This window comes from Accumulibacter sp., from assembly GCF_023806565.1.
Classification (GTDB): domain Bacteria; phylum Pseudomonadota; class Gammaproteobacteria; order Burkholderiales; family Rhodocyclaceae; genus Accumulibacter.
In genome coordinates this window covers 1-115,343 of record NZ_JAMTDV010000066.1, presented here as the reverse complement: position 1 = coordinate 115,343, position 115,343 = coordinate 1, and the positions used below count along the sequence as shown (strand labels likewise).

Sequence of the window (115,343 nt, the reverse complement as noted above, 5' to 3'; positions counted from 1 at the left end):
GCCAGCGCGACCGGTGTGCCGCCGGCGCGTGCCGGGCGCGTCGCCAGGTGGAGCGTGTCGTTCTCGATCCACAATTCGCCACCAGCGGCGATAGCGCGCTCGCGCAGGAAGGCCAGGTCGCTCTGGTTGACCTGGGCGAGCACCGCGTGCGTCGGTCCCGGCAGGTCGACCGCGGCCTGCAGGCCGTGATCACTGGCGATCGTCCGCGCCACGTCGGCGTCGCTCTGCTGCTCGAAGCAGCGGGTGCGGCGCTGCATGCGGAGATCCTGCAGGCGGTCATCGGCGAACACCACGATTTCCGGGATGCCGCCATGCGGAAAGCGTCCCGCGATGGCCATGATGCGGCCGGCAAAAATGCGCTGGTCGGTCAGCTTGATCTCGATCCGCTTGCCAAATTCGAGACGGTCGCGGGTGAACAGCGTGTAGTCATTGACCCCGTTGCGCAGGCCCCAGTTGCCGAAAGCCAGTTCGCAGTGTGCGAGTCCGTCGCTGCGCTCCTCGATCCGGAGCTCGTTCAGCGCAGCCGCCAGATCGTCGGCAGACTGGCCGTCGATCTCGATGACGGGGCGTGAACTCTGCAGGGGGACGGAGACTTCGGGCATCGTCGTTGTTTCGGCTGGAGGTCGGAATCTCAGTGGGCGAAGAGGCGCAGCGCGCGTTCGCGGCGCTCGACGGCGAGCCGCTGCGCGTCGGCCGGATGCGGATTCGGTTGCCGGTTCGCCGCGCCGGCCTCGGGCGTCGGGGCGGGTGCGGCCGGCGCCGGGGCGGCGGCGGGAGAGACTTCGAATTCCTGGATGACGACTCCCATGCTCGGCTCCTCAGGCAGTGACGATACGCGGCTTGCTTGCGCTCAGGTCGATCAGTTGGCCCGGCGCCAAGGCGCGCGGGTTCTCGATGCCGTTGGCCAGAGCCACCTGCTGCCAGCCACCGGTCTGGAAAGCGGCACCGCCGGCCGGGGTCGTGCCGCCCGGACCGATTCCGGCGCTGACGCCGGCGCTCAGGCCGCTGCTGCCGATGCCGACGCCGGCACTGAAACCCGCGCTCAGACTCGCACCGAGTCCGGCGCCGCTGCCGGCAGGCGAAGCTCCGCTTGCGCCCCCTGCCTGCGCCGGGCTCTTCTGCTGCAGCGACTGTCCCGAGCTCGCCGGCCAGAGCGGGCGCGTGCCCGGCACCTTGCCGTCCCCCTGCCTGCTGAAGTCGGGGACCAGAATGTCCTGCTGGATCAGATTGAGCGTCATGCTGGCGCGCAGGGCCTTGCCGGTATTGGAGAAGAACTCGACGTTCTCCTCGACCGATTCGACGATGCCGTCGAACAGGAAGCTTCCCCAGGCGAAGCGCACGCCGGGCGGTGTCCGCTGCGCCGCGTCCCTGGCGCCAGCCGCAGCCGGCTTCGGCTTCATGAAATACAGCACCTGTGCGGTGATTCTGCGGACGTCGTCGACCATGAACGGCGCGGCAGTGGCCGCGCTGACGTCGAACCACAACTGCACCGCCAGCTTGGTCGTTCCCGCGCCGACGAACTGGCGTGCCGGTGTGCCCTGCGACTGATTGCCGGTGGGCGGACGCGAATTGGACGAGCCATTCGGCTGCGTCTGGATCTGGTTCGCGTAGGTGAGCTTGAGCGACTCGGGGTTGAACTGCACCTCGACCACCTTGCCACCGGATTTGACGTCGCTCAGATCGTCCTGCAGCTCGATCAGGCGGGCGTGCTGCACGTCCAGTTCAGGCATCGCTCTTGTCCTCCCAGCGGAACGTTTCGTAGGCGAGCTGCATTTCCTCAACGGCGACGCTGCCTTCGCGCGCGTTGAGCGTCGGCGCCTTGAGCTTGATCGGCAGGCAGCGGCTGAGGATGAAGCGGCCCCATTCGCTGCGGTCGTGACGCAGCACGCTGATCGTCACGCCGGCGCGCAGGGCGGGGTTGGCGAGGCTGTCCGAAAACCACTGCCACAGCTCGAAGCCATGCGTGACGCCGCGCTTCAGCGTCAGTTGGCCAAAGCTCACCGGCCCGGCCAGCCGATGCACCCGGTTGGGGTTGCCGCCTTCGCGCAGCGTCTTCACTTCCTGGGAGATTTCGATGCCGTCGCAGTCCGAGAAAGCACCGCCGGCAAGTGGCTTGCTGGCGCCGTCGGGAACGATTTCGACCAGGAAATTGAACGCCGGGAACGGTTGCCATTTGCGGCGCTCCTGTTCGCCATTGTCCGTGCTTGCGGGGCCGACCATCGGCTTACCTCTCCTCGAGAATCATTTGCTCGCCGCTACGCAGAACACGCAGCGTCAGGAAGCGCAAAGGCCGCGAGGGGGCGACGCGGATTTCCAGGCTGCACTCGCCGCGTTCGATTTCTTCGCTGGCACGGACCCCGCTGGCGGTGCGCAGCAGGTACGAGTCGCTGGCCCTGGCGCCGGAGAACGCACCGCGCTGCATCAGTTGCTGCAGCAGCGTGTCGAAACAGCGCTCCAGGCTGCGTCGCAGGGTCAGGTCGTTGGGCTCGAACGTATAGCGTTCGCCCTCGCGCCGCGCCAGTCTGCGCAACAGGATGAACAGGCGACGCACGCCGATTGCTTGCCAATCCGGGTCGACGTTCCACAGCGTCGCCGCGCGCGTGGCGCTGATGCCGCCCGGACGCATTTCGATCGGATTGACGCCGGCGCTCTCGATGCCTTCGGCGTCGATCATCCCGACCAGCGCGACTGCCTCGGCAAGCGGATCGAGCCCGGCGGCGGCCCAGGCGCCGCGCTTGCGGCTGCGCTGCGCGTACACACCAAGTACCGCGCCCTCCGGTGGATGCGCGTGCAGTTCGCCGGCGAGCGCCGCGGGGGAATCGCTGCCATCGCTGGCCGCTTCCCGGCGCAGCAGCCAGGGATGATGCAGGGCGGCGAAACTGGTCGCCTGCGAGGCTTCGATGTCGGCCGCCGCACGCTGGCGCAGGGCTGTCGTGTGGGCAGTCAGGCGGGCCGCGTCCCAGCGCTCGGGCACCGACAGCAGCGCGAAGTGCTCGCGGCTGGCGGCGCACAGATCGAGCAATGCGCAGTGCACCCTATAGGCGACGGCGGCATTGCCCGAGTTCTGGTCGGGGTTCAGTTGCCAGTCGCCGGAACGGGCCAGTACCTCGACCGTTGCCGACCATTCGCTGTAGCGTCCGCTGCGCCAGGTGCGTGCGCGCAGGAAATGGAGACCGGCCGCGAGTCGCAGCGCGTAGCGCACCGGCGCAAAGTGCCGCGGTCCGGGGGTGGTCGGCGGCTGCGCACAGCTTGCCTGCGCCGGCGGCGGAAACCACTGCGCGCTGCTGTCCGCGCTTCCGGCAACGGCCGGAAGTGGTCGCTGGTCGGAAAAGTCGGGCTGCTGCGCAATCTGCACCTCGAACGAAATTGGCTCGGCACCTGGTGGCGAAGCGGTATCGTCGGCGAAGATCAGCCATTCGCGATCGGCGGGAGCAACCGCAGTGGCAGCCGTTGCGCCGTCCGCCGGCACGCGCAGCGCCGCTAGGTCGAAGCGCGGCGGGCGAGGAATTCGCGGCGGCGGTGGCAGGCAGCCGTCGAAGGCGGTGGCCGGCACGCAGGTGCAGGGTTCGTCGGAAGTCGACAGCAGTTCGCCGTCGTGCGGCGCGGGGTCGGGTGCGCGCATCCAGCCCGGATGCACGGCGTCCGGAACGGCGATCCAGGTGGCGTCGCGACTGACCGCGTCGTCGCGCCCGAGGGCGCCATGCAGCCCGCGCAGCCGGCGCGGGGCGGTGGCGAAGAAGCGGATCTCGTTTGCCCAGCGCAACAGCTCGTCGCGGCGCAGGCGCTCGCTCCAGGCGGGATCGACGAACAGATCCGACGCATAGCGCGCAAGCCCATTGCGGCTCAGCGCATCGCGGCCATCGCCGAGAGCTGCGCGCCAGGGCCCGAAGTAGGCGTCGGTGGCGACCGGCAGCAGCATCCAGTCGTCCGATTCGGGAACGAGCGGATGTACGCCGTCCGGGCTGCAGGCGAGTTCGGCGAGAGCCGAGGCGGGCACGCCGGCGAGTGGCCAGGAAGCGCCCGGCAGCTCTTCGCCGGCGTCGTAACGGCCCTCCGCGTCGGCTTCGAACCATGGCAGGTTCGCTGCGCCGGCGGACAGTCCGCAATTCTCACGACGGATTTCGCCTGCCGTCGGGTGACGCAGGGCGAGGTCTACCGTCACGCGTTCGACCAGCCAGCCGTCCGCATCGACGGTTCCCGGTGGCGAGGCGAGCAGCGGCGAAGGCGGCGAGTCTGCGGCAGCCAGTGGGTCGTCGAAACCGGCAGTGGGGGCTGGCGGTGATTCTCCGGGTGCTTCGTCGCCAAGCGCCGGCGTCCACAACCAGGCCAGCGGATCGGCGGCGGCAAGGATTTCGGCAAGCAGGCCAGGTCGGTCGGCACGCAACCAGCCGACGTACTGCTCGGCGTCGGGCCGGCGGACGCGCAGCACGTCGCCACGGGCCACCCGATCATCGGAGTGCAGCGCCTCGCCGCGCACGCGCACGGCGAGTTCATGGCGGTCGGCCCAGGCGCCAGGACTCGCGGCCTGCAACCGGAAGTCCCACGCCGAGAGCTGCCAGCGCCACGGATGGGTCTCCCGGTTGAACGTCGCCAGCCGCAAGCCGGCGACCGGGAACAGCGCCGTCGAAGCCTGCTGGCGGTCGGCGACGCGGATCACGTAGCAGCGGCGACCGCCGCCGGCGAGGAAGCTGGCGACCGCAGCCGGCAGGTGTGCGCGCAGCATCCGCGGCGTCGCCGATACCCCTTGATCGTCGAGTTGCGAACGTGGGCGCGGCACCAGATCGACGATCCCGCCGAAAACGGCAGCGTATTGCACCGGGTCTTCGATCGCCACCGGACGGTCGAGCGGCCCGCGTTCGGCGAAGCCGACGAAGACGGGAACATCCATCACCGGCAGGCCGTCCCCCGGAGGTGGCGGCACATCGACGATGCGAATGCCGGGCAGCAGGCGCATGCCCTTACTCCATCTCGAGCCGCTCGTAGGAGAGCGTCAGCTCCTCCATCGCGACGTCGGTACCCTTGGCGCTCAGCGGACCGCTCTGATGTTTCATGATCCGGGCATTGATCAGCCGCCAGCTCTGGACAGTGGTGCTGCGGTCCTCGCTCTTGAGGTCGATGGTGACCGTGCGCAGGCCACTGTTGGCACCGTTGCGCACGTCGTCGAGCCATTTGTAGAGGTCGAGCGAGCCGATCACGCCGCGTTTCATGGTGACGTCGGTGGCCTTGTTGAGACCGGCGGTCTTGATGACGTTGTTGAAGGCATAGTTGCCGGGGCGGTACTCGGTGATGGTGACCTCCATTCCGATGCCGCTGATTTCCTGGAAGCCGGCTTGCGGCGTGTTGGTGACGCCGTCGCCGAGGTTGACGTGAAAGTTGAACTGGACGTAGGGTCGATCGCGTAGGACAGCCATGATGTTCTCCGGATTGCGCAGTTAGACGGGCGTTTCAGCTTTGGCGGTCGGCCGTCCATTGGCCGATGCGGAAGATCACGAACTCCGCGGGTCGCAACGGTGCGACGCCGATCAGGCAGATCAGGCGACCGTTGTCGAGATCGTTCTGGGTCATCGTCGAGCGGTCGCAGCGAACGAAGAAAGCCTTCTCGGGCTTGTCGCCGAGCAGCGCGCCGTTGGCCCATTCGTTTACCAGGAAATCGCGGATCGTGGCGCGCACGTTGGCCCACAGTGCTTCGCCATTGGGCTCGAAGACTGCCCACTGCGTGCCCTTGTCGATCGAACGTTCGAGGTAGGCAAAATAGCGCCGCAGATTGACATACTTCCACTCGGAATCGGAACTGATGGTGCGGGCTCCCCACAGCCGGAAGCCGCGACCCTCGAAGAAACGGAAGCAGTTGATTCCTTCCGGGTTGAGCACTTCCTGCTGGGCGGTATTGATCAGCGTCTCGAAGCCGATCGCCCCGCGCACGACCTCGTTCGCCGGCGCCTTGTACACTGCACGCTCGGTGTCGTTGCGGGCGTAGATGCCGGCGACGAAGCCTGACGGCGGCAGGTTCAGGGGCTGCCGGGTGATCGGGTCGAAGGCGGTGACCCACGGGTAATAGAGCGCCGCGTATTTGCTGTCGAGCTTGGCCTTGAGCTTGCGCACGTCGGCGATCTTCTGGCCCTCGGGCGGATCGATGATCGCGATCCGGTAGCGCATGTATTCGGCGTGCTGGATCAACAGGCCAGTGATCGCATTGACGTCGTCGACGCGCGCGCTGTAATTCCACGTCGAGCCCGGGGCGGCGACGATCGAAATGTCCTCGATCGATTCGAACTGCTTGAAACCGGTGCTGTAATCCTGCGTCGGGTCGGCGCGACCCTGGTACTCGCTACGACCGGGAAGCAGACCGTCGTTGCCGCCGTCGAGGATCGCCAGTCCGGAGATGCCGCGCTCGATCTTCTTGCGCAGCGCGTCGAGTTCGCCGGTGTGCCCGGCGTCGTCCCATTCGGCCGGCGTCAGTTTGAAGTCGATCCCGGGCAGCGTGTCGAGTGCTTCGAGCAGATCGCGGCCGGTCGCGATGTTGTCCTGTTGCAGCACGAACGGCGTGCCGCTGCTCGGCCCTTCCGGGCTGAAGAGATCGAAGAGGGAATCGGGCACGCCGGCGGTACTGTGTTCCGGGTCGAGCGGCAGTCCGCTCCAGCTGCCCAGGCTGCGGCTGCCATCGTCCGAGAGCGCGTCGAGCGCGAGGGTGAGCGGGCGAATCGAATCGCCCGAACCGGGCGACGAGTCGAGCAGGAAATCGTCGAGGGTAAGTTCGCTCGGGTCGGCCGGCGGCGGGCTCGGGAGCAGGCCACCGGAAACGAAATGCCAACTGCCGGTTGGGGTCTTCTTGGCGACATAGATCGGCAGTTGCTGCACGCTGCGCTCGCCTGGTGGCGATGAATCGGGCTGTACGGCAGCGAACGCCTTGGCCGAACTGATCCACACCACGTCGCCGTGGTGCAGGTTGCTGACGGTTGGAATGAGCTTGCTGACCTTGGTCGGATCGGGTAGCGCACCGAGCACGTTCGGACCGAGTCTGAGCGAAAAGCGCAGGCGCAGATTGCCTGCGGCACCGGGGTAGCGGGCAATGATCCGGAACGACGGTGAGCTGCCGACGGTCAGCCGCGCGTGTCCGTCCGCATACGGCTTGCTGCCCGGAGTCGAGGTCGTCAGGTCGGCCGGCGGATAGGCGCCTGACAACGGGCGGAAGATGCGGCTGATGTATACCCGCTGGCCGCCTTCCTCGAAGAAGCTGCGGACGGCCTGCCACACGAAGTTGGTGCTCAGCAGTGCGGCGTCGGCGTTGTAGGCGAGTTGTCCGCCGTCGCCGTAGGTACGCTCGAATTCGGCCAGACTGGTGATGATGTCCGGCGTGTCGATCACCGGTCCGTAGCGGACCGGGCCGATGAAGCCGGTGGTGGTGGTGCTCACGCCCTCGATGGATTTCGAGCGGAACGAAACCTCTTCAACAAAGACGCCTGGGGCCAGGTATTCGGGCATATCGCTATCTCCTCGCAGATCAAAGCGGCATCAGCCGCAACTCCGAACGGTTGGGGGGCAGACCATCGGTGACAGGCACGCTGGGCCGGTCGGGTTCGAGGCGCAAGGGACCGAAGGCGTCGGTTGCGCCGATGCGCGCCAGCGCGCGGACTTCAGGTTGGGCGGACCAGCCGGGAAGGAAGGGAGCGGTCGGTCCGGGTGAGCCCGCCGCGGCGGCGGCGACCGCTTCGTCGCCAACGCCGGGGTCGTGGAATATCTGCAGGGTGATCGCTGCCCCCATTCCCGGCGCCGCCGGCGGCGAATCGGGCGGGCTCTTGGCCACCCGGCGCTCTGGCCGCGGGAAAGGCAGGTGCAGCGTCAGTCGTCCGGCGGCATCGCTCATGCCGGTGGTGGCGCGCGATTGCGCGTCGGTCGCGAGCACGCGTGCCCACGCCGCGGGTGCGCCGGTCTCGGTCGCCAGCAGGGCATGCACAGTGGCGGCAGCGGCCGGCGCGTTGCGCTGTGGCGCCGAGCAGAGAGTGATGGTGGCGAGACAGGGCGAATCGCTGTCGGGTTCGGTCGGCCAGGCCAGACGTACCGGCAGGAACCGCTCGAGCCGGTCTTCGACGACCACCTCGGCGCGGCTGGATTGCGGCGGTAGCGGTGGCGACGCAAGGTCGCTGCGCCACGGGGCCGCGAGGTCCGGCCAGTGATGGACGCCGCCTGGCGTCGCCGTGGCGACGCCGATAGGGCGCCCGTCGCGTCGGCGGAAAAGGGTGCAGCGCAGGCCATCGACGACCGGTTGCTGCGAATGCGCATCCAGGAAGCGCAGGCCCATCTGTGCCGGGAGGATCAATGTGTCGAGCAGCACTTCGCTCATGGCACGCTTGCCTTGCGCAAGCCGAAATCGCGTTCGGTCACCAGGCGACCCTGGGCCTCCGGTTGTTCGGAGTCGATCAGCACCATGCGCGCGACGTAGGTCATGCCCGCCTGGAAGCCGGTTTTCACGCGATCCCAGAGGGCAAGATAGTCTGCCGTGGCCAGCGGGTCGGCGATCAGTTCGACGCTTTCGGTGGCGTCGAAGACCGTGGGTTCGCCCTTGGTGTAGCGGTTGATCGTTTCGCCGCTCAACGCCGGCAACTCGTTCATGAAGCGCAGGGCCCAGCCGAGCATCAGCGCCTGCTTGTCGGCGCTGCTCGCCACCGGCAGCAACAGGAAGTACAGATCGAGCGGCAAGGAGGGTTTGAACACCTGTCCTGTCCGGTCACGCCGCGGCGGCAGTCTGCGCGGCGTGCCGCCGATGCCGACGCGCCACAGGCAGAAATAGAAGCCCTCAGGCGGCGGACTTTCGGCGACCAGCGTGTTGAAGAAGGCGAACTCGAACTTGGCGTCGGTGCCGAGTTGCAGCTCGGCGAAAGGACAGGCGTCGCGCATCACGGACAGCACGCTCTCGCCGACTGCACGGATCGCCTCGTAACGGGCCATGACCGTCAGCGCGAACGGGTCCGCCAGGCTGCTCGCGACGCCGGCGATCGGCGCGTTGGCGCGCAAGGAAAGCGTTGCCGAGATGAGACCATGTCCATCCCCTTCCTGTCGTTCCGAAATCGTGGGAGCGGCCCCGGTGAACAGGGGCCCAAGCTTGGCGCCAAGTGCGCCTGCGAGCGTGTCGCCTGGGTCTTAGCGTAACAGGAAGCCCAACGCCAGCACATCAATTTAATTGATAATTGGCGTGGAATGCGCTCGCGTTTGCGGCGGCGGGAGGCCGCCCGGGATGTCCCTCCGATGGGCAAGACGTCGGGGTGGGTGGTGCGGGCCGCCGGCCTCACCGCGACCCGGGCGCGAGCGCCCGGATGCCTTCGGCATCGCCGCGCCGGGACCGTCGCGACCGGAGTCTTGCGCTGACGGCGTGTCTTGCGCGCGCCTTCAGGCGGCCGTCAACTCGTCCAGCGTCGGATAGTCGGTGTAACCCTTCGCCCCGCCACCGTACAGGGTGGTGGCGTCGAGCTTGTTGAGCCCGGTGCCTTCATGCAGTCGCCGCACGAGGTCGGGGTTGCTGATGAACGGCCGGCCGAAGGTGACGAGGTCGGCTGCGCCGGAGGCCACGGCGTCGAGCGCCATCTGCCGTTGGTAGCCATTGTTCACCATCCAGGCGCCGTTGAACCTTCTGCGCAGGGCAGCATAATCGAACGGCGCGAAGTCGCGCGCGCCCCCGGTCTGCCCTTCGACGACTTCGAGGAAAGCCAGGTGCAGTGGCGCGAGCTGACCCACCGCATACTCGAACAGCGCCTGCGGGTTGCTGTCCTGCGCCGCGTCGTTGGCCGGTGTCACCGGCGACAGGCGCAGGCCGGTGCGACCACCGCCGATTTCGCCGGCCACCGCGGTCATCACTTCGATCAGCAGCCGGCTGCGGTTTTCGATCGAGCCGCCGTACTGGTCGCTGCGGTCGTTGATGCTGTCGCGCAGGAACTGCTCGAGCAGGTAGCCGTTCGCGCTGTGCACCTCGACCCCGTCGAAACCGGCGTCCATCGCGCGCCTGGCAGCCTGCCGATAACTCTCCACGACTCCCGGGATCTCGTCGGTGCGCAGCGCACGCGGCGTCGAGACGGCGACGAAGCCGTCGCGCGTGAAAGTCTTCGTTTCTGCGCGCCGATCGGTCGATGACACTGGGGCCTGCCCGTTCGGCTGCAGCGAGACGTGCGAGATGCGGCCGACGTGCCACAGTTGCACGACAATCTTTCCGCCGGCGTCGTGCACGGCACTCGTGATCCGTCGCCATCCCTCCACCTGTTCCGCATTGTAGATGCCCGGCGTGTCGAGGTAGCCCTGCCCCTGCGGACTGACCTGTGTCGCTTCGCTGATGATCAGCCCGGCGCTCGCGCGCTGCCGGTAATACTCGACGGCGAGGTGCGAGGGTATCTGACCGGGTGCTGCGCGATTGCGGGTCAGGGGGGCCATGACGATGCGGTTGGCGAGATCGATTTCGCCGACGCGAATGGGGTCGAACAGTGTGCTCATATGGAGCCCTCGAAAAAGACGAAAATCCGACTATGGGGGCTGCCGGTCTCATTATCAAGGGCGAGTGCGTGGCGCCCTGTAGTCCCAGCGAAGGCGAGGGGCGTGACGATTGCCGGCCGGGCGGACGGGAAACCATCGGGCCAGTCTACGCCGCGACGGGTCCTCGTGACCCACTTGCTGCGAACTTTCCTCCGGCGCGCGGCCGGCAGCGCGATCGCGTGCGCCGAGGACTGACGGGGACCGTCGCTGACGAGATCTTTTCATCATCATGCCGAGCGTCATCGCACCGAGAGCTTCAGCGGCTGCGCGCCGCCGTGCGTGGTGCCGATGACGGCATCGTTTCGACGGCCAGCCGGATGGTCAGCGTCGCGGCCGCGGGCGCCAGCCGGGACAGCATCCCGCTCGCCGGCGCCATGTCGATGGCGGCTGGGTGCATTCGCAGGCCGAGGCCGAGGCCGAGCCGGCCGATCTGTCGCGCGAGCGTTCGGAACCGGCGGCCGATCCCGCCGCCGAAGAGCGCGAACGGACGGCCCTCCAAGTTGCCCGTGGACTGCAGCCGCAGTTGGCGCAGCAGGTCGCCCGGCAACTGATGGCGCAGGTTGCCCTCGCCGCTCACGCGCATGACGAGCTCGGCATCTCGGAAGTTTTCCGCGCGCGGCCGCTGCCGGCTGCGCTGGCGTCGGCGGCGAGTTTCGCGGTCGGCGCGCTGTTGCCGCTCGTGGTGACCGCTCCCGCCGATAACCACGGGCACGATTGGTGCCGTGCTTCGGGCTCGATCCGTTGTTGCCAGCGAAGTTGCCGAATGCAAGCGATCAGAACCACGACGCCGCGCCGCGACATCCCGATGCGGCGAAATGCCGGATTGCCGGCCATGCTCCCGATCCACTGGACTTGCGCAAGCCAATGTCATGTGCCGGTGCGCCAAGCCATTGTTTAAGAGCGCCGCGAACCACAGGACGCCAGTCTCGAAAATCTTGGCAAGACAGTGGAACCGGGGTCATGAGGACGCTGGTACCAGGAAAAGTTCCGAACGGGGTCAATTTGTTCCGTGCTATCCGCGAGTTGGCGAGATAAGCGAACCGCCGCGCGTATCATATGGTACGCACCGCGAACGTTTACGGGGCGGCGGCGAAACGGCGCGTCTTGCGCGGCGTGATACGCGTCTTTCGCCACAATAGCCAAAAGTGTAGTGTTGAAGACCCGCCGTCAAGAGGACGTCTTGCGCCAAGGCACAAGACGTCCCTTACGTCGAACATTAGCCCGCAAGTGTTGCATCACGGAGTATGACGTAGGGTGAATTTGGCTGCACGTGATGCCGGTAATGGGAGGATGAATGGGAATGGTCAAGTGCCGCGAGTGCGGCAAGGATGTAAGCGACAAGGCGAAGAATTGCCCGCATTGCGGGGTGGCCAAACCTGCGCCGGAGTCGAAGTTTGGGCTAATTGTAAAGCTCGGGCTCGGCGCAGTGCTGGTGATTGCGATGGTTCGGTGCATAAGCGAGCAAGAGGACCGTAAATCGCAAGCCGCAGCTGAGAAGCAGCGAATTGAAGCGTCCAAGACGCCCGAGCAGCGTGCGCGTGAGGAGGCGGAGACAGCGAAGAAGGAAGCCGAGTTCCAGTCTGTTGTCAGTCGACTCCGGGCTCTAAAGGCCTCGACGAAGAACCCAAATTCATTCGAACTCGTTGACGCCGTACTGATGACTGACGGCACCTTGTGTGCCACTTACCGTGGAACGAATAGCTTCAATGCGATCGTCACTGAAAACAAGGCAATAGCAAAAGACTTGAAAATTGTCGAATGGAACCGCTTCTGCGGAGGCAAGAGTGGTACGGACATGAAGTACGCGCGACAGGCGCTCTAAATGCTGGGCAGCAAAACACCCCATTTGGCGATTTTGCGGGCTAGCCCGTTGCTCAACGGGACCGCCCCCAGCCGGCTTCGCCGCCTGGATTCGGCCGATTAGCCGCTACAAGGGCTTCCCAAGAATTCAAATGCCACGCTGGATTTTTTGGTTCATCACGTTTCCCTGCTCTGATTCTTCTTCCATTGCGTTCGTCGATCAAGAAGATGGCGGAGTGCGAAACCACAACCGGTCATGTTCGGCGCAATGCCGGGACCCTGATGAAAGACGCGCGCCGGGGCCTCAGTCGTGAGTCGGGATGTGCTGCTTCCCCTGGAGCGAATCAGGCTCAACCGGCGCGGTTCCAACCCGCTTCACATCAACGCGCGCAGGGCAATCGGGGACAGACCACGATTGCTGCATCGTAACATGACCTCCCGTTTCTCCAGGGGAGAGCCCCTAGATGCCTGAGGAGTTGAAGCTGCACCCGAAGCTTTATGGCCGCCGCGGACCGAAGACAGGCTACAGCCATCTGGCGAAGGCCGTGGTCTGCGAGACAACGCGGTGCGTTCAGAAAATGCATGGCGCCATCGCCGGCAAGTCCTTTGGCATTCTGCGGCGAATCCCGCTGATTTCCGGTCCGGCAGGGCTTGTCCAGAGCGCCCACGACACCATTGCCGGGAGCGTCTATACGGCAATCCAGCTCGCCAGCCGCGGACTCTTCGCGGCATCGGCGATCGTCGAAGGGAGCGGGGCGCGTTTGCCAGCCAGCAAGCCGCCCGGACGCCTGGCGAGCGGGCTGCGCAGCGTGATCAACGGCGCTTTCGGTGACCTCCTGGCGGAGAGTGACAACCGGCTGGCGATCAGCATGGCCATCCGCCTCCACGGAGCAACGATCCCGCTGGCTCCCGATTCACTGCGTTCCGCCTTTCCGGAGCCGGGTCAACGACTCTGCGTTTTCCTTCATGGACTGAGCTGTGACGAGCATTTCTGGGATCCCGGCGCTGCAGCAGCGCCAACCGACGTTCATTTTGGCCGCCAGTTGCGCGCCGAATTCGATTACACACCGCTCTACCTGCGCTACAACACCGGCCTGCCGATTGCCGAGAATGGAGTGCAACTCGCCAGACTGCTCGACGAACTCCTGGCCGCGTGGCCGCAGGTGGCCAGCGAAGTGCTGATCGTCGGCCACAGTATGGGGGGCCTGATTGCGCTGGCAGGGGTTGAAGCGGCGGCAGCGGCACAGATGCGCTGGCCGCAGCTGACGCGGATGCTGATCTGCCTGGGCTCTCCGCATCTCGGCTCGCCAGTCGAACGACTCGGTCAACTGACGACCTTGGCGTTGAACCTCTCAAGCGTGACAGCGCCTCTCGGCGAGATCGCCGCGCGCCGCAGCCAGGGGATCAAGGATCTCCGAAGCGGACCGGGTGCGGCACGGAATCCCCCAGCGCACGACCATATTGCTTTTCGCTTCCTCGGTGCCAGTCTGGCCGAAGACAGCGAACATCCTTTCGGCAGGTTTTTCGGCGATGGACTCGTTACACCGGGCAGCGCGACGGCGCATGCCATCGACGGTGACGTCGAGATCGCACGACTGGGCGGTCTCGGTCACATGCGATTGCTTACCGACGAGCGAGTCTACCGACAGATCCGGGAATGGGTGGCCGCACTGCATGCCGATACGGATCGGAGATCCAGCGAATAGCGTTCATCTGCCGGGGATGATGGTGATCGGGTACAAACCCCGATTATCGCCATGCTCCGCGGAAATTGTCCTGGAATCCTCCGATGGCCCGTCAATCCCGGCAGATCATTCCCGGTGTTTCACTGCACGTGATCCAGCGGGGCAACAACCGCCAAGTCTGCGTCGTTGCCGACGAAGATTTTCGCTTCTTTCTCGATAGCTTCCTTTGCAGCGACTGCAGTGTAGTATCGCGCTCATGCAACTTACCACTGGTACCGTCGTTGGCGGCAAGATCATCGTCGAAGGGGAGCCATTCCCCGAGGGTACGGTCGTCATGATCCTGGCGCGGGAAACAGAACGGACCTTCGTGGTACCACACCAGCGTTGGAAGCAGAGTTGCTCGAATCGATAGCGCAAGTGGATCGTGGAGAGACCATGTCCGCCAACGGACTTCTTCGGCGCCTGCGCCGCACTTCCTGAGCGAAGTGGTCTCGGTTGAAGTCACCCCGCGCGCAGCCGCGCAGTTGGAACGAGGAGTACAGTGGTGGAGCGACAACCGACCTGCTGTCCCTGATGCAATCGCTGACGACTTCGAGGAAGCAAAGAATCTCCTGTTACTGCAGCCTGGTGTAGGCGCGCGGTCAGAATCTCGTCGATATCCAGGTCTCCGTCGCCTGTACTTGTCCCGCGTCAGGTAGCATGTCTACTATCGCGTTGCTTCAGGCAAGGTTGTAGTCCTCGCGTTCCGGCATGCCAGCCGTGGAGCCGGCCAAAGCCTATGAGCGCCGACGAGGGCGGTAGTGCCACGCACCCCACCGCCCCGTTCGCCTGGCTGACATTCGTTGCCAACGACCGTGATTGCTTCCGGTCAGCTCACCAATTGACCTCCCGCTCGGGTGTCGCCGTGATGTTGTGGATTGCTAGGTCGGCGCCGTTGTATTCCTGTTCCTGATCGAGGCGCAGGCCGACGACGGCTTTCAGGACACCGTAAACCACCAGGCTGCCGATCAGGGCGATGCCGATGGCCATGCCGGTCAGCAGCAGTTGTGGCATGAGGGCGACGCCACCGGTACCGCCCAGTGCCTGGCTGCCGAAAATGCCCGCGGCGATGCCGCCCCAGGCGCCGCAGAGGCCGTGCAGTGGCCAGACGCCGAGAACGTCGTCGATTTTCCAACGGTTCTGGGTCAGCGTGAACATCACGACGAACAGCCCGCCGGCGACGCCACCGACGAGCAGCGCACCAATCGGGTGCATGACGTCCGAGCCGGCACAGACGGCTACCAGGCCGGCCAGCGGGCCGTTATGCACGAAGCCCGGGTCGTTCTTGCCGGCGACCATGGCGACCAGCGTGCCGCCGACCATGGCCATCAGCGAATTGATCGCGACGAGACCCGAGATCTTGTCGATCGTCTGTGCGCTCATGACGTTGAAGCCGAACCAGCCGACGGTGAGAATCCAGGCGCCTAGCGCCAGGAAGGGGATCGACGACGGCGGGTGCGCGGAAATCCGTCCCTCCTTGGTGTAGCGTCCGTAGCGTGCGCCGAGCAGCAGGACTGCGGGCAGCGCGATCCAGCCGCCCATCGCATGCACCACGACCGATCCCGCGAAGTCATGGAATTCTTCGCCGTAAGTGGCCTTCAGCCACGCCTGGATGCCGAACGCCTGGTTCCAGGCGATGCTCTCGAAGAAGGGATAGATGAAGCCGACGATGAGGAAGGTCGCAGCCAGTTGCGGGTAGAAACGCGCGCGTTCGGCGATGCCGCCCGACACGATCGCCGGGATTGCCGCCGCGAAGGTGAGCAGAAAGAAGAAGCGGGTCAGTTCGAAACCGTTCTTCTGGAGCAAGGATTCGGCACCGCTGAAAAAGTGGATTCCGTAGGCGATGCCGTAGCCGACGAAAAAGTAGGCGATCGTCGACACCGAGAAATCGGTCAGGATTTTCACCAATGCGTTGACCTGGCTCTTCTTGCGCACCGTGCCCAGTTCGAGAAAGGCAAAGCCCGAATGCATCGCCAGCACCATGATGCCGCCGAGCAGAATGAAGAGAACGTCGCTACCAGACTTGAGTGCTTCCATGGCTCCTCCGTAAAATCGTCGGGAGCCGTAAAGCAAGTTTCGCGCCAATGGTATGTATGCACAAAAACAATTACTTACGCTCCATTTTGGGGACCTGTCTGCACAAATTCGGTGCGCCCACAGCGATCGGCGCACCACTATAGGGATTGCATGCACCAAATTGCCGTGCCGGTCTCCTACTTTGGTGCGAGGCCCGGTGGCAGGAGGAGCCACATCTGACCCTGCTGCCGCATGCGTCCGGCCTGGTGGCCGGCCTGCGGACCGAAACCCCAGAAGAGGTCGGCACGGACGGCGCCGCGAATCGCGCTGCCGGTGTCCTGAGCAAGAACCAGACGGCGCAGCGGTTTGGCGGAATCCGGCTGGCTGGTGGACAGGAAAACGGGCGCGCCAAGCGGTGTGTAGGCAGGATCGACGGCGACGCTGCGCTCCGGCAGCAGCGGCACGCCCAGCGCACCGTTCGGGCCGTCATTGCCCTTCGCCGGCTGCTCGCGGAAGAAGACATAACTGGGGTTGCTGTTCAGCAGTTCGCTGACCCGGTTCGGGTTGGCTTTCGCCCATTGCTTGATTCCCGCCATCGACGCCTGTTCGAGAGTCAGCTCGCCGCGATCGACGAGCACGCGCCCGATCGACTGATAGGGGTGGCCGTTCTGGTCGGCATACAGCAGGCGCACGACGGTGCCGTCGGCCAGCCGGACCCGGCCCGAGCCCTGGACCTGCAGGAAGAACAGCTCGACGGGATCGTCCACGTAGAGCAGGACGCGGTCGGCGTGCTCCGCCTCGCGACTGGTGATTTCCGCACGCGAGTAATATGGCACCACCTTGTTGCCCTGCAGACGACCGCGCAGGCGCTGGTTCTTGAGCTCCGGCAGCAGCGTGCCCAGGTCGATGGTCAGGAGATCGGGCGGCACCCCGAGCACCGGTTGCAGATACGGCTTGCCGCGCGTGCGCGAGCCGTGCAACAGCGGCTCGTAGTAGCCGGTCATCAGTCCGCTCGTCGTTCCGTCGGGATTGGTCAGCAACCAGGGTTGCAGACGCGATTCGAAGAAGCGGCGGACGACCGCCGTCGAAGGTTCCGCCAGCCCGCGGGCCTCGTCGCAGACGGCCTTCCATTGTGGCCATTGCGGGCGGCTCGCCAGTCCGCGACACGATTGCAGGAATGCGGGCCAGGCAGCCGCCAGATCGTCTTCGCCCCAGCCGGGCAGGTCATTCCAGCGTGCCGCCTGCAGTGGTCTGGCGGCTGCCTGCGGCGTTGCCGGCGACACCCCGGCAGCCGTGGGACAAATCGGACAGGGGCCTGGCGGAGCGGTGCTGCAAGCGGTGAGCAGTGCGGCGGCGAGCGCGAGCGAGGCGCGCGATTGGCTTTTGCGCATGGTTTGGCTAGAGTGTCGGGTTCCCAGAACCGCGAAGTATACTGTCCGATGATCGAATCTCTCCGGCAACTCGAGCACTTCCTGTTTCGGGCCGAGCAGTTGCTCGACCGCCTCGAGCCCTTGCTGCCTCCACCCTCGCCGGTTCCGGACTGGGCGGCGGCCTGCGCGTTTCGCTGGCGTACCCGGCGCGGCGCCGGCTACCTGCAGGCGATCGGCCGCCTGCCCGGAATCCGCCTGAGCGATCTGCAGGGCATCGACGAACAGAAGGCGCGCATCGAGACCAACACCCGTCACTTCGTCGCCGGTCAGCCAGCGAACAACGTGCTGCTCACCGGTGCTCGCGGCTCGGGCAAGTCTTCGCTGATCAAGGCGCTGCTCAACGAATACGCAGCGCAGGGACTGCGCGTGATCGAAGTGGAAAAGGGCGACCTGACCGATCTGCCGGACATCGTCGAACTGATCGAAGGGCGTCCGGAGCGCTTCATCGTCTTCTGCGACGACCTCTCGTTCGATTCCGGCGACGCGCGCTACAAGGCACTGAAGGTCGCGCTCGACGGTTCGATCGCCGCTCCACCCGAGAATGTGCTGATCTACGCCACCTCGAACCGGCGGCATCTGATGCCCGAGTATTTCGCCGAAAACCTGGAAGGCCAGCGCATCGGGGAGGAAATCCATCCGGGCGAGTCGATCGAGGAGAAGATTTCGCTGTCGGAACGCTTCGGCCTGTGGATCTCCTTTTACCCTTTCGATCAGGACGCTTACCTGCATATCGTTGCCCATTGGCTCAAGTCGTTTGGCTGTCCGGCCGACGAGATTCGCCGTGCCGAGCGCGACGCGCTCAACTGGGCGCTCGAGCGCGGTTCGCGCAGCGGACGCGTCGCCTGGCAGTTTGCCCGCGATTGGGCGGGTGGTCATGCGGGCGCGCCGAGGTCCCGGAGGAGGCAGCGCGCCAACATGGGGCGCGGTGTTGCGCCGGCCGACCGGTGACGCCGGTCACCGAAGTCGCAGCGGCGGTGATGCTGCGTGGCGACCCGGCAGCTCCCGAATTCCTTCTGGCGCAGCGTCCGCCGGGAAAGGCTTGCGCCGGCTACTGGGAGTTTCCGGGCGGCAAGGTCGAGCCCGGCGAGACGGCACGCGCGGCACTCGTTCGCGAACTGCAGGAAGAACTCGGCGTCCGCGTCGATCATGCCTGGCCCTGGGTCACTTGCCAGTTCAGCTATCCGCATGCGACGGTTCGTCTGCGCTTCTATCGCGTCCACTCCTGGCATGGCGAGCCTGCGCCGATCGAACACAGTGCCCTGGTCTGGATGACGGCCGGTGCAGCGGCGACGGTGGCCCCGATCCTGCCGGCCAATGCTCCGATCCTGAGAGCCCTCGCGCTGCCGCCGCTGTACGCGCTGAGCAATGCTACGGAGAATGGTGTCACGGCCGAGTTGGCGCGGCTGAAGACGGGGCTCGCGAAGGGGCTGCGCCTGTTCCAGGTGCGCGACAAGACGCTGCCCGCCGAGCAACGCCGAGCCCTTGCGCGCGCCGTCGTGGCGCTGGCTGGAGAGTGGCCGCAGACCATGGTGCTGATCAATGACGACGCGGAGCTCGCGCATGCGGTCGCGGCACAGGGACTGCATCTGTCCTCGCAGCGCCTGTGGGAAATCGAGCGACGGCCGGAGTTCGCGCGGGTCGCCGCCTCGTGTCATGGTGCTGCCGATCTTGCGCGGGCAGCCGAGCTCGGCCTCGACTTCGTCGTTCTCGGCCCGCTCCTGCCGACTGCCAGCCATCCGGGAGCGGCAGGCATGGGTTGGGAGGAATTCGCGCGTCTGGTCGAATGCTCGCCACTGCCGGTCTACGCGCTCGGCGGTCTGCGGCCCGAATTGCTCGATGTGGCGCGCAGCCGGGGCGGGCACGGCATCGCGCTGATGCGTGGCTGGCCCTAGAACGATTCCTTACCCGCGGCACGGCAGCCGAGCAGCCGTGCCGCGGACGCGATCACTCGCGCGCGAGAATCTGCACGCTGCGCGCCGCCACTGGCGTGGTCTTCTCGCGCCGGCAGGCGGCGAACGGGGAATGCGCCCCGCTCTCGCATATCTGCTGCCAGACGCCTGCCGGCAGCAGGAAGGAAACCGGGATTTCGTCGCGGTTGATCAGGCACAGCAAGGTTTGGCCTTGATCACTGGTCGTCGGCGTCTCGGGAGCGAGTTGCATGCCGAACGCGCCAAGTTTTTTTGATTGCCAGTCGGCGATGCGCATCGGTCTTCCCGCCGGATGCCACCAGTCGACGTCGGGCTGCCCGGCGCCGTTCGTTTCGCCGCTCAGCCAGGTTCGCCGGCGCAGTTGCGGAAATCGCCGACGCAGCGCGATCAGACCGGCGACGAACGCGATCAGGTCGGGGTCGGCATTGCGCCAGTCGAGCCAGGTCATCGCGTTATCCTGGCAGTAGGCGTTGTTGTTGCCAGCCTGGCTGCGCCCGAGCTCGTCTCCCCCCTGCAGCATGGGTACGCCCTGGGAAATCATCAGCGTGGTCAACAGCGCACGCTGCAGACGGCGGCGACGTCCGAGCACGGCCGGATCGCTGCTTTCGCCCTCTTCCCCACAATTCCAGGAGCAGTTGTGGCCGTGCCCGTCGCGGTTGTCCTCGCCGTTGAGCTCGTTGTGCTTCGTTTGATAGCTGACCAGGTCGCGCAGGGTAAACCCGTCGTGTGCGGTGACGAAGTTGGTGCCCGCCTGGGGAGCGCGTCCAGCGATGCGAAAGATTTCGCTCGACCCGGCGAGCCGCTGCGCGAGCTGTCCGGCGCCGGCCTCGTGCGTCAGCCAGAAGGCGCGTACGTCGTCGCGAAAGCGGTCGTTCCATTCGCTCCAGCCGGGCAGAAAGCGGCCCAGGCGATAACCCTGCGGGCCGATGTCCCAGGGCTCGGCGATCAGCTTGGTGCGCTGCAACGCGGGATCCTGCCGGAGCGCGGCGAGAAACGCGCTGTCGCGCGTCAAGGCGGCGGCGAGGTCGAAACGGAAACCGTCGACATGCATCACCTCGACCCAATAGCGCAGCGCATCCATCACCAGTTGCAGGACGCGCGGGTGGGCGACGTTGAGCGTGTTGCCGCAACCGCTGAAGTTCTCGTAGGCGGCGAAATTGCCGGCGGGCAGACGATAGTAACTGAGGTTGTCGATGCCGCGAAACGACAGCGTCGGACCCCATTCGTCGGTTTCCGCGGTGTGATTGAAGACCACGTCGAGAATCACTTCGAGGCCGGCGGCGTGCAGCGAACGGACCATCGTCTTGAACTCGGCGATCACCGACTGGCCGCCGATGCGCGCAGCATAACGCGGCTCCGGGGCAAAGAAGGCGAGCGAGTTGTAGCCCCAGTAATTGACTCGACCTTCGTTCGCCAGGCGCTGCTCGTCGAGGAAGAAGTGCACCGGCAGCAGGTTGAGCGAGGTGACGCCAAGCCGCCGGAAGTGTTCGATCATGACCGGAGCAGCGAGGCCGGCGTAGGTGCCGCGCAGCACCTCCGGAACATCCGGATGTTGGCGGCTGATCCCCTTGACATGCGCCTCGTAGAGCACCGTTTCGCTCCAGGGGATCGCCGGTGCGGTATCGTCGCCCCAGTCGAAGCGTTCGTCCACGACGGCCGCCGTCAGGCTGTGCGCGGGATCATCATGCGCCGGCCAGGAAAAGCGGCCGACAATCTCTCGGGCGTAGGGATCGAGCAGCAGGCGATGAGCGTTGAAACGGTGTCCCTTATCCGGCGCATATGGCCCGTGTACGCGATAGGCGTAGCGCATTCCCGGCCCGGCACCGGCAAGGTAGCCGTGCCACACCTGATCGCTGCATTCGCGCAAGGGCAACGCACGCATCCGCATGCCGTCGAACAGACAAAGGTCGACTCCTTCGGCGTGTGCCGAAAAGAGCGCGAAGTTGACTCCGTGACCGTCCCAACTGGCACCGAGCGGCCAGGGCCGCCCGGCTTCGAGACTGACGCTGTCGATCACGTCGCCCACTCGAAGTACAGCGCGGCGAGCGGCGGCAGGGTCAGGTTCACCGACCATTCGCGACCGTGCGCCGGCACCTGCTCCGCATAGACCGGGCCGGGCCCGTTGCCGACGTTGCTGCCGCCGTAGTATTCCGAGTCGGTATTGATTCGTTCGCGATATTCGCCTGGCAGCGGCACGCCGATGCGATAGCCGTGGCGGACGACCGGCGTGAAGTTGCCGACGTAGAGGACGGCACGCGAGCGGTCGCGAGACCAGCGGACGAAGGCGACGACCGAACATTCGGCGTCGTCGGCGGCGATCCACTCAAAGCCGGCCGGATCGAAATCGATCTGATGCAGAGCCGGATTGCTGCGGTAGACGCCGTTCAGGTCCCGGATGAGGTCACGCACGCCGGCATGCAGCGGGAAGTCGAGCAGTCCCCAGTCGAGCGACGCATCGTGATTCCACTCGTTCCACTGACCGATTTCCCCACCCATGAACAGCAGCTTCTTGCCTGGATGCGCCCACATGTAGCCATAAAGTGCGCGCAGGTTGGCGAACTTCTGCCAGTAGTCGCCCGCCATCTTGCTGATCAGCGAGCCCTTGCCGTGCACGACCTCATCGTGCGAAAGCGGCAGGATGAAGTTCTCGGTGTAGGCATACATCATGCCGAAGCTGAGCTGGTTGTGATGATACTTGCGATGTACCGGATCTCTCGTCATGTAGTCGAGGACGTCGTGCATCCAGCCCATGTTCCACTTGTAATGGAAGCCGAGGCCGCCCATCTCGGGTGGCCGGCTGACCATTGGCCAGGCGGTCGATTCCTCGGCGTAAGTGGATGCGCCGGGGTGTTGCTGGCCGAGCACCTCGTTCATCCGGCGCAGGAAAGCGACGGCTTCGAGGTTCTCGCGGCCGCCATGAATGTTCGGCAGCCACTGCCCGTCCTCCCGGCTGTAGTCGCGGTAGAGCATCGAGGCGACGGCATCGACCCGCAGCCCGTCGATACCATAGCGCTCGATCCAGAACAGCGCGTTGCCGATCAGGTAGTTGCTGACTTCGCGGCGGCCAAAGTTGTAGATCAGGGTGCCCCAGTCCTGGTGCATTCCTTCGCGCGGGTCGGCGTGCTCGTAGAGCGCCGTGCCGTCGAAACGTCCGAGACCGTGTTCGTCGGTCGGGAAGTGCGCCGGTACCCAGTCGGCGATGACGCGCAGTCCGGCGGCATGGCACGAAGCGACGAATTCGCGGAATCCGGCCGGGTCGCCGTGACGGGCCGTTGGCGAATAGAGTCCGAGTGGCTGATATCCCCAGGATCCGTCGAAAGGATGTTCCGAAATCGGCAGCAGTTCGATATGCGTGAAACCCAGATCGACGACGTACGGGATCAGCGTCTCGCTCAGCCGCTGCCAGTCGGGAAAGCCGCCGTCATCGGCGCGCCGCCACGATGCCAGATGCACTTCGTAGACCGACAGCGGTGCATCCAGTTGATCGCCGGCGGGTATCGTCGACGGCTCGACCGGAGGTGGCAGGGCACAGACGATCGACGCGGTCGACGGGCGCATTTCGGCCCGGAAACCGTAGGGGTCGGACTTGAGTGGCAGCAGATAACCGTCGCGAGAGCGAATTTCAAACTTGTAGTGCGCTCCGGCGCCCACTCCGGGAAGAAAGATTTCCCACACACCGCATTCGCGGCGCAGGCGCATGGGATGACGACGACCATCCCAGGTGTTGAAATCGCCGACGACGCTGACCCGCTGTGCGTCCGGCGCCCAGACCGCGAAAACCGTGCCGGGAACGCCGTCGATCTCGCACAGATGTGCGCCAAGTCGCTCGAAGGGGCGCAGGTGCGAGCCTTCGGCGAGCAGCCAGACGTCCATTTCGCCGAGTACCGTCGGGAAACGGTAGGGATCGTCGGTGTCCTGCACCGCGCCGTCAGCCCAGACGATGCGCAGGCGGTAGGGGAATTGGTTGCGGCGGCGCGGCATGACTCCCTCGAAGAACCCCTCGACTCCTTCGATTTCGATGTGCTTCAGCTGGGCAATCTGCTTCGCGGTCTTCGCATCGACGACGGCGACCGAGCTTGCTCCTGGTTGCAGGCTGCGTACCCAAAGTCCGCCGTCGGCGTCGGTGTGCATTCCGAGGACCGCGTACGGGTTTCCGTGTTCCGCCCGGCAAAGGGCGATGATCTCTTGTTGGTCGAGCATGGGAGACTTCCTAACTTGATTGGAGTGTGCGGATGTGCCAGGTATCGTTGGCGTAGTCGGCGATCGTCCGGTCTGCCGAGAAGGGCCCCATGCCCGCGACGTTGAGAATGGCCTTGCGCTGCCATTCGTCGGGCGTCCGGTAGAGCGCGTCGACGCGCGCCTGCGTGGCGACATAATCGGCATAGTCGGCGAGCAGCAGATAGTGATCGCCGTAATGGAGGAGACTGTTGAAAACGTCGTGGTAGCGCGAACGCTCGCCCGGCGAGAAAAAGCCGGTGTCGATCCGGTCGAGCGCTTCCTTGAGCGCGGCATCCTTCTGGTACAGAGCCATCGGTTGATGGCCGGCCTGCCTGATCGCATTCACCTGCGCGGTGTTGTTGCCGAAGATGAAGATGTTCTCGGTGCCGACGTTGTCGCGAATCTCGATGTTCGCGCCATCTTCGGTACCGATGGTCAGCGCGCCGTTGAGCGAAAGCTTCATGTTGCCGGTTCCCGACGCTTCGGTGCCAGCAGTGGAAATCTGTTCCGAGAGGTTGGCCGCCGGCATGATCAGTTCGGCGACCGAAACACCGTAATTGGGGATGAAAACGACCTGCAGCAGGTCGCGCGCGCGCGGATCGTTATTCACTACCGCGGCGACGTCGTGGATGAGCCGGATCACCTGTTTGGCCATGTGATACGAAGAGGCTGCCTTGCCGGCGAAGATCACGCTGCGTGGCACGAAATCCTCGCTCTCGCCATTCAGGATCGCATTGTAGCGCGTGATGATGTGCAGCACGTTGAGCAACTGCCGCTTGTACTCGTGGATGCGCTTGACCTGCACGTCGAACAGGCTGTCCGGGTTGAGTTGGAGGCCGAGTTCGCGCAGGACATAGTTGGCGAGCCGTTGCTTGTTGCCCAGCTTGGCGGCAGCGAAGGCATCGCGGAAGCCGGCATCGTCGGCGCTTGCCCGGAGATCCTGCAGGCGGTCCAGGTGCAGACGCCAGTCCTTGCCGCCCAGGCGCTCGTCGAGCAGCGTGGACAAGGCCGGATTGGCCTGCGCCAGCCAGCGCCGCGGCGTGACGCCGTTGGTCTTGTTGTGGAAGCGCTCGGGGTAGAGGCGGGCAAAATCGGCGAAAATGGTCTCGACCATCAGGTCCGAATGCAACTGCGATACGCCGTTGACCCGGTGGCTGCCGACGATGCACAGATTGGCCATGCGTACGCGCTTGTCCTTTTCGTGGCCGCCGCCGTCGTCGATCAGCGAGACGCGCCGCATCAGGTCGATATCTCCGGGGTAAAGGCGGACCACCTCGTCGAGGAATTCCTGGTTGATCCGGTAGATGATCAGCAGGTGGCGTGGCAGTACCCGATGGATCAGCGTCACCTTCCACGTCTCCAGCGCTTCCGGCATCAGCGTGTGGTTGGTGTACGAGAAGATGCGCCGGCACTGATCCCAGGCGTCCGCCCAGCTCATGTCGTGCTCGTCTACCAGCAGGCGCATCAGTTCGGCGACGCCGATTGCGGGGTGTGTGTCGTTGAGGTGTATCGCGACGTGCTCGGCCAGATTGGCGAAGGTGCCGTGTTCCGCCTGATGGCGGAAAAGGATGTCCTGCAGAGATGCGCAGACGAAGAAATACTCCTGCCGCAGGCGCAGCTCGCGCCCAGCCGGAGTGCTGTCGTTCGGATAGAGGACCCAGGAAATGTTCTCGAAGCGGTTCTTGAACTCGGCTGCGCGCTGATAATCGCCGGTATTGAACGCGCCGAGGTCGATTTCTGCCGGCGCCGCGGCCTTCCACAGGCGCAGGGTGCTGACCCGCTCCGTGCCGTGCCCCGGAATGACGTAGTCGAAAGCCTTGGCTTCGACCGAATCGGCGGCGTGCCACTCTGCCCACTCGCCGTGGTGTTCGGCGTAGCCTCCGAAGCGCACCGTATAGTGCCGGTTGGCCCGCGGGAATTCCCACGGTGAACGGTCCTGCAGCCACGCTTCCGGTTTCTCGATCTGCTGGCCGTTGAGGATCGACTGCGCGAACATGCCGTACTCGTAGCGCACGCCGTAGCCCCAGGAGGGGAGTCCGAGCGTCGCCATCGAGTCGAGGAAACAGGCCGCAAGCCGGCCCAGACCACCATTGCCGAGCGCCGCATCGGGTTCGCATTCCATCACCTCGTCGAGCGAAGGGCCCGGCGCGGTGAACATCGTGGCCGCCGGATCGCGCAGGTCGAGTGCCGACAAAGCATTGTTCATCGCCCGGCCGATGAGGAACTCCATAGAAAGGTAATAGATGCGCCGGGCCTTGTTTTGCCGGTCCACGTTCTGCGTGTTGACCCAGCGCTGCGCGAGCTGCTCGCGCGCCACCTGTGCGAGTCCCTGATACAGATCCGCCTTGCTGGCTCGCGACGGCTCGGCGCCAACGGTGCACACCATTCTGCGGTTGATTTCGGAGCGCAGTTGCTCGCCTGCGGGAAGGGATTGAGCGGAATCGGACATCAGGCGGATACTCCAGTAAGGTTCATGGACAATCCCCGCTCTCGGCCAAAGCGTGGGCAGCACCAAGCAGCGCCGGCGTGGGAGAAAGCATTACATAGGTCGGAATTGTGGCCAAGTAGGAAGCAAAGCGCCCCTTGGCCTCGAAACGCGCACGAAAAGCCGATCTCTCGAACAGTTCGCCCAAGCGCGGAATGATACCACCGCCGATATAGACACCGCCGCGGGCGCCCAGCGTCAGCGCAAGATTTCCCGCCACGGTGCCGAGCATCGCGCAGAAGGTTTCGATCACCGCCCGGCACTGAACGTCAGTACCGGCGACAGCGCGTGCGACGATCTCAGCGGTCGTCCACGGCTCGCAGCGACGACCGTCGACTGCGGCAACCAGGCGGTGCAGCAAGGGCAGGCCGCTGCCCGAAAGCAGGCGTTCGGCGGAAACATGGTCGAATTCGCGCCAGGCATGGGCAAGAATTGCCGACTCGCGTTCGTCGGCCGGTGCCAGCGAACAATGACCGCCTTCGCCGGTCAGCGCCAGCCAGCGCCCGCGATCGAACAACACTCCCGAGACGCCGAGACCGGTGCCGGGGCCGATCACCCCCTTCGTCGCCGACGCTACCGGCAGGCCCGTGCCCACCTGGTAGAGCTCGTCGTCAGCGAGGTGTGGCACTGCCAGTGCGAGCGCGGTGAAGTCGTTGAGCAGGAGCAGGCGCTGCAGGCCGAGTTGTTCGCTGATCTCCGCGCGGGCGAAGGTCCAGGCGCCGTTGGTCAGCCGTATCACTTCGTCATGAACTGGCGCCGCCAGTGCGATCGCTGCTGCTTCCGGGGCCGCACCGCCAAGGTCCGCGAGGTAGGCACGGATCGCCTCGACCGGACTCGCAAAGTCGGCCACCGCGAGAATGCGTACCTGAGCGGGTGAGCCCGACTCGTCGAGCAGGGCAAAGCGGGCGCGCGTGCCACCGACGTCGGCAACCAGCATGGTGGGAGGACTCAAGGAAGTTTCTCCGGGCACACGATTGGGTCAGGTCGAAGGTCCCGGTTGACTCGAGGAACTGGAGAATATTCGGTGAGGCGCATGCTTTCAGGAGTTCTGACACGGTCAACGCGGGTGGGCCCGATAGGCGAGAACGTTGCCGGTCGAAGAACGAGTACCCGAGATTCGGCAAGGAACTGGCGTGCCCCGAATCTTCGCATCAAACGCCGGATTTATCAAAGACCCCGCGATGCCGTGGTCTTCTCCCTGGCAAATCGGCGGCCGGTGCGCGCGAGCCTCTTCGGTCGCAGGACGGTGTCACGAGGAGACGCGGGCATCGCGCAGGGCGAGCCACCGAGTGGTACCGATCCGTCGTTGCCGGGAGGGGATCGGGTGCGCGTCCGGGCGGGCTTGCGGCGCTGCGCGGTCAGATCACGAAGCGGTAGCCGATGCCGGCTTCGGTCAGAATGTGCCGGGGCTGCGACGGGTCGTCCTCGATCTTCTTGCGCAGGTGCGCCATGTAGACGCGGACATAATGGGCATCTTCCACGTGTCCCGGCCCCCACACATTTTTCAGCAGCTGGCGATGCGTGAGAACGCTGTCCGCATTGTTCGCGAGATAGGCCAGCAGTCGATGCTCAATCGGCGTCAGATGCAGTGGCTCGCCGTCGCGCTCGACGGTGCGGCGACTGAAATCGACGCGAATTTTCCCGAACTCCAGGATGCTGGTCGCAGATCCGGGCGCGCGTGTCCGGCGGCGGAGCTGGGCGCGCACCCGCGCCAGCAGTTCTGCCGTGCCAAAGGGCTTGATGAGGTAGTCGTCGGCACCAGCGTCGAGTGCTTCCACCTTGTCCATTTCCGAGGTACGCGCGGAAAGGACGATCACCGGAATGTCCGACCAGGTGCGCAGATCGCGAATGAGGCCCACTCCGTCCCCGTCCGGCAAACCGAGGTCGAGCACGACCATGTCCGGTTTGCGGGTCGCCGTCTCGATCAGGCCGCGCTTGACCGAATCGGCCTCGTATACCTGGCAGCCCTCGGACTCCAGCGACATCCTGACGAAGCGCCGAATCTTCGCTTCGTCTTCGACGACGATGACGATCGGGCTCGCCTCCTTCACCAGTGAATCTCTTCCGCAATCGCGCCTTCGTCGTCCACCTCGACCAGCGGAGGTTTTCCACGTGGCAGCGAAAAAACAAAACGTGCGCCACCGTTCGCCCGCTTGCCGGCGCTGATGTTGCCCCCGTGTGCTTCGACGATGGCGCGGCAGATCGCCAGCCCGAGACCGACGCCGGGAGTCGTGCTTTCCTTCCGCCCGCGCTCGAATTTCTGGAAGATCTGTTCCTCGCGTCCTGCCGGCAAGCCTGGGCCATCATCCTCGACCCAGACGTCGATATGGTCACGCGCACCGGGCGCCGCGCCGACCTCGATCAGGCTGCCGGACGGCGTATATTTCGCCGCATTGTCGAGCAGATTCACCAGCACGCGTTCGATCAGCACGGCATCGAATTCGAGCAGCGGCAGATCCTCGGGGAGGCGCACCGACAGCCGATGTTGCGCGAGGACGCTTGCCATCGCCTTGGTCGCACTGCCGACGACCTCTTCGAGTGGCTGCCACTGCCGGTTTAGCCTGACGGCGCCGGCCTGCAGACGCGCCATGTCGAGCAGGTTGTTGACCTGCGAGTTCATGCGCAGCACTTCCTCGCGCATCGAGCCGGCAATTTCGGCCTGCTGTGCCGTTGGCGGCGGTTGCGTCAGAAACAGCGAATCGGCGAGACCAACGAGCGCCGAGAGCGGGGTTCGCAGATCATGCGAAATCGCCGAGAGCAGCGAATTGCGCAAGCGTTCCGATTCCATCTGTACGGTCGTCGTCTGCGCCACACTCACATAATGCACGCGTTCGAGAGCGATGGCGATGAGGCGCGCGAAGGTGTCCAGCAAGCGCCGTTGCTCGGGTGCCATCAGCCGCTGTGGATCCTGCGGCTGCAGCGCCAGCACACCACGCGTGCGCATCGGTGCGGCGAGCGGCACGTACAACAGCGGGCTGCCGGCCAGCGTGTCCGTACCGCAGCCGGCCTCGGTGCCGTGGTCGAAAGCCCACTGACAGATCGCGGGGTCGATCGGCGGCACGCCACCGGGAACGTCGACGGGGTGGCGCAGCTGGTTGTCGTCATCGGCGACGACGATGGCGGCACACGCGGAAAAGACCTTTTCCGCGAAGCGCTGGCAGATTTCCGCGATCTGCTCGGGCATCAGCGCGCCCGAAAGGTCGCGCGACATTTCGTAGAGCGCCCGCACGCGCTGCTCGCGGACCCTGGCGACGCGTGCCTGAAACTTGAGCCCCGCGGTCAGCTTGGCGGTGATCAGGCCGACGGCGAGCATCACCGCAAAGGTCATCAGGTACTGCACGTCACCCACCGCGAAGGAAAAGCGCGGCGGCACGAAGAAGAAGTCGAAAGCGGCGACGTTGAGGAAAGAAGCCGCGATCGCCGGGCCAAGGCCGTAGCGCACGGCGGCCAGGACGACGGCGAGCAGGAACAGCATCGCGATGTTGGCGAGATCGAAGATCGCATGCAGCGGCATCGCGACCAGTGTCGCCAGCGTGCACAGGACGGCGCTCATCACGAACGATCGCCACGGCGCCGACAGGCGGTCGAGCAGCGAGCTGTCGGTCGGCCCTTCTCGACCGTGGTCGGAAGGGCCGTCCTCGCGAGCCACCTGGATGACGTCGAGGTCGGACGCAAGTCGGCCGATGCGGTCGGCGAACGAGCCCAGCCAAGGCAGCCGGAATTTCCGGTGGCCGCGCCCGACGACGACCTTCGCCAGGTTGTGGTCGCGCGCGTAAGCGATGATCGTGTCTACCGCGTCGCTGCCGGAAAGGCTGGCAGTTTCCGCCCCCATGTCCTGCGCCAGCTTCAGATTTTTCAGGATGCGTTGCCGCCGGCCGTCCCCGAGATGCTGCAGCTCGGGCGTTTCGACGTAGATCACGTGCCAGGGTACGTCGAGTCTGGTCGCGATGCGCGCGGCGCTGCGGATGATGCGGTCGCCGTCGGTCTGCGGACCGATGCACGCGAGCAGCGATTCGCGCGTCTGCCAGACTGGCGCGACCGCCCGATCGCGCCGATAGGCGATCATCTGGCTGTCGACGCGATCGGCCGTGCGGCGCAGCGCCAGCTCGCGCAGCGCGATCAGGTTGCCCTTGCGGAAAAAGTTCTGGATCGCGCGTTCGGCCTGTTGCGGCAGGTAGACCTTGCCTTCCCTGAGTCGCTGCAAGAGCTCGTCGGGCGGCAGGTCGACCAGGACGACTTCGTCGGCGGCGTCGAAGACATGGTCGGGGACAGTTTCCCCGACGCGGATGCCGGTGATGCGTCCGACGACGTCGTTGAGCGTCTCGAGGTGCTGCACATTCACCGTCGAGTAGACGTCGATTCCCGCCGAGAGAAGTTCTTCGACGTCCTGCCAGCGCTTGGGGTGGCGCGAACCGGCGACGTTCGAATGCGCCAGTTCGTCGACCAGGATCAACGCCGGCTGGCGCGCCAGCGCACCATCGATGTCGAACTCCCGCAGCAGCATGCCACGATGGACGATATCCCGGAGGGGCAGTCGCTCGAAGCCATCGACCAGCGCCTGCGTCTCTTTCCTGCCGTGCGTCTCGATGACGCCGATGACCACGTCCGTCCCCTGCTGCGCCAACTGACGCGCCGCCCATAGCATGCCGTAAGTCTTGCCGACGCCGGCCGAGGCGCCGAAGAAAATCTTGAGCTTGCCGCGCGCGGCGCGCGCTTCCTCCTCCTTGATGCGAGTGAGCAGTTGGTCCGGATCCGGGCGGCGACCGTTCACTTGCTCGGGCAGGGGAATGCGGCACCGAGTGCGGTCATCACCGCCTCCGCCGCATCCTGCCTGGCGGTGTTCGCCGGATGGTCCTTCAGATACTTCGAGACCAGCCAGTAAGTCCGTTCGGGACTCACCTTGTCGGACGGACACCAGGTACTGCCGTGCACGCTGTCGGCGACACCAGCCACGTATCCACGGAAATAGGCCGCCTTGATCTTCGGGTTGTTGCTGTCGTACGCCAGGCGGAGTTCTTCCAGTGCATCACGGTCGTGGAAAAATCCCGCCGCTTGGGCAGTGCCGCAGGCGAACGCCGCGCACACCCAGCAAAGACTTCGTTTCATTTGGATCTCCTTCTGCCAGCTCAGCGCTCGCCGTCGAGCGCCAGGTTGAGTTTGAGCACATTGACTCGCGGTTCACCAAAAATACCCCACTGCCGATTTTCCGTATACGCATCGATGATCGCGTCCAGTCGCTCCAGCGGCAGATCGCGCTCCCGGGCGACGCGTTCGAGCTGATAGCGGGCGGCGGCCGGGCTGATGTGCGGATCGAGACCGCTGGCCGAGGCAGTGACCAGATCGGCGGGAATCGTTTGGTGGTTGTCGGGGTCGGACGCCCTGAGCGCCGCGATTCGACTACGGACTGCGTCGACCAGCGCCGGATTGAGCGGGCCCAGGTTGGAGCCGCCGGAGGCGGTACCGTTGTACGGCTGCGGCGACGTTGCCGACGGCCTGCCCCAGAAATGTTTCGCTTCGGCAAAGTTCTGGCCGATCAGGCGGGATCCGACCGGCACGCCGCTGCGAACGAGGACGCTGCCGCCGGCGGCATCGGGCCACAGCGTTTGCGCGACGCCGGTGACGGCGAGCGGGTAGGCAATGCCGGTGACGAGGGACAGCAGCAAGAACAGGCTGATGGCGGGACGCAAGAGATGCTTCATGAGGTTCTCCAATTCTCAAGCCAGCCCGGCGCTGGCGAGGACCAGGTCGATCAGCTTGATGCCTACGAACGGTGCAAGCAGGCCGCCGAGACCGTAGACCAGCAGGTTGCGGCGCAGCAGCACGGCGGCGCCGAGGGGCCGGTAACGGACTCCCTTGAGGGCCAGCGGGATCAGCAGCATGATGATCAGTGCGTTGAAGATTACCGCCGAGAGAATCGCCGAGGCCGGGCTGGCAAGCGCCATGACGTTCAGTGCCGCGAGTTGTGGATAGGTGGTGATGAACGCAGCCGGTATGATCGCGAAATATTTGGCGACGTCGTTGGCGATGCTGAAAGTGGTGAGCGAACCACGCGTCATCAGCATCTGCTTGCCGGTTTCGACGATCTCGATCAGCTTGGTCGGGTTGGAATCGAGATCAACCATGTTGCCGGCTTCCTTTGCCGCCTGCGTGCCGGTGTTCATGGCCACCGCCACGTCGGCCTGGGCCAGCGCCGGCGCATCGTTGGTTCCGTCGCCGGTCATTGCCACCAGACGACCTTCCGACTGATGCTGGCGGATCAGTGCCAGCTTGGCTTCCGGCGTCGCCTCGGCGAGGAAGTCGTCGACCCCGGCCTCGGCGGCGATGGCGGCGGCAGTCAGGCGATTGTCTCCGGTGATCATCACGGTCCGGATTCCCATGCGACGGAGTTCGGCAAAGCGTTCCTTGATCCCTCCCTTGACGACATCCTTGAGTTCGACGACGCCGAGCACCCGCCGGCCGTCGGCAACCACCAGCGGCGTGCTGCCGCGTCGGGCCACCTCGGTGACGGTGAGCGACAGCGAAGCCGGGAAGCTGCCGCCATGGGATTCGACGTGCTCGCGAACCGCCGTCGCGGCACCCTTGCGGATCTGGCGATCGCCCAGATCGACGCCGCTCATCCGGGTATGCGCGGAGAAATGCACGAAGCTGGCAGCGAGCGCGTGAATGTCACGTTCGCGCAGATTGAACTTCTCCTTGGCAAGAACGACGATGCTGCGGCCTTCGGGGGTTTCGTCCGCCAGCGACGCGAGCTGCGCGGCGTCGGCAAGCTCGGCTTCGCTCACCCCTTCGACCGGCAGGAAGGCGGACGCCTGCCGGTTGCCCAGCGTGATCGTGCCGGTCTTGTCCAGCAGCAGCACGTCTACGTCGCCGGCAGCCTCGACGGCCCGGCCGGAAGTGGCGATGACGTTCGCCTGCAACATGCGGCTCATGCCGGCGACCCCGATGGCCGACAGCAGACCGGCGATGGTGGTCGGGATCAGGCAGACGAGCAGTGCGACGAGCACGGTGATGGTGATCGGCGAGCCTGCCCCGGCGACTGCGACGCTGAACATCGAGTAAGGCAGCAGTGTCACCGTCACGCCTAGAAAGACGATCGTCAGCGCCACCAGCAGGATGGTCAGGGCAATCTCGTTCGGCGTCTTCTGGCGTTTCGCATTTTCGACCATGGCGATCATGCGGTCGACGAACGTTTCGCCGGGGTTGGTCGTGACCCTGGCGACGATCCAGTCGGAGAGCACGCGCGTTCCGCCAGTGACCGCCGAGAAGTCGCCACCGGATTCGCGGATCACCGGCGCGGATTCGCCGGTGATCGCCGATTCATCGACCGATGCGACACCCTCGATCACCTCGCCATCGGCAGGGATGATCTCGCCGGCCTCCACCAGCACCAGGTCGCCCTTGCGCAACTCGCTGGCGGCAACCTGGGTCCACACTCTCGCCGCATGTGGCGCCCGCAGTTTCTTGGCCAGTGTTTCCTGTTTCAGGCCGCGCAGCGACGCCGCCTGCGCCTTGCTGCGACCCTCGGCCAGCGCCTCGGCAAAGTTGGCGAAGAGCACCGTGAACCACAGCCATAGGGCGACTGCGAGAATGAAGCCGGCCGGCGCTTCTCCCTCGCCGGCCAGTGCCTGGATCCACAACGCGGTGGTCAGCAGGCTGCCGACATAGACGACGAACATCACCGGGTTGCGCCACTGCACGCGCGGGTCGAGTTTCCTGAAGGCGTCGAGAGTGGCCGGTTTGAGCAGCACGGGGTCGAACATCGCAAGCTTCTTGTGGGACATTTTCTTCTCCTTGCGCTCAGTTGGCAGTATGGAGCACCAGCTGCTCGATCACCGGACCCAGCGCGAGCGCCGGGACATAGTTCAGTGCGCCGACCAGCACGACCGTGCCGATCAGCAGGGTGACGAACAACGGTCCGTGCGTCGGCATCGTGCCGGTGGTGACGGCGATGCGCTTCTTGGCCGCCAGGCTGCCGGCGAGGGCCAGTACCGGCACGATCACGCCGAAGCGCCCGAACCACATGGCAATCGCCGTCGTCACGTTGTAGAAGGGCGTGTTCGCCGAAAGGCCGGCGAAAGCGCTGCCATTGTTGTTGGCGGCCGAGGTGAAGGCGTAGAGGATTTCCGAGAAGCCATGCGCACCGGGATTCGCGATGCCGGCGACACCGTCCGTCGCCATCACGGCGATGGCGGTGCCGAGCAGCGCCAGCAGCGGCGTGACGAGAATGGCAATGGCCACCATTTTCATTTCGTACGCCTCGATCTTCTTACCCAGGTATTCCGGCGTGCGCCCGATCATCAGGCCGGCGATGAACACCGCCATGACGGCGAACACCAGCATGCCGTACAGGCCGGAGCCGACGCCGCCGAACACGACTTCGCCGAGCATCATGTTCCACAAGGGCACGAAGCCTCCCATTGGCGTGAAGGAATCGTGCATCGCGTTGACCGCGCCGCACGAGGCGAGCGTCGTGATCGTCGCGAACAGTCCGGAATCCGCGATGCCGAAGCGAGTTTCCTTGCCTTCCATGTTGCCGGCGCCGGGGTCGACGCCGAGCTTGCCGAGCAGCGGATTGCCCTGCGCCTCGTAGTGCATCGCGATCACCGCCATGAGCACGAAGATCAGCGTCATTGCCGCGAGGACCGCCCAGCCCTGGCGAGTGTCGCCGACCATGCGGCCGAAAGTCAGGCACAGGGCGCCGGGAATCAGGAAGATCGCCAACATCTGGACGAAATTGCTCAGCGGCGTGGGGTTTTCGTAGGGATGTGCCGAGTTGGCATTGAAAAAGCCGCCGCCGTTGGTGCCGAGCATCTTGATCGCTTCCTGCGAGGCGACCGGGCCCATCGGCAGCGTCTGGGTCGGCGTGCTTGCAGGTTCGGTGATGGCGTTGCCGGCGTCGTCCTTGAGCGGCTGACCGGCCGCGTCGAGCCGCGGGTTGTCGTATTGCGTCACTTCCAGCGTGGTCACGTCGCGGTAGGCATCGAAATTCTGGATCACGCCCTGGCTGACGAGGAAGAGGGCGAAGACGAACGAGATCGGCAGCAGCACATAGAGCGTGATCCGGGTGAGGTCCACCCAGGCGTTGCCGATGGTCCCGGCCGTATGGCGTGCGAAGCCGCGGATCAGGGCAATGACGACGACGATGCCGGTGGCGGCCGACAGGAAGTTCTGCACCGTCAGGCCAAGCATCTGGGTCAGGTAGCTCATCGTCGACTCGCCACTGTAACCCTGCCAGTTGGTGTTGGTGGCGAAGCTGATGGCGGTGTTGAAGGCAGAGTCGGGAGTGACGTTGGCCACCGCCTGCGGATTTGCCGGGAGCCAGAGCTGGAGCCGCTGCAAAGCGTACACGCCGAGCGCGCCGAGGGCATTGAACAGCAGGATGGCGAAGGCGTACGCCGGCCACGCCATTTCTTCATTTGCCCGGATTCCGCACACGCGGTAGATCAGCGCCTCGATACGGCCGCCAAGCCGCGGCGCCAGGCCGTGCCCTTCCATGACGTCGGCGAGGTAGCCGCCGACGGGGCGTACAAGCAGCAGCAGGATTGCCAGGTAGAGCCCCAGCAGCAGCCAGGCGTGATCGCTCATGAGAAATCCTCCGGGTGGAGCAATGCCAGGATCAGGTAGATCAGCAGGGCGACTGCGACACCGCCGCCGAGCAGATGAAAGACGCTCATTTCGTACCTCCCAGCCGGGCGCAGCCGACGGCGAGTCCGGCGATCGAAAAGAAGAGCAGGACGAGTCCCGCCAGATAGAAGAAATCCATGTTTGCCTCCATGCAAAGTGTTCGCACAACACACATGGTAGGCTGGCGAGTGTCAATATCCTGAAAAAATCCTGGACGTCAGCAGTCAAATTCCGGTAAAGAAAGGCGCCTTCCCTGCTCGCCTTGGCTGGATGAGAAGTGCGCATGCGCCAGGTTCGAGTGCAGGATGGCCGGCGTGGGTATCCGCTGTGCCTGCGTGGGGTTGCCGCGCGCAGTTCGCCGAGGGGCAGCCACTGCGAAGCAGCCGGCCGTTTCCCCGACCCCGTTTCGCGCCGTTCACCGTCGGAAAATCTTACACTCGCGGTCAGGAGAAGAAACCCAAGGGTTTACGGCAGACCGTTGGGCGAGGACAGGTGACCGTTTGTAAGCAATTGATTTCATTGCGACACCATGTATTGCACATGGGAATTGTTCTTATATCAATCAATTACTTATGGAAAATGCCCGGATGCATGCCAGGGGCTTGCTGCGCAACGGGATTTCGCTTCGGGCACGGAATATGCTTCACTAGACGCGAGATCCCAAAGTATCTCAAGAAATACGGATAACCCATTGCCCGTCTGTGCTTTTTTCGGAGGAGATGCCCAAGGTTCCAGCTCAACAAATTCCTGGCTGCGGCCGGTGTCACTCTAGCCCTTTCGTTTTCGAGCGCTGCCGTCGCGGTTCCGAGCATTTTCATCAGCGATCTGACCAAGGGCAACCCGACGGTGGTCATCTCCGCTGGCCTCGATGTTGGCCCGGGCGGCGTGGTGGTTGGCCCGGAAACGGCCTCTTTCAGTGGCATCCTGCACATCCCGGGTGGCCAGGGAGTGCTCAACATATCCGGCAGTCCCAGCCTGTTCCTGCTGCAGGAACCCGGCGGTGGCCTCAGCGACTATCTGATGGTGTCCACGCCGCAGGGTACAGGTGGCCCCGCGGGACCGGATTGGGTGCAGTTCATTCAGATCAATTTTGCCTCGGACGACGACGCTGTACCCTTGGTTGCTCCTGCCGGAAACGTGGTTTGCAACGAGGTCGAGACCGGACAGGTGCAGACCTGCCACCTGTTGAGCCAGACCGGGGCAAACATCCTCGATCTGCAAATCCAGTCGGATGTTCCCGAACCGGCGACGCTGGCGCTGTTGGGTCTCGGCCTTGCCGGTCTCGGCTTTGGCCGTCGCAAACAGGCGTAAGTATCCCGGCACTCGCGCAAACTCCGCTGCGGCGGGGTTTTTCGTTGTTGCCTCCGGCAGCTCGGACCGGCATGGAGGCCGCTGAATGATCGTCCGAACGGGGGGCGCCGTGCATGACTTGATCGCAACCCTCAGCAACTTGCTCGGTGCGGACCACGTGTCGACCGAGGCCGACAGCATGGCGGCCTGTCTCACCGACTGGCGCGGCCGCTATCACGGTGCCGCGCTGTGTGTCGTCCGGCCGGCGAACACGGCCGAGGTGGCGGCAGCGGTTCGCGCCTGTGTCGAGGCGGGTGTGGCGATCGTCCCGCAGGGTGGCAATACCAGCCTGTGCGGCGCGGCGACGCCGGCGCCCGACGGCAACTCGGTGGTGATCAGCCTCTCCCGGCTCAGCCGTGTGCGGGCGGTCGATGCCGCCAACAACACGATCACGGTCGAGGCGGGATGTGTCCTGCAGACGCTGCAGGAGGAGGCGGCGAAGGCGGGCAGGCTGTTTCCCCTGTCGTTGGCGGCCGAAGGAAGCTGCCAGATCGGTGGCAATCTGTCGACCAACGCCGGCGGCGTGCAGGTGCTGCGCTACGGCAACTCGCGCGAACTTACGCTCGGGCTTGAAGTGGTCCTGCCGAACGGCGAGATCTGGGACGGCCTGCGCGGCCTGCGCAAGGACAACACTGGCTACGATCTCAAGCACCTGTTCATCGGCGCCGAGGGAACACTCGGCATCATCACGGCGGCGGTGCTGAAACTCTATCCCCTGCCGCAGGCAGTGGCGACCGCCTGGCTGGCGCTCGCTTCGCCGGCGCAGGCCGTGCATCTGCTGGGCGAACTGCAGGCGTCTTTCGGCTCCTCGCTGACCGCCTGCGAACTGGTGTCGGAGCAGGCGCTGGCGCTGGTCCGCAAGCACGTTCCGGGACCGCATCCGATGCTGTCGGCGAGCCCCTGGCATCTGCTGATCGAACTCTCCACGGGTGGCGACGATGCGGCGCTGCGCGAAGCACTCGCCTCCTTCCTGGCCGAGGCGCTCGACCGCGGCACCACGATCGGCGACGCGGTACTGGCGCAGAGCGGCGAACAGGCGAGGCGACTGTGGGCATTGCGCGAGAACATCGGCGAGGCACAGAAGAGGGAAGGCGTGAGCATCAAGCACGACGTTTCCCTGCCGATTTCGCGCATTCCCGAGTTTGTCCAGCGCGCCGACCGGGCGCTGTCGCTCGCCTTCCCCGGGATTCGCATCGTCACTTTTGGGCACATCGGCGACGGCAACCTGCACTACAACCAGTCGAAGTCCCTCGCCGGCGAAAACGCAGCCTTCCTCGCCGCGCAAGGCGAAGTCAATCGCGTCGTGCATGACCTGGTACATGAACTGGGCGGCAGCATCAGTGCCGAACACGGCATCGGTCAGTTGAAGCGCGGCGAATTGCTGCGCTACAAGAGCCCGGTCGAGCTCGATCTGATGCGGGCGATCAAGCGCACCCTCGATCCAAAGGGCTTGATGAACCCCGGCAAGGTGCTGTGAACGGTCGTGCGCGTGCCTTCAATGCAGCGTCGGGGGCGGCGCTGCCGGCGAATTGCGGAAGAGTTCCTCGATCGCCGGCGCGTCGAAACGGTACTCGCGATTGCAAATATCGTCCTTGACGAGTACTTCCCCGTATTCGTGCAGGGCCGCGTAGACTTCGGTGGGACCGAGCGAGCGCAGCAGCGCTCGCACCTTTTCCCAATCCTCGGGGCAGTGGTAAGCCACCGGTCGGGCGGCGAACAGACGAACGGTTTCTTCGGGGAACAGGCGCTGGAGGAGTTCTTCGCTCGCCAGCGAAAGGAGTTCGGTGTCTTTCGCGGTCGCAGCCAATGCTTCGATGCGCGTCCAGCCGTCCGCGTCGCGCTGTTCGGCGGTGGGGAGCTTCTGCAGAAACAGCCCGGCGGCAGCGGCACGTGAAGCGGCGAGAAAAAAACGTGCCGGAAGTTGATCCGACTGTCGCAAATAGTTCTCGAACACCTCGCCGATGCTCTTGCCTGCGAGCGGCACGATGCTTTGATAGGGTTCCCGCTGCGCAGGTACGTCGAGTGAAAGGAGCAGTTGCCCGTCGCCGAGAAGGTCCGGAACCGAGTCGCCTGGTGCTTGCCCAGCGCAACGGGCCATACCGCGCAACTGCAATTGTTCGTTGCAGTCGATGACGAGCAGCGAGATCGGGCCGTTGCCGCGCAACTGGATGGTCAGTCGGCCGGGCTGCTTGAGCTCGTCGCCGAGGAGCACGGTGGTGGCACTCATTTCTCCGAGGAGGCGGAGCGCCGGCAGCGGGTAATCACGGCGCTCGACCATCTCTCGCCACACCGGCCCGAGCCGGACGAAAGCGCCCCGGATGTCGAGGTCGTCGAACAGGAAGCGGCACACGCAGTCGTCGCTCATTCGCCTGCTCCGGCAAATTCGGTCGCATAACGTGCGGCATCGAAACCGATCAGCAGTGCGTTGCCGGTATCGAGCAGCGGCCGCCTGATCAGGCTGGGGTGACGGGCCATCAGGGTCAGCGCCCTGGTTTCGTCCATTTCGGCACGCTCTTCCTCGCCGAGCCGTTTCCAGGTCGTGCCGCGGGTGTTGAGCAGGAGCCGCCAGCCGATGCGTCGGTTCCAGTCGAACAGCAGATCGTCGCTAACGCCGGCTCGCTGATAATCGGTGAAGTCGTAGGCGACACCGTGCTCGGCCAGCCAGGCGAAAGCCTTCTTCATCCTGTCGCAGTTGCGGATTCCATAGATGCGACAGCGGCGCTGCATGCCGTTCAATGGGAATGCGTCAGGACACGGAAAGCATGCGTTCGAGCGCAAGCCTGGCGAGGTCCTTTTCGTGCTCCGGAACCGTGATCCGGTTGACGACCTCGCCTTCGGCCAGATTCTCCAGCGTCCACGCCAGGTGTTGCGGGTCGATGCGCTGCATCGTCGAGCACATGCACACGGTAGGCGCCATGAACTGGACGATCTTGCCCTGGCCCCGGACTTCCTCGGCGAGGCGGTTGACCAGATTGAGTTCGGTGCCGACCAGCCAGCGCGTGTTCGGGCTTGCGTCCTTGATCGTGCGCACGATGTGTTCGGTCGATCCGACAAAATCCGACTGTCGACAGACCTCGAAGCTGCACTCCGGGTGCGCGATCACCAGCCCGTCCGGATATTGATTGCGGAATCGCAGGATGTGCGCCGGCTGGAACATCTGATGTACCGAGCAATGTCCTTTCCAGAGCAACAGCCTGGCGCGCCGGATTTCTTCGGCGCTCAGGCCGCCCATTTCGAGATCGGGGTCCCAGACCATCATCTCGTCGAGCGGGATACCCATCTGCGCGCCGGTCCAGCGTCCGAGGTGCTGGTCGGGAAAGAAGAGAATTTTCTCGCGGCGTGCGAAGGCCCACGCTGCGATCGTGCCGGCGTTCGACGAGGTGCACACGATGCCGCCGTGCGCTCCGCAGAAAGCCTTGAGATCGGCTGCCGAATTGATGTAGGTCACCGGCGTCACTTGCTCATCGACTTCGAGCACCTCGCCCAGTTCGCGCCAGCAGCGTTCGACCTTGGCGAGATTGGCCATGTCGGCCATCGAGCAGCCAGCCGCCAGATCGGGCAGGATGGCAATCTGCTCGGGCTTCGAGAGGATGTCGGCGACTTCGGCCATGAAATGCACGCCGCAGAAAACGATGTAGCGCGAATCCGTCTGCGCGGCGAGACGGGAAAGTTTCAGCGAGTCGCCGGTGAGGTCGGCGTATTGATAAACGTCGGCGCGCTGGTAATGGTGGCAGAGGAGCACGGCTTCCTTGCCGAGTCGTGCGCGGGCGTCACGAATGCGCTGGTGGCAGGCATCGTCCTGCAACTGGTTGAATCGGTCGAAGCTGATGTTGGCGGTTTGCATGGATTCCTGCTCGAAGCGCTGTCTGGGGTCAAGAAGACCCCGCTGATAACGAAAAGTTTCAGTTATGCCAGGGCAGGCCGGCATGGCGCCAGCCGCCGACCTTGCCGCGCTGGCCGCTGGCGTCCTTGTCGCCCTCGAATCCTTCGAGCACGTTGTAACACTCGCGCCCGGTTTCCCGGCTGACCAGCGCTGCCGCATTGTGCGAACGCGCGCCGCTGCGACAGAGAAACATCAGGAGCGCTTCGGGATCGACCTGCTGCTTGAGTTGCGGCAGGAAATGATTATTCGGGCGGTTTTCCGGATAGCTCTGCCACTCGATCTCGATAGCGCCGGGGATTCGCCCCACCCAGTCCCATTCGGCGCGTGTGCGGACGTCCACCAGCTTGGCACCGGGTGCCAGTTGCCATACCTGGTATGCTTCCTGCGGTGTGAGCGCCCCGGTGTAGGGGAGCCCGAGTTCGCGCCCGCGCTCCCGCGCGAGCTGCAGCAAATCGGTCAATTTTCCCATAGTCTTTGCCTGTCGGCCGCTGAAACGATCGTTGCCAAGCTGCGAGTATAAATCAGTTGCCAGGTTCCCCACGCGAGGATTCCCGGCGCAAGAGCTCGCCCCTCATCTTTGCGAGGAATCGAGCCTCTCCCGTGGAACTGCTGTCGGCGCGCGGCTGAATGATGGCAGCTGCGGGGCCGTTTTGGCGGTGAGCACCATGTTGGTGCGTATGGCGCGAGGTGTGCACCGACGCGGTGCAAAGAAAAAAGCTCAAGAATGCACTCGCCCCTTGTGGCACAATGAAAATCCAGCAGGGCATCGACTGGCACATTTTCTGCTAGTAGCCCCGCGCACCTATTTTCTACTGTCGCCGGTCGCACCGGCCCCTGTTCAGGAGGCTCTGTAATGGCAAGTCCGCAAGACGTAATCAACATGGTCAAGGAAAACGAGGCGAAGTTTGTGGACTTCCGCTTCACTGACACCCGTGGCAAGGAGCAGCACGTCACCGTGCCGGTCAGCGCTTTTGGCGAAGAAAAATTCGAGAACGGTCATGCTTTCGATGGCTCGTCCATTTCCGGCTGGAAGGGAATCCAGGCATCGGACATGCTGTTGATGCCCGATCCGAACACGGCGTACGTCGACCCGTTCTTCGATGAAACCACGGTGGTTCTCACCTGCGACGTTGTCGATCCGGCCGACGGACGCGGCTACGACCGGGATCCGCGCTCGATTTCGAAGCGAGCCGAAGCCTATCTCAAATCCAGCGGCATCGGGGATACCGCATACTTCGGCCCCGAGCCCGAATTCTTCATTTTCGACTCGGTGTCGTGGAGTGTCGACATGTCGGGTTGCACTCTGAAAATCTTCTCGCAGGAAGCCGCCTGGACGAGCGGCGAAAAGGCGGAAGGCGAGGGCGGCAGCGGCCATCGTCCCGGCATCAAGGGCGGTTACTTCCCGGTGCCACCGGTCGACAGCCTGCACGACATCCGCTCGGCGATGGTGCTGACGCTTGAGTCGCTCGGGGTGCCGGTCGAGGTGCACCACCATGAAGTCGCGACTGCCGGTCAGTGCGAGATTGGCACCCTGTTCAGCACGCTCGTCAAGCGCGCCGACTGGACGCAGATTCTCAAGTACGTGGTGCACAATGTCGCGCACCAGTATGGCAAGACGGCAACCTTCATGCCGAAGCCGATCGTCGGCGACAACGGTTCGGGCATGCACGTCCATCAGTCGATCTGGAAGGATGGCAAGAACCTGTTTGCGGGCAACGGTTACGCCGGTCTTTCGGAGCTGGCGCTGTTCTACATCGGCGGCGTCATCAAGCATGCCAAGGCGCTGAACGCGATCACCAACCCCGGGACCAACTCGTACAAGCGACTGGTACCGCACTTCGAGGCTCCGACCAAGTTGGCGTACTCGGCAAAGAATCGTTCGGCCTCGATCCGCGTGCCGCACGTTGCGTCCGACAAGGCGCGGCGGATCGAAACGCGCTTCCCGGATCCCATCGCCAACCCCTACCTGTGCTTCTCGGCGCTGCTCATGGCTGGCCTCGATGGCATTCAGAACCGGATCCATCCGGGCGATCCGGCCGACAAGAACCTTTACGACCTGCCGCCGGAAGAGGATGCAAAGATCCCGACCGTTTGCGCCAGTCTCGAAGAGGCGCTCGGCGCGCTGGACAAGGATCGCGAGTTCCTGACTCGCGGTGGCGTGTTTTCCGATGACTGGATCGACGCGTACATCGAGTTGAAGATGGACGAGGTCAACAGGATTCGCATGACCACTCACCCGGTCGAATTCGACCTGTACTTCAGCTGCTGAGCCAGCGGTTGCACGAAGAGGACGGGCGTGCCCGTCCTTTTTTTGTCTACCGATCGCCTGGTGCACGCGTTAGTATTGCTGCGATGCGTCCCTGCGCCGGCATTCCGTGTTGGCCGGTTCCCTGCGCGGGGCTACGTCCGACCAGGGAATACGACGACGATGAGACTTCTTGGCCTGTGTCTTTCGATCGCACTGTGCAGCGCGGTGCCCGTGCACGCGCAGGATATCTACAAATGCGCCGATCCCGACGGACGTGTGACCTACTCGAATGTTCCATCCAAGAGTTGTCGCAAGCTGGTTCTTGATCCGGTAAACCTCGCTCCATCCTCCAAATCGTCAGCCACGGGTACGCGGACGCCGACCCCAGGTAGTTTTCCGAAAGTCGACGAGCAGACACAGAAGTCGCGCGATGGTGATCGCCGACGAATTCTCGAGAACGAACTGGCGGCTGAACAGAAGAATGCCGAGCAGGCGAAGAAGGACCTCGCCGAGCAGGAGACCATCGTCCTGCCAAGCGAGCGCATGCAGGGAGGTGCGATCAGTGGTGGCAAGGTTCAGGAGCGTCTGCAAACGTACAAGGACAAGGTGGCCCTGCATCAGCGGAATATCGAGGCAATCCAGAAGGAAATCGCCAATCTGCGCTGACCGTCGGCAATCCGCGCGGTCGCGACGACGACCGATATCTTGTTGGTATGGCTGAGAATTCGCAGAATCAGTTCGCGGGGCTCGACCTGCTTTCGTCGGCCGTAGTGGTGCTCGACGCTCGTCTGGCCATTCGCTACCTGAATCCGGCTGCCGAGAATCTCCTGGCGATCAGCAACAAGATCTTTGCCGGTTGCCCGCTGGAAGGTGTCATGGAGTGTCCACCGACGCTGCTGACGGCGCTCAACAACGTTCTCCAGCACGGTTGGGGCTACACTGGTCAGAACATCGGCCTGCGCCTGGTCGGTGGCGAGCTGCTGCAGTTGAACTGTACGGTCAACCCGGTCGATGCGCCTGAAGCAGGTCTGCTGGTCGAGCTGTGGCCGATCGATCAACAGCTCAGGGCAACCCGGGAAGAGCGTCTGGTCGAGCAACAACAGGCCAATCGCGAGCTGATCCGCAACTTGGTGCACGAAATCAAGAATCCGCTCGGTGGAATTCGCGGTGCGGCGCAACTGCTGGAACGCGAGCTCAACAATCCCGGTTTGCGCGAATATACCCAGGTAATCATCAAGGAGACGGACCGGCTGCAGGATCTGATGCGGCGTTTGTTGTCTCCGCACCGACCGATGCAGCCGGGACCGGTGAACATTCACGAGATTCTGGAGCGGGTGCGCAGCCTGCTTACTGCCGAATTTCCGACCACCCTGCGCGTCTGTCGCGACTACGATACCAGCCTGCCGGAACTGGTGGGTGACCGGGAGCAACTGATTCAGGTCTTCCTGAACATTGCCAGGAATGCTGCACAAGCGATCGGCCGGCGTCCCGACGGCGGTGCTCAGGGGCAGATCACGCTGCGTACCCGCGTCACTCGCCAGGCGACCCTGTTCAAACGGCGCTACCGTCTGGCGCTGGAGGTGCAGGTGATCGACGATGGCCCGGGAATTCCCGACGACATCCGCGAACGGATGTTCTATCCGCTGGTTTCCGGCCGACAAGGCGGCAGCGGTCTCGGGCTGACGCTGGCGCAGAGCTTCGTGCAACAGCATCAGGGGACGATCGATTGCGAGAGTCGCCCGGGCCGTACCTGCTTCGTGGTTCGTCTGCCGCTGGCGTGAGTGACTGGCAGGCTTCTTGCTACTAGTCGATGACGCTTGTCGAGCTGCCTGGGGAATCGATGAAACCGGTCTGGATCGTTGACGACGACAAATCTATCCGTTGGGTTCTGGAAAAGACGCTTGCCCGCGAAAAGATCCCATTCCGGAGTTTTGCCTCGGCGACCGAAGCGCTCGCGCAGCTCGACACTGGCAGCGAAGTGCCGCAGGTGCTGGTTTCCGACATCCGCATGCCGGGACAATCCGGGCTCGAATTGCTGCAGTTGTTCAAGGAGCGCTTCCCGGCGCTGCCAGTGATCATCATGACCGCGTACTCCGATCTCGAGAGCGCGGTGTCGGCATTTCAGGGCGGAGCGTTCGAATACCTGCCGAAACCCTTCGACGTCGACCAGGCCTTGGAACTGATTCGGCGCGCGATCGGTGAGAGCATGCACCAGACTGGTGCGCCGAACGACGAAGGGCTGACCCCCGAAATTCTCGGTCAGGCGCCCGCGATGCAGGAAGTCTTTCGGGCCATTGGCCGGCTGAGCCAATCGAGCGCGACCGTTCTGATCACGGGCGAATCGGGGTCGGGGAAAGAACTGGTGGCGCGTGCCGTGCATCGCCACAGTCCACGCGCCGACAAGCCGTTCATCGCGATCAATACGGCGGCAATTCCCCGCGACCTGCTCGAATCGGAATTGTTCGGTCACGAACGCGGCGCCTTTACCGGGGCCGCGACGCAGCGACAGGGCCGCTTCGAACAGGCAGAGGGTGGCACGCTGTTTCTCGACGAAATCGGTGACATGCCCGCTGAACTGCAAACGCGGCTGTTGCGGGTCCTGTCAGACGGTCACTACTATCGGGTCGGCGGCCATTCGCCATTGAAAACGAAAGTTCGCATCATCGCAGCGACGCATCAGGACCTCGAAGCCCGCGTCCGCCAGGGCTTGTTTCGTGAAGACCTGTTTCACCGCCTGAACGTGATCCGCGTTCGTCTGCCCAGTCTGCGCGAGCGGCGTGAAGACATTCCGATCCTCGCTCGCCATTTCTTGCTGAAGAGCGCCCAGGAACTCGGGGTGGAGGGTAAGCGCTTTTCCGACGCCGCGTTGAAACATCTGTGCTCGCTGGATTTTTCCGGCAACGTGCGGCAGCTCGAAAATCTTTGTCACTGGCTGACCGTGATGGCGCCCGGGCAATTGGTCGAACTGGCCGATCTGCCGCCGGAACTGCGCGAAGCACTGCCGGCGACACCCGCCAATGATTGGGAAAGTGCATTGGCCCACGAAGTCGATCGGCGCCTGGCCAGCGAGCCGGGCCAGGTTCACGAGAAACTGACGCACGCTTTCGAACGGGTTCTGATCAACCGTGCCCTTGCCCAGACCGGCGGACGCCGGATCGAGGCAGCGCAGGCCCTAGGCATCGGGCGCAATACGATCACGCGCAAGATTCAGGAACTGGGGCTCGACGGCATGGGTGCGAGCGAAGACCGGGAAGCGTCGTTGTCACGATAATCGGCGATAATGGCGGCGTTGTTCGTGATGACGAAGCCATGGACCAGTCCCGCATCCCTTGCCAGATCGATCCCGCACGCCTCGCTTCCCTGCTCGGCACGGTACGCGACCGCTTCACGGTCGAAGCTCTGCACGAATGCCGTTCGACCAGTACTTCGTTGCTCGAACGCAGCCGGCAGGGTGCCCCGTCGGGTAGCTTGCTGGTTGCCGACCGGCAGACGGCCGGCCGCGGCCGCTGCGGCCGAAGCTGGTCGTCGTCGCCGGAAGCGGGGCTGACTTTCTCGCTGCTCTGGCGCTTCGCTGGTGCGGGCATGGCGCGGCTGTCCGGGCTGTCGCTGGCGGTCGGCGTCGCCGTGGTGCGCGCACTCCGCACTGTCGGCGTCCTTGGCGTCGGCCTGAAGTGGCCCAACGACATTCTGCTCGATGACGGCAAGCTCGGTGGCATTCTGATCGAACTCGAGTCCGATCACGGCAGCCCGTCGGCGGTGATCGGCATTGGCCTCAATCTGCACTTGCCTCCCGCGGGCGAAGGGGAGTTCCTGCATCGCCCCGCGGCGTTGGCGCAGGTTCTGGCGCCGTTACCCGATCGCCATCACTTGCTGGCGCAGCTACTGGTCGACCTGGCGACCGTTCTCGATCGCTTTTCGCTGGGCGGCTTCGGCGCGCTGCGCAGCGAATGGCAGGCACACCACGTCTGGCAGGATCGTCCGGTGCGACTGCTCGACGGGGAACTGGTCGATCGCGTGGGGATCTGTCTGGGGGCCGACGCCGACGGCGCGCTGTTGCTGCGTACGCCGACCGGCATTGAGCGCTGTCTGTCCGGCGACCTGTCGTTGCGCGTCGCATGAACATCGTCATCGACGCGGGCAACAGCCGCATCAAGTGGGGCGTCCACGACGGGAGCAAGTGGCTGGACAACGGCGTCCTGGCGACGGCCGACATTGCCTTCTTGAGCGAGGCTGCCGACGAGTGGCCGGCCGACGCCCGCGTGGTCGTCTGCAACGTCGCCGGCACCGAGGTGGGCGAGAGCATCGCGGCACAGCTCGCCGAGCGGCGTGTCGGGGTGTCGTTCCTGCATGCCAGCGCCGGGGTGTGTGGCGTGCGCAACGCGTACGAGCATCCCCGGCAACTCGGCGCCGATCGCTGGGCGGCGCTGATCGGCGCGCGTGCGCGCTGCGACTGCGCCTGCCTGGTGGTCAGCGCCGGAACCGCGACCACGGTCGATCTGCTCGATGCCACCGGTTTGTTTCGCGGCGGGCTGATCATTCCGGGTTTCGATCTGATGCGCGCCGCACTGGCGAGCAACACGGCGCAACTGCCTCTTGCAGATGGCATCTTTCGCGCCGAGCCGCGCAACACCATGGACGCCATCGTCAGCGGTTGCCTGCAGGCGCAGTTGGGCGCCGTCGAGCGGATGTTTTCGGCGATCGCCGGCGAGCCAGGTGCGCGCTGCCTGCTGACCGGTGGAGCTGTGTCGCCCATCGCAGGACTCTTGCAGGTCCCCTTCGTGGTGGCAGACAATCTGATCCTCGAGGGGCTGGTGCGTTACGCCGACTCGCTGTGACGCGGCCGCGGCTACTCAATGCAATGCATGTTGGCAGGAGATCGTCTTGGCGCTGATCGATTTCATCAGAAAACAATTCGTCGACGTCATTCACTGGACCGAGGACGCCGAAGGCGTGCTCGCCGTCCGTCATCCGATGCAGGATTGCGAGATTCAGTACGGTGCGCAACTGACGGTACGCGAATCGCAAGCAGCGGTTTTCGTCGATGAGGGACTGATCGCCGACGTTTTCGGCCCCGGTCGCTACACGCTGACGACCAGGACGCTGCCGCTGCTGACCAGTCTCAAGAACTGGGACAAGCAGTTCGAGTCACCCTTCAAGTCAGACGTCTATTTCTTTTCGACGCGCCTGCAACTCGATCGCAGGTGGGGAACACCGAATCCGATCACCGTTCGCGACCGGGATTTCGGCATGGTGCGCCTGCGCGCCTTTGGCATCTACGCCTACGGGTTGCGCGATGTGCGCCGCTTCCACCGGGAAATTTCCGGAACCCGCCAGCGGTACACCGTGGACGAGCTCGATGGCCAGTTGCGCAGTCTGGTGATCGCTTCGATGAGTGACCTGTTCGGCGAATCGGGTGTGCCGTTCCTCGACATGGCAGCCAACCAGGACGAGCTGAGCCGGATCCTCAAGGGCAGGCTCGATCCGGTTTTCGAGCGCTACGGTCTGACGCTCGACAGCTTCGCTGTGCAGAGCGTTTCGCTACCCGAGGAACTGCAGAAGATCCTCGACAGCCGCATCGGCATGAACATGGTCGACGACCTCGGACGCTACACTCGCTATCAGGTCGCCAACAGCATTCCGCTGGCGGCGCAGAACGAAGGCGGCGTCGCGGGAATCGGTGCCGGCCTCGGCGCCGGACTGGGCATCGGCCAGACGATGAGCGCCGCGCTGGCGCAGACGCCGCCGGCGGCAATTTCATCCGGGGCTGTCGATGAGATCGTCGCAGCGCTCGAAAAGCTGCACGGCTTGGTGGCCAAAGGCATCCTCTCGCAGGCCGAGTTCGATGCCAAGAAATCCGAACTGCTTGGCAAGCTGGGGTGATCCCGCGGGCCAGAACTTGCCGGTGGGCAACCGGCAACGCCGCCAGTGGACAGCCGCGGTTCTTGCGCAACCCCGCTCGACGAATTTGAAAGCAAGAGTCGGAGTGCGCGGACGTGACGAGTTGGCTACAGTGTCCCCGTTTGATGTTGGGCGACGCGGAGGATCAATCATGGCATACCAGCAACGGGCGGCAGCAACCCTCGCCGATCCGCGTTGGGCCGCAGTCGTGGCCCGCGATTCGGCGGCCGATGGACAGTTCGTCTATTCGGTGGCGAGTACCGGTGTGTATTGTCGGCCAGGATGTAGCGCCCGCCTTGCCAGTCCGGAGAATGTGCGCTTTCATACCACCCCGGCCGATGCCGAACAGGCGGGTTTTCGCCCCTGCAGGCGATGCCAGCCGGATCGGCAATCGTTGGCCGCGCAACAGGCGGCGACGATTGCTGCGCTTTGTCGCTTCATCGAAGCAGCCGAGCGAACCCCGACCCTTGCCGAACTGGCGGCCCGCTCCGGTGTCAGCAGCTACCATCTGCACCGGCTCTTCAAGGCACAGACAGGTCTCACTCCCCGGGCATACGCCGCGGCGCAGCGCGCTCGAAGAGTGCGTTACGAATTGCAGCACGGCGTGAGTGTCACCGACGCGATCTACCGGGCCGGCTACAATTCGAGCGGGCGCTTTTACGAGGAGTCCCGTCAGCTGCTGGGGATGACACCATCTGCCTATCGTACCGGAGGCAGCAACCATCGAATCCGTTTTGCCATCGGCGATTGTTCGCTGGGATCGATTCTGGTCGCGCAGAGTGAGCACGGGATCTGTGCGATCCTGCTCGGTGACGACCCGGAATCGCTTGCCCATGTTCTTCAGGATCGCTTTCCGGCTGCGGAGCTGAGCGGCGACGATGCCGCCTTCGCACAACGGGTGGCGAGCGTCGTAGGCCTCCTCGAAAGACCCGGACTGGGTCTCGATCTGCCTCTGGACATCCGTGGCACGGCATTCCAGCAAAGGGTATGGCAAGCGCTGCAGGAGATCCCGGCGGGACGGACGGCGAGCTACACGGAGATCGCGCAGCGCATGGGGTCGCCGAAAGCGGTACGTGCCGTTGCCGGCGCCTGTGCTGCCAACCTGTTGGCCGTGGCCATTCCCTGTCATCGCGTCGTTCGCCAGGATGGCAGCCTGGCCGGTTACCGCTGGGGAGTCGACCGCAAGCGGCTTCTGCTTGAACGCGAAGCCATCCTGCCGGAAACGGCGGCCAGCGCAGCGTCGCCGCAGCTTGACGCCGAACAGGCCGGCGCCTAACATCACAAGGTTTTGTGCCAGGGTGCCGCGTCGTGAGAATGGAGCAGTTCTACAACCTGATCGGGTCCGACATGGACGCAGTTGACGCGGTGATTCGTGATCGACTGCACTCCGACGTCGTACTGGTCCGGCAGGTCGCGGAGTACATCATACAGAGTGGTGGCAAGAGGTTGCGTCCGGCTCTGGTCCTGCTTGCCGCGGGAGCTCTCAGCTATCGGGGCAGGCATCATCACGAGCTGGCAGCGGTGATCGAATTCATCCACACTGCCACCCTGCTGCACGACGACGTGGTCGACGCTTCCGATCTGCGACGCGGCCGCGAAACTGCCAACGCAATGTTCGGCAACGCGGCCAGCGTTCTGGTCGGTGACTTTCTCTACTCGCGGGCCTTTCAGATGATGGTTGCGGTCAACGACATGCGCATCATGCGGGTGTTGTCGGATGCAACCAACGTGATCGCCGAGGGGGAAGTGCTGCAATTGATGAACTGCCATGACGTCAGGGTCGACGAGGAGGGCTACCTGCAGGTCATCCGCTACAAGACGGCAAAGCTGTTCGAGGCGGCGGCGCAACTGGGCGCAATCGTCGGCGGCGCATCGCCGGTCGTCGAACGGGCGATGTCCACTTACGGCATGCGCCTGGGGACCGCGTTTCAGCTGATTGACGACGTACTCGACTATTCGGGCGCCGAGCTCGAGACTGGCAAGCATCTCGGTGACGATCTCGCGGAAGGCAAACCCACGCTGCCGTTGATATTCGTGCTGCAGAACGGCACTCCGGAACAGGCCGCCTGCGTACGCCGGGCGATCGAAAACGGTGGCCGCGATGACTTGCCGAAGGTCCTGGCGGCGATTCGTGCGACCGGGGCTCTCGACTATGCCAAGCGGAAAGCTGCCGGAGAGGCGGAGCGTGCGGCGATCGCGCTGGAAGCCTTGCCCACTTCTCAATACAAGGATTCCTTGTTAGAATTGTGCTCCTTTGCGGTCGCCAGAAGTCATTAGCGCTGGCGCTGCTTCGGTCGGGGCGTAGCTCAGCCTGGTAGAGTACTGCGTTCGGGACGCAGGAGTCGGAGGTTCGAATCCTCTCGCCCCGACCAACCGTTACAGCTTCGCGTTACGCACCGATCCTCCGCGACCGGCGGCGCCTGCAGGTGCTGCATCGGCTCTGGCGTCCCCCCCATTTGCCGTCGCTCCGAGATCGCGCTTGGTCGTATTCTCTGCTCGCCTGGGCTTCTGCTATGCTTGCGCGCTCCGCACGACTACACGGGCAATGACGAAATTTCTGCTGCTCATCGGGCTGGCATGGTTCTTTGGGTGGGTCTGGCGCAAAGTGGTGGCGGCGCGCGGCCCCTTGCCGCCTCCTGCCGGCCGACGCGATGCCGAGCGGATGGTCCAGTGTTCCTACTGTGGTGTCAATCAGCCGGTCAGCGAGAGTATCCTGGTAGACGGTCGCTATTATTGCTGCGCTGCGCATTTGCACGACTCCCGCTCCAACGGTGCTTGAGTGGTCAATTCGAGCATCGCGGAGGTTCGTGACGAGCGCTTCTCCGAGACGCACTGGAAGTCGCTGCGCTACTTCAATCTTTACCGCCTGGCGGTTGCCACGCTGCTGTTCTTTTCGGCGCTGCTCCATCCGTCCGCTTTTCCCGTATTTGGTCCGCAACAGGGATTGCAGCAATTGCTGGTCGCCGGTGCATACCTTCTCGGCACGGCAGTGGCCGCTGCCGTGGCGTATCGTCATCGTCAACATGCCAGCATGCAGCTGACGGCCAGCGTCATGGTCGACGTGGTGGTGATGACGATGCTCATTCATGTCGGCGGTGGCCTGGGCAGTGGTCTCGGGTCCATGCTCCTGGTGACCTTGGCCGGTGCCGGGCTGGTCGGCGAGGGGCGCCTGGTACTGTTCTACGCGGCGATGGCGACGCTTGCGGTCTTGCTGGAGCAGAGTTACCGGGCAGTGCAGAACGACTTCGATGCCGCCGGATTCTTCCATGCGGGAGTCTTCAGCGCCGGCTTCTTCGCGGTCGCAATCCTGGCGCGCTTGCTGGCGCGGCGAGTGATTGCCAACGAGGCGCTGGCCAAGCAAAGGGGCGTTGACCTGAAGAATCAGACGGTGATCAGCCAGCGCGTGCTGGAGGAGATGCAGGATGGAGTGCTCGTTCTTGGCCGCGATGGCCGAGCCAGACAAAGCAATCCACGCGCCCGGCAACTGTTGGGATTGAATGGCATCAGGGAAGTGAGTGAATGTTCGCCCGAACTCGTGCAGGGATTCCGCGACTGGTGTCGGGACTCCCGCGAGGAAGCGGCACTGGTCAAGGTACCCGTAACCGGCCTGCAGTTGCGAGCGCGCTTTGTTCGTACCGCCAGTACGGAAAACGACGTCCTGGTGTTCATCGAGGACATGGGGCGCCTGCAGGAACAGGCGCAGCAAATCAAACTGGCGGCACTGGGCCGGCTCACCGCCAACATAGCGCACGAAATTCGCAATCCGCTGTCGGCGATCAGTCATGCCAGTGAATTGCTTCGCGAGGAGCGGCGCGGGCAGTTGCATGAACGTCTGTTGCGCATTGTACTGGACAATGCGCAGCGACTCGAACGCATCGTCAAGGACGTACTGGAACTCGGCCGCCGCGATCGCAGTTGTCGGGAATTGCTCGACCTGCGCGAGATTCTGCCTGCGCTGATCGAGGAGTATCTGGGCAAGCAGCAGCTTCCGGCAGACACGATCCATCTCGAATGTTCGGGAGTGGCCACCCTCTGTTTCGATCGCTCGCATTTGCATCAAGTGCTGTGGAACCTGCTGGCCAACGCGCTTCGCCATTCCCGGCGGGTGGCTGGCAGCGTTCGTGTTCTCGTTCGTGATGCCCGATCAGAAGGGCGGGTCGAAGTGCACGTGATCGACGATGGCGAGGGCGTCGACGAGGCTTGCCGGGAGCAGATCTTCGAACCTTTTTTCACCACGCATCACCAGGGTACCGGCCTGGGTCTGTACATTGCGCGCGAGCTGTGCGACGCAAACGGAGCTCGACTGGACCTGCAGCGGTCGGGGCCCGGTGCCGATTTCTGTCTCTTGGGGGGGGCCGTCGGGTGCTGACTGGCAAGGCGGAGAAGCGTCCGCGCGGAGAACTGGCGCGTGTGCTGGTGGTCGACGACGAGGCGGATATTCGGGAACTTCTCGATCTGACACTGGCGCGCATGGGAGTCTCGGCGGACCTCGCGGCAAACCTGTTCGAGGCACGGCGGCTGCTGGATCAGCGACGCTATCAACTATGCCTGACCGACATGCGTTTGCCGGACGGCGAGGGCCTGGAGGTCGTCCGCCTGATCGTCGAGCGCTATGGAGAAACGCCGGTGGCGGTGATCACGGCTTTCGGCAGTACGCAGAATGCGGTTGCTGCGCTGAAGGCCGGCGCCTTCGATTACTTGGCCAAGCCCGTGGCGCTGGAGCAATTGCGCAGCCTGATCAAGTCGGCACTGAATCTGCCGCGTCGCCGGGCGGGGGGGGGCGAAGACGAATCGGTGGGCTCCGTTACGCAGTTGATCGGGCACTCGCCAGCGATCGAACAGGTCCGTGTCACCATCGACAAGCTTGCGCGCAGCCAAGCGCCGGTCTATATCTCGGGTGAATCGGGTACCGGCAAGGAACTGGCCGCGCGCCTGATCCACGACCAGAGCACGCGCCGCGCTGCCCCCTTCGTTCCCGTGAACTGCGGAGCGATTCCGGAAAGCCTGATGGAGAGCGAGTTCTTCGGCTATCGGAAAGGGGCTTTCACGGGGGCCGAGAACGATCGTGCAGGGTTCTTTCAGGCCGCCCAGGGGGGGACCCTGTTTCTCGACGAGATCGCCGACCTGCCGTTGCCGATGCAGGTGAAGCTGTTGCGCGCGATTCAGGAAAAGAAGGTTCGCCGGGTTGGCAGCACGGTCGAAGAAGCAATCGACGTCCGCATCATCTCGGCAACTCACCGCTCGCTCAGGGATCGTGTCGACGCTGGGAACTTTCGCCAGGATCTCTATTACCGGGTAAACGTGATCGAACTCAGGATGCCGCCGCTGCGCGAACGCGACGAGGATGTCGAGGCTCTGGTGCAGGCGATTCTGGTACGACTCTGTGGCACGCAGCCGCCGCGTCTCGATCCGCAGGCAATGGCAGCGCTCAAGGCCTACAGCTTTCCCGGCAACGTGCGGGAGCTCGAGAATATCCTGGAACGCGCGACCGCGCTGTGCAGCAACGATGCGGTGCTGGCGGAAGACCTGCAACTGGCACCGCCGATGGTGGCCAACGATAGCGTCGGCAGGGACGGCGAGACTCTCGATGACTACCTGAACCGTATCGAGAAGCAAACGATCCTGGACGCACTCAACAAGACCTCCTTCAACAGGACGGCAGCGGCCAGGCTGCTCGGAGTAAGCTTCCGTTCGCTACGTTACCGGATCGAGCGGCTTGGCATCGAGGAATGAAGGCCCCGCACGACGCTGCCATTGCCGCAGTCGGTTCGGATGGCTGGCTGACCGGGGTGAGACGGATTGCATCGCCGAATTGTGATGACCGTCCGCTGGGCGAAATCGTCTCGCTGATCGTCGTCCACGCGATCAGCCTGCCACCGGGGCAGTTCGGCGGTGACGGCATCATTGAACTGTTCACCAATCGACTCGAAGCGACCGCGCATCCGTATTTCGCCCAGATCGCCGGACTGCGCGTATCGGCGCATTTTCTCATTCGGCGAAGCGGGGAATTGATTCAGTTCGTCTCATGCCGCGAACGCGCCTGGCACGCCGGCGTCTCGACCTGGCAGGGGCGGTCGCGCTGCAACGATTTTTCGCTCGGCATTGAGCTCGAGGGCTGCGACGAGTTGCCCTTTGCCCTGGCGCAATACGATTGTCTCGAACGGCTGCTTGGATTGCTCTGTGCGCACTACCCGATTGCCGCGGTGACCGGGCATAGCGACATTGCACCCGGGCGGAAGACAGACCCCGGTCCGCGCTTCGAATGGCGGCGGCTCGCGCGATTCGGTCAGCTGCCGGGCGTCGTGTCCCGCCATGCGTGATCGGTGGGCAAATCACCTTCGCCAACCGTCATTGCTCGTCGTTCAATCCCGGAATGGAAAGCGGGAGACGTTTCAATCCTCGGCTCGTGGCGTATGTTGCGAACGCCGAGATCTCCAGGGAAGTATTCAGTCGAGAAAATGGCGGATTCGACCGACCGCGTCGTTCAGGCGGTCAAGGCTCGTGGTGTAGGCAAAGCGCAGGTGCTTTTGCGGCGAATTCGTGCCGAAGTCCAGGCCCGGAGTGACGGCGACGCCAACCGACTGGAGCAATTCGTGGGCAAAGCGCTCGCTGTCTGCGGTCAGTTCGCTGCAATCCGCGTAAATGTAGAAAGCGCCTTCGGGCTTGGCGGAGAGGCGGAAGCCGAGTCTCTCGAGCGCCGGCGCGAGGAAGTCGCGGCGGCGCCGGAATTCGCTGCGACGTGTTTCGAGGATGTCGATGGTCGCCGGTATGAACGCGGCAAGTGCTGCGCATTGCGCCGGCGTCGAAGGGCAGATGAAAAGGTTCTGTGCGAGCTTTTCGATGTCCCGGGCGAAGCGCTCGGGAAAGACCAGCCAGCCGAGCCGCCAGCCAGTCATGTTGAAATACTTGGAGAAGCTCTGCACGACGAAAATGTCGTCGCCGAACTGCAGGGCGCTTTGCGCATCCCGTTCGTAGGTGAGGCCGTGATAGATCTCATCGACGATCAGTTGCCCCTGACGTTTGCGGATAAATTCCACCATTGCTGCCAGTTGCGAGTCGTCCAGCATGGTGCCGGTGGGATTTGCCGGCGAGGCGAGCAGAACACCGGCGGTGCGCTCATTCCAGCGCGCGGCGAGATCATCCACGGTCGGCTGGAAATTGCCGCGCGGCCCGACGGCAAGGCCGACCGGAACTCCTTCGAAGCTGCGCACGAAGTGCCGGTTGCACGGGTAGCCCGGGTCACCGAGCAGCCATTCACTGTCACGTTCGGCCAGGCAGGCAAGGGCCAGCAGCAACGCTCCGGAGGCACCTGCGGTGACCGCGATGCGTGCGGCGGGAACGGTGATTCCGTAACGCGTTCGATAGAAATCGGAGATGGCCTGACGCAGGTCGGGCAGGCCGAGCGCGTGCGTATAGAACACGTGGCCGCTTTCCAGAGCTGCCTGTGCTGCGGCCACGATGGGTGCGGGCGTTGGAAAGTCGGGTTCGCCGATTTCCATGTGAATCACGTCGTGCCCCTCGGCCTCGAGCGCCTTGGCACGCGACATCAGCTCCATGACATGAAAAGGGGAAATGTTGGCGAGGCGGCTGGCGGGAAAGTTTGGCATGCGTGGGTGAGGAAGCTTCGAACAGGACATACAGTGTAACCACAAGGCGCACTGGCGAACGAAAAAAGGCCGCCCGCCGGCGGCCTTCTTGCGGCTGCGCTACGACTCAGGCTGCCTGGAATTCCTGCTCGAACTTGTCGCGAATGTCGGCGAGCTTACCGGGCAATTTGTCTCCCATCTTGCCGAACCAGTCCTTGACCCCGGCGAGTTCGTTCAGCCACGCCTGCTTGTCGAGGCTTGTGACATTGGCGAACTCTTCCTTGGAAAAGTCGCTGCCAGCCCAGTCGAGATCCTCGTAGTTGGGCATCCAGCCGAGGGTCGTCTCGCGCGCCGAAACCGTGCCTTCGCAGCGTCCGATGATCCATTCGAGAACGCGGGCGTTGTCGCCGAAGCCTGGCCACGCAAATTCACCCTTCTCGTTCATGCGGAACCAGTTGACCATGAAGATCGGTACCGTCTTGTCGGGCACGTTGCCCATCTTCAACCAGTGGTTGTAGTAGTCGGCCATGTTGTAGCCGCAGAACGGGAGCATCGCAAACGGGTCACGACGAACGACGCCCTGCTGGCCGAAAGCGGCAGCGGTCGTCTCGGAACCGAGTGTCGCCGCGGCGTATACGCCGTGGTCCCAGTCACGCGTCTGGCAGACCAGCGGCACCGTCGACGCACGACGGCCCCCGAAAAGGAAAGCCGAGATCGGCACGCCTTCCGGGTTCTGCCACTGTTCGTCGATGCACGGGCATTGCGCGGCGGGTGCGGTGAAGCGGGAGTTCGGGTGCGCTGCCTTGGTGCCCTTCTCCTTCGCGATTTCCGGTGTCCAGTCATTGCCCTGCCAGTCGATGGCATGTGCCGGCGGCGGACCCATGCCTTCCCACCACACGTCGCCATCGTCGGTCAGTGCGACGTTGGTGAAGATCGTATTCTCGGACAACGAAGCCATCGCGTTGAAGTTCGTCTTGTCGTTGGTGCCGGGAGCGACGCCGAAGAAGCCGGCTTCCGGATTGATGGCGTAGAGGCGCGTGACGCCGTCCTGGTCCTTGCGCGGCTTGATCCACGCGATGTCGTCGCCGATCGTCGTGATTTTCCAGCCGCTCAAGCTCTTTGGCGGGACGAGCATGGCGAAGTTGGTCTTGCCGCAAGCCGACGGGAAAGCGGCGGCGACGTAGTGTTTCTTGCCCGCCGGCGATTCGACGCCAAGGATCAGCATGTGTTCGGCCATCCAGCCGTCGTCACGCGCCATGTTGGAAGCGATGCGCAGAGCGAGGCACTTCTTGCCGAGCAAGGCATTGCCACCGTAGCCGGAACCGTAGGACCAGATTTCGCGGGTCTCCGGATAGTGGACGATGTACTTGGTGGTTGGATTGCACGGCCAGCGCGGATCCTTTTGCCCGGGCTCTTTCGGTGCGCCGATCGTGTGCACGCAAGGGACGAACGAGCCGTCGGTACCGAGAACGGGAAATACGTCCTTGCCCATGCGGGTCATGATGCGCATGTTGACCACGACGTACGCGCTGTCGCTGATCTCGATGCCGATCTGGGCAATCGGCGAGCCGATCGGTCCCATCGAGAAGGGGATGACGTACATCGTGCGTCCCCGCATGCAACCTTTGAACAGTCCACCGAGAATTTCACGCATCTTGTTCGGGTCTTCCCAGTTGTTGGTCGGACCGGCGTCTTCCTTCTTCTCCGAGCAGATGTAAGTGCGGTCTTCGACGCGCGCGACGTCGGAAGGATCGGAGAATGCGAGGAAAGAGTTCTTGCGCTTCTTGAGCTTAATGAAGGTGCCGGCCTCGACCAGTTCGGCGCACAGGCGGTCGTACTCTTCCTGAGAGCCATCGGCCCAGACCACCTGGGCGGGCTCCGTGAGTGCCGCAATTTCGGCAACCCATTTTTTCAGGCCTTCATGTTTGACGTAATCGGGGGCATTTAGGGAAACAGTCTGGTTCATGGCAATCACTCTCGAAGGAAGGTAGAGAAGCGGAACTTACCGTGGAGCGGCGCGCGCGGGGGCGAAAGAAGTCCAGAATCCGGAATGGCCCTGCCAATCCGGTGCGACGCGTCGGTCGCGGCTGGTGGAGAAACAAGCCCAGTGCAATCGGGGTGGAAACGGCATGCTAGGCGTGGGTGCTACAAGGATTTGAGGGTTTGTGTAATTATGCCACAGGTCCGGCGTGCATCGGCGGTCCATAGACAAGTGTTTCCCCGTCGCGACAGCCGGGAAACACCGCGCAAGCGACGCGCACTGCTGCCCGCCCACCGGCCGCGGCTGTCGCTGCCTGATCCTACTGAGGAGGGATTCATGAACAAAGACCAGTTACGCATTGCCGCCCTGTTCTACCATCGCAATCCGAAGCCGGGCAAGGTCGCGATTCAGCCGACCAAACAGCTTGCCAACCAGTATGATCTGTCGATGGCCTACTCTCCGGGCGTCGCCGCGGCGTGCGAAGAGATTGTCGCGGCACCGGGTGAGGCCAGTACCCTCACCTCGCGCGCCAATCTGGTTGGCGTCATCACCAACGGCACGGCGGTTCTCGGCCTCGGTGCGATCGGGCCGCTGGCCGCCAAGCCGGTGATGGAAGGCAAGGCCGTACTGTTCAAGAAATTCGCCAACATCGACGTGTTCGACCTGGAGATCGACGAACGCGACCCCGATCGCCTGGTGGAAATCATCTCTGCCCTGGAGCCCACCTTTGGCGGCATCAACCTCGAAGACATCCGGGCACCGGAGTGTTTCCACGTCGAGAAGAAACTGCGCGAGCGGATGAAGATCCCGGTCTTTCACGACGATCAGCATGGGACGGCGATCGTGGTGGGCGCGGCCATCCTCAACGGACTGTTTCTCCAGGGCAAGCAACTCGATCAGGTGAAGCTGGTGACTTCCGGCGCCGGTGCTGCCGCGCTGGCGTGCCTGGAACTGCTGGTAATGCTCGGCATTCCGGTCGAAAACATCTGGGTGACGGACATTCACGGCCTGGTCTACGAGGGCCGCGTCGAGGACATGGACGAAATCAAGGGACGCTACGCCAAGCGCACCGATGCCCGTACGCTGGCCGAGGTGATCGAGGGGGCCGACGTCTTTCTTGGTCTGTCAGCCGGCGGTGTATTGAAAAAGGAGATGGTGGCGAAGATGGCACCGTTACCGCTGATCATGGCCCTCGCCAATCCAAATCCGGAGATCAGGCCGGAAGAGGTCAAGGAGGTGCGCAGTGACGCGATCATCGCCACCGGTCGCTCCGATTATCCCAACCAGGTGAATAACGTGCTGTGTTTTCCCTTCATTTTTCGTGGGGCATTGGATGTCGGGGCCACCACGATCACCGAAGAGATGAAACTGGCGGCAGTGCACGCGATCGCCGAGCTGGCTCGCGTCGAGCAGTCCGAAGTCGCGCTCAGGGCGTACGGCGAACAGCACACCAATTTTGGTCCCGAGTACCTGATTCCGAATCCCTTTGATCCACGCCTGATCGGCAAAATCGCGCCGGCAGTGGCCGAAGCGGCCATGCAGTCGGCGGTGGCGAGCCGTCCGATCCGGGACATCGAGGCCTATCGCGACAGTCTGGACGAGTTCGTCTATCACTTCGGCCTGATCATGAAACCGGTGTTTTCCCAGGCCAAGCAGGCACCCCGGCGCATCGTGTTTGCCGAAGGCGAGGACGATCGGGTGCTGCGTGCCATACAGGTGATCGTCGACGAAGGAATCGCCCGGCCGATCCTCATTGGCGATCCGCGGGACATCGAGCGCAAGCTCGACCATTTGAACCTGCGCGTAGCTCCCGGCGACGACTTCGATATCGTGTACGCCGACAACAACGAATTCTTCAATGAGCATTTCGAGTCCTACTGGCGGGAGTACCGGCGGCTGACGGAGCGCAAGGGCGTTGCGGCGGAATTTGCCAGGCGAGAAGTACGGCGCCGCGCGACTTTGTTTGGTGCGCTGATGGTCCGCATGGGCGACGCGGACGGTCTGATCTGCGGCACCTATGGTCGCCAGGGGGCGCATCGGGAATACGTGGAGAACGTCATCGGTCTGGCGCCCGGAGTGCGTAAGCTTTACGCGATGAGCCTGCTGGTGCTGCCAGATCGCACCGTGTTCATTGCCGATACCTACATTACCTACGATCCGTCGGCCGAGCAGTTGGCGGACATGACGCTGCTCGCCGCCGACGAGGTTCGTCGTTTTGGCATCACGCCGCGTGTTGCCTTGCTGTCGCATTCGTCCTTCGGTTCGGAAAACACTCCCAGTGCGCTGAAAATGCGCGAGGCGCTGCGAATCCTGAAGGAACGTGCTCCGCGTCTGGAGGTCGAGGGCGAAATGCATGGCGACGCCGCGCTCGACGAGCATATCCGACATCGAATCTTTCCCGGCGACGCGCGCTTGAAAGCGCAGGCCAATCTGCTGATCATGCCCACCCTTGACGCGGCCAACATCTCGTACAACTTGCTGAAGGTCGCCTCGGGCGACAATCTGACGATTGGACCGATTCTGCTCGGTGCTGCGCAGCCGGTGCATATTCTGACTTCGACGGCAACCGTGCGGCGTATCGTCAACATGACGGCGCTGACCGTGGTCGACAAGCTGATGAATGAGCGCTGACTCGTCACCGACAAGCGGCGGCGACCCGGCCCCGTGAAGTGCCGGTCGGCGTCGATGAGACGCGAGTTACCGGAGTCTGCAGGCCACCGTAGCTAGGGCCCATGGCAAATCTCCGAACTGCGCTGGTGCTTGGTGGAGGTGGCGCGCGCGCTGCCTATCAGGTGGGCGTGTTGCTGGCCATCCGGGAATTGCGCGGCGAGTCGACCGAAAACCCGTTTCCCATTCTCTGTGGCACCTCCGCCGGTGCCGTCAACGTGGCGACGCTGGCCTGCAACGCCGGCAATTTCCGCGCTGCCGTCGACGCCCTGGCGGAGGTCTGGCGGAACATGCACGCAGGCCACATCTATCGCGCCGATCCGATCGGAGTCGCTGCCTCGGGCGGGCGGTGGCTGGCGGCGTTGCTGCTCGGTTGGGCGATCGGGCGCAGTCCGCGTTCGCTGCTCGACAACCGGCCCCTGCGAAAGCTGCTCACCCAGCGACTGGATTTTCGCAACATCGAGCGCTCGATTCGCAAGGGCCGGCTTTACGCCGTCAGCATCACGGCATCGGGTTATACGACCGGAGACGGGATCAGTTTCTTTCAGGCACATCCGGAGGTGGGGACTTGGCGACGGACCCAGCGCGCCGGTTGTCGGGCTGCGCTCTCGGTGGACCATCTGATGGCTTCCAGCGCGATCCCTTTCCTGTTTCCGGCTGTACACCTCAACCGCGAATATTGCGGGGACGGATCGATGCGCCAGTTGGCGCCGATCTCGCCGGCAATCCATCTGGGGGCCGAGAAAATCCTGATCGTCGGCGTCGGACAACCGAACGACCTGGCACAGCGGCAGAGTTCGCGAACTTATCCAACCCTGGCGCAGATTGCCGGACATGCCCTTTCCTCGATCTTTCTGGATAGCCTGGCGGTCGATGTGGAACGAATGGAGCGCATCAACCGCACGCTCTCTAAGATACCGGATGACTTGTCGGCGACTGGGGAAATTCCCCTGCGGCCGCTGCGATCGCTGATCATCACCCCGTCCGAACGCCTGGATTATCTCGCTGCGCGCCATGTCGACGCGCTGCCGGTGGCGGTGCGAACGCTGCTTCGCGGTCTCGGCGCGACACATCGGCGCGGCGGCGTATTGACCAGCTACCTGCTCTTCGAAGGGTCCTACACCGGGGCGCTGATCGACCTCGGTTACAAGGACGCGATGGCTCGTCGATTCGAAGTAGAGGACTTCCTGGCGTCCTGAGTCCGTCTGATGTGCTACCTTACATAGTTCATGTATCTCCTTCTTTTTCATCGCCTATGGCTATCATGCGATGGACTGCGGTAAAATTGCCGATAATGAAATGTGCGGGAGGGACGAGATGCGGCCGAGACTGAAAACAGCGTTGTTGATCAGCACCTTGCTGGGCACGATGAGCGCGCCCATCGGCAGCGCCCACGCGACCGAAAAGGTCAGGACGGAAGCTCATAAGAACAAGGCCGAGCCGGTCGTGCACGGGAGCAAGGGGCCGACGGTGGCGCAGAATGGGTCGAACCGGACGGCTGCACACAAGACCGACGCGATCGTCAGAAAAGGCACTGCCGGCGCAGCAGCGAGCAATAGTGCCACGGCCAAGGTGCCGCCGGTGGCCCGACACGGGGCGGTTGCACCGATTGCTCACAAGGACAGGAGCGGATCACGGGTCGCGAAGTCCGAGTTGACTCCAGTCGCGCATGGTGGCAGGTATGCCAGCGCCGCGACGGGTAATGGCGTGGTGCACGCCGCGCATAAACGGGGCCTGACGAGGGTTGCCGCGAGCAGCTTCGATCTCTGGCAGGAACCAGGGCACCTGGCGGTGCAGTCGGGGTCTGCGCTGGTGGTGCCACAGGACGGCGGCGAGCCGCTGTACGAAAAAAATGCCAACGCGGTCGTGCCGATCGCATCGATCACCAAGCTGATGACGGCAATGGTCGTGCTCGACAGCATGCCAAATCTGCAGGCGCCGATTACGATCACTGACGAAGACGTCGACTATCTGCGCGGCAGCCGCTCACGGCTGGGAGTGGGAACGGTGATTACTCGCGAAACGGCTTTGCTGCTGGCTTTGATGTCTTCCGAGAACCGCGCTGCGAATTCGCTGGCGCGTCACTATCCGGGCGGCTTGCAGGCTTTCGTCGCGGCAATGAACCGCAAGGCAATGTCGCTGGGCATGGGCAATTCGCACTTCGAGGATCCCACCGGTCTCAACAGCAACAACGTTTCCACGGCATTTGATCTGGCACGCATGGTTGCTGCGGCGCATCATTACCCGCTCATCCGTGAGTTCTCCACGACTCCAGGTGCGCGTGCCGAGGTCAAGGGTCGTGAACTCGATTTCCACAATACCAACCAGCTGGTGAGCAGCCCGACCTGGGAGATTGGTCTGTCGAAGACCGGGTACATTCAGGAAGCCGGCAAGTGTCTGGTGATGCAGGCGCGCGTCGCGGACAAACCGGTGGTCATCGTGCTGCTCGACTCGGCCGGCAAGCAGACTCGCATTGGCGATGCTAATCGCATCAAGCGCTGGATGGAGAGTGCCTCGGCAACCGGCAGGCAACCGACGCGAGTGTGAGCTGTTTGTTCCGGTCAGCAGCCACGGCATGCCGTGGCTTTTTTTTTCACTGAATTTCCCCTCGATCAAGGCCATTACGCACTTCTTGCGAGTTTGATGGGGCTTGTCGCCGCTTGCGTCCTGCCCGCTTGTCCCGAAAGCACTTGCCTACCGTCGAAACGCCTCTCAAGGTGGCGTCTCCGTCGGCGGGTACCTGGTTGTCAATAATCCCGGCGGAGTGCGGCGATGTCATCCTGTCCGCATAGCACGAGGCGCACGGATTGTTCGACGATGGCCGAATCGCCGCCCGCATTGTCTGGTAGCATGCCCTCCAATGGAGAAGACTATTGCCATTAAATCGGTGAGTTCGCTCTTGCGAGCGCTTGTCCTCGGGATGTTGACGAGTGTTCTGCCGATTGCCGCACATGCCGAGACGGTCGAGCCGGCGATGGTCGCCATCGCCCATCCGGCAACCAGTGACGAAACGATTTCCCGTGCATCGCTGCGCGCGATCTTCGGTATGCGTTTGCAGAAATGGCCAGGCGAGACCGCCACCAAGGTGTTCGTTCTCCGCGACGAAGCTCCCGAGCACGCAACGTTCAGCAAGAGCCTGCTGCAGGTATTTCCCCAGCAGTTGCGGATGGCCTGGGATCGGCAGGTCTTCTCGGGACAGGGCCAATACCCTGAACAGTTGAGCTCCACCCAGGAGATGCTGTCGCGAGTGGCATCCACGCCAGGGGCGATCGGTTACGTCAAGGCGAGTGAGGTAAATCCGAATGTGCGTGTACTCAAGATTCGCTAGCGCCGCGCCGGGTATCGCGCTGTTTGGCGCCTGCCTGCTGTGGGCGCAGCCGGTGCTTTGCCTTGATCTGCTAGGAGGGGACTTCCAGGTGCACGGCTTCGCTTCCCTGACCCTGGTGAATACCAGCGACAACAATTTCTTCGGGCACAGCGACGACCGGATCAGCAACGATTTCTCGGAAGTGGGGCTGAATGCGTCGTGGCGCGTGACGCCGGAACTACAGGTGGCGGCCGAGGTGCTCTCGCGGCGCGCCGGCGGCACCGATGACGGAGGCGCGCGGCTGGACTACGGCCTGGCCGACTGGAGCCCACTCTCGAGCGAAGAAGGACGTGGTGGCGTGCGCGTCGGCCGCATAAAGACTGCCTATGGCTTGTACAACAAGACGCGCGACGTGCCGTTCACGCGACCCAGCATCATCCTGCCGCAGTCGATCTACTTCGAGCGAACGCGCAACCTGACGGTTTCCGCCGACGGAGGCGAGATTTATGTCGAGCGCTATGGCGAAGGAGGGATCCTCTCTGCCAGTTTCGCCTATGGGCAACCGCAGACCGACTCGGACGCGGCGAAAGTCGCGCTGGTCGGACTGAATCGACCAGGCAGCCTCGATTCCGGTCTGGCGCCGGATTTCCAGCTACTGTACGAGGGTGCCGGCGGCACCTATCGCCTCGCTTTCACCGCCACCCGTCTGGATTTGCATTACAAGCCCGGCTTCGGAGACCTGCTGCGCTCCGGTCGGTTCGAGCTGACGCCGCTGATCTTTTCCGCCCAGTACAATGCCGAATGCTGGAGCCTGACGAGCGAGTATGCCTTGCGCCGGTCTTCCGTCTCGAACTTTGGGCCCTTCTTCTACAACGGCACCGCCGACGGGCGAAGCTACTATTTGCAGGGAACGTACCGCCTGGCACCGCAGTGGGAAGCGCTGCTGCGTTACGATGCCTATTACGCTGACTGGGGTGACCGGGATGGCCAGCGTTTTGCGGCAGCGACCCGGCAACCCGCCTTCAGTCGCTTTGCCAGGGACTGGACGGCGGGCCTGCGTTTCGACGTAACTCCGCAGTTCATGTTGCGCGTCGAGGCGCACTGGGTGGACGGTACCGGCTTTCTGGCGGTACAAGACAACCCGAACTCCCAGTCCTTGCGTCGCTACTGGGACAACTACATGCTGCAGGCATCGTATCGCTTCTAGTCGCGACCCATGTCGGACAATCCTCCTGCGCCCCGCGCGCGCCGCGCCTCCAGATTCCTCAGCGTGAAGTGGAAGGTCTTGTTGACCTTGGGCACGGTCATGCTGTCGGTGAACGGCGCCTTATCCTGGCTGCACTTTCACGATCTGACCGTGGGTTTCGAAAAGCAGCGTACCGAGACGAGACAGCGTCTCGTCGACCAGGCCTTTGCCCTGCGCGACGACTTCGGTCTGCGTCTGCAGGGAATGGCCGCAGTACTGGCCGCTTTCGATTCCGTCGACACGCTCGGGACGCGGGCGGGGAGGGAGCGTCTGCGCAGACGTTTCGATAGCTGCTGGGCGGCGCTGCAACTCGATCTGGGGATCGACTCGCTGCAGGTTTACACGGCAGTCGGCCCACCTCTCGCCAGTTGGCCGTCCGACGTACCTGTCGAAACGGATCATGAACTGCAGGTGCGCACCGTCATGCGCAGCGAGCATGCCATGCACTGGACACGCTGCCGGGACGTCTGCACCGAGTACGCCGCGGCACCGATCCTCTCGGCCGGCCGTGTGGCTGGGGTGGTTGTGGTCGGCAGTTCGCCTGCTGACGTGGTCAATTCATTCAAACGCCTGTCAGGTGCCGATCTTGGCGTTCTCCTGCCGGTGACACAGGCGGTGACGGCCCAGCCCGCGGACAAGGAAGTCCTGCAACAAGTCGGCCTGCGGGTGATCGAGCTGAGCAGCAAGGCAAGGGCTCGGCCGCTGCTCCGCCAACTGACCTCGATTCCGCCGATCGACCGGCCGCGCGGGCATGCGTACCTCTCGTTGCCTTACGATGACCAGTACTTCGAACTGTCGTTTCTCGCGCTCGATGCTCCCACAGGAGACCAGTTGCCGCCGATGATGGTGGTCATCGACGAGCTTACCGACGCGCGGGCCGCCATTGGCAAGTCGGTCTGGAGTCGCCTACGGGGTGAGCTGCTCGCTTCATTGTTGTCGCTCCTCCTGTTGGCGATGCTCGTGCACGCGCCGCTGCAACGCATGACGCGAGCTGTATCGGCCATCCCCTTGCTGGGCCGGAGGGCTTTTGCCGAGGCGCGTGCAAGGATTGCTCCGCGCACCCGGCGTCTGCTCGAGGACGAAGTCGACAGCCTCGACGAGGCGGCAATTGCCCTTTCGTATCGGCTGGAGGCTCTGGAAAGCGAGGTTGCCGCGCATTCTGCCGAGACGCAGAAGATGCTGGATCGCATATCGGTCGAGCGGGATTTCAGCAGGGGCCTGCTCGATACGGCACAGGTCATCATTCTGACGCAGTTCGTCGATGGTCGGATCCTGACGTTGAACCGCTACGGGCGGCAACTGTCGGGTTGGCGGGATGAGGACCTTTCCGGGAAACGTTTTTTCGATCTGCTCGGACCCGAAGAATCGTCGCCGGAAGCGATGGTCCGCCAGGTCTTGCGTGACATATCCTCTGGTCGTCGTCGGCATGTGCAATTGGAATCCCTGCTGCTGGCCGCCAGCGGACAGGCGTATGAAATCATCTGGAATCATTCGCGTCTGGCCGGCCATTCTGGCGACAAGGTGATGATTCTTTCGGTGGGGATCGACCACACCGACCGCAAGCGCGCCGAATCACACGTCAAACACCTCGCCGAGCACGATCCGCTGACCGGTCTGGTCAACCGGCAACATTTCCAGCAGGAACTCGAAAGTTCGCTGGCCAGCGCGCGCCGTCTCGGACACGGTGGTGCGTTGCTTTATCTCGACCTGGACGAGTTTCGATATGTCAACGACGTGAGCGGACATCAGGCTGGTGATACCCTCCTGCGGATCGTGGCCGACGAGGTCGGCAAGGTGGCGCGTGCCAGCGATCTGCTGGGGAGGCTGGGCGGCGACGAACTCGGGTTGCTGCTGCACGAGTGTGATCACGACGGTGCCGTCCAGGTGGCGGAAAAAATCAACAAGCGGCTCGCCGAAATCCAGTTTCCCGGATTGCATGCAAGCCATCGGATTTCCGCCAGTATCGGCATCGTGGTCTTCTCCGAGGCGAAGATCGACGTCAAGCAGCTCCTCGCCAATGCAGACATCGCGATGTACCAGGCCAAGGCCAGGGGCGGGGATGGCTGGCACCTCTACTCGGAGGGGGAGGGCGTGCAGGAGAAGATTCAGGATCGTCTGCACTGGAGAGAGATGATCAGCCGCTCATTGACCGACCAGCGATTCGTCGTTCATTACCAGCCGATACAGGATATCCGTGCGCGGCAAGTGAGTCACTACGAGGCGCTGGTGCGCATGCAGGCGGCCGACGGGTCGGTGATTCCACCGGCCGCATTCATGGAAGTAGCCGAAAACAGCGGCTTGATCCGCGAAATCGATCGCTGCGTGATCCAGCAGGTGTTCGCTACAATGGTGTCGCTGTTTGCCGTCGGAAGGTATTACAGGTTCTCGATCAATCTGTCGGGCGTCAGCATCAACGATCCCAAGCTGTTGTCCTTCATCCGCAGCGAGCTGGCGCGTAGCCCATTGCTGCCCAGTCACGTAGTTTTCGAGATTACCGAAACGGCTGCCGTCTCGGACTTTTCCGCGGCACGAGCCTTTATGGAAGCAGTTCGCCAACTGGGCTGTGCGTTCTCCCTCGACGACTTCGGAGTGGGATTCTCATCATTCAACTATATCAAGCAGTTGCCCGTTGATTACGTGAAGATCGATGGCTCTTTCGTGCGTACGCTGGTCGACAGTCCCGACGATCAGGTTTTCGTGCGCGCACTGGCCGAGGTGGCTCGTGGTTTCGGCAAGAAGACGGTCGCCGAGTTTGTCGAGGACGAACGAGCCTTGAATATGCTGCGCAGCTTTGGCGTGGACTACGCGCAAGGCTATTTCATCGGCAAGCCACGGCCCGACGTCTTCTGAACGGCGCGGGCGACGGGATTCCTCGCGCCGAGGGGTTCTCGGCGTCGGTGATATAATCGCGCCCTCGCCTGCTCCCTCGTCTGCCGCCTCCGAGAATGCCGCTGTTTACGCTAGGCATCAACCATCATACTGCCCCGCTGTCGGTCCGTGAGCAGGTGGCTTTTCACTCTGCGGGGGTGCCGCGGGCACTTGCCGACCTGACACACTGCAAGCCGGTTCATGAGGCCGCGATCCTCTCGACCTGCAACCGCACCGAGCTCTACTTCGCGACCGATGCGCCGGAAGCAGCGGCACAGTGGCTGGCCGAGTATCATCATCTGGCGCGCCACGAACTCGATCCCTACCTGTATACGTATCCCGAGCGCGACGCCGTTCGCCATGTCTTTCGCGTTGCCAGCGGCCTGGATTCGATGGTCCTTGGCGAACCTCAGATTCTTGGACAGATGAAAGAGGCAGCACGTGCGGCGGACGAGGCAGGCACTCTCGGCACGACCCTGCACAAGCTGTTCCAGCACTCGTTCGCTGTTGCCAAGGAAGTGCGCTCGACGACCGCAATCGGTGTGAACGTCGTTTCCATGGCAGCGGCCGCGGTGCGTCTGGCGGAACGAATTTTCGGGCGGATCGCCGATCAGAAGCTGCTGTTCATCGGCGCCGGCGAGATGATAGACCTTTGCGCCCGGCATTTCGCGGCGAACCGGCCGAAACAGGTAGTGATCGCCAACCGGACGGTCGAGCGCGGCCTGGCTCTTGCGGACCGCCTGGGTGGCACCGCGATCAGACTCGAGGAAATCGGCGAGCGCCTGGCGCAGTTCGACATCGTTGTTTCCTGCACGGCGAGTCCGCTGCCGATCATCGGTTTGGGCATGGTCGAGCGCGCCATCAGGCTGCGTCGCCACCGCCCGATGTTCATGGTCGATCTCGCCGTGCCGCGCGATATCGAAACGGAGATCGGTGACCTGGACGACGTCTTCCTGTACACGGTCGACGACCTCGCACAGGTGGTCGCCGCCGGGATCGAATCGCGCCAGGCGGCCGTGATCGACGCCGAGGCGATCATCAGCGATAGGGTCGACGGATTCCTGCGCTGGTTGGCGACGCGTGGTACAGTGCCCGTGATTCGTTCATTGCGCGATGCCGCTGAAAGGTCGCGCCGGCACGAATTGGAGCACGCGTTGAAGTTGCTGGCCAGGGGTGAAGATCCGGCGCGGGTGCTCGAACAGTTCTCACATCGCCTGACCAACAAGTTCTTGCATGCGCCAACGCAGGCACTGAGCCAGGCGGCGGGCGACCGCGACGAGTTGCCTTCGCTGGCGGCGCGTCTGTTCCACTTGCACACCGATTCCCACATGGGCGAGTAGCGGGCTTTCGCGACTGACACCAGGTCAATGAAGAGTTTTCCGCTGCTTTCCGGCTTGACCAGATTTCCCGATGAATCAGAGCATTTGTGACAAACTCGAACAGCTCAACGGTCGCCTTCACGAACTCGACCGCATGCTGGCGAGCGGCGAGGCGACTCGCGACATTGACGAATACCGCAAGCTGTCGCGCGAGCACGCCGAACTCGGTCCCGTCGTCGCACTTTACCAGTCGTGGCGAAAAGCCGAGGCGGACCTGCATTCGGGCCTCGAACTGTTGGCTGATCCGGAAATGCGGGAGCTGGCGGAAGCAGAAGTGCAGTCCGCCAGGGAGCGGTTGCCGGCGATCGAATTGGAGTTGCAGAAACTGCTGCTCCCGAAGGATGCCAAGGATGAACGCAACGTTTTTCTGGAAATCCGCGCCGGGACCGGTGGTGACGAATCGGCGCTGTTTGCGGGCAATCTCTTTCGCATGTACGTGCGCTATGCGGAGCGTCGGCGCTGGCAGGTCGAGATCGTGTCCGCCAGCGTTTCCGACCTCGGCGGCTACAAGGAGGTAATCGCTCGCATCATTGGCAACGGCGTGTACTCGCGTCTCAAATTCGAATCGGGAGCACATCGGGTGCAGCGTGTCCCGGAAACCGAAACGCAGGGTCGCATTCACACTTCGGCGTGTACGGTGGCGGTGATGCCGGAGGCCGACGCACTCGAGGATGTGCAGATCAGTCCCGCGGAGATTCGGGTCGATACCTATCGGGCGTCGGGCGCCGGCGGACAACACATCAACAAGACCGATTCGGCGGTGCGCATCACGCACCTGCCGACGGGCATCGTCGTTGAATGCCAGGACGATCGTTCGCAGCACAAGAACAAGGCGCAGGCACTCTCCGTGCTGGTGGCGCGCATCCGCGACATGCAGGAGCGTGAGCAGCACGCGAACAGAGCTTCGGAGCGCCGTAACCTGATTGGCAGCGGCGACCGCTCCGAGCGGATCCGGACGTACAATTTTCCACAGGGGCGGGTGACCGACCATCGCATCAATCTCACTCTTTACAAGATCGACGCAATCCTGGACGGCGATCTCGACGATCTTGTTGCCGCGCTGACTGCCGAACATCAGGCGGATCAACTGGCGATGCTTGCCGAGGGCGAGTGAGGCGCTTGCTCGGGGAAGAGTCGTTGCGTGCGCGGCCTTGCCTTCTGGCGACGGTGTGCCGGCCTGGCGTGTCGAGCCTGCCGGTGACGACGATCGGCGCGGCATGGCGTACGGCCAGCGAGCACATCGACCGGCTGGACGCCCGACTGCTCGTACAGCACCTGGCCGGCTGCCGATACGCCGAACTCCTGGCGCACCCGACGCGCCCGCTGCCGGACGAACAGGTGGCCCAACTCGAGTCGCTCGTTCGGCGGCGGGTCGCCGGCGAGCCACTGGCCTACCTGCTGGGTTCGGCAGAATTCCATGGCCTCGAGTTTCTGGTTAACCCGACGGTTCTGATCCCGCGCCCGGAAACGGAACTGCTGGTCGAACTTGCAATCGAATCTCTTCAGGGCAAAATGGCGCCGCGCGTCTTGGATCTTGGCACCGGCTCCGGAGTGCTTGCGGTGACGATCGGCCATTTCGTTCCGGCGACCGTGCTTACCGCGGTCGACCTGTCTTCCGAGGCGCTGGCTGTGGCCAGGCAGAATGCCAGGCGTCACGAGGTTGCAGTTCGCTTTCTCACCGGGGACTGGTACTCACCGCTGACGGGCGAACGGTATGACCTGATCGTCGCCAATCCACCCTACGTTGCTGATGGCGATCCGCACCTGCAAGGGAACGGTCTGCCTTTCGAGCCGCGGATGGCGTTGACCGATGGGGTGAGCGGGGGCGACGGTTTGGCCTGCCTGCGTACGGTAATTGGCGGTGCAGCGCGGCACCTTCTGCCGGGAGGTCGCCTGCTGGTCGAGCATGGCTACGATCAGGCGGGAAAGGTGCGTGCGCTATTGCGAGCGGCGGGTTTCTTCGAGGTGAGGTCGTGGCGCGACCTGTCGCGGATCGAGCGAATCAGCGGCGGGAGCGTCGAGTGAACGGGCCAGCGTCGGGTGATTCGGGATACATTGTTTTTTTCAACTGGAGGAAATCTTGGTGATGGATGTACAGCAACTGATCAAGGAGCAGGTGACGGGCAATCCGGTGGTTCTCTACATGAAAGGGACGCCGCAGTTTCCGCAATGCGGATTTTCGGCGGTCACCGTGCAGATTCTGAAGGCCTGCGGTGTCTCGCGTTTCCTCAGCGTCAATGTGCTTGAGAATGCCGAGATTCGTAGCGGCATCAAGGAGTACGCCAACTGGCCAACGATTCCCCAGCTCTACGTACGCGGCGAATTCGTGGGCGGCTGCGACATCATGCGCGAGATGTACGAGGACGGCGAATTGCAGAAACTGCTGGAAGGTCTCGTCGATCCGGTGTGACGGGCCAGGCGCAGCCGGCGCGACTGCTTTGCATGGACGACGTCCGGCTGGCAGTCGATCGCCGGTCACTGGTCAAGCCGTGACTAGCCAAAGCAAGGTCTGCCCGCCCTGTCAGCAGAGGTATCATGTCCGCTGCACGGAACCGAGGGAGTGAGGACGGAATGAAGAAGCCAGCGAACAATTTGCGTCTGCCGTTGCTCGGTCTGTCTGCCTTGGCTGGTTCGTCCCTGCTTGCCGCCTGCGCCAGCTATAGCGGCAGCGGCCTGCAGCCCGGGGTGGCGACCATGTCGGAAGTGATCGCGACCATGGGTGTGCCGGCGGTGCACTGGACGAATGCCGATGGCAGCGAGCAACTGGCTTATCCGCGGGGCCCCGCAGGTACTCAGACATTCATGGTTTTCATCGCTCCGGACGGACTATTGCGGCAAATCGACCCGGTGCTCGACATGGAACATTTTGCCCGCATCGAAGCGGGCAAGAGTGACCAGCAGTCCGTGCTGCGCCTGATCGGCCCGTCAGTGCCGCAGTGGACCGAGTACTTCGCGGCGCGCAACGAACTGGTCTGGGAATGGCAGTTCTGCGACGCCTGGAATCAGCTCGCGCGCTTCGACGTGCTGTTCGATGCGACGACCGGTATCGTGCGTACGAGCTACCAGCGGCAAGCCCTGATGGGTCCCAACGGGGTCGCTCCATGGTGCGGTCGCTAGCACGAGTGGCTCCCGCGGCAGAGAAGTGCCGGCCGTTGCCGCCTCAGAAGGAGACCAGGCGAACGTTGGCGGACGTCAGGCGCGCACTGAGGACGGCCAGGAAAGACTGGTAGAAGTGCATTCGACAGCTGTCCGACGAATTCTGCAGAGCGGCGCCGGTGACCCGCACGAGTTTGGCAGTGGTCAGCGCGACAATGTCTGCGCCGCGTCGCGACGTGGTCTTGCCGATCACTGCCATTTCGCCGAAACACTCTCCGGTGGTGAGTAGATCGAGGATCAATCCGTTCTTCAGGACTTTCAATTCCCCTTCGGCGAGGAAATAGAAGCAGTCACCGGCTTTCCCGTCCTCGATGATCACAGTGCCCGGCGAGACGCGGCTCCATTCCGAAAATCGCACGACTTCCCAGATCTCGACATCGGAGAAATCGGCAAAGAAGGGGAAGGAGCGCAGGGTGTCGAATTTTTCGTAGTCGGCAATCGGGTCCGCGGGCGCGTTCAACTTGCCGCTGCGGAATGCATGCGCCAGATCTTGCGCAAATTCCGCCCAGCTCGCGTATCGATTCTCGGTATTCTTGCTCATCGCACGTGCGACGATGGCGTCGAGTGAGGGAGGAATGTCGCTGTGGAGTGCGGATGGCCGGCGTGGCTCGGTGTTGATGATCTGGTAGATCAGGTCATAGCTGTTGCGGGCCTGAAAGGGCAGCCGGGCGGTCAGCAACTGATACATGACCACGCCGAGTGAGTAGATGTCGGTTTGGTGATCGAGCGGCTGATCCTTCACCTGTTGCGGCGACATGTAGGCGGGCGACCCGATTCCAAGTACCAGGGTGCGGTCGGGAGAACTGATGATGGCCGCGCCAAAATCCGAGATCTTGACTTCTCCTTCGTTCGGGTCCGCACTCGCAAAGAGAATATTGGCCGGCTTGATGTCGCGGTGGATGATCCCGGCCCGAAAGGCAAAATCCAGCGCTCGAGTACATTTGAAAATGATCTCGACGACACGCTGGCTCGGCAGGCGAGTTCCGGATGCGCAAGCGCTCTCCAGCGTGCCACCTCCCACATACTCCATGACGATGTAGCAGAGATGGTCATCCACCACTGCATCGTAGGTCTGCACGATGTGCGGATGCAGCAGTTTGCCGACCAGAGCCGCTTCGTTGAGGAAGAGGTGGGTATACAGGGTGCCACGCTTGGGGTCTTTCAGAATGCCCGGAAAAGCCACTTTGACCGCGACCTGGCGCTTGGCGAAGGGGTCCTTGCAGAGGTACACGGTAGAGGTTGCACCACGGCCGATTTCTCGGACGATGTCGTACTTGCCGATCTTCTCCATGCCTTCTCTCGCGCCTAGCCGTGGGAAGACCGCGCTCGGCGGGCACGGGCGATCGCTGCCAGAACCTGGTCGGGTGCCGTGCCACCGACATGACTGCGTGCAGCCAGCGATCCGGCGATGGTCAGCACGGAAAATACATCGTCGCCGATCAGCGGCGAGAAGACTCGCAGGTCGGCCAGCGAAAGTTGGCCGAGATCGACACCCAGTTCCTCCGCACGGCGAACGGCCAGGCCGACCGCGGCATGCGCATCGCGGAATGGGAGCCCCTTTCGCGTCAGATAGTCGGCGAGATCGGTGGCAGTGGCAAACCCCTGCCGCAAGGCGTCACGCATGTTCGCCGGCTGGGCGGTGATGCCCGGAATCATTTCGACGAATATGCGGAGCGTGTCGCTGACCGTGTCGATGGCGTCGAACAGCGGTTCCTTGTCTTCCTGGTTGTCCTTGTTGTATGCGAGGGGCTGGCCCTTCATCAGGGTCAGCAGCGCCACGAGGTCGCCATAGACGCGTCCGCTCTTGCCGCGTGCCAGCTCCGGGACGTCGGGGTTCTTCTTCTGCGGCATGATCGAACTACCGGTGCAATAGCGGTCGGCGATTCCGATGAAGCCGAAACGGGGGCTCATCCACAGTACCAGCTCTTCCGACAGACGTGACAGATGCATCATCAGCAAGGCACAGGCGGCGCAAAACTCGATCGCGAAGTCGCGGTCCGAAACTGCGTCGAGCGAGTTTTCGCAGACGCCGTCGAAACCCAGCAAGTCGGCGACCAAGTGACGGTCGATCGGGTAACTTGTTCCGGCCAGAGCGGCGGCGCCCAGAGGCAGGCGGTTGGTGCGCCTTCTGCAATCAGCAAAGCGTTCGGCGTCGCGGCACGCCATTTCGTGATAGGCCAGCAGGTGGTGGCCGAAAGTGATCGGCTGCGCGACCTGTAGATGGGTAAACCCGGGCAGTGGTGTGGCCGCTTCTCGTTCCGCAAGATCAAGCAGCCGGTCCCGGAAATCACCGAGCAAGTTGGCAATGGCGTCGATCGCGTCGCGCAGGTAGAGGCGGATGTCCGTCGCCACCTGGTCATTCCGCGAACGGCCGGTGTGCAGTCGCTTGCCAGCATCGCCAATCAAGGCGGTAAGGCGCTTCTCGATGTTCAGGTGTACGTCTTCGAGGTCGAGCGACCAGGCGAAGGTCCCGGCTTCGATTTCCATTGCCACCTGCGCCATGCCGCGCTCGATGGCGGCGAGATCGTCGCCGCCGATGATCCCCTGGCGAGCCAGCATGGTCGCGTGTGCCAGCGAGGCACGGATATCCTGACGCCACATTCGCCGATCGAACTCCACCGAGGCAGTGTATCGCTTGACGAGATCCGACGTCGGCTCGGAGAAGCGGCCGGCCCAGGTATACTGCGAAGAAACCGATTGGCTCATGAAGGGACAGGTTCCTCGGCTAAAATCACTCGCAGAACCCATTACAGGCACCACTTCGAGTGATGGCAAGTATAAAGCAAAACGTTGCCGGCCAGCGCCTGCCGGACTTTCGCAACGCCGGGGTCATATTGCGGAGCCTGCTCGGGGTTAACCTGCTGGCATTGGTGGCGGCCATCGTGCAGAGTCAGGGCCTGAGCGATGGTCTCCAGCGTTACGCTGAATTTGCGGTCTGGGTACAACCGCTGCTGCTCTCGAATCTTTGCTTCCTGGCGCTTTTCGGGAAGCTCCTGCGGCGGATGCCCGTCTGGGTCGGCAGGGTGGTGATTGTGATCCTGGCGTTCGCTTCGTCCTTGTTCCTGTTCCAGCTCTGGAGTCTCGTGTCATTCGACCAGAGTGGCTGGCAGCAACTGCTGCGAGCAGGCTTGCTGGGAGGGCTGGCGGCAGCCTCGATGCTGTCCTATTTTGCGCTGCGCGCCAGTGCATTGTCGCCGGCGTTGGTCGAAGCACGCCTGCAGTCCCTGACTGCACGCATTCGGCCGCATTTCCTGTTCAACAGTCTCAACGCCGTGATTTCCTTGATCCGTAGCGATCCCCGACGTGCCGAGTCGGCGCTGGAAGAGCTGGCCGAACTCTTCCGTGCTCTGATGCTGGATCATCGGCAGCTGATTCCCTTGTCCGACGAAATCGCCCTGTGCCATCAATATCTCGATCTCGAAAAACTGCGCCTGGGCGAGCGTCTGCATGTCGAATGGCAGGAAGACCGCCTGCCGGCGAGTGTAGAGGTGCCGCCGCTGATGCTGCAGCCGCTGCTGGAGAACGCCGTCTATCACGGGATCGAACCATCCGCGGAATGCGGCACGATTTGCGTTCGCCTGCTGCGACGTGCTGACGAGCTGCACGTTCATCTTTCCAATCCCTGTATTGGCGGCGGCGAGCATCAGCGTGGGAGCCACATGGCGATCGACAACATCCGCGAGCGCCTCGCCCTCTATTACGATCTCGAAGCACGACTCGATACCGGTGAAGTCGTGCTGGCCGATGGCCGGCACGAGTACCGGGTACACATCGTTCTTCCTTGCCGTGGCGAGTCGCCATGATTCCCGGGGAGGCACCGTCCGTGCTGTCGGTGATGATCGTAGACGATGAGGCGCCAGCGCGCGCGCGCCTGCGCGATCTGCTGAAGGACATCGCGCCGCAACTTGCCAACGAGGTGGTGTGCGAAGCGGCAGATGGCCTGGCCGCACTGGCATTGATCGAGAAGCGGCGGATTGACGTCCTGTTGGTGGATATCCGGATGCCCGGGATGGGCGGCATCGAACTTGCCCGCCATTTGTTCCATTGCGAGCGGCGGCCGGCGGTGATTTTCGTCACCGCCTTCGACGCTTACGCAGTGCGCGCTTTCGAACTCAACGCCGTGGACTACCTGTTGAAACCGGTACGCGCGCAACGTCTGCTTGCCGCTTTGCGCAAGGTCCGTGAACGGGCGCCGTTGTCGCCTGCGCAGATCGAGCCGGCGCAGCAGGCGGCGCGCAGCCACCTTTCGTGTGTCGAGCGGGGGCGTCTGCTTCTGATTCCGGTGGCGGAAATCATTTATCTCAAGGCGGAGCTGAAGTACGTCACGGCGCGCACACGCTCCCGCGAATATCTGCTGGACGAATCTCTGACCCAGCTCGAACACGAGTTTGGCGAGCAGTTCATCCGCTTGCATCGCAGCGTGCTGGCGACCAGGGAGGCGATTGTCGGCTTCGAGAAATGCGGTTCGGACGACGCGGACGCACAATGGCAGGCCATGCTGCGCGACGTTCCCGATCGCCTGCCGGTCAGTCGCCGGCAGTGGCCGCTGGTCAGAACTTTCGCCCGGCAGGTGTTGCCGTGACTTGCTGCGGGCAATCCAGCCAGCGGCAAGTGCTCAACGTCGCTCCCAAACCTGCCAACGCTCCTGTCCGGCAAAGATCGGCAGCGAGTCGTCGACCGGGCGGTCCTCGCGGCAGCTGAAGTTCGTCGCCAGCAGTTCGTGAAGCCGTTCTTGTCGGATTGCGAAGGGAGGCCCGCCAGTTTCATCGCCGAGGAAGAAAAAGCCGGCGAGCAGTCCGCCGCGGCGCAGCAGTTCCGCCATGCGCGACGCATAGTCGGCCCACAGCCGTCGGGGCAGTGCGCAAAGAAAAGCGCGTTCGTAGATTACGTCGAAAGGAACTTCCGGATCGAAAGAAAAGAAGTCCGCACAAAGCAGCGTGCCTTGCCAGCCATCGCCGAGTGTCGCACGGGCAGCGGCAATGGCGGCAACGGAAAAATCCAGCGCGGTCGTTTCCCATCCCCGATCGGAGAGGACGGCCGCCTCCCAGGCGCTGCCGCAACCGGGAAGCAGTACCCGCCAGCGGCGTCCTGACGCGGGGCACAATCCGTTGCCGTCGATCGACTCGTAGCGGGCAGCAAAATCGTACAGGAGCGCCGGAGCCCGGCCCGCGTCCCAGGGGGTCGTACCCTCGCGAAAGCGGTGATCCCAGAAGTCCGCTAGTTCTGGTCTCTGACGCGCGAGCCTTTCAGGCAACAGGCATTTCCTCGATGTTTCGGCAATCGCCGCTGATCGTTGCGGCAGCACGATTCCCGGTCAAACGGGGCGGGTGAGGGATTGCCGGCATGTTAGAATCAGGCGTACCAAGCTGGCGTCGTGTCGGAACTGCTTTCGCGTGTCCACATAGCCGCCGGCGTTTCGGTACTTTCGCGGAAACCTGACTTGACTTCATCTGACTTGGCGCCGGCCCCTTCTCGGATCGTCATCGCGTCTCGCGAATCGCGCCTCGCGATGTGGCAGGCGAAACACATTCGTGATCGCCTGCTGCAATTGTACCCGCAGACCAGGGTTGAAATCCTCGGCATGACTACCCGCGGCGATCAGATTGTCGATCGGCCGCTTTCGGCGATTGGTGGCAAGGGTCTGTTCATCAAGGAACTCGAAGTGGCCATGCAGGAGGGCCGCGCCGACCTGGCAGTGCATTCGATGAAGGACCTGCCGATGGAAATGGCGGACGGCTTCGTTCTCGCCGCCACGTCCGGCCGCGAAAATCCCTGCGACGCTTTCGTTTCCAACCGCTTCGCCACGCTCGACGAACTGCCGCCGAGTGCGGTGGTCGGTACTTCCAGCCTGCGGCGAGAAGCAATGCTGCGCGCCGGGCGTCCGCAACTGGTGATTCGCAGCCTGCGGGGCAACCTCGACACGCGGCTGCGCAAACTCGATGCCGGCGACTTCGACGCAATCATCCTGGCAGCCGCCGGCCTGATCCGGTTGGGTCTGGCAGCCCGAATCCGGTCTGTGCTGGCACCCGAACAGTCCCTGCCGGCGCCGGGGCAGGGGGTGCTGGGAATCGAGGTGTGCGCTGCTCGGCCGGACCTCATCGCCCTGCTTGCGCCGCTGAACGACGCTGCGAGTGCGCATTGTGTGCGCGCCGAACGGGCATTTTCGCGGGCGCTCGGCGGTAGCTGCCAAGTGCCGCTTGCTGCTCACGCCTTGCTCGAGAACGACTGCCTCTGGCTGCGCGGCAGTATCGCGACCCCCGACGGCAGACAGATGCTTGTCGGAGAATTGCGTGGCGCAGCCGGAGACGACGAGTCGATCGGTCGCATGCTGGCGCAGAAACTTCGCGATCGGGGAGCCGATGCCATCCTGGAGAAGCTTGCGGCAAGCCGATGACGAAGCCGTTGCTGGGCAGAAAGATTGTGGTCACGCGCCCGCGCGGGCAGGCGTCGGCGTTGGCCGATCAGATCGCCGGTCTAGGGGGCGAGCCGGTCATCTTTCCTTTGCTCGAGATTTCTCCCGCCGCCGACGATGCCCCCCTGCGGGCAGCGATTGCCCGTATCGACTCCTTTTCCCTGGCCATTTTCGTCAGTCCGAACGCCGTCGATTACAGCCTGCCGGCGATTCTTGCCGAGCGTGTCTGGCCGCCGGGGCTGCGCGCGGTCGCCATCGGCCATGGTAGCGTCGCGCGCCTGGCCGCTTGCGGCGTCGAGCACGCGCTGGCGCCGACCGATCGCTTCGATTCCGAGGCAGTGCTCCAACTTCCCGCGCTGCAGCGGGATTCCGTCGTCGGTAGACGTGTACTGATCCTGCGCGGCAACGGCGGTCGCGAACTGCTCGCGGACGGCCTGCGCGAGCGCGGCGCCGAGGTCGAGCAGGTAGGCTGTTACCAGCGCACGCCCCCGACCAACGCTGAGCCCTTGCTGACGCTCTGGCGGAACCGTCAGCTCGACGCACTGACGATCTCGTCGAGCGAAGGTCTGCGCAACCTGGTCGATCTGCTCGATGTCGCGACACTCGTCAGTTTGCGCCGCACACCGGTATTCGTTCCGCATGCGAGGATCGCCGAACTCGCGCGGGAACTGGCTCTGCAACGGGTGATCCTGACCGGCCCGGCCGACACCGGCATCATTGCAGCGTTGAGCGCCTACGACTGGCGGCCGGATTAGTCCGCCGGAAGCCAGCCTCACTCGCCGCCACCACCGCGCCTTGGCCTAAGCCCAGTCGCGCGGTGTCAAGGCTTCGTAGATTGCCGCTTCCGGACTGCCGGCTTCGGGCCGCCAGTCGTACCGCCACTTGACGGTGGGCGGCAGAGACATCAGGATCGATTCGGCGCGTCCGCCCGATTGCAAGCCGAAGAGCGTACCGCGATCCCAGACCAGATTGAATTCGACGTAACGGCCACGTCGATAGGCCTGGAAATCCCGTTCACGATCGCCGTACGGGTGCGATCGTCTCTTTTCGATGATCGGCAGATAGGCTTCGACAAACGCGTTACCGACTGCCCGCGTCAGCGCGAAACAGCGTTCGAAACCGCCTTCGGCGAGATCGTCGAAGAAGATACCGCCGACTCCGCGCGGCTCGTTGCGGTGCTTCAGGAAGAAGTACTCGTCACACCATCTCTTGTATCGGGCATGGGTATCGTCGCCGAAAGCGTGCAATGCCTGCTTGCAGGTGGCGTGGAAATGGCGGATGTCTTCGGCGAAGGGGTAGTAGGGCGTCAAGTCCATGCCGCCGCCAAACCACCAGGCGGGTTCCGCGTCGGCTCCTGTCGCGAGCAGGGCACGTACATTCATGTGTCCGGTCGGACAATACGGATTCTGCGGATGCAGCACCAGCGAGACGCCCATCGCGGCAAAGGCGCAGCCGGCAAGTTCCGGCCGTCTGGCGGTTGCCGACGCTGGCAGCGCAGCACCGCTGACCTTGGAAAAGGCTACGCCACCACGTTCGAAGACCCGCCCGCCTTCAATGACGCAGGTGCAGCCATTGCCCGTGAGTGGCGAACCGGCCGCCTTTGCCCAGCGGTCCGCCCGAAAGGTCTCGCCGTCCTCCACCTCTTCCAGTGCTGCGACGATTCCGGTCTGCAGGCCGGTAAAGTATTCGCGCAGGCGGGCCGCCTCGATCACCGGCGGCAGTCCGCTTGCGGCAAGGGGATCGGCCGTCGGCTCATCGGCTGACGGCGCGGTGGCCGATGTCACGGCGATATTGCATCCCGTCGAAGTGAATTCCGGCGATCAACTCGTAGGCTCGCCGCTGCGCGCGCTTGACGTTGTCGGAAAGCGTCGTGACGCACAGCACCCGTCCTCCCGAAGTGACGATGCGACCGTCCCGTTCGGCAGTACCGGCATGAAAGACATGACTGTCCTCGGTGCTCGGCGGCAAACCGCTGATCAGGTCTCCGGTGCGGGGCTTGCCAGGATAGTTGGCTGCGGCGAGCACGACCCCAAGCGCCACGCGACGGTCCCAGGTGGCTTCCACGAGATTCAGCCGGCCCGCGACGGCATGTTCCAGTAGCGGCAGCAGGTCTGACTTCAGACGCATCATGATCGGTTGTGTTTCCGGATCGCCAAGGCGGCAATTGAACTCGATCGTCTTCACCGACCCGTTTCTGCCGACCATCAGCCCGGCGTAAAGGAACCCCGTGTACGGCATTCCGTCGGCGGCCATGCCTCGGACCGTCGGCAGGATGATCTCCCGCATCACACGGGCGTGCACTTCCGGAGTGACGACGGGTGCTGGTGAATACGCTCCCATGCCGCCAGTGTTCGGCCCGGTGTCGCCATCACTGATGCGCTTGTGGTCCTGGCTCGACGCCAATGGAAGCACGTTGGTGCCGTCTACCATGACGATGAAGCTCGCTTCCTCGCCTTCAAGGAATTCTTCGATCACCACTTGCGCGGGCGGGTCGTCGTTTCCCTTGGCAGCGCATTCCGGCGGAAGCATCTGATGGATCGCGTCGTGCGCCTCGGCGAGGCTCGTTGCCACGACGACCCCCTTGCCGGCAGCGAGACCGTCGGCCTTGACGACAATTGGCGCCCCTTGCCGGTCGACGTAGGCCAACGCCGCATCCCTGTCGGAGAACGTCGCAAAGCGAGCGGTCGGAATGTTGTGCCTGAACATGAAGCGTTTGGCGAAGTCCTTGGAACTCTCGAGTTGCGCAGCCTCGCTGGTCGGTCCGAAGATCTTCAGTCCGCGTGCGCGAAAGACGTTGACGATGCCTGCTGCCAGCGGTGCTTCAGGGCCGACCACGGTGAGATGGATCTTCTGCTCGGTGGCGAAATCGGCAAGCGCGTGCGGATCAGTGAGGTGGATGTTTTCGAGTCGGCTCTCGCGCGCCGTGCCGGCATTGCCAGGTGCGACATATACCTTTTGCAGCCCCGTGGTTTTTGCCAGTCGCCAGGCAAGTGCATGCTCGCGCCCCCCCGAGCCGATGACCAGTAACTTCATGACGCCCTTTTCACCACCAGAACCAAAGCGCAAGGTAGCGCATCACATCGTTCCCGTGCCACGAGATCAGTGCCGGAAGTGCCGGACGCCGGTGAATACCATGGTCAGGCCGTGCTCGTCGGCAGCAGCGATCACTTCTTCGTCACGCAGCGAACCGCCAGGCTGGATGACTGCCTTGGCACCTGCTGCTGCCAGCACGTCCAGCCCATCGCGGAATGGGAAGAAGGCATCGGAGGCGACGCAGGAACCGGTCAGGTCGAGCCCGGCACTTTTCGCCTTGCTGGCAGCAATGCGGGCTGAATCGACACGGCTCATCTGGCCGGCACCCACACCAAGCGTCATGCCGTGACCACAGAAAACGATCGCATTCGACTTCACGAACTTGGCGACCCGGTAGGCGAACAGCAAATCGCCGATCTGTGCGTCGGTCGGTGCAAGCTTGCTTACCACTCTAAGGTCATCGGTCTGGACGTTGAAAGGATCGGGCGTCTGTACCAGCATTCCGCCGCCGACACGTTTCATTTCGAAAGTGTGATGAATGCGTGCCAAGGGCAGTTCAAGGACCCGCAGGTTCTGCTTGCTGGCCAGCATTTCCCGGGCGGCATCGCTGAATGCCGGGGCCAGGAGAACTTCGACGAAATGCTTGCGGGCGTTCATGGCGGTGACTACGTCGACGTCAACCGTGCCGTTGAAAGCGATGATGCCGCCGAAAGCGGACGTCGAGTCGGTCTGGAAGGCCTTTTCGTAGGCCGCGACAAGAGTGCCGTCGACCGCCACACCACACGGGTTCGCGTGCTTGATGATTACGCAGGCCGGTGCGTCGAAAGCCTTGACACATTCCCACGCAGCATCGGCGTCGGCGATATTGTTATAGGAGAGCTCCTTGCCCTGCAATTGCCGGTAGTTGGCGATTGCACCAGGCAGCGGCATTGGGTCACGATAGAACGCGGCCTGCTGATGCGGATTCTCGCCGTAACGCAGGGTCTCGACGCGGTCGAACGCGAGTTGCAACTGGTCGGGAAAGGTCTGCGGGCGGTCCGCCGAATCGAGCGACGTGAGCCAGTTGGCAATCGCTGCATCGTAGCGCGCGGTGTACACAAAGGCCTTCTTGGCCAGTGCAAAGCACGTCTGCAGGCTCAGCGCACCATCGTTGGCCGCCAGTTCGGCGAGGAGCGCGGGATAGTCCTGCGGATCGGTGACCACGGCCACTCCGGAATAGTTCTTGGCCGCTGAACGGACCATGGCCGGACCGCCAATGTCGATGTTCTCGATCGCCTCAGACAATGTGACGCCAGGTTTGGCAACGGTTTCCCGGAACGGGTAGAGATTCACACAAACCAGATCGATCGTCGGAATTGCATGCTCTTGCAGAGTATTCATATGCTCCGCCAGGTCGCGGCGCGCCAGGATGCCGCCATGCACCTTCGGATGCAGCGTCTTGACGCGTCCGTCGAGCATTTCCGGGGAGCCGGTGTAATCGCCGACCTCGGTGACCGGCAGTCCTGCATCACTGAGCATCCGGGCGGTACCACCGGTAGACAGCAGCTTGACGCCGTGGGCGACGAGCCCGGCGGCGAAATCGAGCGCACCATTCTTGTTGGAGAGGCTGATCAGTGCTTGACGGATTTTCATGTTTGACAATTTGGCTGGAGGATGAGGAGAGTCCGGGAATCCGTTCAGGCGATCAGCTTGTGGTCGACCAGTTTCTTGCGCAGCGTGTTGCGGTTGATGCCGAGAATTTCGGCCGCAAGGGTCTGGTTTCCGCCTGCCTGCTTGAGAACGACTTCAAGCATCGGACGCTCGACGCTACGAATCACCATGTTATATACGGCGACTGGCTGTTCACCGTCGAGGTGTTGAAAGTAGTTTGCCAACGCCCTGCTGACGCAGCTTGCGATATCTTCGCCATCGGGATGATCGCGCGTCATGCAGCAAGTTCCTCGAGTTTGACGTGATCAGGACCTGCTCCGTCGGGATCAACGTGGTGGTACGGCAGATGCTCGTTGTGCTCGGCAAGCGCGGAGAAATACGCATCTATCGCCTGCTTCTGCTGCTCGATGGTTACCAACTGATTGAGCATATGGCGAAAAGCTGCTGATCCGAGCAGCCCTTTGGTATACCAGGAAACATGCTTGCGCGCGATGCCCACGCCGGCTTGGCTGCCATAGAAAAGATACAGATCCTCGATGTGGGCGAGCAAGATCTGATGAATTTCGTTGACGCGCGGCGGTGTCAGGCGGGTTCCCGTGTTCAGGAAGTGCTCGATCTCACGGAACAGCCATGGGCGCCCCTGCGCTGCGCGGCCGATCATTATCGCGTCGGCGCGGGTAGTATCGAGAACGAATTTCGCTTTCTCGGGAGAACCAATGTCGCCGTTGGCGATGATCGGAATGCTCGCGGCGGCCTTGATCGTCCGGATCGTTTCGTATTCGGCTTGGCCGCCGTAGCCGCAGGCACGCGTGCGCCCGTGCACGGCAAGCGCCTTGACCCCGGAATCCTCGGCGATTCTCAGGATGCTGAGCGCGTTGCGGTGGTTCCTGTCCCAACCGGTACGAATCTTCAGCGTCACCGGTGTGTCCGGGACGGCCTTGACGACGGCCGCGAGTATCTTAGCCACCAGCGCCTCATCCCTGAGCAGGGCGGAACCGGCCATTACGCTGCAGATCTTCTTCGCCGGGCAGCCCATGTTGATGTCGATGATCTGGGCGCCCCGCTCGACGTTGTAGCGTGCCGCATCAGCCATCATTGCGGGGTTGGCCCCGGCGATCTGGACCACGATCGGCGCCACCTCGCCCTCATGATTGGCACGCCGTTGCGTCTTGGCGCTGCCGTGCAGCAGCGAATTGGATGTCACCATTTCGGACACCGCCAGACCGGCGCCCATTTGTTTGCAGAGTTGCCTGAAAGGACGATCGGTCACGCCCGCCATGGGCGCGACAAACAGTTGGTTACGAAGCGAAAAACCGAGGAATTTCATGGCAGCAAGGTGCCTGGGGGCAAGCAAGAGTACGATTCTACCCGGTTTGCCCGAGCGAAGACAGCCAGTTTTCGCGTATGTGGGACGACAGGCGTCAGTCTTGCCGCCTGGCCTCCCAAGCAAGTAGCATCGATCTGCCTGGCAACTTTTTCGGAATGCCGGGATTGCGGCAGCGCGGGTCGCTTTCGCGGCAGCGAATCTCTCCGGAGTGCCGTTCGCGTAAGATATAATTTTGCGTCGTCGCAATCTCGCCGCGAAGCTTGCCCGAGAGATGGGGAAGGCTCTCGGCGAACACGTGCCCCAGGGGCGAGATGCCGGAGCGGCGGGACCGCGCCCACGCCCCCTGCAGCGCCTGAATACCGGCCTGAATGATCCGGCGGATTGCGCAGCTGGTACCAAGAAAAGGCTAGGCTGATGAGTAGAGTCCCGCAGCGACGTTTGCAGGCGTTGGTCGCGCGAGCGCGTAATGTATCGAGTGCAGGTCCGTCGGACCAGGCGTACATCGGCCAGGGCTTCCGGTGCTGGCCCCGGGGTGCGCAATGAACAAGCTGGCGTGCCTGCGATCGACATTTGCCGAACTGGGATGGACAACGGGCCTCCTTTACCTGGTGTCAGTCGGATTAAGGCGATTCGTTCCTTTCCTCGCTGTCGAGAAATATTATGTGGTAGCACAGCCGGTCGCCGCGCGTGCCGTGCTGCCGGAAAAACGTGGGCGGAACATCTCCGTGTTGATGATCGAGTCCGATCATCCATTGCTCGCCAAGCTGCCACGCTCGCGGGAAGAGCTGGCACGCCGATTTGCCGGCGGCGCCGTGTGTTTTCTGGCCATGCGTGACGAACGGATCATCGGTCATCTCTGGGTCACCCGTTCGCCCTATCGGGAGGCCGTCGATCGCAGCGAATTCGATCCGCGTCCGTCGCGCAAGATGGCCTGGGATTTTGACATGTGGATCATGCCGGGTGACCGACTGGGCTTGGCATTCGCCCGACTGTGGGACGAGTGCAACAGCTACTTGCGCGAACAAGGCGTCACTTGGACCTGCAGTCGTGTCTCGGCTTTCAACCGCGCGTCGCTGCGCTCGCATGCACGCATGGGCATGCGCGTCATGCACACGCTCATCTACTTTCGCGCGGGTTCACTCGAGCTCTTGCTTGCCGACGTCGCCCCTTTTCTGTCGGTTTCTTTCAGTCGTTTTCCCATTGTTACCCTGGTTGCTCCGCTTGCCTGCTAATCCCGACCAGCGAGCCACCTTGCCTGCCTGCGGTCGAACCTGCTCTCGGGCCGCAATTTGGCACCCATGACCAATCCGATGAAGCAATCCGAGAAGCTCCAGAACGTACCCCCCGTTGCTGCGTCGCTCACGCCGCTGACGAAACTCGATGGACTCGAGGAGAAGTGGCGGTTTCTAGAACAGCGTTCAGCCTGTTCGTTTTTTCAATCGTGGCTGTGGATCGGTACCTGGCTATCGAATCTGCCGCCTTCTGCACGCTGCTACCTGCTCGAAGTTACCGGCGATGACAGGCCTGTCGGGCTCGCAGTGATCGGAGCATGCACGCTCTTCAGGCACCGTTTCGTTCGCACGCGCGCGTTGCTGTTGCACGAAACCGGCAGGCATGCGATTGATCGTATGACCATCGAGCACAACTCGATTCTCGCCGAAGCCGGGCGCGAGAGCGAGGTCGTCTTGGCTGGTTTGCGCTGCATTGACGCCGCCGATTTGACCTGGGACGAGTTTGTCGTCAGCGGAGTCGGGGCGGCTTCCCTTGACGCGTGGCAGGCGGCCATTCCGGCGGCAAAGTGGTACATGGATCTACGGCAACAATCGGATTGCCCGTTCGTGGATCTAGAAGATGTGCGAGCGCGTGGCGGCGATTATCTTTCGCTGTTGAGCGCCAATGCGCGGCAACAGCTCAGGCGCTCGATCAAGGCCTATGAAGGGTTTGGCAGTCTCCGTCTGTCGGTGGCCTCGACCGGGGCCGACGCCCTGGAGTATCTGCATGGGTTGCAGGTGCTGCACAACGCGCATTGGACGGGTTTGGGCAAGGAAGGAGCATTTCCCAATGAGTTTACCCGCCGCTTCCATGATCAACTGGCGCTGAGAGGCGGTGATTGCGGGGCTGTGCAGCTGTTGCGCGTATCGGCGGGGACCGAGGTCGTCGGCTACCTCTACAATTTTGTCCATCACGGACATGTATATTGCTACCAGAGTGGCTTCAAGTATCTGCCCGATGCGAAGTTCAGGCCTGGCCTGGTCAGCCACTATCTTGCGGTGTTGCACAACCTGCAGGCGGGTAACCGGATCTACGACTTTCTGGCAGGTCCGCAACGCTACAAGCGACGCTTGGCGACAGCACAGACGCGCATGTTGTGGTTTTCTCTGCAGAGAACTCGAGTCATTTTTGTCGCTGAACGCCTATTCACTCGCGCAAAGGATGCACTGCGCCGGCGATTGCGGTCGCCTACGCAGTGATCACTTGCGCTTGGGAAGTTTCGACGATTCGGAAGCGAAGGTTGCGCTGGCGGGTCCGACGACCCATCACGATGGCCGTAGGCGCGCGCGCACCTACCCGGATTGGTGTGCTTGCCTGCTGTGGCAGGTGGGTGCCGTCGTTGGCAGCAGGCGGGCAGCAGTGATCGCTGGGTGAGCAGCTTCTCTGAGCGCCCAGCCGTTATCGTTGGCCGCGCCCGCTCCCGACTATTGTTGTGCTCCGGTGTTCCGGAATGTTGTACTCTTGGCCTTCGCAGACTTGCCCGGGGACAGGTCGCGGTGCGACGGCAACGCGTTGTCGCGCGATCCATGATTTTTCGACAGGAGGTTCCATGCGTTTCGCAGCCGGATTGTTGAGTGTCGTGCTTCCATTTTCACTCATTGTCAGCGGATCTTCACAGGCCCGTGAATGGGATGCAATCAAGAGTTCAGGAACAATCGTCGCGGCCACCGAAGGGGGGTTTCAGCCGTTCAATTATTACGATGGGCCCAAGCTGACCGGCTTTGAGGTGGAACTTGCCGAAGCGATCGCCAAGAAGCTTGGCCTCAAGCTCGAATGGAAAGTGGTTCCGTTCGATGCACAACTGGCGGCACTGAAACAGGATCGCTTCGACTTTGCAATTGCCTCGCACGGTTATACCGAGGAGCGTGCCAAGTCGGTCGACTTCGCGCATCCCCACTACTGCACCGGCGGACAGATCGCCGCTTACAAGGACGGGCCGCTGACCGTGGCGGCACTGAATGGCAAGACCGTCGGCGTGCAACTCGCCACCACCTATGCCGACGCAGCCAAGAAGGTCAAGGGGGTCAAGACCGTCAAGACATACAAAGGAGATCCGGAAGCTTTCTCGGCGCTGCGTGCGAAAAAAGTGGATGCCTGGATTTCGGACAAGTTTACGGTCAAGGCCACACTCGAAAAGAATCCGGATGCCGGTATCTCCGGCGGAGAAATGGTGTTTGTCGAACGCGTCTCGATGATTCTGCGCAAGAACAACAAGGCGCTGGAAGACAAGCTGAACCAGGCACTGGCCGAAGTGATGAAGGATGGCACCTACAAGGCGCTCTCCGAAAAGTATTTCAAAGAAGACATTTCCTGCCGTTCCTGAGGAAATTCCGGATTCATGGACTGGACCAGGAAGCACCCTGGGTGGGCGATGGCCGGCGCGATGGTCGGACTGCTTGTCTTTCTCTGGGGCATGGCGGTGCCGCTGGCTGCGGCACCTGCGCCGATCGGTCCAGCCGCGCAACAGTTTGTCGATGGCGCCCGGATTACCGTCGAGCTGACGCTGATCTCCGGCAGTGCCGGTGTGCTGATCGGTGTCCTGGCCGGACTCGGCAAGCTTTCGCATTTCTGGCCGCTGCGCCGGTTCTGCGATGGCTACGTTTGGCTGATCCGCGGCACGCCTCTGTTGTTGCAGATTCTTTTTGTCTGGCTGGCCTTTCCGGAAATTCTGCCGGAAGGGATCGAATTGTCCGATTTTGCCTGCGCCGCGATTGCCCTGTCGCTGAATGTCGGTGCCTACAACACTGAATGCGTGCGTGCCGGCATCCTCGCGGTGCCGCATGGTCAGATCGAAGCAGCGCGGGCACTCGGCCTAACCCCCTTGCAAACCTTCCTGGGCGTGATCCTGCCGCAAAGCATGCGTGTTGCCCTGCCGGCGCTGGCCAACAACCTGGCGTCGCTGGTCAAGGATTCGTCACTGGCTTATGCGATCAGCGTCGTCGAACTGACCATGGTCGGCTACCGGGTGCAGGCCGAGAGTTATCAACCGATTCCGGTGTTCATCACCATCGCCGTGATATACCTGATTCTGACCACAGCATTTACCACCTTGACAGCGGCGCTGGAGGCACAGCTCGACGTCGGCCAGAAGCGCTAGCCATAGGACAAGCGGATGAATACTGAGGACGCTCCGCGGATCATCATCGAGGCGCGCAGGGTCAGCAAGAGCTTCGGTTCCTTCCAGGCACTCAGGGACGTTTCGGCAACCTTTTTCGAGGGGCAGGTGACGGCGATCGTTGGGCCGTCAGGGTCCGGGAAGTCGACCTTTCTGCGTACCCTCAATCGCCTCGAAGCGCAAGATGCGGGCGAGATCATCGTCGATGGCATCGTTCTCAACGACGATCTGAAGCACCTGGATGCGATCCGGCGCGAGGTGGGGATGGTTTTCCAGAGTTTCAATCTGTTCTCGCATCTGACGATTCTGCGCAATGTGGCGCTGGCACCAATACGGGTCAGGAAGATGCCGCGCTCGGCGGCCGAAAGCAAGGCACTGCAGTTGCTCGAAAGGGTGGGGCTGAAGAGCCAGGCGGCGAAGTATCCGGTGCAGCTCTCCGGTGGCCAGCAACAGCGGGTGGCAATCGCCCGTGCGCTGGCCATGGACCCGAAGGTACTGCTTTTCGACGAGCCAACCTCGGCGCTCGACCCCGAAATGGTCAATGAGGTCCTTGCCGTGATGCGCGAACTGGCCCACAGCGGCATCACCATGTTGGTGGTGACGCACGAGATGGGTTTTGCGCGGGAAGTTGCCGACCGGGTCATTTTTTTCGACGAAGGCGTCATTCTCGAAGACACCTCCCCGGCGCGTTTCTTTTCGAATCCAGAACACGAGCGGGCCAAGGCTTTCCTGTCGCAGGTCAGGCACGGCTATTGATCAGCGGCGTGCCTTTGGTACGGGTCTCGATCTGCCGCGAGTGCGTGCCTGGTACGTGAATCGCGACGAGCGCGCCGCAAGATGGCGTGTCAGTCCAGTCTGAATCGCTTCCCAGCGGGGGGGCGTAAGCTCACAGGCCGAGCGTCGTCGGACTCAGGGGCTGGACTCCGGCGGCGACAATCTCGTTGAAGCGCTGCACGACGGGCGCGCATTCGCTCTGGTCATCGACGATCAGTCGGGAACGCGGCTGATCCCGATGGAAGCGCACGAGTGCGTGACGGCCATCGGCAATCAGCAGCGACTCCGCGAGAGTACCGAGGTGTGGTGGAGATTCGCTGATGGTCAGCGCCGGCGCGTAAGTGCTCAGCAGATTCAGCAACCGCGGGCTGTATTGTCGGACGAAATCTGCTTTCCGGACAACGATCGTCAGTCGCCCCGGAGAGCGATGGGAGTCAAGCAAGGCGCGCAACGCGGCCACCTTCGATAAGCTTTCGAGCTTGAGTGACGACAGATCCTCGTCGAAGATTTCCAGTGTGACGGTCGATCGATCGAGGATTTCCTGCGTTGCGGCGTCGTACTCGCTCCAGGTAGTGAGCAACTTGCTGGTCATCGACCGCCACCTGCCTTTCGATCGGGAAGATAGCAGGGCTGGCGCCCATCGCGCAAGCCGTGCACAGCGGTCGCTGCTATCATGACGATGAGTCTGCACCGGCATCGTGATGCCAGCCGCGTGATGTCGGCGATACCGGTCGATCGTTCGCGAGGAAAGGAGAAAATGTGGAAGGAAAGAAAAAGTCGGCCTGTCTGCTGAGCGCAATGTTGAGTTGCGCGGCGTTGCCCTGCAGTGCCGCTGACGTCGGGGCGGAGCAAGTGGTGGCGGCAATCGAAGCGGTCTTCGGAGTTGTCCCTGGAGAGCGTCGAAATCATACCAAGGGAACCTGCGCGCTAGGCGAGTTCGTCGGAACGAAAGAAGCCGCCGTGTATTCGCGCTCGGAACTTTTTTCCGGTAAGGTGGTGCCGGTCGTCGCGCGCTTTTCGCTTTCAGGTGGCAATGCCAAAGCGCCGGATACGGCCAGGAGCGCGCGTGGCATGGCACTCGAGTTTCAGTTGCCGGGTGGTGGCCTGCAACACATGACGATGCTCAACACGCCGATGTTCGGCGCTGCACGACCGCAGACCTTCCTCGACCTGATGGTTGCGATCACACCTGATCCGGCGACCGGCAAGCCGGATCCCGAGAAAGTCCGGGCATTCAAGGAGAGCCATCCGGACAACCGGGCGCAGGCAGATTTCCTGGCCAGTCGCAATCCGCCTGCAAGCTATGCCAACAGCCGCTATTTCGGCATTCACACCTTCAAGTTCATCAACCGTGACGATCAGGTCACGTTGGTCCGCTGGCGCTTCGTCCCGCTTGCCGGCGAAAAACAGCTGTCGGACGACGAGCTCAAGTCTTCGCCGCCGAATTTCCTGGAAGCGGCATTGATCGAACAGACCAGGGAGCAGCCGGTGCGCTGGGAGATGATCCTCACGGTGGGCGCCCCCGGCGACCCCGAGGACAACCCGACTCTGTCGTGGCCGGAGGGTCGCCAGCAGATCAAGGCGGGGATCTTGACCATTCTTGCGGCGATGCCCCAGAAAGGAGCTGCATGCGAATCGATCAATTTCGATCCACTGGTGATGGGGGACGGCATCGGGCCAACTGCTGATCCGGTCCTCCTGTTCCGCTCGCCCGCGTACGCGGTGTCCTTCGGAAAACGGCTCGGTGGCCTGTAGCGCATACGGAGGAAGGTTCCGGGGGCAGGCGCCAAACCGCCGCATGTCGAAGCAACAGGGCAGAGCACTCGACAAATCGCTTTACATGCCGGAGGCTAGTTGTTAGCATCTAAAGTAGAATATCTATTTGCACGCTAAATGTAAAATATTGCAGGGTTTTTTGGGCGAGGAGTGGCGACTTGCAGCTTGATCTCTCGATCTTCAACCCAAAATCGCGCTCGCTGATCGGTCTTGATATCAGTTCATCTTCGGTCAAGATGGTGGAACTGGGCAGTGATGGCAAGGGCAATTATCGTGTCGAGCGCTACGCAATCGAAGTCTTGCCAAGGGATGTCGTCTCCGATGGGAACATCGTCAATCTCGAGGCTGCGGCCGAATCGGTAAGGCGCGCGTGGAAGAAGCTCGCAACTTCGACGCGGCTAGTGGCGATTGCCCTACCCGCGGCGCATGTCATCACCAAGAAGATCATCGTTGCCGCCGGTCAGCGCGAGGAGGAACTTGAGCTGTTGGTCGAATCCGAAGCCAATCAGTACATCCCGTTCCCGCTGGATGAGGTCAATCTCGATTTTCAGGTAGTCGGTCCGGCGCCGTCGTCGCCCGACGAGATCGAGGTGCTGATCGCTGCGTCGCGCAAGGAAAAGGTCGAAGATCGTGTTGCCGTTGCCGAATCGGCCGGCCTCAAGCCGAAGGTGCTGGACGTCGAGTCCTACGCAGTTCTTGCGGCATTCGAACTGATCCAGGCGCAGCTTCCCGAAGCCGGCAAGGGAAGGATCGTTGCCTTGGTCGACGTGGGCGCAAACGTGATGAATCTGACCGTGCTTCGAAACGGGCAGCAGCTCTACGCGCGCGAGCAGGCCTTCGGCGGCAATCAATTGACCCAGGATATCGTTCGGCTTCTGGGAATGCCTTTCGAGGAGGCCGAAGCCGAGAAGCGTCGCAACAATCTCCCCGAGAAATACGAAGCCGAGTTGCTGCCGCCTTTTCGTGAGGCGCTGGCTCTGGAATTGTCGCGCGCCCTGCAGTTTTTCTTCACCTCGACACAGTTCAACGAGATCCACCATATCGTCCTCGCGGGTGGTTGTGCAGTAATTCCCGGAGTCGACCAAGTCGTGGCTTCGCGAACGCAAATCAACACGATCATTGCCAATCCTTTTGCCAACATGTTGCTTGCGGATGGCGTTCGTGGCAAGAATCTACTGGCCGATGCTTCGTGCCTGTTGGTGGCCTGTGGCCTTGCGCTGCGGAGATTCGACGCATGATACGGATCAACCTTCTTCCGCACCGGGAGGAGAGGCGCAGGGCGCGACGCCAGCAGTTCTACGCGCTGCTGGGGATGGTCATGCTGCTTTCCGGGCTGATCATCGTCGTTGTCTACTCGGTGATCGCCGGGTACATTGCGGCGCAGGATGCCAGAAACGATTTTCTCAAGAAGGAGATCGCCGTACTCGACAAGGAGATCGATCAGATCAAGAGACTCAAGGAGCAAATCGACGCCCTGATGGAACGGAAACGGATCATCGAGTCGCTGCAGCGTGATCGGGCGGAGGCAGTTCGATTGCTGAGCGAGCTGGCGAAGCAGATGCCCGAGGGAGTGTACCTGCGATCTCTCAGACAGGAGGGTCAAAGAATCAGCCTCGTCGGTTTCGCTCAGTCGAGCGCACGCGTCTCCACGCTGATGCGCAACATCGAGGCTTCGCCTTGGCTGGAAAAACCACAATTGCTGGAAATAAAGGCGGCAACGGTCGATAAGCGGCGTCTCAACGAGTTCAGCATGAATGCCTCGATCAAGAGGACTGCAGCCGCACCCGGAGGGCAGAAGTGAAAGCGAATGCACTTCGGTCGATCGATCTGCGCGCTTTCCTCAGGGATTTCCAGGGCCTGAATCCGCGCGATGTGGGAACCTGGCCGCTGGCGCCGCGCGTGACCGTGCTGCTCGGTGTCTTTCTGGCCGTTGTCCTGGCGGGCTGGTGGTTCTTCTGGGCGGACCAGTTCGACGCACTCGAGAACAAGCAGCAAACCGAGTTGCGCCTGCGGGACGAGTACGTCGTCAAGAAGAAGCAGGCGGTAAACCTTGACCTCTACGTTCAGCGCCTGAACGAGATTGACCGCGCATTCGGCGCACTCTTGAAGCAGTTGCCGAACAGGTCCGAGGTCGACTCATTGCTCGTCGAGATCAATCAGGCAGGCATGGGGCGAGGCCTGCAGTTCGAGCTGTTCAAACCCGGTCCCGAGCAGGTCAAGGACTTCTACGCCGAACTGCCGATCAACGTGAGATTGACGGGGAGCTATCACGATTTCGGTGCCTTCGCGGGGGATATCGGAAAGCTGTCGCGAATCGTCACCCTGAACAACATCGTCATCGGCACGAATGCGCAGAGCAAGGATGGCACGCTGGTAATGGATGCGATTACCAAGACTTTCCGTTACCTCGATGAGGAAGAGCTGGCAGCCAAGAAAAAGGCTGCTCAGGCTGCGAAGGCCGGAAAGCAATGAGGATCTTGACCTTGTTGCTGAGTAGCGTCCTGCTCGTTGCGTGTTCCACTGGCGAGCACGAGGATCTACGTGAGTGGATGAAGGCCGTTGGCCAGGATTCCAAGGCCAGGATTCCGCCGTTGCCGACGGTCGAGCCGTACGAAGCCGTTTCCTACGATGTTGCCAATCTGCTCGACCCTTTCAAACCGGCCAAGGTGGGTCCCGAAGACAAGAAGGGCGGCGGTGGCTTCCGACCCGACCTCGATCGTCCAAAGGAGCCGTTGGAGCTCTATCCCCTGGAATCGCTGAAATACGTCGGTGTGATGACGCGGAAGAAGATGTGGTATGCGATCATTCAGGTTGACAGTACCTTGTATCAGGTGAAGGTCGGGAACTACATGGGGCAGAACTTCGGCGTGGTGGTCAATATATCCGAGTCCGAAATTACCCTGCGCGAGCTCGTACAGGACTCCGCAGGGGACTGGGTGGAGAGAACGAGCACCTTGCAGTTGCAGGAAAAGGGAGCAAAGTAAATGAGGCACATCAAACGGACACTGCTCGGCTTGCTTGTCGGTGTGCTATTCGCTCTCGGATTGGCAAGCGCAGAGGACGTTGCACAGAATTCTCTCGACGCGATGAACGTCGTGCAGCAAGGGGCTCTGCTCAACGTCAAGCTGACTTTCAAGGAACCCTTGAAAGCGTTGCCCGCTGCCTTCAGCGTCGCCAAACCGGCGCGCATCGCTCTTGATTTTCCGAACACGACCAATGGTCTTGGTAAATCCAGCCAGACCTACAATGAAGGCGATCTGAGGAGTGCCAATATCGTGCAGGCCGAAGACCGGACGCGAGTCGTTCTGAACCTGAGCAAGGCGATGACTTTCGAACCGACGATCGACGGCAACAATCTGTTGCTGGTCCTGGCACCGAGTGAAAAGCTTGGTGGGGTGGCTACGCGAGTCGAACATTTCTCGCAGGCGAGTTCGTCCGCGCTGTCGAGCGCGATTCGTGACATCGCCTTTCGGCGAGGCAAGGACGGAGAGGCTCGAATCACTGTCGACCTGACCGACGCCAACGCAGGCATCGACATCAAGCAGCAGGGGTCGAAACTGGTGGTCGACTTTGCCAAGGTTACGGTCCCCGAGCACCTTCGAAAGCATCTGGACGTGACCGATTTTGCCACGCCGGTACTGGCCGTCGATACGTTGCAGCAAGGTGCCAACACGCGGATGACCATTACTCCTCGTGGCCTCTGGGAACACAATGCCTATCAGAGTGACAATCAGTTCGTCATCGAAGTCAAACCGATCATCGAGAACCCGAACAAACTGGTACAGGGGTCGCGCGGTGGTTATCAGGGAGAAAAGCTTTCGCTGAATTTCCAGAATGTTGATGTTCGCCGCCTGCTGCAAGTGATAGGCGAGTTCACCGGCATGAACATGGTCGTCAGTGATTCGGTTGGCGGTGCGATCACGCTGATTCTCAAAGACGTTCCCTGGGATCAGGCGCTGGATATCATCATGCAGCAGAAGGGCCTCGACATGCGCAAGAACGGGAATGTCATTCTGATTGCGCCGCGGGAGGAAATCGCGACCAAGGAAAAGCTGGAGTTCGAATCGCGAGTCCAGATCGGCGACCTCGAGCCGTTGCTTACCGAGAGCTTTCAAATCAACTACATGAAGGCGAAAGACATCCAGGCACTGATCGCTGACCCGAGACAGCCTCTCCTTTCCAAGCGCGGTAGCGCGAACACCGAGGATCGCTCCAACATTCTGTTTGTCCGAGATACTTCCGGCAGACTCGACGACGTGCGGGCGATGATTGCCAAGGTGGACATCCCTGCCCGACAGGTGATGATCGAAGCGCGCATCGTCGAAGCGACCGACAGCTTCGCCAAGGACCTCGGAGTGCGCCTGAATTGGGGCCAGAAGTATCCGAGCGGCGCGGTCAGCATCGGCGGGGACAGCACGGCGATCAGCGGGCAACTGATCGCCGGCACGGTGGCCGGCAGTGTCGCGCCGCTCGGCGCCTACGGTACGCAGGTCAATCTTCCGGCCACACCGGCATCGGGGACGCCAGGCACCTTGTCGTTGCTGCTCTTCAACAAGGCGCTGACGCAGTTCCTGGCGACGGAGATTTCGGCGCTGGAGGCTGATGGGCGAGGCAAGGTCATCTCCAGCCCGCGCGTGATGACGGCCAACCAGGTCGAGGCGATCATCGAGCAGGGTGTCGAGATTCCCTACCAGCAGGCGACCAGTTCCGGAGCCACCAGTGTTGCGTTCCGGAAAGCGAATCTGTCATTGAAGGTCACTCCGCAGATCACCCCGGATGGCCGGATCATGATGAAGCTGGACGTCAACAAGGACACTCCGAGCGCGCTTCCCACCGGCGGAGCGGGAGTTGCCATCGACACCAAGCACGTCAAGACCGAGGCCCTGGTGGACAATGGCGGGACCGTGGTGATCGGGGGGATTTATACTCGAAGAACAGATGACAAGACAACACGTATTCCATTTCTCGGCGACCTTCCCTATGTAGGATTCCTGTTCCGGAACCGCTCCACCGTCGACGAAAAGACCGAATTGCTGATCTTCATCACGCCTAGGATCGTCGCCGAGACGCTGACGTTGCGGTAATGCTATCCGGTGGTGTAGCGGGCTCTGGCGCCACAGCTTGTCCGCTGGAAGCTGTACTTGATTCGTGAAGAGCGAAAAGCGCAACGTCTATCTGGTCGGCCTGATGGGAGCTGGCAAGACGACGATCGGAAAAGCTCTGGCCAAACGCTTGACCTATCGTTTCATCGACTCGGATCACGAAATCGAGGCTCGCACCGGCGTCAGTCTGCCGACGATCTTCGAAATCGAGGGCGAGGACGGTTTTCGCAAGCGGGAGGCCCAGGTCATCGCGGACCTCGCAGCACTCGAAGGCCATGTGGTGGCCACGGGTGGCGGTGCCGTCCTGCGACCGGAGAATCGGCAATATCTGCAGGCCACCGGTTTCGTCGTCTATCTCGACGTGCCGCTGCCGACACTCTGCGAGCGCACTCGTCACGACCGGAATCGGCCGCTGCTGCAGGTCCGTGACCCGTTGCAGAAGCTCAAGGAGTTGCACGCGCAACGCGATCCCCTGTACCGAAGCATTGCCGACCTGGTCGTCAGTGGCAGCAGGATTACTGCGCAGTCGGTTCTGCATCTGATGAACAAGGAAGCGGGAGAATCATGGAGACGCTGACCGTTGCCCTCGGCGATCGCTCGTATCCGATCCACGTCGGACGCTGCCTGCTCGACCAGGCGGGGCTGCTGACACCATACCTGCAGCAGCGGAAGGTCGCCATCGTCAGCAATACGACCGTAGCACCCCTGTATCTGGGTCGCCTGGCCGATCCCCTGCGTCGTGCAGGGAGCGAGGTCGTCGAGGTCGTTCTGCCCGATGGCGAGCAGTTCAAGGATTGGCGAACCCTCAATTCGATCTTCGACAAGCTGCTCGAGCACCGTTGCGAACGCTCGACGACGCTGATTGCTCTCGGAGGAGGCGTCGTCGGCGATATCACCGGATTCGCCGCTGCCTGCTTTCAGCGTGGCGTGCCTTTCATCCAGGTGCCAACGACCCTGCTCGCGCAGGTCGATTCGTCGGTCGGCGGCAAGACGGCGATCAATCACCCGCTGGGCAAGAACATGATCGGCGCTTTTCATCAGCCGAGGGTGGTGCTTGCCGACACCGATACCCTGAACACGCTTCCGGATCGCGAGTTGCGGGCCGGTCTCGCGGAAGTCATCAAGTACGGCCTGATCAGAGACCTGCCATTTCTCGAATGGCTCGAACTACATCTGGAACGCCTCGTCGCTCGGCAGCCGGCTGAGCTGGCGGAAGCAATCTGCCGTGCGTGCCGGAACAAGGCCGAGGTGGTCGCAGCCGATGAGCGCGAAACGGGTGAACGGGCTCTGCTCAACCTCGGTCACACCTTTGGCCATGCGATCGAGACGGGAGTTGGCTACGGAGAATGGCTGCACGGCGAAGCGATTGCCGCTGGCACGATGATGGCCGCCGAGCTGTCGGCGGCGCTGGGTTGGATCGACAGGCAGGACGTCACGCGCGTCGAGCGGATCTTTCAGCGTGCTGGCCTGCCGGTGCGTGGGCCAGACTTGAGCGTCGACCGCTACCTCGAATTGATGCAACATGACAAGAAGGTGCAGGACGGGAAACTCCGCCTCGTGCTTCTGCGGCAGGTCGGGCGTGCGGTGCTCAGCGACGCGGCGCCAACAATCACGATCCGCAAGGCGATCGCCAACTGCAGCGGCCATGGCTGAACTGGCTGCTTATGCGGTTGCCGCGAACAACTCGCGAGGTCGCCTTCACCCCGAGTCCAGTCCTTCGCATCGCAGCGAGTTCCAGCGCGATCGCGACCGGATCGTACATTCCACAGCGTTTCGGCGCCTCGAATACAAGACCCAGGTATTCGTCAATCACGAAGGTGACCTTTTCCGCACCCGGCTGACGCACAGCCTCGAGGTGGCGCAGATCGCGCGTGCGATTGCGCGAGCTCTACGGCTTAACGAGGATCTTGCTGAAGCGATTTCCCTGGCGCACGACCTCGGTCATACGCCGTTCGGGCACGCCGGCCAGGACGCGCTCAACGACTGCATGCGTGAGCATGGCGGCTTCGAGCACAATCTCCAGAGCCTGCGCACGGTTGACCTGCTGGAAGAGCGTTACGCGGCCTTTTCCGGGCTCAACCTCTGCTTCGAAACGCGAGAGGGCATCGTCAAGCATTGCACTCTCGAAAAAGCCCGCCAGCTCGGCGAACTCGGCGAGCGCTTTGTCAACCGAACGCAACCCTCGTTGGAAGCGCAGATCTGCAATCTGGCCGACGAAATTGCCTACAACAATCACGACGTCGACGACGGACTACGGGCGGGGCTCATCACCCTCGAACAACTCGATGAAGTAAACCTGTTCGCGCGGCACATCTCGCATGTCCGGGGCATCCATCGCGGATTGAGCGGACGCCGCTTGATCCACGAAACGGTTCGGCGCATGATCGATACGTTGGTGTGCGACCTGATCGAAACGACCGCGGCGAACATCGCCCGGCAGGCGCCACGCGACCTTGCGGAAGCGCGTCAGGCACCGCCACTGGTCACTTTTTCGGAGGACTTGCTGGCGGCGCAGCGCCACATGAAGCGCTTTCTGCGAGCCCACCTTTACCAACACTATCAAGTATTGCGCATGGCAAGCAAGGCACGACGGATCGTCAGCAACCTCTTTGCCGCCTTCGCTGCCGATCCGCGCCTGCTACCGCCGCAATATCGAGCGGCTGACGAAGGCGACCAACTACGCCGGGTGGCGGATTACATCGCAGGAATGACCGATCGTTATGCGATCAAGGAACATCGCCGCCTGTTTGCGGTTGGCGAAGACTGATCGCCGCTGGCGGTGCGCACGCAACGCGCTCGCCCTCAAGGCGAAGGCCAGTCCTTGATATATGCCTTGAGCAGCTTGTTTTCCATGTTCCGTTCTTCGAGCACTGCCTTGGCGACGTCGTGAAACGAGACGATTCCGACGATGGTGTCCCCCTCCATCACGGGAACATAGCGCGTGTGGGAATCCACCATGATGCGGCGCAACTCGTCGACGTCCATGTCCGGATCAGCGGTGCGGGGCGTACGATCCATTGCCTCGATGACCAGGATCTCGGCGATTGGCGGCGTTGGCCCGACGCGACGTTCAGTCTGTCGCTTGGCAAGAATTGCCATCACTTCGCGGAATGTCAGCATTCCCGCCAGCTTGCCGTTCTCCACGACGATTACCGAGCCAATATCGTTTTCGGCCATCATGATGACCGCTTCCGAAAGAGGCGACTCCGGATGCACGGTGTACAAGGCTGAATCCTTGACCTGCAGAACTTCTTTGACCTCCATGTGACCCCCTAGAGATAGGAAAGCTGGCGAACGCGCGAATCTGACTATCGATGTGATTCTATCAGATGTCGGTAACCATCCGGAAATCTGGCGTCCCCCTCTTGACCGGATCGAATTGCTGGCCGCGCTTGTAGCGCGGCCAGCGGCTGCGCCAACGAAAGACGCCCGCGTTTGCGGGCGTCGTCGATCGCAGCCACGACAAGTTGGGGGCACTCAGCCTTTCAAGGCAGCCTGCACCTCATCCAGCATCTTCTTCGCATCGCCGAAGAGCATGCGATTGTTTTCCTTGTAGAAGAGTGGGTTATCCACACCGGCGTAGCCCGAGGCCATGCTCCGTTTCATCACGATCGAGATTTTTGCCTTCCACACTTCAAGGACCGGCATGCCGGCGATCGGACTGCCCGGATCGTCCTGTGCAGCCGGATTGACGATGTCGTTGGCGCCGATCACCATGGCGACGTCGGTGTTCGGGAAGTCATCGTTGAGTTCGTCCATTTCCAGCACGATGTCGTAGGGCACCTTGGCTTCGGCGAGCAGGACATTCATGTGGCCTGGCATTCGCCCCGCCACGGGATGGATGCCGAAGCGCACGTTCACGCCCTTTTCGCGCAGGAACTTGGTGATCTCGTAGACGGTGTGCTGCGCTTGTGCCACCGCCATGCCGTAGCCCGGAACGATGATCACGTTCTTGGCTTCGCGCAGCAGGTCGGCTGTCTCGGCCGCAGACACAGCCACTACCTCGCCCGCCGGCTGGGTACCGCTGGAAGCAGCGGGCGTGCCGCCTTCGGTGCCGAAGCCGCCGGCGATCACCGAAATGAAGTGCCGGTTCATCGCCTTGCACATGATGTAGGAAAGGATCGCACCCGACGATCCCACCAACGCGCCGGTGACGATCAGCAGGTCGTTGTTGAGCATGAAACCGGTGGCCGCGGCCGCCCACCCGGAGTAGCTGTTGAGCATGGATACCACCACCGGCATGTCGGCGCCGCCGATGGCCATCACCATATGGATGCCGAAGAGCAGCGAGACCGCCGTCATCACGACCAGTGGCGTCATGCCTTCGCTGAGCGAATGAGCATGCAGGAACTCGCGCCCAAAGTAGACCACGATCAGCAGTCCAGCGAGGTTGATCCAGTGGCGTGCCGGCAGCAGCACCGGCTTGCCGCTGATCTTGCCCGAGAGCTTGCCGAAAGCGATGATCGAGCCGGAGAAGGTGACCGCACCAATCAGGATTCCGACATAGATCTCGATTTCGTGAATGGTCTTTTCGGCGCCCTGGAACTGTCCGGCAGCGGCCGGATCGATATAGTTCGCGAATCCGACCAGTACCGCAGCCAGGCCAACGAGGCTGTGCATCAGAGCCACCAGTTCGGGCATCTGTGTCATCTTCACCGTGCGCGCGGCGAACACACCGATACACGCGCCGACAACCATGGCGCCAATGATCCAGCCGTATCCGGCGGAAGTGACCTGCGGACCGAACACGGTGGCCAGCACGGCGATGGTCATTCCGATCATGCCGTACAGGTTGCCACGGCGTGACGTTTCCGGGTGCGAGAGGCCGCCCAGACTCAGGATGAACAGGATGGTGGCTCCGACGTAGGAGACCGTTGCGAGCGTTACAGACATGACGGGCCTCCTCAGTTCTTACGGAACATTTCCAGCATGCGCTGGGTCACGGCGAAGCCGCCGAACATGTTGATGGCGACCAGCGCGATGCTGACCACGGCGAGACTGACGATCCATGTCTCGGGGCGTTCGAGTCCCCCTTCCGTCAGCGGCGGGGCTACCTGCACCAGCGCACCGATGGCAATGATGCTGGAGATCGCGTTGGTGACGCTCATCAGCGGCGTGTGCAATGCCGGCGTGACGTTCCAGATCACCATGTAGCCAATGAAGCAGGCCAGCACGAACACGGTGAAGTGGCCAATGAACGCCGCCGGTGCGTTGGCGCCGATGAACCAGAACAGTGCCGCACCCACCAGGAAGGTGATGGCCACGCTCTGCGCAGAGGACTGCTCACCACCGCCGCCGTGGCCGTGTCCGCCCTTCTTCTCGGCCGGCTTGGCCGCTGCAGTTGGCTTGGGGGGTGGCGGAGCCGGTAGCGTGAGGGGCGGCGGCGGCCAGGTGATCGTGCCGTCCTTGATCACGGTCAGGCCGCGAATGGCGTCGTCTTCCATATTGACGTTGATGACGCCGTCCTTGTTCTTGCAAAGTTCCTCGGTCAGGCGGAACAGGTTGGTCGAATAGAGTGTGGAGGATTGCGTCGCCAGCCGGCTGACCAGGTCGGTGTGACCGATGATGGTCACACCGTGCTTGACCACGACTTGGCCGGGCTCGGTCAGTTCGCAGTTGCCACCTTGTTCCGCAGCCATGTCGACGATTACACTGCCCGGCTTCATCGACTGCACCATTTCCGCGGTGATGAGCCGAGGAGCCGGTTTTCCAGGGATCAGAGCGGTGGTAATGATGATATCCACCTCTCTGGCCTGCTTCGCGTACATCTCGCGCTGCGCCTGCTGGAAGCCCTCGCTCATCACCTTGGCGTAGCCGCCGCCGCCGGACCCTTCCTCCTCGTAATCGACCTTCACGAACTCGCCACCCATGGACACCACCTGATCGGCCACTTCCGCGCGGGTGTCGTTGGCGCGCACGATGGCGCCCAGACCCACGGCAGTGCCGATCGCCGCCAGGCCGGCCACGCCGGCGCCGGCGACGAAGACCTTGGCCGGGGGAATCTTGCCCGCTGCGGTGACTTGGCCATTGAAGAAGCGCCCAAAGGCGCCTGCGGCTTCGACGACGGCGCGATAGCCGGAAATGCCGGCCATCGAAGTCAGCGCGTCCATTTTCTGGGCGCGACTCAGCATGCGTGGCAGCGAGTCGATGGCAAGCACGGTGACCTTGCGCGCCGCCAGCTGCTGCATCAACTCAGCGTTCTGTGCCGGCCAGACGAAGCTGATCAAGGTCTGGCCCTCGTGCATCAGGGCGACTTCCTCTGCAGTCGGGGCACGCACCTTGAAAACGACGTCGGCCGCCGCCCATAGTTTCGTGGCGGTGTCGAACACTTCCGCGCCGGCAGCGCGGTAGGACTCGTCGCTGAAGTTGGCAGCAGTTCCGGCCCCGGATTCGAGCGCCACCGAAAAACCCAGCTTGATCAGCTTCTCGACGACCTCCGGTACTGTCGCGACCCTCTTTTCTCCTGCAGCAGTCTCTCTCGGGACTCCGATTGTTAGCGGCATTCACTCCTCCATCACTTGTCGTGCCAGTGTTCAAGAAATTCGGTTGCTGGCCGCGAATCCCGCCGCCCGCGAAACCGCGAAATAGACGATTCTGATGCTCCCCACCGCGGCGGAAACGCTTGCCCTCGGCATCGCCCGCCGCTTGCCCGCCGCCGCGACCCTGCGTGTATCGAAGAGCGCCACGCGGCTTTCCGCGTCAGCTTACCATAAGCCATGCCGCGGACTTTACCATGGCGAACACGCCAGCGGGCCATTTCGGCCCCGCAGGGAAGCGAGCGCCGCGCACACGGGCCGGCGATGAATTCAGGCGGATCTGGTGTCGGCACGGATTTTGCCTCCGTGCAGGATGGCGCGGTGGAACCTCCAGGAAGTCGCGCAAGAGCATCGGGCGCCCTTTTTCGGTGCAAAAGCGACACTTTCGTGCCCTTCCGTGGTGCGGCGCAGCATCTTGAATGGTCGGTGTATTCAGGGTATAGTCGCCAGTCCCCGTGAGCGGCAAGGTGGCTGGCTTTGTGCCTGCCTCCGCGAGGTTTCGGACCGAGGTTGCCCGGGAACTGTCTTTGATTTGTGAGGATTCCAGTGTGATGACTGCGGCCATACCTGAACGGCAGGGGCTTTACGACCCGACCAACGAGCACGACGCCTGCGGTGTCGGTTTTGTAGCGCACATCCGGGGCAAGAGAAGCCACTCGATCATCGAGCAAGGTCTGCTGATCCTGAAGAATCTCGATCATCGCGGAGCGGTTGGCGCTGACCCGCTGATGGGTGATGGCGCAGGAATCCTCATCCAAATTCCCGACGCCTATTTCCGCGAGGAAATGGCCGGGCAGGGGGTCGTCCTGCCGCCAGCCGGGGACTACGGGGTAGGCATGGTGTTTCTGCCCAAGGAATCCGCTTCGCGCCTCGCCTGCCAGGAAGAAATCGAGCGCGCGGTACGCGCGGAGCATCAGGTCGTTCTCGGCTGGCGCGACGTTCCGGTCGATCACGCTTTGCCGATGTCGCCGACCGTGCGTGCAATGGAGCCGGTGATCCGCCAGATCTTTGTCGGGCGTGGTGCGGACGTGATGGTGACCGATGCTCTCGAGCGCAAGCTGTACGTGATTCGCCGGCGTGCGGCCAACGCCATACGGGCGCTGGGATTGAAGCATAGCAAGGAGTTTTACCAGCCGTCGATGTCCGCCCGGACCATCGTCTATAAGGGTTTGCTGCTCGCCGAGCAGGTCGGCGAGTACTACAAGGACCTCAAGGATCCACGCTGTGTCTCCGCCATGGCGCTCGCACACCAGCGTTTCTCGACCAACACTTTTCCCACGTGGCAACTCGCGCACCCGTTCCGGATGATCGCTCACAATGGCGAGATCAACACGCTGCGAGGCAATTACAACTGGATGCGCGCGCGCGAGAAGGGCACCTGGTCGCCGCTGCTCGGAGCAGATCTGGAAAAGATCTGGCCGCTGATCTATCCGGGGCAGTCCGATTCGGCGTCCTTCGACAACGCGCTGGAGCTCCTGGTGATGGGCGGCTACTCGCTGGCGCACGCGATGATGATGCTGATTCCGGAAGCCTGGGAATCGCATACGCTGATGGACGAGCGGCGAGGAGCTTTCTACAAGTATCACGCGGCAATGATCGAACCCTGGGACGGTCCGGCGGCGGTGGCGTTCACCGATGGACGCCAGATCGGCGCGACGCTCGACCGCAACGGCTTGCGTCCCGCCCGCTACCTGGTTACCGATGACGACCTGGTGGTGATGGCTTCGGAAGCCGGCGTGCTGCCGATTCCCGAGGAGCGGATCGTCAAGAAGTGGCGTTTGCAACCCGGCAAGATGTTCCTGATCGACCTCGAACAGGGACGCATCATCGATGATCTCGAGCTCAAGGAGACGCTGTCGCTGACCAAGCCGTATCGCGATTGGTTGAGCCGCATCAACATCAAGCTCGACGATCTGCCGGTTCCGAAGAGCGTCGCAGCAAGCGCTCCCTTGGCCTCCCTGCTAGACCGACAGCAGGCTTTCGGATACACGCAGGAAGATCTCAAGTTCATTCTCGAGCCGATGGCGAGCTCGGGCGAGGAGGCAACCGGCTCGATGGGAAATGATTCCCCGCTGGCCGTCCTGTCGAGCCGCAGCAAGCCCTTGTTCAACTATTTTCGGCAGCTTTTCGCGCAGGTGACCAATCCGCCCATCGATCCGATCCGCGAGCAACTGGTGATGTCCCTGGTGTCGTTCATCGGCCCCAAGCCGAACCTGCTCGGGATCAACGAAATCAACCCGCCATACCGTCTCGAGGTGGCACAGCCGGTACTCGATTTCGACAACATCGCGAAACTGCGGCGGATCGCGACCTATACCGGCAACAAGTTCCACTCGGCAGAACTCGACATCTGTTACCCGCTGGCCTGGGGCAAGGAGGGCGTTGAGGCGCGCCTGGCGTCCCTGTGCGCCGAAGCGGAGGAACACGTGCATAAGGGATCGAGCATCCTGATCGTCTCGGATCGCCGCATCGATGCAGGGCATGTGGCGATTCCGGCGCTGCTGGCGACCTCGGCGGTGCATCACCATCTGGTGACGAAGGGTCTGCGCACTAGGGTCGGTCTGGTGGTCGAAACTGGTGCAGCGCGCGAGACGCACCATTTCGCTCTGCTCGCCGGTTATGGAGCGGAAGCCGTCCACCCGTATCTGGCACTGGAATCCTTGCAGCAGATCGCCGGCGGCGATCCGGAAAAGGGTGACAAGGCGATCAAGCACTTCATCAAGGGGGTCGGCAAGGGCCTGCTCAAGGTCATGTCCAAGATGGGCATTTCGACCTACATGTCCTACACCGGAGCGCAGATATTCGAAGCGGTCGGTCTGCAAAAGCAGATGGTCGACAAGTATTTCACCGGCACTTCGACGCAGGTCGAGGGAATCGGTGTCTTCGAGATCATGGAAGAGGCGATTCGCCTGCACAGGCAGGCATTCAGCGACGATCCGGTGCTGGCCACGATGCTCGACGCCGGCGGGGAGTATGCCTACCGCGTGCGCGGTGAAGAACACATGTGGACGCCGGATGCGATCGCCAAGCTGCAACACTCGACGCGCACGGGCAGGTACGAAACCTACAAGGAGTACGCTCGCCTGATCAACGACCAGACGCGGCGCCACATGACGCTGCGCGGGCTGTTCGAGCTCAAGTCGGCCGGACCGTCGGTGCCGCTGGAGGAAGTAGAGCCAGCCAAGGAAATCGTCAAGCGATTCGCCACCGGCGCGATGTCGCTCGGATCGATTTCGACCGAAGCGCACAGCACCCTGGCAATCGCCATGAATCGCCTTGGTGGCAAGTCGAATACCGGAGAGGGCGGCGAAGACCCGGCGCGCTTCAAGGCGTTGAAGGGCGGCGAGAAGCTTTCGGACGTGGTTGGCAAGACGCGCATTGAACGCGACTACCAGTTGCAGCCTGGCGATAGCCTGCGCTCGGCGATCAAGCAGGTCGCTTCCGGGCGTTTCGGGGTTACCGCAGAATATCTGGTGAATGCTGACCAGATTCAGATCAAGATGGCGCAAGGCGCCAAGCCCGGTGAAGGCGGTCAACTGCCGGGCCACAAGGTTTCCGAGTACATCGGTTTCCTCCGCCACTCGGTTCCCGGCGTCGGATTGATTTCGCCACCCCCGCATCACGACATCTACTCGATCGAGGATCTGGCGCAGCTCATCCACGATCTGAAGAATACCAATCCGAAGGCGTCGATCAGTGTCAAGCTGGTTTCCGAAATCGGCGTCGGGACGGTTGCCGCCGGCGTCACCAAGGCCAAGGCCGATCATCTGGTGATTGCCGGCCACGACGGTGGGACTGGCGCCAGCCCGCAATCTTCGATCAAGCACGCCGGTTCGCCATGGGAACTGGGCCTTGCGGAGACGCAGCAGACGCTGGTCCTCAATCGCCTGCGCGGGCGCGTGCGAGTGCAGGTCGACGGGCAGATGAAGACCGGTCGCGACGTGCTCATCGGTGCGCTGCTCGGCGCCGACGAATTCGGTTTCGCCACTGCGCCGCTCGTCGTCGAAGGCTGCATCATGATGCGCAAGTGTCACCTCAACACCTGTCCGGTAGGGGTGGCCACACAGGATCCTGTGCTCCGTCGGAGGTTTTCCGGTCAGCCGGAACACGTGGTCAACTACTTCTTCTTCGTTGCCGAGGAAGTGCGCGAGCTGATGGCGCAGATGGGAATTCGCAGTTTCAATGAGTTGATCGGCCGCTGCGACCTGCTGGACATGCAGAAGGGGATCACACACTGGAAGGCGAAGGGACTGGACTACAGCCGCATATTCCACCGTCCGGAAAACGAGTCCGGGACGCCAGTGTTCCAATGCGAAAGCCAGGACCATGGCCTGGGCAGAGCTCTGGACAATCGGCTCATCGAGCTCGCCAGGCCAGCACTCGAAAGCGCTGAGAAGGTCCGCATCGACTTGCCGGTGCGCAACATCAACCGCACGGTCGGGGCGATGCTGTCGGGCCAGGTGGCAGAGCGCTACGGACATGCCGGATTGCCGGAGGGTACCATCGAAATTCGTTTCACCGGCACCGCCGGGCAGGCCTTTGGCGCTTTCCTGGCACGTGGCGTGACCCTCGACCTCATTGGCGAAGCCAACGACTACGTGGGCAAGGGACTTTCCGGAGGGAGGATCATCGTACGTCCGAATGCGGGTTTCCGGGGCGAGACGCAAGGCAACATCATCGTCGGCAACACGGTCCTTTATGGGGCCACCGAGGGTGAAGCGTTTTTCGCCGGGGTGGCCGGTGAGCGCTTCGCTGTCCGCAATTCGGGTGCCACTGCGGTGGTCGAAGGGGTCGGTGACCACGGCTGTGAATACATGACCGGCGGGACGGTCGTCGTCCTCGGCATGACCGGCCGCAACTTTGCCGCTGGAATGTCCGGCGGGGTGGCTTACGTGCTCGACGAGGAAGGTACTTTCGAGTCGCGCTGCAATATGGCGCAGGTGTCTCTGGAACCGGTCGAGGAAGAACTGGTGGCTCGCCAGGGGAGCGACGCCGGAGACGACCTCGAGGGCCACGGCAAGGTCGACGTTCGCCATCTCGGCGTCATCGACGAGGTCTTGCTCAAGGGCCTGGTCGAAAGGCATTATCGGCTCACCGGGAGCCGCCAAGCATTGCGCTTGCTCAACGATTGGGAGCGCTATCGCCGGCGCTTCGTGAAGATAATGCCGCACGAATATCGTCGGGTGCTTGTCGAGCTGGCGGTGGCGCAGAAGCAACTGGAGGCAGCATAGGAAATGGGTAAGCCTACGGGATTCATCGAGTACCAGCGTCTGGCGGAGGTCAGTGAGCCCGCCGCGTCGCGTCTGAAGCATTACCGCGAGTTCGTCGTGGCGCTCACCGACGAACAGGCGAGCCTGCAGGGTGCGCGCTGCATGGATTGCGGCATTCCGTTCTGCAATACCGGTTGCCCGGTGAACAACATCATTCCCGACTGGAATGACCTGGTCTATCGCGGCAATTGGGAGCAGGCGCTGACGGTGCTGCATTCGACCAACAACTTCCCGGATTTTACCGGCCGCATCTGCCCGGCGCCGTGCGAAGCCGCGTGCACGCTCAACATCAACGCAGATCCGGTCGGCATCAAGTCGATCGAGCATGCGATTGCCGACAAGGGTTGGGAAAAGGGCTGGATCCTGCCGCAGCCGCCAAAGCGCACGACTGGCAAGAAGGTTGCCGTGGTCGGCTCCGGGCCCGCCGGCTTGGCGGCGGCACAACAACTGGCGCGGGTCGGGCACAGTGTGGTGGTGATCGAGAAGAGCGACCGGATCGGTGGCCTGTTGCGCTACGGGATTCCCGACTTCAAGTTCGAGAAATCGCACCTGGATCGCCGCATTGCCCAGATGCAGGACGAGGGGGTAACTTTCCAGGTAAATCAAGAGGTTGGCGGTAGCGGCGAGAATGCGCTGCCGGCCGCGCAGGTGCTCGCCGAGTTCGATGCGGTGATTCTCGCCGGCGGTGCAGAATGCCCGCGCGACCTGCCGGTGCCGGGTCGTGACCTAGACGGCGTACATTTCGCCATGGAATTCCTGCCGCAACAGAACAGGTTAAACGCCGGCGACCGGGTGGATGCGCAGATCGTGGCCACCGGCAAGAATGTGGTGGTGATCGGTGGTGGTGACACCGGTTCCGACTGTGTAGGTACCAGCAATCGGCATGGAGCGCTGTCCGTTACCCAGTTCGAGGTCATGCCGCAACCGCCGCAACAGGAGAACAAGAGTCTCACTTGGCCGTATTGGCCGTTGAAGTTGCGCACCTCGTCTTCGCACGAAGAAGGGTGCGCACGCGACTTTGCCGTTTCCACCAAGAAATTCATTGGTGAAGAGGGCAGGGTGAAGGCTCTCAAAGTGGTACGAGTCACCTGGAGCGACGGCAAGATGACCGAGATTCCGGGCAGTGAGTTCGAGATACCGGCCGACCTGGTGTTGCTGGCGATGGGCTTTGTCTCACCGGTTCGGCAGGGGCTGCTGGAACAGTTGGCAGTGGAGCTCGATGGGCGTGGCAACGTCCGGGCTACGACCGACGGCACCGGTTGCTATGCAACGAACGTGGCGAAGGTCTTTGCCGCCGGCGACATGCGGCGTGGCCAGTCGCTGGTGGTCTGGGCGATACGCGAAGGCAGGCAGTGCGCACGCGAAGTGGACGCCTTTCTGATGGGCAGTTCCGACCTGCCACGCTGACCGACATGGCCGGTGCCGACACCGCCGGTCATGTAATTCATGACGGTTTTCCGTCGCTTCCGACCTCCCGTGTGCAGCGGCGAGGGAAGTGGGTATCCGCCGACACACAGGGCAGGATGGAACCAGCGGTTTTCGCATCGTGCGCGTAAACCGGGTTCACTATCCGCCATATGTGACATAGTTGTGCGCTTTCTCCGCCCGATCTGAAATAATAGTTAAAAGTGGCGTTGGCCATGGCAACGGGGGGGCTGCCCATTTCTGGTCCCGGGCCGTCGAACGCGACGGAGCAGGAAGGCGGCAGGAGTGATCTCATCTGCAGGGTTCTAACGAATTCACGTTCATGAATATAGTCATTCTCGCCGCCGGGCAAGGCAAGCGCATGCATTCGAACTTGCCCAAGGTTCTCCACCCGTTGGCGGGCAAGGCCTTGCTCGCGCACGTCATCGATACGGCTCGCAGCCTCGCTCCGCAGAGCATCTGCGTGGTCTATGGACACGGTGGCGAGGTCGTGCGCGCAGCGATCGACGCGCCGGATCTGATTTGGGTTCTGCAGGAGCCGCAACTCGGGACCGGGCATGCAGTGCTGCAGGCAATGCCGCATCTCGGGAACGCTGCCACAACCCTGGTGCTCTATGGCGATGTACCGTTGATTCAGGTGGATACGCTCAGGCATCTGGTGCATGCCGCGCGGGATGCGCTGGCGGTCCTCACCGTCGAGCTGGCGGATCCCGGCGGCTATGGCCGGATCGTGCGCAACGCCGCCGGCGAGGTGGTACGCATCGTGGAGCAGAAGGATGCAACAGCAGACGAGCGTGCGATCAGGGAGGTCAATACCGGTATCGTCGCCCTGCCGACGGATCGGCTGGCCGCCTGGCTGGGACAGCTGTCGAATGACAACGCACAGCAGGAATACTATTTGACCGACATCGTCGCCCTCGCGGTGGGCGAGCGCGTGCCTGTGCGCACGGCGCAGGCACGCGGCGAATGGGAAGTGCTTGGGGTCAATAGCAAGGTGCAGCTCGCCCAGCTCGAACGTGTCGCGCAACGTCGGATCGCCGACCGTCTGCTCGAACAGGGCGTACGTCTGGCTGATCCGGAACGCATCGATGTGCGGGGCGAACTCGTTTGCGGGCGCGACGTCTTCATTGACATCAACTGCGTGTTCCAAGGAAAGGTGGTTCTCGAAGAAGCCGTCGAGATCGGTCCAGCCTGCGTGCTCAAGAACGCCCGTGTCGGCGCCGGATCACGTCTGGCCGCGTTCAGCCACATCGAAGATGCTACGGTCGGGCCGGACGGCGTAATTGGACCATTTGCCCGCCTGCGTCCGGGCACCGACCTTGCAGCCGGCGTGCATGTCGGCAACTTCGTAGAACTCAAGAATGCGCGGTTGGCTGCCGGATCGAAGGCCAATCATCTCGCCTATGTCGGCGACGCCATTATTGGCAGCAGGGTGAATATTGGCGCCGGCACGATTACCTGCAATTACGATGGTGCCAACAAGTTCAAAACGGTCATCGAGGACGATGCATTCATCGGCTCCGATACGCAGTTGGTTGCCCCCGTCACGGTCGGCCGCGGCGCCACGCTTGGCGCCGGCACGACCTTGACCAAGGATGCTCCGCCGGACACCCTCACCATCTCGCGTGCCCGGCAAATTTCCATTCCCGGCTGGAAACGGCCAAGCAAGAAGTGATCTGACCATGTGTGGCATCGTCGCCGCGGTCGCCGACCGCAATATCATCCCGGTTCTGCTCGAAGGTTTGCGGAAGCTCGAATATCGTGGTTACGATTCGGCCGGTCTCGCGTTTATCGACGCGAGCGGCCTGCATCGCCTGCGTTCGGTCGGCCGCGTTGCCGAGCTCGCGGCGCAAGCCGAAGATTCGCAGGCTGCCGGCGACACCGGCATCGCGCACACCCGCTGGGCGACGCATGGCGTACCGTGCGAGCGCAATGCGCATCCGCACATCTCTGCCGGATTGGCGGTGGTGCACAACGGAATCATCGAGAACCACGAGTCGCTGCGCGGACAGCTCAGGGCGCTCGGTTACGTATTCACCTCTGACACCGATACCGAAGTCGTGGCGCATCTGATCGCCCACGAACTGACGACGACGGTCGATTTGCTGAGTGCGGTCCGCCAGGCGATCGCGCAGTTGCAAGGTGCTTACGCGATCGCCGTGCTGCGCGAGAGCGAGCCGGAGCGACTGGTGGTCGCGCGCGAAGGCGCACCGCTGTTGCTCGGACTGGGCAGCGACGGCTGCTACGCCGCTTCGGATGCCTCGGCGCTGGTGCAGGTGACGCGCCGGATGGTTTACCTCGAAAACGGCGATTGCGCCGAACTGATGCGCGATCGTTACCGCATCACGCGCGTCGATGGTACACCGGTCGAACGCCCGGAAAGCGAGTCACAGCTTTCGGCCGAAGCCATCGAACTCGGCAATTACCGGCACTACATGCAGAAAGAGATCTTCGAGCAACCAGTGGCAGTGGCCAACACGCTCGAAATGCTTGGTACGGCACGCAGCCTGCAGCCGGGTATCTTCGGCGCCGAAAGCGAATCTACTCTGGGCGAGGTCGGGCAGGTCCTGATCATCGCCTGTGGAACCAGCTATCACGCGGGTCTGGTCGCGCGCTACTGGCTCGAGTCGATCGCGGGCATTCCGTGTTCGGTCGAGGTGGCCAGCGAGTATCGTTACCGCGACTCGGTACCGGACCCACGAACCCTGGTGGTGACGATTTCCCAGTCCGGAGAAACCGCCGACACGCTGGCCGCGCTACAGCACGCCAAGTCTCTCGGCATGCGGCGCACCCTGTGCATCTGCAACGTTCCGGAATCCTCGCTCGTACGCGAGAACACCCTGCGTTTCATCACCCGTGCCGGCCCGGAGATCGGTGTCGCTTCCACCAAGGCCTTCACGACACAGCTCGCGGCCCTCTACCTGCTGACCCTGGTGCTGGCCAAACTGCGCGGACGACTCGACGCCGAGGCCGAGGCAGCCGAGCTGCACGCGGTGCGACATTTGCCGATGGCGCTGGCCAAGGTCCTCGAGCTCGAGCCGCAGATTCGCGACTGGTCCGAGCGTTTCTCGATGAAGCAACATGCCCTCTTCCTGGGGCGCGGCCGCCACTATCCGATCGCCATGGAAGGCGCGCTGAAGCTGAAGGAAATCTCTTACATCCACGCCGAAGCCTATCCGGCCGGTGAACTCAAACATGGTCCGTTGGCTCTTGTCGATCGGGAGATGCCGGTGATCGCCGTCGCCCCCAACGATACGTTGCTGGAAAAGCTCAAGTCCAACTTGCAGGAAGTGCGCGCGCGGGGGGGCGAACTCTACGTTTTCGCCGATGCGGACAGCGACATGAAGGAGTCGGACGGGATTCAGGTGCTTCATCTGCCCGAGCACTACGGAGCACTTTCCGCATTGTTGCACGTGGTACCGCTGCAGTTGCTCGCCTACCATGTTGCGCTGGTGCGCGGTACTGACGTGGACAAGCCGCGCAATCTGGCAAAATCCGTCACCGTCGAATGAGTCGCTGATGCCGCACCCGATGAATTCAGCGGGCGCGCAACGCTTGCCGGAGCTGGAATACCTCGGCGATGCCCTACCGTTCACCGCGCAGTTGCACGCCATGCTCCCGTATTCACCGCTTTTTGAAAGCCTGCAACTCGACGAGGTGCGCGCGCTGAGTCCGTTTCTGCAGGTCTACCGGGCACAAATCGGGCAAACGGTGCTGCGCGAAGGCGAAGCCGGTGATTTCATGCTGTTCGTGATCGAAGGTCGCATCGACGTCTTCAAGGAAGCGGGCGACCACGCCTCGAGCCTGATTGCGGTGATCGGGGCGGGAAAGGTGCTGGGCGAGATGTCGCTGATCGACGGCGATTCGCGGTCGGCGACCTGCATCGCCGATGCCGTCACGCTGATGGCGGCGCTGTCTCGCGAAGCGCTCGCGCGCATCATCGTCGAGCAGCCGCTGCTTGGCGCCAAAATCCTGATGGGGCTGGTGGTGTTGCTGTCATTTCGACTGCGCAAGACGAGCGCGCAATTGCTCTCCTGTCTCGAGCAGCAGCGCGGGCAGAAAGGCGTGACCGAAGTGGGATCGCCCTTCGTTTGAACCGCGTCAGGCCTTGCGGCCTTGCGTGCGCGGCGGTTTCCCGAAACTGGGCGCAAGGCCCATCTCGGAAATCGATCGGCCGACGGGCTCGGCTGATGCAGAGATCTGATGGTCGAATTTCCGGGATGTTCGAGGTCAGCCATGGCCAGCAGCTACCTTCCCGCGGACTGGGCTTCGCCTGTGACGATTGCCGCTAACGGTCATTGCAGTTGCGGCCGCCCCGGATGATGAAAGAAGATGCGAGTTG

94 protein-coding genes, 1 tRNA gene and 1 pseudogene (1 of these 96 running past the window's edge) are annotated in these 115,343 nt (G+C 62.9%); 55 read left to right on the top strand and 41 right to left on the bottom strand.

Features of this window, described 5'->3' with window-relative positions:
• From NFV80_RS08170 to NFV80_RS08125, 10 genes are all read right to left on the bottom strand, one after another.
• Window positions 1–602, bottom strand: partial view of a contractile injection system protein, VgrG/Pvc8 family gene (locus NFV80_RS08170; protein WP_295327231.1) — the 5' portion only. 469 nt of this gene lie to the left of the window's left edge; 602 of the gene's 1,071 nt are visible here — the first part of the coding sequence; it begins with the start codon at window positions 600–602; its stop codon lies off the left edge, out of view.
• Window positions 603–631: 29 nt separating this feature from the next.
• Window positions 632–808, bottom strand: coding sequence for a hypothetical protein (locus NFV80_RS08165; RefSeq protein ID WP_295327233.1), 177 nt, complete (start codon window positions 806–808; stop codon window positions 632–634).
• A gap of 10 nt (window positions 809–818) precedes the next feature.
• Entirely contained in the window at window positions 819–1,730 is a 912-nt protein-coding gene (locus NFV80_RS08160) for a peptidoglycan-binding protein (RefSeq protein ID WP_295327235.1), read from the bottom strand.
• Window positions 1,723–2,220: a phage tail protein gene (locus NFV80_RS08155; RefSeq protein ID WP_295327237.1), complete on the bottom strand. Its 498-nt coding sequence runs from the start codon at window positions 2,218–2,220 to the stop codon at window positions 1,723–1,725. Before NFV80_RS08155 ends, NFV80_RS08160 begins: the two co-directional genes overlap by 8 nt.
• Window positions 2,221–2,224: 4 nt before the next feature.
• A complete protein-coding gene (locus NFV80_RS08150; protein ID WP_296758341.1) occupies window positions 2,225–4,954 on the bottom strand; it encodes a hypothetical protein in 2,730 nt (909 codons plus the stop codon).
• Between the two features lie 4 nt (window positions 4,955–4,958).
• A complete protein-coding gene (locus NFV80_RS08145) occupies window positions 4,959–5,411 on the bottom strand; it encodes a phage tail protein (protein WP_295327242.1) in 453 nt (150 codons plus the stop codon).
• A gap of 34 nt (window positions 5,412–5,445) precedes the next feature.
• On the bottom strand, window positions 5,446–7,482 hold the full coding sequence (locus NFV80_RS08140) for a phage tail sheath subtilisin-like domain-containing protein (RefSeq protein WP_296758338.1): 2,037 nt from the start codon (window positions 7,480–7,482) through the stop codon (window positions 5,446–5,448).
• A 19-nt stretch (window positions 7,483–7,501) separates the two neighbouring features.
• Entirely contained in the window at window positions 7,502–8,341 is an 840-nt protein-coding gene (locus NFV80_RS08135) for a hypothetical protein (protein WP_295327246.1), read from the bottom strand.
• Window positions 8,338–9,012: a Pvc16 family protein gene (locus tag NFV80_RS08130; RefSeq protein ID WP_295327248.1), complete on the bottom strand. Its 675-nt coding sequence runs from the start codon at window positions 9,010–9,012 to the stop codon at window positions 8,338–8,340. Before NFV80_RS08130 ends, NFV80_RS08135 begins: the two co-directional genes overlap by 4 nt.
• Window positions 9,013–9,384: 372 nt before the next feature.
• On the bottom strand, window positions 9,385–10,476 hold the full coding sequence (locus tag NFV80_RS08125) for an alkene reductase (RefSeq protein WP_295327250.1): 1,092 nt from the start codon (window positions 10,474–10,476) through the stop codon (window positions 9,385–9,387).
• A 246-nt stretch (window positions 10,477–10,722) separates the two neighbouring features.
• Here NFV80_RS08125 and NFV80_RS08120 point away from each other — a divergent pair.
• From NFV80_RS08120 to NFV80_RS08110, 3 genes and pseudogenes are all read left to right on the top strand, one after another.
• A pseudogene (locus NFV80_RS08120) lies at window positions 10,723–11,203 on the top strand (VIT1/CCC1 transporter family protein); the annotation flags it as partial.
• Between the two features lie 606 nt (window positions 11,204–11,809).
• Entirely contained in the window at window positions 11,810–12,337 is a 528-nt protein-coding gene (locus NFV80_RS08115) for a zinc ribbon domain-containing protein (RefSeq protein WP_295327252.1), read from the top strand.
• Window positions 12,338–12,779: 442 nt separating this feature from the next.
• Window positions 12,780–14,021 (top strand): alpha/beta hydrolase, encoded by a 1,242-nt coding sequence (locus NFV80_RS08110; protein WP_295327254.1) that lies wholly within the window; start codon window positions 12,780–12,782, stop codon window positions 14,019–14,021.
• Between the two features lie 852 nt (window positions 14,022–14,873).
• Here the strand turns inward: NFV80_RS08110 and NFV80_RS08105 are convergent.
• Both NFV80_RS08105 and NFV80_RS08100 read right to left on the bottom strand, forming a co-directional pair.
• On the bottom strand, window positions 14,874–16,076 hold the full coding sequence (locus NFV80_RS08105; protein ID WP_295327256.1) for an ammonium transporter: 1,203 nt from the start codon (window positions 16,074–16,076) through the stop codon (window positions 14,874–14,876).
• Window positions 16,077–16,252: 176 nt separating this feature from the next.
• Window positions 16,253–17,446, bottom strand: a complete 1,194-nt coding sequence (locus NFV80_RS08100) for a murein transglycosylase A (RefSeq protein ID WP_295327258.1) — start codon at window positions 17,444–17,446, stop codon at window positions 16,253–16,255.
• Window positions 17,447–17,494: 48 nt separating this feature from the next.
• On the opposite strand from NFV80_RS08100, the gene NFV80_RS08095 reads away from it, so the two are divergent.
• Window positions 17,495–18,433, top strand: a complete 939-nt coding sequence (locus NFV80_RS08095) for an ATP-binding protein (RefSeq protein ID WP_295327260.1) — start codon at window positions 17,495–17,497, stop codon at window positions 18,431–18,433.
• On the top strand, window positions 18,430–19,377 hold the full coding sequence (locus tag NFV80_RS08090) for a Nudix family hydrolase (RefSeq protein WP_295327262.1): 948 nt from the start codon (window positions 18,430–18,432) through the stop codon (window positions 19,375–19,377). The genes NFV80_RS08095 and NFV80_RS08090 overlap by 4 nt, the downstream gene beginning before the upstream one ends.
• A 52-nt stretch (window positions 19,378–19,429) precedes the next feature.
• Here the strand turns inward: NFV80_RS08090 and glgX are convergent, their stop codons facing one another.
• The 11 genes from glgX to kdpF all read right to left on the bottom strand — a co-directional run bounded on the left by glgX (window position 19,430) and on the right by kdpF (window position 35,790).
• The gene (gene glgX / locus NFV80_RS08085) at window positions 19,430–21,430 is read right to left on the bottom strand and encodes a glycogen debranching protein GlgX (protein ID WP_366143422.1); all 2,001 of its coding nucleotides are present in this window, start codon (window positions 21,428–21,430) and stop codon (window positions 19,430–19,432) included.
• Window positions 21,427–23,613 (bottom strand): 1,4-alpha-glucan branching protein GlgB, encoded by a 2,187-nt coding sequence (gene glgB, locus NFV80_RS08080; RefSeq protein WP_295327267.1) that lies wholly within the window; start codon window positions 23,611–23,613, stop codon window positions 21,427–21,429. Before glgB ends, glgX begins: the two co-directional genes overlap by 4 nt.
• A gap of 10 nt (window positions 23,614–23,623) precedes the next feature.
• Window positions 23,624–26,080, bottom strand: coding sequence for a glycogen/starch/alpha-glucan phosphorylase (locus NFV80_RS08075; protein ID WP_295327269.1), 2,457 nt, complete (start codon window positions 26,078–26,080; stop codon window positions 23,624–23,626).
• 22 nt (window positions 26,081–26,102) lie between these two features.
• Complete coding sequence (glk, locus tag NFV80_RS08070) at window positions 26,103–27,068, bottom strand: glucokinase (protein ID WP_295327271.1); 966 nt, start codon at window positions 27,066–27,068, stop codon at window positions 26,103–26,105.
• A gap of 406 nt (window positions 27,069–27,474) precedes the next feature.
• The gene (kdpE, locus tag NFV80_RS08065; protein WP_295327273.1) at window positions 27,475–28,167 is read right to left on the bottom strand and encodes a two-component system response regulator KdpE; all 693 of its coding nucleotides are present in this window, start codon (window positions 28,165–28,167) and stop codon (window positions 27,475–27,477) included.
• The gene (kdpD, locus tag NFV80_RS08060; RefSeq protein ID WP_295327275.1) at window positions 28,164–30,887 is read right to left on the bottom strand and encodes a two-component system sensor histidine kinase KdpD; all 2,724 of its coding nucleotides are present in this window, start codon (window positions 30,885–30,887) and stop codon (window positions 28,164–28,166) included. Before kdpD ends, kdpE begins: the two co-directional genes overlap by 4 nt.
• A complete protein-coding gene (locus tag NFV80_RS08055) occupies window positions 30,884–31,222 on the bottom strand; it encodes a Rap1a/Tai family immunity protein (protein ID WP_295327277.1) in 339 nt (112 codons plus the stop codon). The genes kdpD and NFV80_RS08055 overlap by 4 nt, the downstream gene beginning before the upstream one ends.
• Window positions 31,223–31,242: 20 nt before the next feature.
• Window positions 31,243–31,815 carry a potassium-transporting ATPase subunit KdpC gene (gene kdpC, locus NFV80_RS08050; RefSeq protein WP_295327279.1) on the bottom strand — a complete coding sequence of 191 codons (573 nt, stop codon included), beginning with the start codon at window positions 31,813–31,815 and terminating at the stop codon, window positions 31,243–31,245.
• Between the two features lie 15 nt (window positions 31,816–31,830).
• Window positions 31,831–33,897: a potassium-transporting ATPase subunit KdpB gene (kdpB, locus tag NFV80_RS08045; protein ID WP_295327281.1), complete on the bottom strand. Its 2,067-nt coding sequence runs from the start codon at window positions 33,895–33,897 to the stop codon at window positions 31,831–31,833.
• A gap of 16 nt (window positions 33,898–33,913) precedes the next feature.
• Entirely contained in the window at window positions 33,914–35,701 is a 1,788-nt protein-coding gene (kdpA, locus tag NFV80_RS08040) for a potassium-transporting ATPase subunit KdpA (protein WP_296758331.1), read from the bottom strand.
• Window positions 35,698–35,790 (bottom strand): K(+)-transporting ATPase subunit F, encoded by a 93-nt coding sequence (gene kdpF, locus NFV80_RS08035; RefSeq protein WP_295327285.1) that lies wholly within the window; start codon window positions 35,788–35,790, stop codon window positions 35,698–35,700. Before kdpF ends, kdpA begins: the two co-directional genes overlap by 4 nt.
• 796 nt (window positions 35,791–36,586) lie before the next feature.
• Between kdpF and NFV80_RS08030 the strand changes: the two genes are divergently transcribed.
• Window positions 36,587–37,051: a PEP-CTERM sorting domain-containing protein gene (locus tag NFV80_RS08030; protein WP_295327287.1), complete on the top strand. Its 465-nt coding sequence runs from the start codon at window positions 36,587–36,589 to the stop codon at window positions 37,049–37,051.
• An 85-nt stretch (window positions 37,052–37,136) separates the two neighbouring features.
• The gene (locus tag NFV80_RS08025) at window positions 37,137–38,567 is read left to right on the top strand and encodes an FAD-binding oxidoreductase (protein WP_295327289.1); all 1,431 of its coding nucleotides are present in this window, start codon (window positions 37,137–37,139) and stop codon (window positions 38,565–38,567) included.
• Window positions 38,568–38,585: 18 nt separating this feature from the next.
• Here the strand turns inward: NFV80_RS08025 and NFV80_RS08020 are convergent, their stop codons facing one another.
• The 4 genes from NFV80_RS08020 to NFV80_RS08005 are packed head-to-tail and all read right to left on the bottom strand — an operon-like array spanning window position 38,586 to window position 41,442.
• Window positions 38,586–39,455 (bottom strand): Hsp33 family molecular chaperone HslO, encoded by an 870-nt coding sequence (locus NFV80_RS08020; protein WP_295327291.1) that lies wholly within the window; start codon window positions 39,453–39,455, stop codon window positions 38,586–38,588.
• A complete protein-coding gene (locus tag NFV80_RS08015) occupies window positions 39,452–39,817 on the bottom strand; it encodes a Spx/MgsR family RNA polymerase-binding regulatory protein (protein WP_295327293.1) in 366 nt (121 codons plus the stop codon). The genes NFV80_RS08020 and NFV80_RS08015 overlap by 4 nt, the downstream gene beginning before the upstream one ends.
• Before the next feature lie 19 nt (window positions 39,818–39,836).
• Window positions 39,837–40,934, bottom strand: a complete 1,098-nt coding sequence (nadA, locus tag NFV80_RS08010; protein ID WP_295327295.1) for a quinolinate synthase NadA — start codon at window positions 40,932–40,934, stop codon at window positions 39,837–39,839.
• Between the two features lie 58 nt (window positions 40,935–40,992).
• Complete coding sequence (locus tag NFV80_RS08005; protein ID WP_295327297.1) at window positions 40,993–41,442, bottom strand: rhodanese-like domain-containing protein; 450 nt, start codon at window positions 41,440–41,442, stop codon at window positions 40,993–40,995.
• 384 nt (window positions 41,443–41,826) lie between these two features.
• On the opposite strand from NFV80_RS08005, the gene glnA reads away from it, so the two are divergent.
• From glnA to ampD, 14 genes are all read left to right on the top strand, one after another.
• A complete protein-coding gene (gene glnA / locus NFV80_RS08000) occupies window positions 41,827–43,242 on the top strand; it encodes a type I glutamate--ammonia ligase (protein ID WP_295327299.1) in 1,416 nt (471 codons plus the stop codon).
• Between the two features lie 159 nt (window positions 43,243–43,401).
• On the top strand, window positions 43,402–43,887 hold the full coding sequence (locus NFV80_RS07995) for a DUF4124 domain-containing protein (RefSeq protein ID WP_295327300.1): 486 nt from the start codon (window positions 43,402–43,404) through the stop codon (window positions 43,885–43,887).
• Window positions 43,888–43,934: 47 nt separating this feature from the next.
• Window positions 43,935–45,002, top strand: a complete 1,068-nt coding sequence (glnL, locus tag NFV80_RS07990; protein ID WP_295327302.1) for a nitrogen regulation protein NR(II) — start codon at window positions 43,935–43,937, stop codon at window positions 45,000–45,002.
• Window positions 45,003–45,061: 59 nt separating this feature from the next.
• Window positions 45,062–46,492 carry a nitrogen regulation protein NR(I) gene (gene ntrC, locus NFV80_RS07985; RefSeq protein ID WP_295327304.1) on the top strand — a complete coding sequence of 477 codons (1,431 nt, stop codon included), beginning with the start codon at window positions 45,062–45,064 and terminating at the stop codon, window positions 46,490–46,492.
• Window positions 46,493–46,530: 38 nt separating this feature from the next.
• Window positions 46,531–47,340 carry a biotin--[acetyl-CoA-carboxylase] ligase gene (locus NFV80_RS07980; RefSeq protein ID WP_295327306.1) on the top strand — a complete coding sequence of 270 codons (810 nt, stop codon included), beginning with the start codon at window positions 46,531–46,533 and terminating at the stop codon, window positions 47,338–47,340.
• Entirely contained in the window at window positions 47,337–48,056 is a 720-nt protein-coding gene (locus tag NFV80_RS07975; RefSeq protein WP_295327308.1) for a type III pantothenate kinase, read from the top strand. Before NFV80_RS07980 ends, NFV80_RS07975 begins: the two co-directional genes overlap by 4 nt.
• 46 nt (window positions 48,057–48,102) lie before the next feature.
• Window positions 48,103–49,101 (top strand): SPFH domain-containing protein, encoded by a 999-nt coding sequence (locus NFV80_RS07970; RefSeq protein ID WP_295327310.1) that lies wholly within the window; start codon window positions 48,103–48,105, stop codon window positions 49,099–49,101.
• Window positions 49,102–49,270: 169 nt separating this feature from the next.
• A complete protein-coding gene (gene ada / locus NFV80_RS07965) occupies window positions 49,271–50,395 on the top strand; it encodes a bifunctional DNA-binding transcriptional regulator/O6-methylguanine-DNA methyltransferase Ada (protein ID WP_295327311.1) in 1,125 nt (374 codons plus the stop codon).
• 32 nt (window positions 50,396–50,427) lie between these two features.
• The gene (gene ispB, locus NFV80_RS07960; protein WP_295327313.1) at window positions 50,428–51,396 is read left to right on the top strand and encodes an octaprenyl diphosphate synthase; all 969 of its coding nucleotides are present in this window, start codon (window positions 50,428–50,430) and stop codon (window positions 51,394–51,396) included.
• 18 nt (window positions 51,397–51,414) lie between these two features.
• Window positions 51,415–51,491: transfer RNA gene (locus NFV80_RS07955), tRNA-Pro, on the top strand.
• A 173-nt stretch (window positions 51,492–51,664) separates the two neighbouring features.
• On the top strand, window positions 51,665–51,898 hold the full coding sequence (locus tag NFV80_RS07950; protein ID WP_295327315.1) for a PP0621 family protein: 234 nt from the start codon (window positions 51,665–51,667) through the stop codon (window positions 51,896–51,898).
• Complete coding sequence (locus tag NFV80_RS07945) at window positions 51,899–53,488, top strand: ATP-binding protein (RefSeq protein WP_295327317.1); 1,590 nt, start codon at window positions 51,899–51,901, stop codon at window positions 53,486–53,488.
• Window positions 53,482–54,852, top strand: coding sequence for a sigma-54 dependent transcriptional regulator (locus NFV80_RS07940; RefSeq protein ID WP_295327319.1), 1,371 nt, complete (start codon window positions 53,482–53,484; stop codon window positions 54,850–54,852). The genes NFV80_RS07945 and NFV80_RS07940 overlap by 7 nt, the downstream gene beginning before the upstream one ends.
• The gene (gene ampD / locus NFV80_RS07935; RefSeq protein ID WP_295327321.1) at window positions 54,849–55,439 is read left to right on the top strand and encodes a 1,6-anhydro-N-acetylmuramyl-L-alanine amidase AmpD; all 591 of its coding nucleotides are present in this window, start codon (window positions 54,849–54,851) and stop codon (window positions 55,437–55,439) included. Before NFV80_RS07940 ends, ampD begins: the two co-directional genes overlap by 4 nt.
• A 126-nt stretch (window positions 55,440–55,565) precedes the next feature.
• Here the strand turns inward: ampD and NFV80_RS07930 are convergent, their stop codons facing one another.
• Window positions 55,566–56,726 (bottom strand): pyridoxal phosphate-dependent aminotransferase, encoded by a 1,161-nt coding sequence (locus NFV80_RS07930; protein WP_295327323.1) that lies wholly within the window; start codon window positions 56,724–56,726, stop codon window positions 55,566–55,568.
• Window positions 56,727–56,832: 106 nt separating this feature from the next.
• On the bottom strand, window positions 56,833–58,671 hold the full coding sequence (locus tag NFV80_RS07925) for a phosphoenolpyruvate carboxykinase (GTP) (protein ID WP_295327325.1): 1,839 nt from the start codon (window positions 58,669–58,671) through the stop codon (window positions 56,833–56,835).
• Window positions 58,672–59,022: 351 nt separating this feature from the next.
• On the opposite strand from NFV80_RS07925, the gene NFV80_RS07920 reads away from it, so the two are divergent.
• From NFV80_RS07920 to NFV80_RS07870, 11 genes are all read left to right on the top strand, one after another.
• Entirely contained in the window at window positions 59,023–61,317 is a 2,295-nt protein-coding gene (locus NFV80_RS07920; protein WP_295327327.1) for an NADP-dependent malic enzyme, read from the top strand.
• Window positions 61,318–61,418: 101 nt separating this feature from the next.
• A complete protein-coding gene (locus tag NFV80_RS07915; protein WP_295327329.1) occupies window positions 61,419–62,552 on the top strand; it encodes a patatin-like phospholipase family protein in 1,134 nt (377 codons plus the stop codon).
• A gap of 142 nt (window positions 62,553–62,694) precedes the next feature.
• Window positions 62,695–63,900: a D-alanyl-D-alanine endopeptidase gene (gene pbpG / locus NFV80_RS07910; protein ID WP_296758324.1), complete on the top strand. Its 1,206-nt coding sequence runs from the start codon at window positions 62,695–62,697 to the stop codon at window positions 63,898–63,900.
• A gap of 313 nt (window positions 63,901–64,213) precedes the next feature.
• The gene (locus NFV80_RS07905; protein ID WP_295327332.1) at window positions 64,214–64,681 is read left to right on the top strand and encodes a substrate-binding domain-containing protein; all 468 of its coding nucleotides are present in this window, start codon (window positions 64,214–64,216) and stop codon (window positions 64,679–64,681) included.
• On the top strand, window positions 64,662–65,867 hold the full coding sequence (locus NFV80_RS07900) for a hypothetical protein (RefSeq protein ID WP_296758322.1): 1,206 nt from the start codon (window positions 64,662–64,664) through the stop codon (window positions 65,865–65,867). Before NFV80_RS07905 ends, NFV80_RS07900 begins: the two co-directional genes overlap by 20 nt.
• A gap of 78 nt (window positions 65,868–65,945) precedes the next feature.
• Window positions 65,946–68,756, top strand: coding sequence for an EAL domain-containing protein (locus NFV80_RS07895; protein ID WP_296758320.1), 2,811 nt, complete (start codon window positions 65,946–65,948; stop codon window positions 68,754–68,756).
• Window positions 68,757–68,851: 95 nt separating this feature from the next.
• A complete protein-coding gene (hemA, locus tag NFV80_RS07890; RefSeq protein WP_295327338.1) occupies window positions 68,852–70,114 on the top strand; it encodes a glutamyl-tRNA reductase in 1,263 nt (420 codons plus the stop codon).
• 70 nt (window positions 70,115–70,184) lie between these two features.
• A complete protein-coding gene (gene prfA, locus NFV80_RS07885; RefSeq protein ID WP_295327340.1) occupies window positions 70,185–71,267 on the top strand; it encodes a peptide chain release factor 1 in 1,083 nt (360 codons plus the stop codon).
• A 92-nt stretch (window positions 71,268–71,359) separates the two neighbouring features.
• On the top strand, window positions 71,360–72,178 hold the full coding sequence (gene prmC / locus NFV80_RS07880; RefSeq protein WP_295327426.1) for a peptide chain release factor N(5)-glutamine methyltransferase: 819 nt from the start codon (window positions 71,360–71,362) through the stop codon (window positions 72,176–72,178).
• Window positions 72,179–72,239: 61 nt separating this feature from the next.
• Complete coding sequence (grxD, locus tag NFV80_RS07875; RefSeq protein ID WP_295327342.1) at window positions 72,240–72,563, top strand: Grx4 family monothiol glutaredoxin; 324 nt, start codon at window positions 72,240–72,242, stop codon at window positions 72,561–72,563.
• A gap of 161 nt (window positions 72,564–72,724) precedes the next feature.
• On the top strand, window positions 72,725–73,270 hold the full coding sequence (locus NFV80_RS07870) for a hypothetical protein (RefSeq protein ID WP_295327344.1): 546 nt from the start codon (window positions 72,725–72,727) through the stop codon (window positions 73,268–73,270).
• A 43-nt stretch (window positions 73,271–73,313) separates the two neighbouring features.
• Here NFV80_RS07870 and NFV80_RS07865 read toward each other — a convergent pair whose 3' ends face one another.
• The gene (locus tag NFV80_RS07865; RefSeq protein WP_295327346.1) at window positions 73,314–74,600 is read right to left on the bottom strand and encodes a serine/threonine-protein kinase; all 1,287 of its coding nucleotides are present in this window, start codon (window positions 74,598–74,600) and stop codon (window positions 73,314–73,316) included.
• 14 nt (window positions 74,601–74,614) lie between these two features.
• Window positions 74,615–76,015: an argininosuccinate lyase gene (gene argH / locus NFV80_RS07860; RefSeq protein ID WP_295327348.1), complete on the bottom strand. Its 1,401-nt coding sequence runs from the start codon at window positions 76,013–76,015 to the stop codon at window positions 74,615–74,617.
• Window positions 76,016–76,077: 62 nt separating this feature from the next.
• On the opposite strand from argH, the gene NFV80_RS07855 reads away from it, so the two are divergent.
• Together NFV80_RS07855 and NFV80_RS07850 are read left to right on the top strand one after the other, a co-directional pair.
• Entirely contained in the window at window positions 76,078–77,112 is a 1,035-nt protein-coding gene (locus tag NFV80_RS07855; RefSeq protein ID WP_295327428.1) for a histidine kinase, read from the top strand.
• The gene (locus NFV80_RS07850) at window positions 77,109–77,891 is read left to right on the top strand and encodes a LytTR family DNA-binding domain-containing protein (protein WP_295327350.1); all 783 of its coding nucleotides are present in this window, start codon (window positions 77,109–77,111) and stop codon (window positions 77,889–77,891) included. Before NFV80_RS07855 ends, NFV80_RS07850 begins: the two co-directional genes overlap by 4 nt.
• A gap of 33 nt (window positions 77,892–77,924) precedes the next feature.
• Here the strand turns inward: NFV80_RS07850 and NFV80_RS07845 are convergent, their stop codons facing one another.
• A complete protein-coding gene (locus NFV80_RS07845; RefSeq protein WP_295327352.1) occupies window positions 77,925–78,563 on the bottom strand; it encodes a methyltransferase domain-containing protein in 639 nt (212 codons plus the stop codon).
• 186 nt (window positions 78,564–78,749) lie between these two features.
• On the opposite strand from NFV80_RS07845, the gene hemC reads away from it, so the two are divergent.
• Both hemC and NFV80_RS07835 read left to right on the top strand, forming a co-directional pair.
• Window positions 78,750–79,703, top strand: a complete 954-nt coding sequence (gene hemC, locus NFV80_RS07840; protein WP_366143420.1) for a hydroxymethylbilane synthase — start codon at window positions 78,750–78,752, stop codon at window positions 79,701–79,703.
• Window positions 79,700–80,476 carry a uroporphyrinogen-III synthase gene (locus NFV80_RS07835; RefSeq protein WP_295327356.1) on the top strand — a complete coding sequence of 259 codons (777 nt, stop codon included), beginning with the start codon at window positions 79,700–79,702 and terminating at the stop codon, window positions 80,474–80,476. The genes hemC and NFV80_RS07835 overlap by 4 nt, the downstream gene beginning before the upstream one ends.
• Before the next feature lie 45 nt (window positions 80,477–80,521).
• On the opposite strand, the gene hemF is transcribed toward NFV80_RS07835, so the two are convergent.
• From hemF to dusB, 5 genes are all read right to left on the bottom strand, one after another.
• Window positions 80,522–81,430, bottom strand: a complete 909-nt coding sequence (gene hemF, locus NFV80_RS07830; protein WP_295327430.1) for an oxygen-dependent coproporphyrinogen oxidase — start codon at window positions 81,428–81,430, stop codon at window positions 80,522–80,524.
• A 43-nt stretch (window positions 81,431–81,473) separates the two neighbouring features.
• On the bottom strand, window positions 81,474–82,754 hold the full coding sequence (gene purD / locus NFV80_RS07825) for a phosphoribosylamine--glycine ligase (RefSeq protein ID WP_295327358.1): 1,281 nt from the start codon (window positions 82,752–82,754) through the stop codon (window positions 81,474–81,476).
• Window positions 82,755–82,820: 66 nt separating this feature from the next.
• Entirely contained in the window at window positions 82,821–84,386 is a 1,566-nt protein-coding gene (gene purH, locus NFV80_RS07820) for a bifunctional phosphoribosylaminoimidazolecarboxamide formyltransferase/IMP cyclohydrolase (RefSeq protein WP_295327360.1), read from the bottom strand.
• A 44-nt stretch (window positions 84,387–84,430) separates the two neighbouring features.
• Window positions 84,431–84,682, bottom strand: coding sequence for a helix-turn-helix domain-containing protein (locus NFV80_RS07815; protein WP_295327362.1), 252 nt, complete (start codon window positions 84,680–84,682; stop codon window positions 84,431–84,433).
• Window positions 84,679–85,731, bottom strand: coding sequence for a tRNA dihydrouridine synthase DusB (dusB, locus tag NFV80_RS07810; RefSeq protein WP_295327364.1), 1,053 nt, complete (start codon window positions 85,729–85,731; stop codon window positions 84,679–84,681). The genes NFV80_RS07815 and dusB overlap by 4 nt, the downstream gene beginning before the upstream one ends.
• Window positions 85,732–86,270: 539 nt before the next feature.
• Between dusB and NFV80_RS07805 the strand changes: the two genes are divergently transcribed.
• From NFV80_RS07805 to NFV80_RS07785, 5 genes are all read left to right on the top strand, one after another.
• Window positions 86,271–86,963, top strand: coding sequence for a hypothetical protein (locus NFV80_RS07805; RefSeq protein ID WP_295327365.1), 693 nt, complete (start codon window positions 86,271–86,273; stop codon window positions 86,961–86,963).
• Between the two features lie 66 nt (window positions 86,964–87,029).
• On the top strand, window positions 87,030–88,202 hold the full coding sequence (locus NFV80_RS07800) for a GNAT family N-acetyltransferase (RefSeq protein WP_295327366.1): 1,173 nt from the start codon (window positions 87,030–87,032) through the stop codon (window positions 88,200–88,202).
• Window positions 88,203–88,552: 350 nt separating this feature from the next.
• Complete coding sequence (locus tag NFV80_RS07795) at window positions 88,553–89,326, top strand: ABC transporter substrate-binding protein (RefSeq protein ID WP_295327368.1); 774 nt, start codon at window positions 88,553–88,555, stop codon at window positions 89,324–89,326.
• A gap of 15 nt (window positions 89,327–89,341) precedes the next feature.
• Window positions 89,342–90,100, top strand: coding sequence for an amino acid ABC transporter permease (locus NFV80_RS07790; RefSeq protein WP_295327370.1), 759 nt, complete (start codon window positions 89,342–89,344; stop codon window positions 90,098–90,100).
• Window positions 90,101–90,115: 15 nt separating this feature from the next.
• Entirely contained in the window at window positions 90,116–90,874 is a 759-nt protein-coding gene (locus NFV80_RS07785; RefSeq protein ID WP_295327372.1) for an amino acid ABC transporter ATP-binding protein, read from the top strand.
• A gap of 130 nt (window positions 90,875–91,004) precedes the next feature.
• Here NFV80_RS07785 and NFV80_RS07780 read toward each other — a convergent pair whose 3' ends face one another.
• Window positions 91,005–91,484 (bottom strand): hypothetical protein, encoded by a 480-nt coding sequence (locus NFV80_RS07780; RefSeq protein ID WP_295327374.1) that lies wholly within the window; start codon window positions 91,482–91,484, stop codon window positions 91,005–91,007.
• A 206-nt stretch (window positions 91,485–91,690) separates the two neighbouring features.
• On the opposite strand from NFV80_RS07780, the gene NFV80_RS07775 reads away from it, so the two are divergent.
• The 9 genes from NFV80_RS07775 (at window position 91,691) to NFV80_RS07735 (ending at window position 100,537) form a co-directional block, all read left to right on the top strand.
• A complete protein-coding gene (locus tag NFV80_RS07775; protein ID WP_295327432.1) occupies window positions 91,691–92,647 on the top strand; it encodes a catalase family peroxidase in 957 nt (318 codons plus the stop codon).
• A gap of 179 nt (window positions 92,648–92,826) precedes the next feature.
• The gene (locus tag NFV80_RS07770; RefSeq protein WP_295327376.1) at window positions 92,827–93,906 is read left to right on the top strand and encodes a pilus assembly protein PilM; all 1,080 of its coding nucleotides are present in this window, start codon (window positions 92,827–92,829) and stop codon (window positions 93,904–93,906) included.
• Window positions 93,903–94,469 carry a PilN domain-containing protein gene (locus NFV80_RS07765; RefSeq protein WP_295327378.1) on the top strand — a complete coding sequence of 189 codons (567 nt, stop codon included), beginning with the start codon at window positions 93,903–93,905 and terminating at the stop codon, window positions 94,467–94,469. Before NFV80_RS07770 ends, NFV80_RS07765 begins: the two co-directional genes overlap by 4 nt.
• Window positions 94,466–95,140 carry a type 4a pilus biogenesis protein PilO gene (pilO, locus tag NFV80_RS07760; protein WP_296758311.1) on the top strand — a complete coding sequence of 225 codons (675 nt, stop codon included), beginning with the start codon at window positions 94,466–94,468 and terminating at the stop codon, window positions 95,138–95,140. Before NFV80_RS07765 ends, pilO begins: the two co-directional genes overlap by 4 nt.
• Window positions 95,137–95,652, top strand: coding sequence for a pilus assembly protein PilP (locus tag NFV80_RS07755; protein ID WP_295327382.1), 516 nt, complete (start codon window positions 95,137–95,139; stop codon window positions 95,650–95,652). Before pilO ends, NFV80_RS07755 begins: the two co-directional genes overlap by 4 nt.
• Window positions 95,653–97,752 (top strand): type IV pilus secretin PilQ, encoded by a 2,100-nt coding sequence (locus NFV80_RS07750; protein WP_295327384.1) that lies wholly within the window; start codon window positions 95,653–95,655, stop codon window positions 97,750–97,752.
• Window positions 97,753–97,855: 103 nt separating this feature from the next.
• Window positions 97,856–98,347, top strand: coding sequence for a shikimate kinase (locus NFV80_RS07745; protein WP_296758348.1), 492 nt, complete (start codon window positions 97,856–97,858; stop codon window positions 98,345–98,347).
• Complete coding sequence (aroB, locus tag NFV80_RS07740; protein WP_295327386.1) at window positions 98,335–99,423, top strand: 3-dehydroquinate synthase; 1,089 nt, start codon at window positions 98,335–98,337, stop codon at window positions 99,421–99,423. Before NFV80_RS07745 ends, aroB begins: the two co-directional genes overlap by 13 nt.
• On the top strand, window positions 99,416–100,537 hold the full coding sequence (locus NFV80_RS07735) for a deoxyguanosinetriphosphate triphosphohydrolase (protein WP_295327388.1): 1,122 nt from the start codon (window positions 99,416–99,418) through the stop codon (window positions 100,535–100,537). Before aroB ends, NFV80_RS07735 begins: the two co-directional genes overlap by 8 nt.
• Window positions 100,538–100,572: 35 nt before the next feature.
• On the opposite strand, the gene NFV80_RS07730 is transcribed toward NFV80_RS07735, so the two are convergent.
• From NFV80_RS07730 to NFV80_RS07720, 3 genes are all read right to left on the bottom strand, one after another.
• Window positions 100,573–101,034 (bottom strand): CBS domain-containing protein, encoded by a 462-nt coding sequence (locus tag NFV80_RS07730; protein ID WP_295327390.1) that lies wholly within the window; start codon window positions 101,032–101,034, stop codon window positions 100,573–100,575.
• A gap of 213 nt (window positions 101,035–101,247) precedes the next feature.
• The gene (gene pntB, locus NFV80_RS07725; RefSeq protein ID WP_295327392.1) at window positions 101,248–102,663 is read right to left on the bottom strand and encodes a Re/Si-specific NAD(P)(+) transhydrogenase subunit beta; all 1,416 of its coding nucleotides are present in this window, start codon (window positions 102,661–102,663) and stop codon (window positions 101,248–101,250) included.
• Window positions 102,664–102,674: 11 nt separating this feature from the next.
• Window positions 102,675–104,273 (bottom strand): Re/Si-specific NAD(P)(+) transhydrogenase subunit alpha, encoded by a 1,599-nt coding sequence (locus NFV80_RS07720; RefSeq protein ID WP_295327394.1) that lies wholly within the window; start codon window positions 104,271–104,273, stop codon window positions 102,675–102,677.
• Window positions 104,274–104,857: 584 nt separating this feature from the next.
• On the opposite strand from NFV80_RS07720, the gene NFV80_RS07715 reads away from it, so the two are divergent.
• The 5 genes from NFV80_RS07715 (at window position 104,858) to NFV80_RS07695 (ending at window position 115,096) form a co-directional block, all read left to right on the top strand.
• Entirely contained in the window at window positions 104,858–109,537 is a 4,680-nt protein-coding gene (locus tag NFV80_RS07715) for a glutamate synthase-related protein (RefSeq protein WP_295327396.1), read from the top strand.
• 3 nt (window positions 109,538–109,540) lie between these two features.
• Window positions 109,541–110,983 carry a glutamate synthase subunit beta gene (locus NFV80_RS07710; protein ID WP_295327418.1) on the top strand — a complete coding sequence of 481 codons (1,443 nt, stop codon included), beginning with the start codon at window positions 109,541–109,543 and terminating at the stop codon, window positions 110,981–110,983.
• Between the two features lie 340 nt (window positions 110,984–111,323).
• Window positions 111,324–112,676 carry a bifunctional UDP-N-acetylglucosamine diphosphorylase/glucosamine-1-phosphate N-acetyltransferase GlmU gene (glmU, locus tag NFV80_RS07705; protein WP_295327420.1) on the top strand — a complete coding sequence of 451 codons (1,353 nt, stop codon included), beginning with the start codon at window positions 111,324–111,326 and terminating at the stop codon, window positions 112,674–112,676.
• 7 nt (window positions 112,677–112,683) lie between these two features.
• Window positions 112,684–114,513 (top strand): glutamine--fructose-6-phosphate transaminase (isomerizing), encoded by a 1,830-nt coding sequence (glmS, locus tag NFV80_RS07700; RefSeq protein WP_295327422.1) that lies wholly within the window; start codon window positions 112,684–112,686, stop codon window positions 114,511–114,513.
• A 7-nt stretch (window positions 114,514–114,520) separates the two neighbouring features.
• Window positions 114,521–115,096, top strand: coding sequence for a cyclic nucleotide-binding domain-containing protein (locus NFV80_RS07695; RefSeq protein ID WP_295327424.1), 576 nt, complete (start codon window positions 114,521–114,523; stop codon window positions 115,094–115,096).
• Window positions 115,097–115,343 lie beyond the last annotated feature (247 nt).

Bases quoted from the DNA above. Each gene is read 5' to 3' on its own strand.
- NFV80_RS08165 (WP_295327233.1), bottom strand. From the start codon at position 808: ATGGGAGTCGTCATCCAGGAATTCGAAGTCTCTCCCGCCGCCGCCCCG.
- NFV80_RS08160 (WP_295327235.1), bottom strand. From the start codon at position 1,730: ATGCCTGAACTGGACGTGCAGCACGCCCGCCTGATCGAGCTGCAGGAC.
- NFV80_RS08155 (WP_295327237.1), bottom strand. From the start codon at position 2,220: ATGGTCGGCCCCGCAAGCACGGACAATGGCGAACAGGAGCGCCGCAAA.
- NFV80_RS08150 (WP_296758341.1), bottom strand. From the start codon at position 4,954: ATGCGCCTGCTGCCCGGCATTCGCATCGTCGATGTGCCGCCACCTCCG.
- NFV80_RS08145 (WP_295327242.1), bottom strand. From the start codon at position 5,411: ATGGCTGTCCTACGCGATCGACCCTACGTCCAGTTCAACTTTCACGTC.
- NFV80_RS08140 (WP_296758338.1), bottom strand. From the start codon at position 7,482: ATGCCCGAATACCTGGCCCCAGGCGTCTTTGTTGAAGAGGTTTCGTTC.
- NFV80_RS08135 (WP_295327246.1), bottom strand. From the start codon at position 8,341: ATGAGCGAAGTGCTGCTCGACACATTGATCCTCCCGGCACAGATGGGC.
- NFV80_RS08125 (WP_295327250.1), bottom strand. From the start codon at position 10,476: ATGAGCACACTGTTCGACCCCATTCGCGTCGGCGAAATCGATCTCGCC.
- NFV80_RS08115 (WP_295327252.1), top strand. From the start codon at position 11,810: ATGGGAATGGTCAAGTGCCGCGAGTGCGGCAAGGATGTAAGCGACAAG.
- NFV80_RS08110 (WP_295327254.1), top strand. From the start codon at position 12,780: ATGCCTGAGGAGTTGAAGCTGCACCCGAAGCTTTATGGCCGCCGCGGA.
- NFV80_RS08105 (WP_295327256.1), bottom strand. From the start codon at position 16,076: ATGGAAGCACTCAAGTCTGGTAGCGACGTTCTCTTCATTCTGCTCGGC.
- NFV80_RS08100 (WP_295327258.1), bottom strand. From the start codon at position 17,446: ATGCGCAAAAGCCAATCGCGCGCCTCGCTCGCGCTCGCCGCCGCACTG.
- NFV80_RS08095 (WP_295327260.1), top strand. From the start codon at position 17,495: ATGATCGAATCTCTCCGGCAACTCGAGCACTTCCTGTTTCGGGCCGAG.
- glgB (WP_295327267.1), bottom strand. From the start codon at position 23,613: ATGCTCGACCAACAAGAGATCATCGCCCTTTGCCGGGCGGAACACGGA.
- NFV80_RS08075 (WP_295327269.1), bottom strand. From the start codon at position 26,080: ATGTCCGATTCCGCTCAATCCCTTCCCGCAGGCGAGCAACTGCGCTCC.
- NFV80_RS08055 (WP_295327277.1), bottom strand. From the start codon at position 31,222: ATGAAACGAAGTCTTTGCTGGGTGTGCGCGGCGTTCGCCTGCGGCACT.
- kdpC (WP_295327279.1), bottom strand. From the start codon at position 31,815: ATGAAGCATCTCTTGCGTCCCGCCATCAGCCTGTTCTTGCTGCTGTCC.
- kdpB (WP_295327281.1), bottom strand. From the start codon at position 33,897: ATGTCCCACAAGAAGCTTGCGATGTTCGACCCCGTGCTGCTCAAACCG.
- kdpA (WP_296758331.1), bottom strand. From the start codon at position 35,701: ATGAGCGATCACGCCTGGCTGCTGCTGGGGCTCTACCTGGCAATCCTG.
- kdpF (WP_295327285.1), bottom strand. From the start codon at position 35,790: ATGAGCGTCTTTCATCTGCTCGGCGGCGGTGTCGCAGTCGCCCTGCTG.
- NFV80_RS08025 (WP_295327289.1), top strand. From the start codon at position 37,137: ATGATCGTCCGAACGGGGGGCGCCGTGCATGACTTGATCGCAACCCTC.
- NFV80_RS08020 (WP_295327291.1), bottom strand. From the start codon at position 39,455: ATGAGCGACGACTGCGTGTGCCGCTTCCTGTTCGACGACCTCGACATC.
- NFV80_RS08015 (WP_295327293.1), bottom strand. From the start codon at position 39,817: ATGCAGCGCCGCTGTCGCATCTATGGAATCCGCAACTGCGACAGGATG.
- nadA (WP_295327295.1), bottom strand. From the start codon at position 40,934: ATGCAAACCGCCAACATCAGCTTCGACCGATTCAACCAGTTGCAGGAC.
- NFV80_RS08005 (WP_295327297.1), bottom strand. From the start codon at position 41,442: ATGGGAAAATTGACCGATTTGCTGCAGCTCGCGCGGGAGCGCGGGCGC.
- glnA (WP_295327299.1), top strand. From the start codon at position 41,827: ATGGCAAGTCCGCAAGACGTAATCAACATGGTCAAGGAAAACGAGGCG.
- NFV80_RS07995 (WP_295327300.1), top strand. From the start codon at position 43,402: ATGAGACTTCTTGGCCTGTGTCTTTCGATCGCACTGTGCAGCGCGGTG.
- glnL (WP_295327302.1), top strand. From the start codon at position 43,935: ATGGCTGAGAATTCGCAGAATCAGTTCGCGGGGCTCGACCTGCTTTCG.
- ntrC (WP_295327304.1), top strand. From the start codon at position 45,062: ATGAAACCGGTCTGGATCGTTGACGACGACAAATCTATCCGTTGGGTT.
- NFV80_RS07980 (WP_295327306.1), top strand. From the start codon at position 46,531: ATGGACCAGTCCCGCATCCCTTGCCAGATCGATCCCGCACGCCTCGCT.
- NFV80_RS07975 (WP_295327308.1), top strand. From the start codon at position 47,337: ATGAACATCGTCATCGACGCGGGCAACAGCCGCATCAAGTGGGGCGTC.
- ada (WP_295327311.1), top strand. From the start codon at position 49,271: ATGGCATACCAGCAACGGGCGGCAGCAACCCTCGCCGATCCGCGTTGG.
- NFV80_RS07950 (WP_295327315.1), top strand. From the start codon at position 51,665: ATGACGAAATTTCTGCTGCTCATCGGGCTGGCATGGTTCTTTGGGTGG.
- ampD (WP_295327321.1), top strand. From the start codon at position 54,849: ATGAAGGCCCCGCACGACGCTGCCATTGCCGCAGTCGGTTCGGATGGC.
- NFV80_RS07930 (WP_295327323.1), bottom strand. From the start codon at position 56,726: ATGCCAAACTTTCCCGCCAGCCGCCTCGCCAACATTTCCCCTTTTCAT.
- NFV80_RS07925 (WP_295327325.1), bottom strand. From the start codon at position 58,671: ATGAACCAGACTGTTTCCCTAAATGCCCCCGATTACGTCAAACATGAA.
- NFV80_RS07920 (WP_295327327.1), top strand. From the start codon at position 59,023: ATGAACAAAGACCAGTTACGCATTGCCGCCCTGTTCTACCATCGCAAT.
- NFV80_RS07915 (WP_295327329.1), top strand. From the start codon at position 61,419: ATGGCAAATCTCCGAACTGCGCTGGTGCTTGGTGGAGGTGGCGCGCGC.
- NFV80_RS07905 (WP_295327332.1), top strand. From the start codon at position 64,214: ATGGAGAAGACTATTGCCATTAAATCGGTGAGTTCGCTCTTGCGAGCG.
- hemA (WP_295327338.1), top strand. From the start codon at position 68,852: ATGCCGCTGTTTACGCTAGGCATCAACCATCATACTGCCCCGCTGTCG.
- prfA (WP_295327340.1), top strand. From the start codon at position 70,185: ATGAATCAGAGCATTTGTGACAAACTCGAACAGCTCAACGGTCGCCTT.
- grxD (WP_295327342.1), top strand. From the start codon at position 72,240: ATGGATGTACAGCAACTGATCAAGGAGCAGGTGACGGGCAATCCGGTG.
- NFV80_RS07870 (WP_295327344.1), top strand. From the start codon at position 72,725: ATGAAGAAGCCAGCGAACAATTTGCGTCTGCCGTTGCTCGGTCTGTCT.
- NFV80_RS07865 (WP_295327346.1), bottom strand. From the start codon at position 74,600: ATGGAGAAGATCGGCAAGTACGACATCGTCCGAGAAATCGGCCGTGGT.
- argH (WP_295327348.1), bottom strand. From the start codon at position 76,015: ATGAGCCAATCGGTTTCTTCGCAGTATACCTGGGCCGGCCGCTTCTCC.
- NFV80_RS07855 (WP_295327428.1), top strand. From the start codon at position 76,078: ATGGCAAGTATAAAGCAAAACGTTGCCGGCCAGCGCCTGCCGGACTTT.
- NFV80_RS07850 (WP_295327350.1), top strand. From the start codon at position 77,109: ATGATTCCCGGGGAGGCACCGTCCGTGCTGTCGGTGATGATCGTAGAC.
- NFV80_RS07835 (WP_295327356.1), top strand. From the start codon at position 79,700: ATGACGAAGCCGTTGCTGGGCAGAAAGATTGTGGTCACGCGCCCGCGC.
- purD (WP_295327358.1), bottom strand. From the start codon at position 82,754: ATGAAGTTACTGGTCATCGGCTCGGGGGGGCGCGAGCATGCACTTGCC.
- purH (WP_295327360.1), bottom strand. From the start codon at position 84,386: ATGAAAATCCGTCAAGCACTGATCAGCCTCTCCAACAAGAATGGTGCG.
- NFV80_RS07815 (WP_295327362.1), bottom strand. From the start codon at position 84,682: ATGACGCGCGATCATCCCGATGGCGAAGATATCGCAAGCTGCGTCAGC.
- dusB (WP_295327364.1), bottom strand. From the start codon at position 85,731: ATGAAATTCCTCGGTTTTTCGCTTCGTAACCAACTGTTTGTCGCGCCC.
- NFV80_RS07805 (WP_295327365.1), top strand. From the start codon at position 86,271: ATGAACAAGCTGGCGTGCCTGCGATCGACATTTGCCGAACTGGGATGG.
- NFV80_RS07800 (WP_295327366.1), top strand. From the start codon at position 87,030: ATGACCAATCCGATGAAGCAATCCGAGAAGCTCCAGAACGTACCCCCC.
- NFV80_RS07795 (WP_295327368.1), top strand. From the start codon at position 88,553: ATGCGTTTCGCAGCCGGATTGTTGAGTGTCGTGCTTCCATTTTCACTC.
- NFV80_RS07790 (WP_295327370.1), top strand. From the start codon at position 89,342: ATGGACTGGACCAGGAAGCACCCTGGGTGGGCGATGGCCGGCGCGATG.
- NFV80_RS07785 (WP_295327372.1), top strand. From the start codon at position 90,116: ATGAATACTGAGGACGCTCCGCGGATCATCATCGAGGCGCGCAGGGTC.
- NFV80_RS07780 (WP_295327374.1), bottom strand. From the start codon at position 91,484: ATGACCAGCAAGTTGCTCACTACCTGGAGCGAGTACGACGCCGCAACG.
- NFV80_RS07775 (WP_295327432.1), top strand. From the start codon at position 91,691: ATGTTGAGTTGCGCGGCGTTGCCCTGCAGTGCCGCTGACGTCGGGGCG.
- NFV80_RS07765 (WP_295327378.1), top strand. From the start codon at position 93,903: ATGATACGGATCAACCTTCTTCCGCACCGGGAGGAGAGGCGCAGGGCG.
- NFV80_RS07755 (WP_295327382.1), top strand. From the start codon at position 95,137: ATGAGGATCTTGACCTTGTTGCTGAGTAGCGTCCTGCTCGTTGCGTGT.
- NFV80_RS07750 (WP_295327384.1), top strand. From the start codon at position 95,653: ATGAGGCACATCAAACGGACACTGCTCGGCTTGCTTGTCGGTGTGCTA.
- NFV80_RS07745 (WP_296758348.1), top strand. From the start codon at position 97,856: ATGGGAGCTGGCAAGACGACGATCGGAAAAGCTCTGGCCAAACGCTTG.
- aroB (WP_295327386.1), top strand. From the start codon at position 98,335: ATGGAGACGCTGACCGTTGCCCTCGGCGATCGCTCGTATCCGATCCAC.
- NFV80_RS07735 (WP_295327388.1), top strand. From the start codon at position 99,416: ATGGCTGAACTGGCTGCTTATGCGGTTGCCGCGAACAACTCGCGAGGT.
- NFV80_RS07730 (WP_295327390.1), bottom strand. From the start codon at position 101,034: ATGGAGGTCAAAGAAGTTCTGCAGGTCAAGGATTCAGCCTTGTACACC.
- pntB (WP_295327392.1), bottom strand. From the start codon at position 102,663: ATGTCTGTAACGCTCGCAACGGTCTCCTACGTCGGAGCCACCATCCTG.
- NFV80_RS07720 (WP_295327394.1), bottom strand. From the start codon at position 104,273: ATGCCGCTAACAATCGGAGTCCCGAGAGAGACTGCTGCAGGAGAAAAG.
- NFV80_RS07715 (WP_295327396.1), top strand. From the start codon at position 104,858: ATGACTGCGGCCATACCTGAACGGCAGGGGCTTTACGACCCGACCAAC.
- NFV80_RS07710 (WP_295327418.1), top strand. From the start codon at position 109,541: ATGGGTAAGCCTACGGGATTCATCGAGTACCAGCGTCTGGCGGAGGTC.
- glmU (WP_295327420.1), top strand. From the start codon at position 111,324: ATGAATATAGTCATTCTCGCCGCCGGGCAAGGCAAGCGCATGCATTCG.
- glmS (WP_295327422.1), top strand. From the start codon at position 112,684: ATGTGTGGCATCGTCGCCGCGGTCGCCGACCGCAATATCATCCCGGTT.
- NFV80_RS07695 (WP_295327424.1), top strand. From the start codon at position 114,521: ATGCCGCACCCGATGAATTCAGCGGGCGCGCAACGCTTGCCGGAGCTG.